The following is a 115,343-nucleotide window of genomic DNA, read 5'->3' on the forward strand; positions in this document are numbered from 1 at the left end:
GCAGGGTGATTAAAGCATAAGCGCGATGGAAGCTGTGTTCTTTAAGGTGAGTGAGTAGCTTTTGATAAAGTAAGCGATAAACCCTTTAATGGTATTCGGTGGCGCGGTATAACCGTTAGTTCGGTTGAATCAACAAAAGCGGCTTTGCTCTGGTAAGCGCTATTATATGCAAAACCAACAATTTGCCCTTACGGGTCTAAGGCAACAAATAAATTACTTGAGTGTCTTTTTAAACCCCCCATTACTTGCCGATTTAATAGGCAATACATTGCCACTAAAACTTACGCGTCCAATAATTTATTAAAATTTAATGAATAATTGTGCGGTAAGGTGAACTGCCCCTAAGTCATATTAGGTCATCCATCAAGGTGCTATACAAAACCTCTGGGCTTGCGGAAATAAGGTTACACATTGTCTTTTTTTAAATCACTTGTGGCATAAAGTTTGCTATATCAGTTGCAGGTATAAAAAGGGAAATCGGCATGCAAATAAATTCGACGACTAATGCATATGCGCATCATCAATTATCTGATGATTCCATATTAAAAATTAATCGGGGTGAAACTCTTGAAGCGACTCCTTATACAGGTACTGCCTTTGATAATGTGAATCCGAATGGTCCACCTCTTAGCAGTTACAGAACCAACGGCTACTACGGTAAAGAGTCTGCTTCTGTGAGTATAGATGAGAAGAAGACATCTTTAATCGATGCCAGAAAAGAACGTCATACAATACAAAGTTACGAATTGACGGATCGAAATATTGAGAGTTATGCCGACAGCATGCTCGGCCATGCCGATGAACATATAACCCTATCTACAGTTTCTGTCGGAGGAAATTTTGTCTCACTAGAAACTACTTGGGGTCAAATATCTAGACCTTTTACTTCAGACGCTCCGACTAATTTCGAGCTAGCTGAAATTGCTAAAGACTTATACGATAATGCAGGTGACAATTCCCCACAAAAGGCGGCACTTGAGAAGTTTTTAGATTCAGACGGCAGAATGTCACACACAATCACTGATCAGCTTATTGCTGAATCAGGTGGTGATTTTTCAACTTTTGTTGAGAAGCTGGAGGGGCTATTTGGCGAACAGGTTTCTGTTGAACAATTTTCTGAAGGCGAAGGGCCTACCTACGCAGAGAGTCATTTATTACTTAACGGATCAACCTTTGAAGATTTTGTCACTAGCCAAACCGACAAAATGCACAAAGCTAAAGAGCGTTATGAAAGCTTTGATGATGAACTAGCTAAACAAAACGTCCTCGGTAGAAGCACGTACAATACTCTACAAATATCTGAAAGTGCGTATAATAATCTAGAGTTCACAGATACCAAGAAAGAATCATTTATGAAAACTTATGATGAAATTTCAAAACTAACTTAAAAAGGAAGAAACGGACAGCCAATTCAACTAGAGACGATATCTGCTTGTTCCAATTTCAATCGGGCGAACCTTATTGTTCCTAAACACTAGCCTATAGATTGCTCACAGGCTAATTCAAGCAAGGCAACGTCGTGACGTTGATTAAACTTAACACCGACTTGGCTCATTTTGCCTACTTGCTCAAAACCAAATTGCTGATGCAAGCGCAACGAGCGTGGGTTGGGCAGGGTGATTAAAGCATAAGCGCGATGGAAGCTGTGTTCTTTAAGGTGAGTGAGTAGCTTTTGATAAAGTAAGCGACCACACCCTTTTATGGTGTTCTGTGGCGCGGTATAAACCGTTAGTTCGGTAGAATCAACAAAAGCAGCTTTGCTCAGGTAAGCGCTATTATAGGCAAAACCAACGATATGCCCTTGTGGGTCTAAGGCAACAAATACTCTATAGCGCTCATTGCTAATCAGTTGTTGATACCAGTGTTGACGTTGCTCGAGCGACCATGGGTTAATATCGAACGTGATGGCGGTATCAGCAATGTAGTGATTGTAGATGTGATTAATTTGGACTAAGTCGTTGGGTATTGCGAGGCGGATGGTAATCATCAATTAGCCCTAATAAAGAGCTGACCTAAACAAAACAAAGCTAAATTAAACAAAGCAATGAGTTGTTAGGCCAGCGTAGTGAGATTAAAACTCGAAAGTAGACCAAATTGGCGCGTGATCAGAGGGCTTTTCAATCGCTCGTAATTCGTAATCAACATCTGACTCGACGCAATACTGGCTTAAATTTGGCGTCGCTAAAATAACGTCAATGCGTAGGCCGCGGTTATCGTCAAAGCCACGAGAGCGGTAATCGAACCAGCTGTAACATTCGGTGCGTTCAGGATGAATTAAACGGAATGTATCATCAAGTCCCCAACCTTGCAGCGTCGCTAACCACTCGCGCTCTTCTGGTAGGAAGCTACACTTTTGGGTTTTTAACCATCGCTTGGCGTTGTCTGCACCAATGCCAATGTCTTTTTCGGCTGGCGAGATATTAATGTCACCCATCACAATAACGTTTTCGTCATTGGTGTGGTTAGTTTCAAGGTATTGCTGTAAATCTTGATAAAACTTTTCTTTGGCAGGAAATTTGGTTTCGTGCGTACGATTTTCACCTTGTGGAAAGTAACCATTTAACACGCGAACTTTTTGACCCGAGGTGCTGGTTACTGTGGCCATAATCATTCGGCGCTGGGCATCTTCTTCGTCAGTTTCAAAACCGTATTGCACGTCTTCAACGGCCAAATTGGTCATTAAGGCGACGCCATAGTGGCCTTTTTGGCCGTGGTAAAATACCTTGTAACCCATTGCTTCTACGGCTTCTAGCGGAAACTGCGGATTATCAACTTTAATTTCTTGCAGGCCGATTACGTCTGGCTGGTGTTTGTCGATCATCGCTTGTAATTGATGCAGGCGGGCACGAAGTCCATTGATATTAAATGAGATTACTTTCATGATAATTTGCTCTATTGGCTTATGTTTTTGCGGTCAGCTGCTATTTTAGCTGATCAACCTAAGTAAAAGTTTATACTTTCACGCGGATTAAGATATTGTGCAATTTCTTGCGGCATGCTGGTCGGTGCCAGCACTTTGTCGATCTTAATCGATTCTTGTTTGGTATTAATAATGGCCGCTTCATTGCGTGGCACATCTGGATCATAAATTAAAACATTCGGAAATAACAAACGATTACTGTCGGCTGTGATCACAATGCCATACTGCTCGCTTGATAACTGCACAAATGTGCCCGGCGGGTAAATGCCCATGGTTTTTATAAAGGCATTTAGCTGGGTTTGATCGAACAATTTCGCTTTATTTTTAAAGATAAAAGCAATTGCTTGCGCTCGACTGCGAGCCTTAGTGCCTGGCGCGCTCGGATGACACAACGACTCATAGAAATTGACCAGCGAGACAATTAAAGATAACGGGTGCAGTTGGCTAATAGTTTTACCTGTCGGATAACCGGTGCCATTAGCAAACTCATGATGCTCCACCACGATTTTTTTAACGGTGTCAGATATATCAGGTGATAAATTAAGATAATCCACCGAATAACTCGGGTGTTTTTCTATCACGAATTTACGTTTACTGGGCGTAATATCAGTGCCAGTAAAAAACTGCTGGGGAATTTTCAACTTACCAATGTCGTGTAATAAACCGGCTATGCCCAGTTCAATCAGTTCGCTCTGCTCTAGACCTAATTGTTTGGCAATCATCATTGCTAGCATCGAGACACAAATGGCGTGTTGCTGCATTTGTGAATCGTCTCTGTCGTCGTCAACGAGGTGCAGCACAATATTATCTTTAACCAATAGCGCATCACTCATTGAATGAATGACTTCGGTTGCCTCAATCATTGCTTGTAATGGTCTAGATTGAACTTTGTGGGTTAACGCGCGTACTTTACTCAAAGCAATATGATAGTCGGACTCACATTTTTTTATGGCCCGGCGATATGCTTGCATTTGTTCAATTTGTTGGCTTTTTTGCTCGTTCATTGCCGTTAGTTCAGCGTCTAATTCCTGATCATTTGCCATCACTAAATCATCTTCAGGTGTGGCGGCAGACTCGGGTAGTGGCTTGGCTGAGCTTTTTGTTGGGATGGCCCACACATGCATAATATTTACTTTACGCAGTAAATCTATTTGCTTGATTGAGCTTATCTTAAACTGATTAAACATAAACGGATGATCATTCCAAGCCACAGGCATCTCAATGTAGATGCCGGGCTGGAGCCGCTCAATGGCTAATTTTATCCGTTTGTGATCTGATAACATGGATTTGGTTCAACACTAATTAATTGAGTAGCAAGTCGTTAAGGCAATACTTTTTTGTAGGGTTTAACCGTAACCTTGGCGTAAACACCTGCTGCTACGTAAGGATCAACATCGGCCCATGCTTGCGCGTCAATAAGCGAGTCAAATTCGGCAATCACTAATGAGCCACTAAATCCGGCCGCGCCAGGATCTTCACTGTCGATCGCGGGAGTCGGGCCAGCAACCAATAAGCGACCTTGTTGTTGCAACTGGGTAAGGCGCGCTAAATGATCAGGGCGTGCTGCTAGGCGTTTTTCTAAACTGTTTGCGACATCTTCTGCGTAAATCATGTACCACATGGGATTATTTCTCCTCGTTGCTTTGTTCTGGAAAGTATTTATATAGGTAAGCGCCTGTAATTACAAACAATACCAAGGTAATAGCTGTTAGGCCAAAGACTTTGAAATTAATCCAAATGTCTAAGTCAAAATTAAAGGCAATGAAATAATTCAATAATGCCGCAGAGCCACAGGCAATAATCCAACCAATGTTAATATTGCGCCATACATGGTCTGGTGCTTCTATGTCTTTGCCGAGCATTTTCTGTGGAATAGGCTGGCCTAACCACTGATAACCCGCAAGCAGTACCGCAAATAAGCTGTAGATAATAGTGACTTTCCACTTGATAAAGGCATCGTCGTGGAAATAGAGCGTTAGTCCGCCAAAGACAACGATCATGCCTAAGGTTAGCCAATGCATCTTTTCGACTTTTTTATATAAAATTTGCAGTAGGGCAATCTGTAAAATGGTCGCGGTAATTAACGTACCGGTCGCAATATAAACGTCAAACAGATAATAAGTGATTAAAAACGAAAGTAGGGGCAGGAAATCGATTAATTGCTTCATAAAATACCAAATGAAAAAAAATAACTGGCCGGAACGGTCTAATAGTTTCAGTTATGTTAAAACAACCACACCAGAGATGCCATTACTAAATGACAGCTCTGATGATTTAATTAACGAAAATTAAATTTTGGTTGCGGCCTTCATTGAGCTAATAAATTGATGAAGCTCAGACAGTTGCTGTTGTGGTTTGTTTAAGTTTTGTTCAATAATTTTAACCACAGCTGAGCCGCTAATGATGCCGTCGGCACCAGCAAGCAGGCCTGATTTAACATCTGCAGGGGTCGAAATGCCAAAGCCTAATAACAACGGCGCCGAATTTAACTGTTTTAATCGTTCAATAAGGTGGTTTACTGGCATTTGCACTTTGGTTTCGGTACCCGTAACACCAGCGCGGCTTAGCAGGTAAGTATAACCTTGGGTGTTCGCAGCTACTTGCTCTAAGGTGGCATCAGAGCCATTAGGCGGCGCAATGAAAATAGCTTGAACCCCAGCCTTATTTGCGGCGGCGATAAACGGCTTAGCTTCACGCAGTGGCACGTCCGCCACTAACACCGAATCAACCCCAGCTTGATGACATTGCTGGTAAAAGCTTTCAATGCCGTTTGATACCACGAGGTTAGCGTATAACAATAGGCCGATTGGCACGGTTGGGTGCTTTTGACGAATTTTGGCTAATAGCTCAAAACAAATTGGCGGAGTAACGCCGCTGGCGAGCGCTCGCTCAGCTGCCGCTTGAATGGTTGGGCCGTCAGCACTAGGATCAGAAAACGGAATGCCTAACTCTAGCGCATCGGCACCAGCGTCAATTAAGGTATCGATAATCGCTAGGCTTTGCTCAGCGTTTGGATCGCCAATACAGACAAAGGGTACAAATGCGCCTTCGTTTTTGGTCGCAAGTTGATTAAATAAATCTTGATATCTGGTGGTCATGTTAAGCATCCCCTTGCGCGTTTTTGGCCGCGTCTTGTTGTTCGAAAATCTTGGTGACGTGGGCTAAATCTTTATCACCACGGCCAGATAAATTGACTAATAGTGTCATTGGTTTATCAGCCTGTTGCGCCATTTGATAAGCATAGGCAAGCGCGTGAGACGACTCTAACGCAGGGATAATACCTTCACAACTGGCCAACTGTTTAAAGGCAGTTAGGGCCTGGTCGTCGGTCACTGAAACGTACTGGGCGCGGCCAGTTTGCGCTAAATACGCATGCTGAGGGCCAACTCCTGGGTAATCTAAACCAGCAGAAACCGAGTAAGACTCTTCAATTTGGCCGTGTTGATCTTGCATCAAATACGTGTGCGTACCGTGAATAATACCTTTACGCCCTTGGCCAATCGTTGCGCCGTGATGGCCTGTATCAACGCCTAAACCAGCAGGTTCAACGCCAATCAGCTTAACATCGCTTTCTTTAAGGAAATCGTTAAACATGCCAATCGCGTTTGAACCACCGCCAACACAGGCAATAACAACATCAGGCAAGCCACCTTCGGCCGCGAAAAATTGCTTTTTCGCTTCTTCGCCGATCATTTTTTGAAATTCACGAACCATGGTTGGGAACGGATGTGGCCCAGCGGCTGTACCGAGCAGGTAATGTGCCTCTTCATAAGTTGCAGACCAATCACGCAGTGCTTCGTTAACAGCATCTTTAAGCGTACCTGAGCCTGCTGTAACTGGGATCACTTCTGCGCCCATTAGCTTCATTCTAAATACATTGGGTTGCTGACGCTCACAATCTTTCGCGCCCATGTAAATGCGTGCTTTTAAGCCAAGCAGGGCACAAGCCAATGCAGTTGCTACGCCGTGTTGACCCGCGCCAGTCTCGGCTATAATTTCTGTTTTACCCATACGTTTGGCCAGTAAGGCCTGACCCAATACCTGGTTGGTTTTGTGGGCGCCGCCGTGCAACAGATCTTCACGCTTTAAGTAAATTTTTACTAAAGGGTTAGGGCTAAAATTACGACACAAAGTCAGTGCGGTTGGGCGACCGGCATAATTTTGTAATAAATCACCGAATTCTTGCTGAAAATCAGGATCGGTTTGGCTCTCAATAAAGGCCTGCTCTAATTGTTCTAAGGCTGGCACCAAAATTTCTGGGACAAACATGCCACCAAAATCGCCGAAGTAGGGAGAAAGTTTTGTCATTTTGTGTTCCTAAATTTAGTAATTTCTAATCGTGGACATTAATTCGTTGATCTTATCGCTGTCTTTAACCCCAGGGCTCGATTCAACCCCTGAGTTAACATCGAGACCGTAATAGCCGCTGTTGGCCGCTGTTTTTATATTGGCTGGTGATAAACCGCCGGCCAGCATTGCTTTAGCTCTAATCTGTTGTGGCACTTGTTCCCAGTCAAACGTGTGGCCGGTGCCACCAAATTGAGTACTGTGAGCATTGGTGACTGCGCTGTCGATTAGCAGTCGGTCGATATTGTCATCACTGACTATTTCGCCGAGTTGGTCACTGCGTACCGCGAGCCAAATTTGGCAGTTAGCATTTAATTGCTGACGCAAGTCGGCAATGTAATCAGACGCTTCGTTGCCGTGCAATTGAATTACGCTTAAGTTAAGTTCATTGGCGTATTGCACCACCGTCGCAACTTCTTCATTGACGAATACGCCAATGAAATTCAAGGCGGCGCTCTCACTGATGATTTTCGCTTGAGCCAACTCAACATAACGCGGTGACTTTTTAGCGAAAATAAGACCACCGTAAATAGCACCTGCGCTGGCAACAACTTGTGCTTGTTCAGGCGTTGTTAGGCCACATACTTTGGTGTTGCCATAAATTAATTTGCGGCAAGCCAAATCGATATCAGCTTGAGCCATCAATGAACTGCCAACCAAGAAACCATCAACAAAAGGAGCCAGTGCTAAAATTTGCTGGTGGTCGTTAATGCCCGACTCAGAAATAATCACCCGATCTTGCGGTATTTTAGGCGCTAAGATCTTGGTGGTATTAAGGTTAATCGACAAGTCGCGTAAATCGCGGTTGTTAATGCCAATAATTTTTGCGTCAAGTAATATCGCGCGTTCGAGTTCTGCTTGGTTGCTTATTTCGGTTAACACATCCATTGAATATTGAGCAGCAACCTTGGCTAACGCTATATACTGCGCGTCATCAAGCACTGACAACATCAGTAAAATGGCATCGGCGCCCATGTAACGTGCGAGGTAAATTTGGTAAGCATCGACAAAGAAGTCTTTACAAATAATTGGCTGTTCTAACATCGAGCGAACCTGTTTTACATATTCAAAGTTGCCTTGAAAATATAGCTCGTCGGTTAATACCGAAATGGCGCTGGCATGCGCTCGGTAGCCGTCAGTAATTAGTGGCAAGTCAAAATCGGCGCGGATCAGGCCTTTCGACGGCGAGGCTTTTTTACATTCGAGAATGTAGCTCGCTGGGCCTTGGCGCAACGCATCAAACAAACTGCGGTTAGAGGGTGCTAACTCGCTGAGAATTTCAGCTTCAGGATACTTAAGCTTAAGCTCGGCAATCTGTTGCGGTTTCGTTGCAACTATTTGATCTAATACGGTGCCAGTGAGTTTTGTGCCGCTCACTGGGCCATTTTTTGTATTGATCTCAATCGGGTTCTGTTCAATTGTAGTCATTTATAAGACCTCGCTACTTGCTTGCGCTAACTGCTGGACAATATCGAAAGGTTTACCACTGTTGATCACTTCATTTGCCAGCGTAACACCCGCAGCTAATGAATCAACTTTATCACTTAATAATAAGGTAGCAGCAACATTAACAGCTACGGCCGCTTGATGAGCTTCTTGGCCTTGGCCTTTAAGTAATGCCGTGATCAGTATTGCATTGTGCTTAGCATCGCCACCTTCTAATGCGGCTAGCGGGTAAGTTTTAATGCCCATTTGCTCTGGCGTAATTTGATAGGTGGTAATTTTACCATCTTTTAACTCAGCAACATCGGTTGGGCCATGAATGGCTATTTCATCGAGACCTGAACCGTTAACCACTAATGCGCGCTCAACACCAACGAGCTTGAGCGTTTGGGCGATAGGCTCTAATAAGGCCTTGTCGTATACCCCCATCAGCTGTGTTTTTGGCGACGCAGGATTAATCAATGGACCAAGCACATTAAATATCGTTCGAGTTTTTAAACTCTGGCGCACTGGCACAGCAAAGCGCACACCTTGGTGATATTGCACCGCAAATAAGAAACACAAACCAATCTCATCTAGACACTGGCGGCTGCGCTCAGGGCTAAGATCAAGCTTAATGCCAAGCGCTTCGAGTAAATCGGCCGAGCCTGATTTAGACGAAACACTGCGATTACCGTGTTTGGCTACTTTTACGCCGCAGGCTGCTGCAACAAAAGCACTAGCAGTCGAAATATTAATGGTGTTGGCACCATCACCGCCGGTACCGCAACTGTCCAAAAATGGATAATCAGGGCTAGGGAAGGCTAATGCTTGTGATTTTAGTGCTAGCGCAGCGCCTGCAATTTCTTGCGGGCTTTCGCCTTTAATCTTTAATGCGGTTAACAAAGCACTTAATAAAATAGGTTCAACATCGCCACTAATAATTTGATTAAATAACTGTTGTGATTGCTCTAAGGTCAGTGACTGGCCCTGATAAAGTTTTTCCAAACAAGCGTGAATCATGTGCAATCCTTTAGAGTTAGTTGAGTTTGACACAACATATTGAGAGATTGAGATAATAGCGTTTCACCGAGCGGGGTTAAAATCGACTCAGGGTGGAACTGAAAACCAATAATCGTTTTGGTTTTGTTGGCCACCGCCATCACAATGTCGTCGACATGAGCAATTGCATCGAGCGTTGCTGGCACACTGTGGGCCATTAACGAATGGTATCTTGCTACTGGCATTGGATTAGCCAAGCCTTCAAACGGCGCGCTATTGTCGTGGCTTATCAGTGACGCTTTGCCATGAACGGTTTGCGGTGCCAGCCCGATTTTACCACCAAAGGCTTCGATAATTGCCTGATGACCAAGACAAATCCCAAGCATTGGCACTTTATCAATCGATAACTTAATTAGTTCGACCAAGCAGCCTGCTTGCGATGGTGCGCCCGGGCCCGGAGATAGTACCAGCACTGGCGGCAGATCGCTGTTAGCCATTTGTTCAATAATAAATTGCGGGTCAATATCGTTGCGATATATCGTCACCTGCGCGCCCATGACTCTAAATTGGTCAACGAGGTTGTAAGTGAATGAGTCGAAGTTATCGAGTAAAAAAACTCGGCAGTTGGTTAAATTACTCATTGATGCCTCCAGCAAGAGAAATAGCGGTGATCACAGCTTGAGCTTTACTGCGTGTTTCGTCGGTTTCGGCTTGTGGATCTGAATCAAACACCACGCCTGCGCCGGCTTGAATAATGGCTTTGCCATTGCTGACAAAGGCCGAACGAATAATAATACAGCTGTCCATGTCGCCGGCACTATTGAGATAGCCGACGGCGCCACCGTAACTGCCACGGCGTTGTTGTTCTGTTTGACGAATAAGGTTTGCGGCTTTAATTTTTGGCGCGCCAACCAAGGTGCCCATGTTCATGCACGCTTGGTAAGCATGCAGTGCATCAAGATCGTCACGTAGTTTACCGGTAACCCGAGACACTAAGTGCATTACATGAGAATAACGGTCTACTTTTAGTAACTCGGCAACTTTACGGGTTCCTGGTTCTGAAATACGCGCGACATCATTACGGGCTAAATCAACCAACATAATATGTTCGGCTAATTCTTTTTTGTCGAGGCGTAAATCAAGTTCAATTCGGCCGTCTAAATCATCATTAATTGAACCGTCGTGATTTAACCCGCGGCGTCTGGTGCCGGCAATTGGGTAAACTTCCACTAGGTTGCTGGCTTTTTCATACTTAAGCGCACTTTCTGGCGACGCGCCAAATAGCACGAACTCGCTGTCTTTAACGTAAAACATATAAGGCGACGGGTTTGTTATCTTAAGCTGGTTATAAGCGGCTAACGGATTAGGGCAGGGCAGCGTAAATGCGCGTGATGGCACCACCTGAAAAATATTACCTTGCACGATCTGTTCTTTAAGCTCAATTACCTGTTGGCTAAACTCATTATCGCTTATGTTAACTTCAACTGGCGTAGTAATTGGTTGGCCACAGTGATCAAAGTTCTTAAATTGATCAATTTGCAATGCAAACTGCTGGTGGCTGGCTGTTATTGAGGTGAGCAACTCGTCAGCATAAACTTGGGTGGTTAATGTGGCTTGCTGACTTTGGTGATCTAACACTAATAAACTTTGGCTCAGGTAAAACACAAAATCGGGACAATGATTATCGCCATTTTTAACTTCGGGCAATTGCTCGATGCTGGCAATCATGTCGTAGGCAAACGTACCCGCGAGTACTTGATCGTTCTCGATTAACTGAAACAACTCACGCAGCGCAGTAAAAGGCGATGGCGCTTTTAAGCGTTCGTCTTCGTCAAGCTGGTGCGGTGGCAGCGGATAACTTAATGTTAGTTGCTCGGGTGTTTGATTGGTGATGACACTGGCAAAGTGATTGCTTAATGGTGCGATTAACGCTCGGCCATTATCATTTAAAACATCAATCACCACATCACGACCGTGACACGTTAGTTTTAAGGCACTGTCGATAACCATCAGGCTCTTTAAGCTGTTTTTGCTGTCGATTTCAGCCGACTCAAGCAGCACTACATTGTGACTATTTTTGGTCAATTGACCAAACAGCTCGGTTGGGCTGGCGCAATAGCGACAATTAGTACTAATTAATTGATTTTTTATCATCGGTTTAATTCACCCTTTAAACAGGCACGCTTTAATTAAATTTGTCGCGCCATGTCGTTTATTTCGAACACAAAAAAACCCGCTAGACTTAGCGGGTTTTTGTGTTTCTTAGTTTGTATTATTTACAACAAATCACACTGCCCGCATCGCTTGCAAGTGCCACCACCAAAATTTAGTAAGACGTAAGCTGTTATTTTGTTGCATAATACCTGTATCTTATAATTTAGTTGTTGTTCGGACTGTCTTCTGCTGGTTATTTAACCAAAAGTGACAAGATGTTTGTTGTTTGTGCCTATAGAAGATAACTTTTCGTTATAAAAGTCAAGTCTCTATTTACATAAGGTTAAAATTTTGAATAAGTTGGGTCAAAAATGATTGTTGATTTACATTGCCATAGCACCATATCTGATGGCGTATTGTCGCCGCAAGCCGTTGCAAACAGGGCTGTTGAGCGTGGTGTTGGCATGCTGGCGTTAACGGATCATGACTCGATTGGCGGACTGGCGTTATTACAAAAAGAAATAACTGATAACAATTTAGATCTGCAATTAATTTCAGGTGTTGAAATTTCGACCTGTTGGCAAAACAAAGATATTCACATTGTTGGTTTAAATTTTGATCCGAAATCGCCGTTGTTAACAGCTTACTTGCTTGAGCAAGACGAAATTCGTGAACAACGGGCGCGTGACATCGCTGCTCGTTTATTAAAGGCTAAACAAATTCCTGATGTTTACGAAGGCGCTAAAGCCATTGCGGGCGACGCTCAAATTACTCGCTCACACGTTGCGCGTTATTTAATCCAGGCGGGTATCGTAAAAGACAATGCCAGCGCGTTTAAAAAATTGTTAGCGCGCGGTCAGGCAGGTTATGTACCAAGTCCGTGGCCTTCAATGGCCTCAGCCATTGAAGTGATTACAAAAAGTGGCGGCCAGGCGGTACTGGCTCACCCAATGGGTTATAAACTCTCGGGTAAATGGTTACGGCGTGTGATTGTTGACTTTAAAGCCGCTGGTGGCCACGCGATAGAAGTTGCCGGTTGCCAATTAGCCGCGCAACAACGCAGTCAATTGGGGCAATATTGTCTTGAATATGATTTACTGGCGTCGCAAGGCAGCGATTTTCATTTTCCAGCCAGTTGGATAGAGTTGGGGCGCAATTTGTATTTACCTAAAGATGTTACTGGCGTGTGGGAAAGTTGGTCGTAATACCAATTATTATAAATAACATCTTGTTTGAGCTATTATTACCATCGTTATTCGCGTAAATCACCTTAATAAATTGGAGTTCGTATGAGTCAGTTTTTTTATGTCCACCCCGATAATCCCCAGGCTCGATTAATCGACCAGGCGGCTAAGATCATCAGTGATGGCGGTGTGGTGATTTATCCGACCGATTCAGGTTATGCAATTGGCTGTCAACTCGACAACAAAAGTGCGTTTGATAAAATATGCCGGATTAGAGACATCAGTAAAGAACACAATTTTACCCTGATGTGCAGTGATTTATCGCAAATATCAAATTATGTTCGGTTTGATAATCAGTGTTTTAGAGCGCTGCGCAATAATACCCCTGGTGCTTATACCTTTGTTTTTAGGGCGACCAAAGAAGTGCCAAAACGGGTTCAAAATGCCAAAAGAAAAACCATTGGCATTCGGATCCCCAACAACATTATTGCTTTGGCGTTGCTCGAAAAATTAGCCGAGCCAATTTTGTCGACCTCACTTATTTTGCCCGGCTCGGTAATGACCGAGTCAGATCCGGAAGATATTAGAGACAAGCTTGAAAAACACGTTGAGCTAATCATCAACGGTGGCCACCTTGGTGAACACCCAACAACAGTCGTCGATATGTCTGACGGTGATTTTTCTATTATTCGGGTCGGTAGTGGCGACGTGGCCCCATTCGAATAACATTCACTAATTGTGGTATGAAATTCGTTGTAATGTGAAACTGGCTGCAATTTCAGCCCTTTTATTCTCTTTGTATTTTTTTGTTTTAAGGTTATACCGTTATAATGACGATAGACGTCGAACTAGCCCCTGAGCCAATTGCGATGGTTGCAGGGCTGCCCTTTGTCAAACAACCCAGTGATTTGTTTATTCCTCCTGATGCATTGCAAGTATTCTTGCAAGCTTTTGAAGGACCGCTAGATCTATTATTGTATTTAATTCGTAAACATAAATTCGATATTATCGATTTACCCATTTTTGAAATTACCGAACAATATATGGAATATATCGAGGTAATCAATGATCTCGATTTAGATTTAGCGGCGGAATATTTATTGATGGCGGCGATCTTGGCCGAGATTAAATCACGCATGTTATTGCCTGTTAAGCAAGAAACATACGACGACGAAGAAGAACAAGATCCACGTTTAGCCTTAGTTGAACATTTAAAAGAATATGAGCGTTATAAACAAGCGGCATTAGATCTTGATTTACTGCCTCGCAGCGATCGTGATTATCAGCAAGCGCAAGTCGCATTGGCCGATAATTTAGCGCCAGTGGTATTGCCAGCTGAGGTCGAGTTAGGCCAACTGTTTGCCGCTTATAGCGCGGTGTTAAAAAGAGTGGATAGCCAAACTCACCATAAGGTCGAGCGCGAAAAATTATCGACCCGAGCACGGATGACCCAAATATTAGCGCAATTAAACCAGGTTGAGTTTTTGCCATTTGAGCAATTATTTGAATTAAGTGAAGGACGCAGTGGCGTGGTCGTGTCATTTATTGCGGTGCTGGAGTTGGCTAAAGAGCGTTTAATATCTTGGCGAGAAACCACCGAGCCTAACCAATTAATAGTGTTTAAACGAAATGATAACAACCAAGACTGAACCTAATAGTGCAAGTAATATTAAAGCACTGATTGAAGCTGCGATTTTCTCGGTCAGCAAACCAATTAGCGTTGCACGAATAAAACAAACAATATTGGCAGATACTGATATTAGCTCGCGGCAAATAACTGATACAATAGCGCAGTTGCAAACTGAATATCAGGATCGCGGAATTGTATTGCTAGCCACTGCTAGCGGTTATCAATTTGTCACCCGTCCTGAACTTAGCGCCAGTTTAGCCATTTTATGGCAAGAAAAAGCGCCGCGTTATTCGCGAGCACTGCTAGAAACATTGGCACTAGTTGCTTACAGACAACCGATAACCCGTGGTGAAATAGAACAATTACGTGGTGTCGCAGTAAGTAGTCAGATTATGAAAACCCTTATTGAGCGGCAATGGGTCAAGGTGGTTGGGCACAAAGAAGTGCCCGGTAAGCCATCAATTTATGGCACCACCAATCAATTTTTAGATTATTTTGGTCTTGATAAACTGGCTCAGTTGCCGGTGTTGTCAGACAATCAACTCGAAGCGGCAATTAGCGACTTCGAGCAACAACAGGTATCACCATGAGTGAAAAGTTACAAAAAGTATTAGCCCGCGCTGGGCAAGGTTCCCGCCGTGAGCTGGAAAAATGGATTAACGACGGTCGAGTTAGTGTTAATGGCGATATCGTGGGTCTTGGTTGCCGCGTTGAGGCAACTGACGCAGTACGTGTCGACGGCATTAAAATTGATATCGTCAAATCAAGCGAGCAAGTGTGCCGAGTAATTGCTTATCATAAGCAAGAAGGCGAAATGTGTACTCGGGTTGATCCGCAAGGTCGCGAAACTGTGTTTGATCGTTTACCTAAGATTAAAGATGGTCGTTGGGTTGCAATTGGTCGTCTTGATATCAATACCTCAGGTTTATTGTTATTTACCAATGATGGTGAATTGGCTAATCGTTTAATGCATCCGTCACACGAAGTTGAACGTGAATATGCGGTACGAACTTTTGGCGAAGTGACCGACAAAGTGATTCAAAACTTACGTTCTGGCGTTACTTTGGAAGACGGCGTGGCCAGTTTTTCTAAAGTGAAAGCTTCAGGTGGTGAGGGTGTTAACTCTTGGTACCATGTGACCTTAGCTGAAGGACGTAACCGTGAAGTGCGCCGGATGTGGGAATCGCAAGAAGTTCAAGTTAGCCGATTAATCCGTGTTCGTTATGGTGACATCGCGTTAGAGAAAAGCTTACCGCGTGGCGGTTGGCAGGAACTTGAATTAATCCCGGTTAATTACCTGCGTAAAATGGTCGGCCTGGAAGAAGAAACAGTTTCATTCCTAGCGGTTCGTGAAGAGCATCGTAATAAGTCAGCTCGGATCCGTCGTGCGGTTCGTCGTCATGCAACGATTCAAAAGAAAAAAGCCGATGAAAGTGGCGGCCGTAAGAAAAGTGCTCGCGCTAGTACTGGCAGTCCTAAACGATTCCCTAGTAAGAAAAAGTCGACGCAAAAACGCAGAATTCGCGATTAATAGCCATTGAGCTAATGTAACGTTAGTTCTGACATTATTAAAAAGCCGCTAGTCATGTTGATAGCGGCTTTTTTATTGGGTGTTAGCAAGTGGTTTGGAAGTGGTTTGTGGTGCACTGCATATTGAATTCGGGCCATCTAACTTAATGATGTGGCTTTATACCCGATTAGAAATTTCAAAGATTAGTTCGCGGATCCAGCGGTGAGCATCACTGTCGTGAGTCCGTTCATGCCATGCCATTATTTTTGTAAACCCGGGAACCTCAAAGGGTAAGCTCATGGTGGTTAAACCTTGTGTATTTTTTATTAGTCGTTTGGGTACTACAGCGCAGAGATCACTGCTTGTTAATATATCGACCAAGGATAAAAAACTGGGCACGGACAATACCACGCGTCGTTGTTTGCCCAGAGAATTAAGAACATTATCAGTAACCCCTTCAAATGCGCCGCCAACATATGACACGATAGCGTGGTCAATACTACAAAACTGTTCAATGCTTAGTGCGTTCTCATTACAAAGTGGGTGTCCATTTCGCAACACACAGACATAAGATTCATCAAATAATTTCTTGGCTCGTAAATTTTCAGGACACACATTGGGGGTCGATAATGCAATGTCTACAATTCCGCGTTCCATTTGATCAAATAACTTATCTTCATCAATCCAACGAATGGACACTTTGATATTCGGTGCTTGTAACCTTAATTGAATTAACAGAGGTTCAATGATGGCTTTTAACGAATAATCAGTCGCTGCAATCGACAGTGTTAGCTCAGCTGATTCGGGAATAAATAGAGTGGGCTCTAAAACTCTGTCGAGCTCTTGAAGTAACTTCTTAATAGGTGCTGCTAGTTCATTAGCCCGAGTGGTTGGAATAACCCCATGCTGACTGCGTACAAAAAGCTGATCGCCTAGGCTATGGCGCATTCGTGTCAGCATTCCACTAACGGCCGGTTGACTCACCGCCAGTTTTTCGGCAGCTCTTGAGACATTTTTTTCGTCCATTAAGGTATCGAATACCCTAAGAAGATTCAGATCGAGATTTTTTAGGTTTGCCATAAGTTAGTGCAATTATTGATAACTGATTGTGTTGATTATAGAGTAAAAACTGTTTTTTATTTGGCACAAAACGGCTTTTATCTTTAGCTAGACAAGTGCTTTGCGTGCGGCATCAACTAAGCCATCTAACCACTCTTGATGACCATTTATCATTGGGTTTGGCTTTGTTACTGCCAGCTCTTTGGCAGGGGCACCGTTTTGTGTTTCTTGAGTTAGGATCCTAACGCGGTTATTAGAAAGATCTTCGATCAACCATGCGTGATGCACATCTAACCGAGTTTCACCTTCACCTGTCCAGCCGTGCCATGCTATACGAGCAGCTTGCCCTTTGACTGGCGCTATATGTTCGACACATTGAGATTCAACTGGGAACCCAAAGGTTTCAAAATAGAAACGGACATTATTTTCTAACGCAGGGCCTTGATCATTATAGAATCGAGCATTAGCTGAGTTAGCGTAATAGGTTGGCCAAAGCGATGGCGTGTTCAGTAGCGGCCAAATATCTTCAGTTGATAATCCCTCAACGATCACTTCATTAGAACAGTAGTTATCGGTAAAGCCAGGTACAAAATTTTCAGGCCAAATGATATCGCTCATAAATATATTTCCTCGGATAATGTTGTCGTAAAAACAAGCTGTTTAATTAATGAGGCTATCTTCGGATATTTTATGTTATTACTTCAATCAGCAATAAGGATAATCCATATTAGGTATACTTATATCTGAGAGGGTTAATGATTACTGCTGAGCACGAATGTTTAGGAACAATTAAGTTTGCCCTCTAGAATTTGGGATATTTGCAGTACCAAAAGAAAATACGATTAAATGAAGCCAAGCGTTTTATGCTAACAGACAAGTTCGACGCAGCAACCGCCGGTTATAAAGTGGGTTACGAAAGTGCCTCTCAGTTTAGTCGTGAATATAGCCGCATGTTTGGTGCGCCACCACGGCGTGATATAAAATCTTAAGGCGATTAAATTAAGCGAATTAAGCTAAGAAAATTAAGCTAAGTATTTAGGCTAAGTATTAAAACGGAAATGGCGCATTGGCCGGTTCCGCCAGCAATTCTTTTAATAAAATGAGGCCTTGTTCTAGGCGTTGCTCGGTGCTGATCGACATCAGTGAAAGTCGAATATGCGCGGCCTCATTGCCTGACACATCAAAGTAACTGCCACTGCTAACAATTATGCCACGATTTTTTGCTTCTATGATTAAGCGCTCTGGTTTCCAATGAGCCGGAAGCGGCAGCCAAAGGTGATATCCCGTTGAGTCGCAGGCTATTTGTGGCAATATTTTTCGAGCCAAGGCTTGGCGTTCAACAGCTGTTTGACGCTGAACATCAGCCATTACAAAGGCTTGTCCCGAGACAATTAACTGGGTCGCTGCAAGGTAGTTGATTGGCGATGACAACCAAATGTTGGCGCGAATATGAGCATTTAGCAGCGCAACCTGACTCGCTGGCGCTTTAATATAACCGCAACGCATTGCTGGGCTCAGCGCTTTTGACAGCGCCGATACATGAAAGGCTAATTCAGGAATAAAATTACTAATCGCAGCAATAGGTTGTTGGTTTAGGAAACCATAAATATCGTCTTCAATCAGCCAAATTTCTCGCTGGTTGATAATGTCTGCTATTTCGCGGCGGCGCTGTAATGGCATGGTAATGCCCGTAGGGTTTTGGTGCGATGGGATCACAACCACTAATTTAGGCTGATGCTGGGTAATAACCTGATCCAATGCTTGCGGGTCCATGCCCTGTTTATCCATAGCAACACCAACCACATTACGTCCTGACATACTGGCAATGGCCAAAATACCCGGATAGGTTAACGCTTCTACCGCAATGGTGTCTCCGGGTTGGGTCAAGGCGTTTATAAGCAGTGACAGTGCGTGTTGAGCGCCGTTGGTCAACAGGGTATTGCTAGTATCGCCACCGGTTAAGCCAAAGTGCTTAGCCCAAGTAACCCCACTTTGGCGATGAACTTCGTGGCCTGAATGTTCGGTATATCCAATCATTTGTGCGGTCAGTTGATTAGCCGCAGCTTGATAAGCCTGTTGCAGTCCCTGCACATTTTTGTATAAACACGGCTGAAGAATTGAAAAGTTAAAGTTGTCGTGTTCTTCCGGTGCCTGAATGGCCTGATTTAAATTAGCTTGGTCACACACAAAGGTGCCGCGGCCAACAAATGACTCAAGTCGTCCCTTGTCAGCTAATAATTTATAGGCTTTGGCGATAGTCGCTGGCGTTGTGTCTAATTCAGTGGCAAGTAATCGATGAGTTGGCAGTTTGGATTGCAATGGGTATTTGCCTTGATCAATCCGCTGCTCAATGATTTGCGCAATTTTACTGAATTTAACGTCGCTCACTTTATCTTTCCTAATGTCTTTATTTAGCCATATCAATTGTCACTAAGCGTGACCGATTTTGACTTATGTTGAATTATTTGACTTTGAGCTAGTTTAATCCGATTTAAAAAGGAATCAATTGTTTTGATAAATAGACATTGACATATGTCATTAAGATCGATTAAGTTAGTTCAAAACATAAAGAGGAAATAAATCATGGAAATAACAAACGTTGCGTTTATCGGCTTGGGTGTCATGGGTTATCCAATGGCGGGGCATTTAGCCAGTGCAGGATTCAATACCACGGTATACAACCGCACGGTAACTAAATCACAACAGTGGACAGCTGAGCATGTTGGCACATTTAAACCGACGCCAAACCAAGCAGCGCAGGGCGCAGATCTGGTGGCCATTTGTGTTGGCAACGATCAAGACGTGCGCAGTGTCGTTTATGGTGAAAATGGAGTGCTTGGGGCAATGAAACCCGGTGCCGTGTTAATAGACCACACAACGACCTCAGCAGATCTAGCCGAAGAATTGGCAATAGCTTGTGCAGACAAAGGCGTTCACTTTATTGATGCGCCAGTTTCTGGCGGCCAAGCGGGTGCTCAAAATGGTGCTTTAACCATTATGTGTGGCGGTGAGGCTGACATTTTTAACAGCGTTTCCGGTGTTATTAATACCTATGCTAAACAGGCAACTTTACTTGGAGGCCATGGTCAAGGCCAGCGCTGCAAGATGGTTAATCAAATTTGTATCGCAGGCATTTTAAAGGGCTTAAGCGAAGCGGTGTTATTGGCTAAACAATCGAACTTAGACATTGAGCAAGTTGTTGATGTGCTTAAACATGGCGCGGCTGGATCATGGCAAATGGAAAATCGTGCTTTGACAATGTCACAGGGCGAGTTTGACTTTGGTTTTGCCATAGATTGGATGCGTAAAGATTTGGGCATATGCCTAAGTGAAGCGACTAAGCATGGTTTGGCACTGCCATTAACCCAGCAAGTTGATAGTGAATATGCCACTTTGCAAACGCAAGGCTGTGGGCGCATGGACACCTCGGTATTGATTAAGGCCAGCGAAAATAGCTAATGGATAAGAGCACACGGACAAGCGCACATAAATAACAGCCAATAAAAATAGGGGTTAAAGATGCAATGGTTAGCAAGTGATATTACGTTTTGGGTGCTGTTAGCATTGATGGTTTCAGCGTTCGCGGCAGGGTTTATTGACAGCGTGGCTGGCGGTGGCGGGCTAATTTTAGTGCCGTCGTTTATTCTGGCTGGGTTGCCGCCGCAAGTTGCGCTGGGGCAAGAGAAAATAGTGAGTACTTTAGGTACACTTGCCGCAATTAGGAACTTTGTTCGCCATAAGCGAGTGGTGTGGACAGCTGTCGCAACCGGTATTCCCGCATTTCCAATGGTCACGGGTATATATTGGCGCCGAAGCGATTTTATATTTTGATCCCGATACCATTGGCAAAATTATTTTGGCGATGCTGCCCATTGGCATTGTGCTGTCGTTTATTCCTAAGCAAAGTCGAGCGCAGGGCGACCGTGATAAAGTCAGTAAAACAGTTATCTTGTTTGGGGTACCTGCTGCGGTATTAGTGATCGGGTTTTACGATGGTTTCTTTGGGCCTGGCACCGGCAGTTTTTTGGTTTTAACGTTGCACTATTTGCTACGGTTTGATCTGGTTGAGGCTTCTGCAACCTCAAAGCTGTTTAACTTTGCTTCAAACATTGGTGCGCTTATTGCCTTTATGATTGCTGGCAATGTGTTGTATCTGTTAGCTATCCCGTTAGCGTTAATGAATTTGGTTGGCAACCACTTTGGCAGTGCGTCGGCGTTAAAATATGGCTCTAAGCTGATTCAACGCACGATATCTTTGTCGCTTGGTTTATTGATGTGCTCGCTCGGTTATAAGTTTTTAATTGCTTAACCAATAGCGCGTTATTGCTCGCTTAAAACGCTTACTAAAGGCGTGCTTAGGCGAGCGTTAAAATATTGGTAGTTCATCAGTATTAAATTAAAGCTATAAACTAAAGCACTAAATTAGAACATGTTGCAGCAACCTTCCCCCTTCATTATAAATCTCAAGTTGCAACTTTTAGCGCTGCAAATGACTTGAGAGTCCTTAAATATTCGTTAAGATAGAACTATAAATAATGCAATATTGTCGAGATATAAATGAATCCAATTATTAAGCCTATTATGACGCAGGTGAGCCAAATTTTATTAGGCAAAGAGGTCCAGATTCAGCTGTCGCTCTGTTGTTTAATTGCGCGTGGTCATTTATTGCTTGAAGATGTGCCCGGAGTCGGTAAAACCACGCTAGCCAATAGCCTAGCGCAAAGTTTGGGGTTGTCTTATCAGCGGGTGCAATTTACCAGCGATATGTTGCCGGCCGATTTATTAGGCGTGTCTATTTTTAATCAAGAATCTCAGGAGTTTACTTTTCACAAAGGGCCTGTATTTAGCCAGTTAGTATTAGGTGATGAAATAAACCGTGCGAGTCCTAAAACCCAAAGTGCTTTGTTAGAAGCGATGGCCGAAGGGCAAGTGAGCATCGACGGTAAAACGTATGAGTTGCCCCAGCCATTTTTCGTGATTGCGACTCAAAACCCGACGGAGCATTCAGGCACCTTTGAGTTGCCTGACTCACAACTCGATCGTTTCTTAATGCGCGTTACCATCGGTTTTCCTGAGGTAGAAGCTGAAAAAGCGATGTTGCAACAAACAACGACCGTTAAACAGCAATCACCAGTTATTGATTTAAATTCATTGGTTAGCATTCAACAACAAGCGCAGCAAGTAGCAGCGTCAGAAGCGGTTATTGATTACATTCTTCGTTTGGTCGGCGAAACACGTCGTAACAATCAATATGTGCAAGCGCTGTCTCCACGTGCGACTCGCGCCTTGTTAGCAGCGAGCAAAGCATGGGCCTTTATTGAAGGGCGTGATTATGTATTGCCCGAAGATGTGCAGGCGGTGTTACCGAGTGTTTGTGAACACAGATTACGTGGTGGAAACCATGGTCACTCGCAAAGTTTAAGTGAGCAATTACTTCACAGCGTTAACCCATTGGCTTAGGCTAAGCAGGTTATGAAAATGCAATTTAGAAATTATTTTAAGCGTCATTTGAAAAATCAGACTCAAGGGCCATTGCAAAAGTCTGCTCAAGGATTTTTGCAAAGACCTTTGCAGCGTTTTTTTCAAAAGCAGTGGATAAGCTGGCTTAAACGTACCATGCCAGTGCTTGATGAAGTTCGGTTACACCGACGCAATATTTTCATTTTTCCGAGTAAATTTGGTGGTGGCTTTAGCATATTAATTATTTTGTTATTTGTGCTTGGGGTAAATTATCAAAATAATTTGGTGATCATTTTAAGCTACTTTTGTTTTTCACTCTTTATAACCACCATGTTGCTGTGTTATCAGAACATGGCAGGCATTTTAATTCGGCCTAAAGCCCATCGTGAATATGTTGCAGACCAATTAATTAGCATGCAATGCCAGTTAAGCAGTGATGATACTAAACAGGGATTAAGGCTCAATTATCGTGATGAACCTGTGGCCGATGTGAGTTCGCTGCCCGGGCAAAGAGACGTCGCGCTAACATTAAATCAGCGTCAGCGAGGAACCAACAGATTGCCGCGGTTAATAATCGCCAGTGAATATCCGCTTGGGTTATTTAGAGCATGGACAAATTTAGAATTTGAACAAGACATTGTCGTGTTCCCTGCATCTGTTCCTTATGTCGAAAAGCTCACTGCGATTGAACAAGGCAATGGCGCGTATACATCGCGACGAACGGTCAGTGGTGATAGTTTTTCTGGCTTAGAACCCTTTCGCGCAGGTGAATCGTTAAAGCGGGTCGCTTGGAAACAGTTGGCGCAGGGCAAGGGCATGTTAACTAAGCAGTTTGAGCAAACGTTAGGCGAGCCTCAGTGGCTAGATATTAACGATATTGAAGCCGTTGATATTGAACAGAGCTTAAGCCATTTGGCTTATTTAGTGAATCATTTCTCAAGTAAAAACCAGCCATTTGGTTTGCGGTTAAAGCATCAAGTGCTACCGGTCGATCAAGGTAATTTGCATCGCCATGCGGCATTAACCTTATTGGCTAACTATGGTGGCGGCCATGAATAGCGATTGGCTGGTTAGTCGTCACATTGTGATATGGATGATTGCTGCTTACTTCATCAATATCATGCTGCTGATAGAATATATTCCCTGGTGGATCTTGCCATTGAGCGGGCTGGTGATCGGTTGGCGCTGGTTTTATGTGATAGGCAAAGTTAGCGTATTTAATCAAGTTGGACAAAAATCCCTGACCTTTGCAGCAATTGTTATGTTAATCATTTCAAGCTTAAACAGTGGCATGATGGAAAACATGGTCAATTTGTTACTGCTTGCTTATGGTTTGAAATTTATTGAGTTAAATAAAAAACGAGACGTATTAGTGCTGGTCATGCTGGGGTTTATTACCATCGCTATTGTATTTATTTATAAAGAAAGCCTACTAACCACCTTAGTCGTTGCCGGATCTATTGTGTTGCAGCTTAGTATTTTGGTGGCGCTCAATGCACCTGATGTCGCTTGGTTTGGCCAGCTTAAAACAGCCTTCAAAATTGGCGCGTTGTCATTGCCGTTAACTGTGAGTTTGTTTTTAATTATGCCGCAGCTAGGGCCGTTGTGGTCGATGTCGTTTGCCAGCGGTGCGACAACTGGGCTGTCTGACAATTTATCGCCTGGCGACATTGCGCAACTTCGTGGCAGTGATGCGCTGGCATTTAGTGTGATTTTTGATGATGATGTTGTGCCCGTTAAGCAGCGATATTGGCGCGCATTGGTATTAGATCAATTCGACGGTCGGCAATGGCAGCAACGAGTCACACCTTCACGCTGGCGACCTTATGAAAATGACATTACTTGGCCTGATTTATCAAATGAACCGAGTCTTAGTTATAAGGTCATTGCCAAATCGAGTAATCAGCCTTGGTTGTTTGGGCTTAATATTGCCACCAGTACCGACAGCGACGTAAAACAGCTGGCTGATTTAACCTTAAAATATGCAATGCCAGTAGCCTCGACCACCGCTTATCGTGTCACGAGTTATCCTAACTTAGCCAGAAAACTATCGTTATCGAAAAAACAGCAGCAACAGAACTTGCAACTGCCTGCCGATAGCAATCAGCAAACGAAGCGCTGGGTAAAAGAGTGGCGCGCTAAAATTAGCGATGATCACCAGTTTGCCGAGTTTGTGTTGAAATACTTTAACCAACAACCCTTTTATTACACCCTTAACCCGCCCTTATTAGGAGAGGACAGTGTCGATGATTTTATGTTTAATACTCGGCAAGGGTTTTGCTCTCATTATGCCAGTGCTTTTTCATTAATTATGCGATATGCCGGCATTCCATCGCGGGTTGTTACTGGGTACCTCGGTGGAGAATGGAATGAAGAAATTGGTTACCTTAATGTTTATCAATATGATGCCCACGCATGGAATGAAATTTGGATTGCCGGTTTGGGCTGGCTACGCGTTGATCCCACTGCCAGTATTGATGCTAAGCGAATTGTCTCAACCTTAGAAAATCAACAAAACCAGCCTTTTTTTGGGGGTAACAGGTTTAGCTTAGTACGTTATAAAGAAGTCCCTTGGATCAATAGCTTGCGGTTGTCTTTGGCAAATGTTGAATTTTACTGGAGCCGCTGGGTGGTTGAATATAACAACGAGAAGCAGCAAAAATTATTAGAAATGTTGTTAGGTAAGCTGAGCAGTTTTAAAATAATTACGTTTACCATCAGTTTGTTACTTGGTATTGCTTTGTTGTTATGGTGGCAAAGTGGTTTTAAGTTCCGCCGATTAACGCCACAACAGCGCTTTGACCGTGTTTATTTAACCATGGTAAAGCAATTAGAGCGACACGATGTTATTCGGGCAATACATATGAGCCCTAATCAATATTGCCAGCTTGTGGTGGCTAAATATCCGGTTGTCAGCGATGAAATTCGTGCGTTTACCCATTACTATAATGACATAACATACGGCTCTAAAACGCCGGTAACAAAGCAAGACGTGCAGCAATTAAATAGACTATTGCGCCAAATAGTTAAGAAAATTTAAAATCTGGGATCACAGCCGCGAGAAAATTGGCTAAGCCGCTTTGTTACTATTGTCGCTTGGTTATCGCTTTAGTGCATAGGCATATTGAAGTTGCCAGTTTATTGATATTTGTTCTTTGGTTTCGCTAATACCAACAATATCGGCGACAGCATCAATTATTTGAGGTATCGACGCTTGGTCGATCCCAAACAGCAGCTGGCAAAATTGACCAAGTTGATTCAAGTTATCAAAATGCCATGGAACATCAACTAGTTGATTTGACTCGACACAAAAACCAACATCGGTTAACGAATCTTGAAACTCTTTATCACTAATAAAATCACCTTGATGGCCTTGGCTATTATTTTGATTAACAAAGCCATTTAAAAATTGTGCGGTAGGGGTGTCGGCTCTGACATCGGCAACCGCTAATTGGCCTGCTGACTTTAGTCGTTGATACCAATGGTGATAAATATCCACTCGATTGCAACAATGGTGTAGCCCAGCTAGACTTAAAATTAAGTCACAGCTGCTGTGTTGTAGTTGTGTGTTATCAATTGGACTGTTTAGCACGCTAAAATCAGCTGGAATGGTCGCGGCAAAAGATTGTGAAGGCTCGACACAATAAAGCTTTTTATAAGGGCGCTGCAGTGCTTGTATTCTTGAGGCAACAACGCCACCGCCAGCAGGAATATCAACGATTGTCATTTGATTATTAATTTCAACTAATGACAGTAATTGGTCTATTTCGCCCAATCTAGCTTGGGGAGAAATAAGCGAAGCGCTATTGTAGTCATGTCCTCTGGCATCAAATATTTCCTTATAATGTTTCATTAGTAGGTCCCTATATGAATTTTTTTAATGATGATGTTCAGCAAAAAAACGATGTCGTGATCCTCGTTGGACTGCCTGCGTACAAGCTCGATTTATTTAATAATCTTAGCAAAGGATATAGCTTTGTGCTGTTAGTTGAGCCCGAAACGGCGCTTGAGCATCTTGACTTAGCCATGGTGGTCAAGCGCGTTTCTTTCACAGATACACATGCAATGACCAAGCTATTTGAACAACTAAGTGCTCGTTATCATGTGATCGCATGTGTGGCAAATAGCGAAGCGAGTATGATGTTTTCGTCTTACGTTAATCGGTTCTTTAATCTCGATGGTGTGTCGCCAGAACAGGCGCTGTCGTTACGAAACAAACATTTAATGGCGCAAGCGTTAGCAAAGTATCAAGTAAAGATCCCGCAATATTCGCTGCTCGATGGCAATGACATTGAAGCATCGATTAAGCTCGCTGGTGGCTTTCCACTCATTAGCAAGCCCTTGGCTGGGTTTGCGAGTCAGGGAGTTATTCGTTCTGACAATATGGAGCAACTTAAACGTGCCGTCACGCGAACACGGCGCGAAAATAAGTTTGTGATGAAAAAATATTATCAAGATGATAGCTCATGCCACAGCTTGTTGATTCAGCAATATCTTAGTGGTGAGGAGGTTGCAATAGATGGCTATATTCATAATCATCAATTTGTCGGCTTAGTCTTGGCAGAAAAACCGCACTTAAGCCAAGGTCCTTATTTTGATGACAGAATGCATGTATTAACGCCTTGCACAATTGTGCCGCTGGCGCCAGAGTTACAACAAATTTGTCAGCAAGCAGCAGGCGCGTTAGGTTTAAATAATATGCCAATGCACATTGAGGTAAGGAAGCACAACGGCCAATGTTTTGTTTTAGAATTAGCAGCGCGGTTAGGTTTTATTACCAGTTTAAATTTATTCCACGACATCAATCCCATTAACTTTATGGTCGACTTAGCACTGGGAAAAAAGCCTAACTATCATCTTAAGGATACCTTTAGCGGTAGTTACTGTATCTCTGCTGATAAAGTGGGAAAATTTAGCGGGATAAAAAATAGTGCGGCGGTTGTCGCTATTCCTAGCATCGAAAAACTGGTTCAAATTGCCACGACCAATGCCTTGGTCGTGGCTCCGCCGATGGGCAGTAATTATCTCGCGATGCTGTTTGCGAATGCCAAAGGTAAGCAAATGGTGATTGAAGCATTAGAGTGTGCTAGAACCACCTTGGATTATGAAATTATTAGTGCCAGCAAGTAACGCATGATTAAACTAAGCATCGCTGCGATGGGCCAAGCCTAATTCAAACTAGAAACTAACCGCCAACGATTTCTCTTTAATGAAGTTGTTGGAAAAGTACTGGCGGTTTATCGGGTCATTTTTTTGACAAAGACCACCACAAACAGCGCGAGAGTAAAGCTACCAAATAGTGCTTCAGCCGAGGCCAATATTCGTGATATTGCACCAACCGGGGTTATATCGCCATAACCTAAGGTTGTGAAGGTGACGATGCTAAAGTAGCCACAGTTTATAAATGCTTCAAAGTTGTCTGTCAGGCTTTGGTTTAAATCTAGCCCGATCGAATTACCTGCATATTGTAATCCTGAGAAAAAAAATAATATCGCAAAAAATAATATAACGGCCCAAGTAAACATCACGACTCGAATCGGTAGTTCGCCGTAACCACAGAACAAGTCGACTATTTTTGATAAGCCGCGTCTAATTGAAAAGCGTGGCATTTGTTTGCGCCGCATCGTCATTTCACGTTGAAAAAATGTACCCGCTATTTCGAACAAGCCTTGCTGCTCGGAGACCAGTCTTAAGTTGCGATATATTTCTTCGGCTTGCTGATAAAAATCAATTTTTTTATCAACAGACTTAGCACTTTCGCCCTGATATTCCTGCAATACCTTGTCGCCCCACTGCACATGTTCCAGTTTTGCGCCATCAAAAATAGTACCGAGTAAGTTACAGCCGTTAAGATTGGCACAATGTAAATTAGCGCCTGAAAAGTCGGCTTTCATTAAAGAACTGCCGCTTAAATTGAGCTTAAAACAGTGGGAATTTTTAAAATTGGCGCGATAAAAGTCACCATTAGTTAGGGCATAACCAGATTTAGAACCCTGCTTTACTAAGTTTATCGATTCGAGTTGTGCTTTGGGCAAGGAAAAATTAAGCATTGGTTGGTTATTGCTCGCGCGGCGTGTCAAAAACAACTTGAGGTTATGTTCTTGGCATAGCTCACCGCTACACCATTGTTGCTCGCTAAACAGATCGGATGGTATGTCGGCAGGGGTAAATGTTGAGTCGGCCATTGGTATAAATTCCCTATTCTTCAATCAAGGGGCAAAAAGTACAATTGCTTAAGCCTAGTGCAAATTGGCGATAAAGAATGCTGAGTTTATATTTTTTAGCCGGGTTGGTCGCAGTGAAGAACAAGATACGGTGGCCGACAGCAATGTTCTAACACGGGCTGAATAAGAAAAAAGGGTGCAATAAGCACCCTTTAAAATTAGTTTATATCAATTTGAATTGATATTACTTACCAACAAATTAAGCGTCTGGCTCAGCCCAGTGTTTGCACTTAGTGGTTTTACCTATGCCCGGATTAAACGAGTTGGTTGGGTCTAGCTCGCGGTAGAACGACTTTAAAGTATCTTTTGCTGCATACTCGTGACCTACGTTGTGCTCGGCAGGGTACTCGGCGCCGCGTTCGTCAAAAGTGGCTAAAATTTTGTTTTTCAAAGTTTTAGCGTCGACACCTTTTTTGAGAATATAATTTTGGTGCATAACATGGCAGAACAGGTGACCGTAATAAAATTTCACCGCGATTAAATCGTCGATTTCTGGTGCTAGCGTTTCAAACCATTGTTTTTCGTTACGCGGGAACGCGACGTCTATGGTCATTAAAGCGCCCAAATCTTTAGCGTGCATGGTTTGGTAACGGCCAATTGCGCCGCCAACCACAAAGCGATGCAGTATCGCTTGCTCGCCTTCTTTTTTAGTACACTCGAAGAAGTTGCCATCGTTGTTTTTAAAGAACTCTTCAAGATAGACGCGCGCTTCGTCGACGCCATCATTACTCATTTCCACAATCCAGTGGTGTTCGTATTGATCGCGGTAGTCATTCATTCTTTTAGGCAGGTGACTAGGCCATAGGTAACTTAAATACTGCATCGCGATGTCTGAGAATTTACTCGGTAAAAACTTGAAGTTACCGGCAATACGATCGACGTAACGTTTGATCGCAAACATTTTAGGAATGTATTTTGAGCCAAGCTTGTCGATAACGATAAAGGTGTCTTTACCGTATTTTTCGCCAGCATTGTAGCAATCGCGGTGCAGGTATTCGCCAGACACTGGCAGGTTTTTAAAGCCGCCAAGCATGTCACGACGAATTTTTGCCAGCGCCTGCGGATCGTTGGTGCCAATATAAAAAACTTGCTGCTTTTTAGCGATTGGGTAAGTGTCGATACGCACGGCAAATACCGCTAATTTTCCAGCTGAGCCAGCCGCTTGGTAAAGGCGACGTCCGTCGTTGTTAAAACGTGATGGCGTATCGGCGTCGATGTCTCTTACTCGTTCATGGTACTCATTGTCTGATGCACGCTCTGAAGGGGTGCCGACATCGCTCGCGCTGTAATTTTGCTGCTGTAAATTGTTTAATATTTTCTCTGGCGTATCACCAAGCTCGATCCCTAAGTTGTTAACCAGTGAAAGCCGCCCTTGGTCATCAATTTGTGCGTAAAGCGCCAATTCAGTGTAAGCGGGGCCGCGTTGTACCAAAGCGCCACCGGAATTATTACAAATACCACCGACAATTGATGCGCCAATGCACGAAGAACCAATCACCGAGTGCGGTTCACGACCATGTGGCTTAAGCACATCTTCTAAACCAAATAAGGTGCTGCCTGCGAGGCCGACAATTTGTTCTGCGTTGTTGATCAGTTGAATATCGCTAATCCGCATGGTGCTAATGATAACAATAGAGCGATCATAATTGTTGCCATCGGGCGTCGAACCGCCCGTAAGGCCGGTATTGGCCGCCTGCATAATGACCACGACATCAGCAGCAACACAAGCTTCAAGTACCTGCCAAATTTCAAACAAAGTGGCCGGTCGAACAACGGCTAGCGCCTCACCAGCGCCAAAGCGAAACCCCTTACAATAAGGTTGCTTTTTAGCCGCATCAGTCAGCGTAAATTTAGCGCCGACAAGGGCAACTAAATTATCAATAAGTGCGTTGTTTGTAACTTGACCAGTCATTTGTATTCTCAGTTTATTCAGTGAATTAGAAGAGCGTAATTGGTGCGCAAAATTATACCTCAATGGCCAGATGCAGGTATATATTTTTAAAGCATTGTTAAGAAGATATGTAAATTATTGGGCAGGTTGTTAATGACATAATGCGCTAGCAATAGAATGTTACAAAATTCCCGCCGTTCAGGCACCGATAACAACGAGTTTCATCGTTAGTTCACAAGGTCGATAACTTAGGTCAATGGTAGTCATGTCGTCGCTCTCGACTAAGTTGTAACTGAAGTTATTTCAATTAGATGCTAAGGTATTTCAATATTTAGTAACTATGCATCGGCAATGACTTTTACTGGTCGATGAATATCAGGCTCGCTCGATCACGCTTAACCCAAAGGAGAGTTTAGTGAAAATAGCTATATTGGATGATTATCAAAATGTGGTCAAAGATCTAAAATGCTTTGAGCTACTTGCAAGCCATGATGTCACCATTTTTACCACAACATTGTCAGAGCCAGAGCTTATTACTGAGCTTGCCGATTTTGATGCGTTGGTTTTAATTCGTGAACGAACCGTTATTACGCAATCACTGCTCGCTCGGCTGCCTAAGCTTAAATTAATCAGTCAAACCGGCAAAGTGAGTAACCATATTGATCCGCAGCTGTGCGAAGAATATGGGGTTAAGGTGCTTGAAGGGCGTGGATCACCAGTTGCGCCGTCGGAGCTGTGTTGGGCGCTGTTAATGTCTGCTTCTCGTCATATCCCGACTTACGCCGCTAACCTCAAAGCTAACAATCAATGGCAATGTGCGGGAGAACTCGGTTTAGGTCGCAGCTTAAACGGCTTAACACTCGGTATTTGGGGCTATGGAAAAATTGGCCAGCGCATTGCTCAATACGCTAAAGCTTTTGAGATGTCGGTGGTTATTTGGGGCAGTGAACACGCTCGAAAACTTGCTGCTGAACATGGGTTCGAAGCGGCAACGTCTAAGCAGGCATTTTTCGCCCAGTCAGACATTGTGTCATTACACTTGCGCTTAAACGAAGCAACCATGGCCTGTGTAACCGCTGATGATCTAAAAGTAATGAAACCAGACTCGTTATTTCTCAATATTAGCCGCGCTGAACTGGTTGAGAAATCGGCTTTGTATAATGAAATGTGCTCGGTCCCAACCAAGCGAGCAGCAATCGATGTTTATGACATTGAACCAGCAACAAAAGACAACGAGCCTTTATTGTTATTGCCTAATGTAACGGCAACGCCTCACTTGGGTTACGTTGAGCACAATAGTTATGAGTTGTATTTCAAAATAGCTTTCGAGAACATTTTGGACTACCAGCAGGGCGCTGTATAAATAATTAGCTTAGCCGCCACTTACGTTTATTCGGTTGTTTGTTTAATAGTAACGTCATTATCGCGCTGTAAATAAACTTTGGGCGAGCAGCCGTGCCAGCGTTTAAACGCCCGGTTTAAAGAGCTTTGCTCATTAAAGCCAAGTTGTAGCGCCAAGTCACTTAGGTTTAACGTGCCGATAAGTGTTTGGGCACGTTGCTGGCGTTCTAGATCTAATAATTGACCAAATTGGCTGTGTTCATTTTTTAATTTTCGTTGCAATGTCCGCGGCGAAATATTTAGTAGGCTGGCAAAATTCACCAGTGTGCATTGCTGTAAATCGTGCTGGTTATTAAGCAGGGCACAAACCTGATGTTTTATATTATCGTCAGCTTGGTTGTCGTTTAGCTTGGTTAATTGTTGTTGTGACAGGGCAACCATCGCTTGATGTAATGAGCTGTTGTCAGTCCTAAATTTACGGGTTAAAAACTCGAGTGGGAAATCGATTTGGTTTATCACTTTATTGCACTGAACCGGGCAAGCAAACCATTGACTCAGATAAGTTAGTTGCTGCTTGGTATAATGTCCTTGCAGCGATACTTTTATTGGATTTAACTCATCGCTAAGCAGTCGTCTGGCGGTGGTTAACCAAGCGGTCATATTGCGTAAAATGATCTGATCAGTGCATTGCTCGTAAGGTAGCCAGCTAATGGAAGCATGATGCTCACTAATATCAAATTTAGATTGGCCGATATTAGCCACCAAGCGATCAAATTTGAGCAAGTTATTAATCGCGCCCGCTAAGTTTTCACTCGATTCAATCAAATAACCCAGCACACCGTAGTCGACATTGTGAATGTCGCGGCCTAGGTGGAAGCCAAATAACGGATCGTTCAGCTGTATTACGCCGTAGTCTAGCATGGCACTGTAATGTTCTAAGCTCACTCGTTGCTGCGCGCTGTAATGACTAAACTCAGGAAAACCGATGGCATTGAGTGCTACCGCTGGTTCAATTTCCCGCTGCTTGAGGAAATTTAATACGCTGTTAAAGTACGCTTGAGATGTGTTTTTCATTGTGTCACCTAAAGACAAAAATAATGTCACGCTGTGGCAAGTCTGCCACGGATCTATTTATTATTCTATAAGTTGCTAATCATTCATGTAGAACACATTATGCTCAATATTAAATTCTCTAAAACAATTAATTCCAGCCCAGCAGTGGTGCGAGAACTGTTGCTTGACCATGCCAATTTAGGACTTTTCTTTAACGCAAAATACGAATTGGTTAAAGCCCAAAACAGCGATGAGTTACCGGGCGGGGTGGGTGCTATTCGCCGGCTTACTATGCGAGGTTCAACATTCTTAGAGCAAATTATTGTTGCTGGCGACCAGCACATTGCTTATAAAATAACGGGTAAAGGGCCGGTAACCAACCATCGAGGTGATATTTATCTCACGAATAATGGTTTGGCAACAAATCTTGATTACACCATCAAATGCAGTGCCCCGTGGTGGCAGCCAGACTGGTTAGTTGCCTTGGTTATTAAGCATGATATTGGCAAGGGTTTAGATAATATAGTGCAATATTTTGCGCTTGTCAGCGAGCAACCGCAATGAACGTCGCCTTGATCTTATTGGCGATTAGCCCAATATTTTTTGTGTGCATTGCGTGGGAAGTAATTAAACATCGTCGTCATTATCAGCTACAAGACTCCATAGCCAATACGGCCTTAGCCTTAATGCACCAAGGCTCGGATGCAGTTGCTTTGTTTTTGCTGATGCCATTTTTTTATTGGCTGCATCAATTTCGATTGTTTGAAATTGAGTTAAATGTATGGACGTTGTTTACTGCCTTTTTACTGCAAGATTTTTTGTATTATTGGTTTCATCGCGCCTCGCATAACATTCATTGGTTGTGGGCCGCCCATGTGGTGCATCATAGTTCAACTAAGATGAATTTCACCACCGCCTTTCGGCAAAGCCTGATGTATCCAATCGCTGGCATGTGGGTGTTTTGGATGCCGATGATCTTGCTTGGTTTTGAACCTAACATTGTCTTTAGCGTGGTAGCGCTTAATTTAGCCTTTCAGTTTTTCGTGCATACCCAAACCGTTGGCCAGCTGGGAGTTTTTGAAAAAGTGTTTAATACACCGTCACATCACCGAGTGCATCATGCGACGAATGAAGGTTATATCGACCGCAATTATGCCGGGGTCCTGATTATTTGGGATAAGCTGTTTTCTACTTATGCGCAAGAGGATCTCAACAAGCCGATCACTTATGGCATTGTTGGGCAAATTAACAGTAATAACCCACTCTTTATTACGTTTCACCAGTGGCAATATTTACTGGCGCAAGCTAAGCAGCAGCAAGGGCTGGTGGCTAAACTTAAGGTGTTGTTTGCTTACCCGACTATAGCTGCTCAAACAAATTCTTTGCCTGAGCCCGCTGCCAATAAAGAATAAGCGTAACCGGTTGTAGCTTTAAATTTCTATGGGAATATTTGCTACTGGTTACGCTTGTTTAAGTCGATAAAACTTTGATTTGGCCTTACTTATTGATTTATTTAAACAAATGTGACTTAAAGTGTTTTGGTAGAGTTAGAAGCTTATTTAGGTCATACTCGATTTTTCAGTAATTACTACTTGTAGGCGTAAAAAAATGACTTATAAAAATATCGCTTTAACCACCTTAGCGCTAGCTATTACAGCCGGTTGTTCTAGTTTAAATACCGAACAATCGAATAGAGCAATGACTAGCCATGATTGGATCCAAGATAAAACATATAATTTGACCATTTTGCATACCAACGATAATCACGGTAATTTCTGGCAAAACAAATATGGTGAACGTGGCATGGCTGCGCGTGCTACCTTGATTAAAAATATCCGCGCCCAGGTGAAGTCTGCTGGTGGTTCGGTGCTGCTATTATCGGGTGGAGATATTAATACCGGTGTTCCAGAATCTGATCTGCAAGATGCCGAGCCTGACTTTATCGGGATGAATATGATTGGCTACGATGCAATGACATTAGGTAACCACGAATTTGATAACCCGCTCGACGTTCTGGCAAAGCAAGAAAACTGGGCAAATTTCCCCTTTATTTCAGCCAACATCTATAAAGATGGCCAGCGGATGTTTGACGCTTACAAAATTTTTAATAAAAGCGGGATCAAAATTGCGGTTATTGGCTTAACCACTGAAGATACTGCCAATATTGGTAACCCTGAATTTATCAGTGAATTAGAATTTCGCGACCCAAAAGTCGAAGCTAAAAAGGTAATAGCGCAACTAAAGGCGACTGAAAATCCAGATGTAATTATTGCAGCTACTCACATGGGCCATTATTTAAACGGTGCCAATGGTTCGAACGCGCCGGGGGATGTGCAATTGGCACGTTATCTTAACGCAGGCGATCTCGACATGATCGTGGGCGGTCACTCTCAAGAGCCGGTCTGTATGGAAGGCGCACAATACGCAAGCTTTAAACCTGGCCAAGCTTGTATGCCTGACGTGCAAAACGGCACCGATATTGTGCAAGCGCATGAATGGGGTAAATATGTTGGCCGTGCTGATTACAGCTTTAAAAATGGCGAATTTATGCTGCAGTCGTACCAGCTTATTCCTGTTAATTTAAAGAAAAAAATCAAAGTCGACGGCAAGAAAAAGCGGGTCTTAATCCAAGCTGAAATAGCGCAAGATCCTAGCGTTTTTGCCAAGCTGAAACCTTTTTATCAGAAAGGCCAAGCAGCATTAAGTCTTAAAATTGGCCAGACGGACGGATTACTGCAAGGAGAGCGTAACGTGGTTCGTAATAATCAGACCAACCTCGGCCGTTTAATTGCTACTGCTCACATGCAACGCGCCAAAGCCGATTTTGGGATAATGAATTCAGGCGGAGTGCGGGCGTCGTTTGAAGCTGGCGTAATCACTTACAAAGATATTTTAACCGTGCAGCCGTTTGGTAACATTGTGACTTCTGTCGACATGTCAGGTGCGCAGTTGATGGATTATCTAAATGTTGTCGCGACCAAACAAAAAGACTCTGGCGCGTTCGCCCAATTTGCCAACATCTCGATGAGCGTGGCCAATGGCCAGGTATCGAACGTAGTCATTGCAGGTAAGGCAATCAACTTGAACAATACATATCGTTTTACTATTCCGTCGTTTAATGCCGCAGGTGGTGACGGTTATCCAAACATCACTGCTCACCCTGCGTTTGTTAACACCGGTTATGTCGATGCCGAAGTGCTTAAAGAATATATCGAAGTAAATTCTCCGATTAATCCTGCTGATTTTGCGCCAAATAATGAAATTACGTATCGTTAAATTACTATAAATATGTTTTTGGTAGTGGTACCGTGATTTGAGCTACTTCACCAAGGAAAGGTATCGCTACTGAGACTGCATGGACAGTAACTAATACATTGCCCTAAATCTAATTATCATAAAGGAGTTGATATCAAATTATTTATAAGACAAAGCTTTACTCAAGCCGATGAGCAACAGCAAGGCATTATTCAAACTGTGCTTGACGGTATTATGAGTGAACATCCTAGGGTTGAATTTGTAACGGGCGCAAATGCGCTAAATAAAGACTCGTTTAAAAGTGACTTTGAACAGCGGACTAAATTGGCATTTACTGCCAAAAACTTTAGAGATTACAGGTTAGGGCTTATCGATGAATGCGATGCAATGATCTTTATTAGAACATCAATGAGCGAAAGCGGGGCATATGAACTGGCCTATAACATTCACTCGAGCAATCCCAAGCCGGTGTTTTATGCATATATGTCAGATGCTCCCATTAAAACAACCCTATTAAGAGAGCTAGACCAAGACTACCAGGTTAGTTATCAGGCGTTTGATTGTGCCCAAGATGTGCTTGATAGTCTCAAAGAGTTCTTTGATGAGTTTAACCTAACCGAGCATCAAAGCTGCTCGGCCTAATATGGGACTTAGCAGTGAATCATTTTAAGCCCTAACTTGAGCTATATTTATTTACTACGCTTACTCATTTAGGGTCCTTAATACTTCCAGACATGCCCCCAATGTATGATAATCACACTTAGCGCCAGCACTACTTTTTTCATTCGAGTTTTTAACGTTGTCTCGGCTTAATACTCTAAACCATGCGCCATAAACATGATCGACAAAGTGCTGATCACAATATTGCCAAATAGCATTATATTGGTCTAAATATTTTTGCTCTTTAGTCTGTGCATACAATAACGCTGCACTAGCAAAACTTTCTGCTTGAACCCAAAAATACTTTTCGTCATCACACCACTTATTGGTGGGATCAAAACCGTAAATAAGCCCACCAAATTCAGCGTCCCATGCTAGGTCGTAAGCGCTGTTGTGCAAAAATGTCGCCCGTTCAACTAACCACGCCTCAGGTGCATGCCGGTTAAGCATTAACAATAGTTTGGCCCACTCTGTTTGATGTCCTGGCTGGAAACCCCAAGGGCGATAAAGGTTTTTGGGGTCGTCTTTATTGTATTGCCAGTCTGGCTGAAAGTTAAGGGTGTAATGTTCCCAAATTAAGTTGTCGGTCAGGCTGGCTTGTCTTACTGCAATATTGTGCGCCAGTAACTTGGCGCGATCTAAAAATAACGAATTATTAGTCGCTTCATAGGCTGCAATCATCGCTTCACATAAATGCATATTTGAATTTTGGCCACGATAGGTACTTAAGATGCCAGCAGGGCTTATTTCATCGGCATATAAACCAAAATCATCTTGCCAAAATTTTTGTTCGAGCATCTCGTAGGTCGCAATTAGCTTGTCGTCATTAGCAATAATTCCGGCCTTTTTAGCCGCAGCGTAGGCCAATAACACAAAAGCGTAACCATAGGCTTGCTCTGTCATGTCCTCAGGCTCATTATTAGCAATAGCCCAAGCGTAACTGTGGCTATCGGCTTGCCAATGGGCATTTTCTAAATAATCTAAGCCGTGTTTAGCAATGGCCAAATAGTCTTCATTATTAAAGGTAATAGCAGCTAAAGCGTAATTGACAATAATGCGAGTGCTACTGACTAAATGTTTTTTGTCTTTCGAAAAAAGCGTTGCGTCATCATGATAATTTTGAAAATATCCGCCATTAGTATCAACCACATGAGGGGTGTAAAAATCTAAGATGCTTTTGCAGTGCTGCTGTAAAAATTCATTCGTTAAATATTTCATTTTTGCTCTCTAGTTATACTTATTGTTATACCTATTGTTGTACTTATTCTTGCACACTAATAGTCATCTAAATATATCGAAAAATATCATGACAAAACTGATGTCGGTAACTCGTGTGCTATGCCCCATGGTGGTTTTACGCAATTTAAACTATAATCATCGGCGTAGAAAAACCGATACCAGTATCACACTTTGTAAACCTACACCTCACACATCTAGCATGGATAGCTATACTTTCGAAAGTACGTCGCCAACTAAGAGACTCCCTATGCTAAAATCATTATCTATTCGTTATAAACTATCGGGCATCATTGCCGGCTCATTGCTTATTAGTATCATTATCACCACACTGATGACCAGCAATGCAATGCACAGCCTCGTATCGTCACGTATTAATCAGCAAGAAATCCCGCTAACTCTCAATAATGTGGCTTATGGTGTTAGCCAACAAATACAGCATGCTATTATCACCTCTAAAGGTATGGCAAATAATACGCTGATATCAGCGCAAGCACTCGATCAAGATCATAGTAGTTCACTGGTCGAGTATCTTCACCATATAAAAACTAAAAATCAAGCAATTACCGCATTCTACCTCGATGGTAAAGACAAAGGTTTTTATACCGAAAATGGTTTTATTAGAAACTTTAGTGCGAATGCAGCAAGTGATCAGTGGTATTACCAATTTATAAATAGCGGGAAAGATTATGTCCTAGCTATTGATATCGACGAACAAAATAAATCACCGACGCTATTTATTAATTATCGTGCTAAAGGTGAAAATTCCGTTGCTGGGATCGGCCTAGGTTTGCCACAGTTGTCTGACTTTATCACTCAGTTCAAGGTGGGGGTAAATGGATATGTTCTTCTTGCCGATGCGACTGGCAAGGTGATGTTACAACCTCAAGGCCAATCGGCTAAAGGCGATAATATTAATACCTTATTTGCTGGTGCACAGTCCCAATTGCTTAATAACACCGGCGTAAATATTGTTGAGTTAGAGCAGCAAGCATTAATCGTTGCCTCTAAATATATTCCAGAGCTTGATTGGTACGCCTTGGTCGTCTTGCCAAGTGACGAAGTGTACGGATCAATCAACCAAGCAATAATATCTTTAGTACTAATAAGTTTAGTGGTCGCCCTGGCTTTAATTGCCGCAGGCTTATGGCTGGCTATCACCGTTGCTCGCCCGATAGAAGAAGCGTCAAATATGCTGGGTGATATCGCGTCAGGCGATGCTGATTTAACCAAAAAGTTGGTTGTGCACAGCGAAGACGAAGTGGGAAAATTATCAACCTCGTTTAATCAATTTACCGCTCAGTTACAAGAAATAGTCGCTGGCGTGGTGCAAAATGCCAAACAGATTAATACAATATCTAGTCAGCTTTCTACAGGTTCAAACAGCACGTTAGTGAATATTGAACATCAACAACGTAGTATCGACATGATCGCAACGGCAGTGACCGAAATGGCGGCCTCTATTCGTGAAATTTCGCTCAACGCTCAAGACACAGTCGATGCGGCCGCGCATTCGGCCCAAGAGTCAGAACAAGGTAAGGTCGTTGTCACTCAAACGATCAGTAAAATAAACTTGGTCTACGAAGAAATTAATACCGCGGCAGGCGTGATTGAAAACCTGGCTAAAGATATTGGCGATATTAGCGGTATTCTTAGTGTGATTAGCGGCATTTCAGATCAAACAAACTTACTGGCGCTAAATGCTGCAATCGAAGCGGCCCGCGCGGGTGAGCAAGGGCGTGGCTTTGCCGTTGTCGCTGATGAGGTACGAACCCTAGCCTTGCGTACACAACAGTCTACTGGCGAAATTAGTCAAATGATTAAGAAACTGCAAATAGGGGCCGAAGGGGCAGTTAATGCAATGTCGACTGGGCTAAGTTTGGCCAGCGACTCGGTTGCTAGCGCCAACGAGGCAGGAGACAGCTTAGAAAAAATTGGCAGCGCAATTGACACTATTTCTAACTTGGGCATTCAAGTGGCCGCCGCGACTCAGCAACAAGCCAGCGTTGTTGAAGAGCTTAATACTCATATTATCGATGTTAAAGATGCATCAGATTTAAACGCGCAAGAATCGGAAAAAATAAACGGTTCATGCGAGAATTTGTCATCAACAACTCAAGATTTAAATAACTTGGTTAGTAACTTTAAAATTTAGTCGAAAATAAAAAGCCAACATCATAAAAGTGACGTTGGCTTTTTGATCTAAGATCAAAAGTTACTGACTGTTTTTAGCGTCTTGCTGTTTTATCACTTTATGCCCATCTTCTGTTACCCCTTGCTTCCAGTAACTACTCAGATAGATGTTTTCGCGCGGCACTTGTTTGTCATTTCTAAAATAATTGCGTAAAGCCCGCATTGAGTCAAATTCACAGGCGGTCCAGACACTAGCGACACCGTCTAACCAAGGTAAGGATTCTACTTGGTTAACTAGCGATTCTTGGTCGGTTAACCAAATTACTTTGAAGTTTGTCGGCGCGTCTATTGGCTGGGCATCAGCCGATTCAATCACCTTTATTACCGCGTAACCTGTCGCGTCTCGTGGCAGCAGGCGAATTTTTGCAGATAAAGCCGGTAATGCTGTCATATCAGCGACCATCAAGAACCAATCAGCGTCTGTGCTCATGTCGTTAATGTTACCTGGCCCTACAATGTTAATTGTCTCGCCAACTTGAACATGCATTGCCCATCGCGCCGCGAAACCACATTGTAAATCGGCAGTCACATGACGAACAAAATCAACTTCAATGGTATTTTCAGCCGATGAAAATTGAGCAATGGTGTAAGTTCGCATAACCGGACGCTCGCCCCCAGCGATTGAGCTTAAATCAGTAGTGCCAGTGCTATTAAATAACAGCTTAATATAGCTACCTGCACACTCTGGCGGAAACTCGGCTAGTGCATCGCCATGTAAGGTAATACGCTGCATATTGGGCGTGATCTGCTTTGAATCTAAGACGGTTAGTTGTTTCGGCGAAGGCTTTTTCATACGCTACTCGATAATGGTTTGCATTTACAACTGAGACTAACAGCACTGTGAGCCAGTGGATATAACTTTTAATAAAATCTGAATCGCTCGATCGGAAAATTATCCAACATTTTGGGCGGCGGCTCATATTAAAGCTGGCTAATTTGTCACTTATTACGCTGCTAGCTTATCGGTGATTGATTACGGCGTAAAATACGTTTGGTCTTAAAACGTGTTTAATATCCATAATGTTATTATGGACGTTCTATCTATAAACACTATCTTTGAGCAAAAAAAAATGGCAAACCCGAAGGTTTACCATTTATAACATCTTATCTTAGCCTGAAGAACAGGCTAAAAGGCATCTAAAATTAGATAGCAACGATGTTGTCAGCTTGAGGACCTTTCTGGCCATCACTAACTGTGAATTCTACTTTTTGGCCTTCAATAAGAGTTTTGAAGCCGTCACCTGAGATAGCGCTGAAGTGAGCGAAAACGTCTGGGCCAGAAGCTTGCTCTAGAAAACCAAAACCTTTAGATTCGTTGAACCACTTAACGGTACCTTGTACTTTATTAGACATAATATTATCCTGTAATTTTAATAAAAATGTTGCCTTCAATAGGCTTGAATAGCGTAAAAACAGACTGAAACTTAAAAACTACAGAGCGAGGTATTATTAATAAAACAACGAAATGGAGAACGTAAACAAAAGGCTTTCTTTCTTGCTGGGGAGTACTCTATAGAATTTGAAGCATAAGTCAATCGTTGGTTAAAAAACAAACAGAGAAGTGAGAGGTGCGCCGCTTTAATCTAATAACTTTTACTGCCTGTTTAGGTATAAAAGAATACTGTTAGGCGCTTTTTCCCGATAGCGACTGTTAGAACTACTGTGAGACCGCTGTATGTCGGTTAAAGTGGCAAAGTACGGCCAACTTATAGACACTGTGCTTTAATCTCTAGCTTAATAACGCCTTAGTTCGGACTTGAATGTATTGAGCAATAAATTTGATTCATCGTATTTTTTAAATACTTCGCTCAGTAATTCTATGAACTGTCTTGTCTTAGTAAATCAATGGCTTAGTGTCGTTGCGCGCTCCGACTTTTGGTGGTAAATAGTTTCACTAAAATGAATGGGGCTTTAAAAGTCATTAAATATTAGTCAGATTTTTATGGCTGTCCCAAATTTACTTCGTTTCGTTATATTCATTGGCTACCTCATTATCAGCGTGAGCAAGATAGCCAATTCGATTTACTTGAGCAATTAGGCCACGGTGATGAGTAGCGGTGCCTTTAAACACATTATCGAGGATGGGCTGATTAATTTAGATTCGTCGTCAGTATCACCGCGTCAATGGCAGGTCTTGCACCATCTGAAAGCTTGCCGTACCAGTGCATTGGGCACTTATCAATGGCACAGCGACCACTGCGAGAAAGATACACAATGGTACTGCTCTTGCCGTGACAGACATTGTCCTGTCTGCCAAGGGCAAGCGCGGGAGCAATGGGTTAATGCGCGAGAAAAGGACATGTTGCCATTAACCTATCATCACTTGGTATTTACCTTACCGCATCAATTTAATGGCTGGGCAACGATGCACCCTAAGGTGATTTATGATGGGTTGTTTAAGGCTGTTTGGGCAACCTTAAGCGCCTTTGCTAATCCCCGGCACCACCTTGATGGCAAGCTGGGTATGATGTGCGTTTTACACACTTGGGGCCAGCAGCTCAATCGGCATATTCATTTACACTGTTTGATCCCTGGTGGGGTGCTCACATCAAATCAACGCTGGTGCAATGCACGGAAAGAAGGATACTTATTCCCAGTTAAAGCGTTGTCAGTTAAATATCGGGGCAAGATGCTGGCTTATTTATCTGAAATGAGTAAAGAGGGAGAATTGTTTCGTTTAACACCTGATGATGTCGTTCAAACATTGCATGCAGCTACGAAAAAACCGTGGGTTGTTTATAGTAAACCAGCCTTACAACATGCGAATACGGTGGTGAAATATTTAGCTCGTTATTGCAATCGTGTTGGTATTAGTGAAAGCCGATTGGCGTTAAACGATCAAGGGCAAGTTGCGCTAAATTATTTGGATTATCGTTCCCGAGACCGCAAAACCATGCATTGTTCGACCAGTGAATTGTTACGACGCTTCTTGCTGCATGTGTTACCTAAAGGGTTTATGAGGCTGCGTTATTACGGTTTTTTGGCTAATTCAGTGAGGCGAAAATCATTAGTGGTTATACGCGATAGTTTAGCTCTACCAGCTGTGATAGATAAAAATGAGGTGACCAGCGATGAAATTGGTCCTGTTTGCCCGCATTGCCATCACTCAGGCATGAAGTTAATTAATCTAGTATTGCCAGCTCGCTTGGGGAGGGTGAAACGAACGAGATAGTGTAAGCATGCTATTAATAAAGCGTTGTAAAGCAACGAGGTAATAGATCTGTCCCGCTATATTATTCGGAGAGTTTTTAAGCTAGACTCTTTGCTAAAGAGGCTGTGTTGACGTATGAAGTTAATAGTAATTAAAGAAATTTGTTATTATTTTGAACATATGGGCTGGCGGTAAAATAAACAAAAACCATATTAAGCCGAGTCACATGGTTTCGTCCAACAGACATTTATCTCTCATGCTTCGCAGACGAGAGATAAATGCTTAAGAGTTAGCCATCAAATTGAAAGATCGGAGATTTATAATTGGAAGAGTTCAATACAGGAAAAAGGGTCGCTTTCGATGAGTTCAAATTGTTCTATGAATCAGCAGAAAAAGTAACCGATAGACGCCATTCAGCTAACAGATGGAATTATTCAATTTGCATAGCAATTTTAGGCGCCATTGCCGCAATAATAAGCTGGAGTCTGGGCAAGCCTGCCTTTCTAATAACTGGCATCGTTAGTGTCGTATTACTGGCGGGAATGGCTGCTCTATACTGTACGCTTTGGATTGGTCAAATCAGGGATTTTAAAGAGCTCAATAATGCCAAATTCGCTGTAATCAATGAGATGGCAAGATTCGTATCGTTTGGTGATGGGAATAATGAAAATTTGATTTCCTATAAGCCATTTGAAAAAGAATGGGATGCTCTGACTAAAGCTAAAATTGCGGAAGAAGTTAAAAGTATAAACATCGTTGCACTGAAATCCTCACACATTGAATATTTAATCCCTAAAGCATTTCGAGCTTTATTCGTCCTAATTGTATTGGCTGTTCCATTGGAAGGGTGGCGAAACTACGAATCAATATCGAAAATACAGTCTACGCCATCGCCAATTGTTAAAGCTGAAATCCAGGAGGCTAAAAAATAGTGTTTTTCCATGTTGTTATGCCTATAGGCCCAAACCCGAATAAAGATAAGTGTCAAAAATTGATATCTGATGTTGCACATGATCACGGGTTGCGCCCTCATTTTCCACGTTATGCAACAGAAGATCCGGTTTTTAATCTTCAGTCAACGTTACAAGATCTGAGTAAATCTGAGTTTGTTCTTGTTGACTTGTCCCTTGAAAGACCTAGCTGTTACTACGAACTCGGGCTTGCGGAAGCACTTGGGAAGCCGGTGTATTTGATAGCAATTGAAGGTACAGATATACACCAAACAGCATCTAGAAAATTGGTTAGGTTTTATAAAAACAACGATGATCTTGTTGATTTAGTTCGTGATATTTTATCTGGAGCGGTGGGTGAAAATGGCTAACAAGGCAATGAAATTGACGCGCCTAAGCGTGTCTCTCACTTCGTTCGTTTACACTAATGCACGCAATTTATTGCAGCGTTATGTGTTTACCAATTTCTCAACAAATGGAGTTTTAAATGAGTACTAAACAAATTCACGTATTTATCAGTCATGCCTGGGCGCACTCAGATCACTACGATACACTATCAGATTGGATCTTCGAGCAATCTTGGAGCGCCGGCCAAGCTTCACTTAATTTTCACAATTACTCTGTTCCGAAAGATGACCCAATTCATGATGCCGATGATGATAAACAATTGAAAGATGCTTTATATAATCAAATCTCAAGAAGCCATGTAATCGTAATACCAATGGGTATGTATGCGAACTATAGCAAGTGGATTCAAAAAGAGCTTGATGGGGCTGCTGAATACGAAAAACCAATTTTAGCTGTAAACCCTTGGGCTCAAAAGCGAAAATCTAGTGTTGTAGGTGATGCTTCAAATAAAAAAGTCGGCTGGAATAGTAAGTCCGTAGTTGGCGGTATTTGGGAATTATATAAGTAGGATCATAAAGAAAATAAAAGGGACAGTCATAAATTTTAGCCATTTAACAGTCTAAAATTTGTGGGTGCCCCATATTTTTATTTACTCTGACCTATTTATCATTGGACATACTATCTAATTGGTTATTGTGTAATCAATAGGGCATGTTAACTATTTTAAAAGTGAAACTGTTACATGAAATTATGATCTTTGAGTTCAAAAATCATAATTTAAGATTAAATTCAACAACCAGTTTATGTGTTATATCTGATGGAACACTAAGAACTCCAAGTAACCGTTCTAGCTGAGTTGCAGTAGACTGAATACTTCCTGTTTCATGCTGATGAGCAACACGCGCAGCATGATATAAATTCACAGATTGTTCCCAGTCACCTTTAATTAAAAGAGCTTCTGGTTCAGTAACACGCTCCCAATAATCATGAGATGGTCTTCCATCACGTTCACTATCCATTTCTTTCAGTTGTTCTAGCACCTTATCGGCTAAGGCTATTGCCTCATCCATTTCACCTAACAGGACTGATTTAGAGGCTGCGTTTATCCCTGTGTATGTATCAGAGGGGACTTTGCTAAAGCCCTCTTTGTAAAGATTTCGTGAATGTTCCAATGCATCGCGCGCGCCTGATATATTATTAATTTTTTTCCGATGCTCCCATAAATCTGCCCATACTGCTGCAAGAATCCCTAATGTTTCGGTATCACGATGACCTTTTTCGAGCAACAGATTTAACTCATAAGCAGCGTTATCGAGCTTACCTGCTCGTCGTAGTGCAAGCCCATATAATTGTTGAAGTCGAACCGAATTTGGAAATGTCTTTAAAGCGAACTCTGCCATCTGGATTGACTCTTGATACTGTTTGCCACGAATAAGTAGATCAATTGCAACACCTGATAATGTTGCTGAGGAAGTATATGCAGGTTCGTTACTTACAATGCGTTCCTTAATTTTGTCAAATAGCTGAGCTTTTGCCATTGCTCGAAGTTTTATTGGCTCTTCAGTCATAGATTTTTCGAATTCCATGACATGTCTGACAGCCGTAGTACTAAGTGCTTTTCCTGCCAACCCGCAAGTTAACCTGACAAGGTCTGCGCCCATGGGACCATCAACGTATTCAGAGAAATCAAGATAGAGTTGCCCACCCTGAAGCCCTGGGGGTTTTTGCCCATCTAATGATGCAACAACAAAGAAAAACGGAGAATCAGTACCTATAGTTTCATTCTTTTTGTGCATCATGGAATCTAGCTCGGCCTCTACCCATTGGGAATCAGCAGTATTTTGAGACCAGATCAAGACCCCACTAGCACTACTATCAAGATTTTTACCAAGTTGTGAGGCTAACCCCTTTCCTGGTACAAGAACAAATTGGTCAAGAAATACAGTATAACCACACTGTGTTAACATGTCGTACAATGAAATAGCCCAAATCCGATCTAAAGAACGATAGGAAATAAAAACATCCCACTTAAAGTTTTCCGGCCGTGGTCGAGGTAATTCGCAGTGCTCAATCCAGTAATTCATGCAATATCTCTCTATCGTTTGTTCTGGTCATCAGGGGTTTTAGCTATATATTTTCCCCAATCGGAGTTTTCTTTAGATATTATTGACTCAATATCATTTACAAATATATCAAATGAATCATCGTCCTTGTAAGGAGTAGAACTCGTCAAGAAAAGGTGTTTTAAATGTTTTAACGTTTCACAAGTTGTACGATAATTAATCCAACGCTCTTGATATTTACATAAAGATAATAAAGCTGTTGCACATGTAACTGCCACACCCAATAACGCGGTAATCCATTCGGAATAATTTATATCATCAGAAAAACCTGAAACCAGAGGGATTATAGCCCCGGAAATAATTTGAATGACAGATAAGCCCTTATACATACTTTGACTAGATTTGCTTTTAGTGTCATAGAATGCAATTTGATCATCTACTCTTTTGTTAGTGTACTGCTCAGGATTCATCTATCTCACCATTGATGCTTTGTTCACAGCAGCCATTATTGCATCATGATTCCATTGAACTGTTGAGCTAACATTATCGCTAATATAGGAAGGTGTATTAGCGGGAGGAGTATTGCCTTTATGCACTGCGATAACTCCCTTTCCCATTTTTATACTTTGCTCAACTTCCCATTTAACCCATTTACTCTTAATACTTTTATCAGATAAATAAACCATAGTGACCGATGTGTTTTTTATTTTTTCGCGAATTTTTCGTTTAATATAATCAGAATCTTCACTATCAAAAGCCTTTTTTACTGAGTAATCAGAAAATTCTAAATCACTATTGTCGTTTTTTGACTGACCACGTAATAAATTTACTTCATTCATATCTTCATGTGAAAAACTTATAAAGACATTTCGGGTTTTCATATTTCCCGCCTGTTCAATTTTTTCTTTCGCCTTTTGCTCCAACTGACTCTTATCAGTAGGAGAAAAACCGAAGCCACCACCACCGCCCATATCAAGCTCCTTAATTGTTAAATTCCATACAAGAAATACAAGTGCCACAAGGTGTTTCGCCACCTACATGGCACGAATATGACGATATAATCCCTCTTTCCTTAGCAAGTTGGATGACATCTTTTTTATAAAAGTCCCGTAAAGGCGTAATTATCTCTATTTTTCTTCCAAGTGATTTTGATATTGCATATTCCGCAGAAAAAAGAAAATCATCTGTTTGGTCAGGAAAAATTGCTGTTTCTTCTCTAAGGAGCCCTATTGAAACAGAAGAGCACTCATTTTGAACAGCGAAAGAGCTTGCCATTAGCAACAGCATCATATTTCGGCCAGGTAAAAATGCCTCATCAACCACATTTTTAGTTGGGTCTGTCAGACCTGAAGATATAACCTTACCAAAGCCGCTTATATCCATAATTTGGGGCTGTCTCAGCCCAAATTGTTTAGTATGTTTTATTGCTCCTTGTAACTCACGCTCCAAATTAATTTGTCCGTAATTAATGAACAATGGCAATTGATTCTGGCCAACTTCTTGAGCTAAAACAGTCATCAGACAAGAATCTAATCCACCGGATAGTAATGTTACTATGCTCATGTCACAACCTTCATATTTAACGCCCTCATTACGAACCACATTGCCTGATCGACAACAGAAACTGAATACTTAAATTTACGTACTATTGATATAAAACGAATTTCCACTTCTTCATATTTATCGATACGAGCAAGCTTGGATATATTTAAATGTTTATCGCCAGCAATCTCCATATAACGAATTATATGCCTATCAATAATTGCCACTTCATCCGTATAGCCGATATTTTTAAGAAAATGACTTGCTTGCTTGGGGCCTATACCTGGACAAATACGAATCAACTCTCTCCTTAATGCAAAGGAACCTAGATCTAAACTAACTAATTTCTTTAAAGAGCCATAGTCGGAGTAAATGTTAAATAATGATTGTGATATGCAATTTGCACCACGTGCAGGATACCTATATCGCTTATACATTTTATCAGTTGTTTTTGCGTGTACAGGCATAGTTAAAAATTGTTGTATGGCAGAACTAGATTCATTTTTTAATACCATTTTTTTAGATACCAATCTAGAACGCCTAATACCTGCGGCATAAGCAACAGCAATTTCATATCTAACTCCGCTTCCTAGTATGCAAATTAATAACTCATAAACAAGTTGTGTCTCTGTCATCTCAGCAACACTAATACGTTTGACGAGTTGATTTACATCACTGCATAAATTATTGACTGCATGATCAATTTGCCATAATTTCATATAAAGCCTCGTCGATTTTTATATCACTTGTTAATGCTGATGCAACAGTATCGAAAAATTGAGGGGGAAGGTAGTGTTGCAACATAACTTCTATTTGATCCGTTTCTATAGTTTGTTGTAGATAGGGCATCCAATTTTTGTAAAATTCAAGGTTATGCATATAACAACTTGTGAAAAAATTTATATCGGTGTTTTGCCCCCACTTACTTTGATGCTTATATAAATCCAATTGAAGCGGATGGTGAAGTGTTCCTTTTTCAAAATCAACGACTGTTTGACACCAATCAAGTCCATCAAACGAATCAGCTCCTGCAAAAGCATATAGCATCATAGATATAGGGTTACCAGTGCCAAGTATGTGTAATGTTTGATATTTGTCTAATGTATTTAAAGAAGTTCGGATTTTTTTGATATTGAGAAGGATTTCTAAAACCCCTCTGCCTAGCTCTCTTTCCGGTATAGCGATTAATTTAGGCTTACAACTCTGACTAACCGCCATGCAGAGTGCTGGGTATTCAAGTGGATTTTTACAATGGATAATTGGCGATATATCTGATGTGCTAGCTTGTTTTATAGTTTTTTGGATAGATGAAGTAATAATTGAAGAATTTTGTGTTTTTTGATTTAAGCAAAAATCATCAAAGCTAAATGCATATGAAACGTCATTTCTTTTTAACGTCTTTATATAACGTTTTTTACACCACCGCTTTGAACGAGACCAAACCATTTCATAAAGGCCAGAGTCCCATAAAACTACCTGGCTCTGCTCTTTAGCTTTTTCTAAGGCCAACTGAAGCCGGCTATTATTCTGATTCTTATAAACATCAAAACAAGAAACCAAAAACTGAGGATAGTCACAAGCGACTAATAATTCAACATGATCAATTACAGACCAATTGTTTTTTGAAACACCTGAAACCGAGGGGTAGAATATTGGGGTTGGTAACCCGCCAATTGTATTTTTTACTTTAACCATAAATCATTCCTTTGATATTCCATTATAGTACCTAGACTTACTCTAAATCTAATCCTTTTAATATACCTAATACACCACAATCAATATTATTGTAGATCAATCATAGACAACATGAGACATTCATACTTTTCTATCAATTTACCTGACCTTCAAATTTTAGGTCAATGCCGTCGAGTTGGGATCCGTCTATTTCCTGTGGCGCGTACTGGAATTTTTGTTATCCAGAATCAGCAACTATAGCTGTTACATATCTCACCAGCCTAAAAGCATAGCTTTTATCTTATCTGACGCTTCCTCGGTCGTTAACTGCCCGGCTTTATGCTGTTCAAAGATTGACGGTATCGAGTCTATCAGGCGGGCGTATTCTGCATTTTCTGCATCTGAATCATCCGATGGAATTTCTTCAAATTCTAAGTAAGTCCGAGGCATATCATGAATGATCCGCTTAAGATGTACAAAATGATAATCATCACCAACTACAATTTCTGCATCATGAGGTACTTTTTTTCAATTTGCTGAAGTTTTTTTATTAATTCTGATGTTTTCATATTTGTTACATCCGTTGCCCAGTCCAAACCACACGGCCGATTAGTTCTAGATCTGTGCCGTCGAGTTGGGATTTGTGGATTTCCCAAGGATTGTATTGAGTGTTGTCTGATTTCACTTTGATGATGCCGCCAGGCAACATTTGTAGTCGTTTAACTAATAGAGTGTTGTCGTGACGCATGACGTAAACACCGTCGGACAGGTTGTTAAAATTTCGGTTAACCATAATCATTGAACCGTCTTTCAAGGTTGGATACATGCTGTCGTCATTGATTAACATTAAAAAAACATCATTAGGATTTACCCCAATTTCTTTTTGTAACCAATTTAGTTCAAACGAAACCGTGTCTGTTTGCTGCTATTTATCTATCAACATCGGTTAAAAACAAGAAAAATAAATTCAGTCTATGCTTTTGATTATATGAGAGTTAGAGGTGGTTAGCAAGCGCTCGCTATCGATTTTCTGATTGGTTTTTTTGATTGTTTATGACTCTAGTTATCGAGCTTATTACGAACTGAGCACGCCCTTAACAGAATAAGGATCTTTTACTGTCATGCATGCTGGGCAATATAATAGACAGTCCAATTTAACCTAGCATTTTAGGTCCTTGATAGACCAATACTCAATTGTTCTGTTACTATTAACTCAATTGTAATTATCGTGAATAAGTTTGTGCTTACTGACACTGTAAGTCACGTTATTCATTAGTTTTTGATGTTGAAATAATTTTTTAAGGATAAGTCAATTTTGTGTGAATTGCTTGGGATGAGCGCTAATGTGCCGACCGATATTGTTTTTAGTTTTACCGGCTTAGTTGAACGGGGTGGGGTAACAGGTCCACATTCCGATGGTTGGGGAATTACCTTTTATGACGGCAAAGGCTGTCGTTCTTTTCGCGATCCGCTGCCAAGCTGTCAATCAGAAGTCGCTAAATTAGTTAAAAACTACCCAATTAAGAGCCAAGCGGTTATTAGTCATATTCGTCAGGCGAATCGTGGTGGGGTATCACTTGAAAATACTCATCCGTTTGGTCGTGAACTGTGGGGCAAGAATTGGACTTACGCTCACAATGGTCAGCTGAGCGATTATGAAGATAAAATTACTTCGGAGCGTTTTCTGCCGATTGGTCAAACAGACAGTGAGCTGGCTTTTTGTTGGCTGCTCGACCAAATGGCGAAACAATTTCCTAGCCAGCCTGAAGACTCTAAGCAGTTATTTGAATTTTTAAATCAGCAATGTGATTACTTGCGTAGTTTTGGTGTTTTCAACATGTTGTTGTCAGATGGCGAGTTTGTTTTTGCCTACTGCACCAATAATTTGTGTTGGATTACGCGCCGTGCGCCGTTTGGCAAGGCCAAGTTAATTGATACCGATATGGTGATCGATTTTCAAAAAGAAACGACACCTTACGATGTCGTGACTGTTATTGCGACTAAACCGTTAACCAATGACGAAGCCTGGCAAAAAATGGGCTGTGGCGGCATGGTAATGTTTCGCCATGGCGAGCTCGACATGGCGTTTGAGCCTCAAGTATAACGAAATTGGCTTGGCCATTTAGCCTTAGCCTACATATTAGTCTTCGCTAAATTTCAACCAAGCCAATTGCAAATCTGCTTGTTCTTTGCCTTCTTTAAACTGGGTTAATTTCACCATCGTATAGTTTAACGAGGGCGCGACCCATAATAGGGTTTTTCGGCGCGACGATTCTCTGATCCGTTCAATTTTAATCGCGTTAATTTTACCATAAGGCAGGCTCAGCTCTTCGGTGGCGACAACTTTAAACTTGTAGGTCACTTCTTTGCCACGATGAATAATCGGATACTCAAACTCCTTATCGCCGGCAATCAGTTGTTGCTGCATCGCCAGTTGATAAAGTTGGGGGTCTAAAATGTCTGGTTGGGCGGTAAACTCACGCGTTTTACTTTTATAAAGACTGACAATTTTGTTTTGGTCAAAACTGAGTTTGGTGTGGCGATCTCGCCCGGTGCCAGTGCGTTTATAATTATAGGCCAGCGGTACAATTTTGTTTTGGTTAAGCTTAAAGGTGCTGCGCTCGTGCCGGCTGTCAGATAAAAACAACCAACTTATTTGGCTATCTGTTTCCAGTAGATACTGACCATCAATGGTGGTTAGTTGACGATACGCTTCGCCCAATTCGCTGCCTTTTCGAAACACTTTATAGTTTGCTTTAAATGGTTTAAAGGCTGTGTCGGTCGTTGTTTCAGCAAGTAAAGTTACAGGATTTAATGCAATTGTGGTGATTAATGGCAATAAAACTTTCTTAAGAAATTTGATAATCACTCCCCTAGACTACTCGTTTTTAAGTAGGGTTATGTAGCAAAAAACGTTACAATAACGCGTATGTTACTAAAGATATAATAGTTTTGACCCAATGATGCAACCATGGCAACCAGATTTTTTAGAATCTAACCCATTATTTAGCGATCTCAAATCATTATTAGCCAATAAAGCTTGGACTAATTGGCCCGATTGCAATGAACTTAACCAACTGATGGACGCCGATGTTATTAATCAGCAAGGGCATCAACTGACGTTGGTTGAGCAAACCGATAAGCTGCTCAGTGATGGTTTGTATTACGAAGAGCGTATTTATTTGCATGCGCAAGTACCGACCCGACCTTGCAGCTGGCATGACTTTTTTAATGCGATGATTTATATTTTGTTTCCAAAAGTAAAACAAGAAATAAACCGGCTCCATTATCAGGATATTGTCAGCAGCGGAAAAATAAAGCGCACCAAATGTCGTAACGCATTAACCTTATTAGATGAATGTGGGGTGATTATTGCCTATTGTGATGATAAGCAAAAAGAGGCGTTAACCGAGCAGTTTTGGCACCAAGCTTTTGTCGCTAACCGCAGTCAATGGGGCGACAATATTGCTGGCTTTATTATTGGCCATGCCAACTATGAAAAGGCGCTGGCGCCTTACATTGGTTTTACGGCCAAGGCGTTATATGTCAAGGTTGAGCCTGACTTTTTCAGCCGTGATAAATTCGAACAATACCGTCAATTAGATACGATGGTTGCGCAAGAACTCGAGACGCTGATGGTTGATAATCGACACCTATACCCGCTACCTATTTTAGGTATTCCACATTGGTGGCCTGATAACATCAACCCGAACTTTTACGACAACGTCGATTATTTCCGCCCGAAAAGGATAGCTAAGTAGCCATGGCACTCACTCAAGAAAAACATTTATTTAATCCAAAATTTCAATGGGCGTGGCTAGCGCCAAAATATTGGGGCGCGTGGTTAGGCATTATGTTGTTATTTATATTGGCTTATATTCCGCCGATTATTCGCGACCCAATGGCGCGTTCGTTGACCTCGCTGGTACTTAAAGTGTCTAAAAAACAACGGCGCATTGTTGAGATAAATTTAACTCAATGTTTTCCACAGATGAGCAGCGATGAACGCAGTGCGTTAATGCGTAAAACGATTGAGATCTTTTTGCAAACGGTGTTCGCTCAAGGTGAATTGTTGTTGCGATCGCCGCAATACATTATGAACCGGGTTGAGGTTGATGGTTGGCAACACGTTGAGAAAATTATTAAAGATGGTGATAAGGCGATCTTCATTTGTCCGCACTTATGGGGGCTTGAGTTTGCGCCAACCTATTTTATGTGTAAAAAGGTTCAGATGGTTGCGATTATCAATGAACATAAAAATCCATTGTTTAATTGGTTAACCGCCATGCAACGTAATCGCTTTGATTCAAAAATATACGTGCGCCAAGCAGGCATCAAGGTGCTAATGAAAGGCAGCAAGGCCGGACTGCATATGTTTTATTTACCAGACGAAGACTATGGCCCAGACAAATCAGAATTTGCGCCGTTTTTTGGTACCACTAAAGCAACCTTGCCTGTGGTTAATCGTATTGCACGTTGCAGTGGTGCTAAAGCGATGTCGGTTGGCATTGCCTATGATCCGCCAAGTCGTAAATATAAGTTAACCATTGAAGCGCCGCTCGATTGCAGTCAAGATCAAAGCAAAGAAGAAGAAGCCTTGTTTTTAAATCAACAAGTTGAACGGATTATTTTACGTGACTTAAGCCAATATATTTGGATTTTACGAGTATTAAAAACCAGACCACCAGGTGAGTCTCCGTTATATTAATGCTAAGCAATACTTAATCACGGGGAAATAGGGCAGTGAGTTCTTTATTAACAGATCAACTGTTGCTGCAAGTAATTAATAAATTGCCCAGTTTCAATGAAATTACGATTGAGAATATTAGCCGCTTAGCGGGTGGTTTATGTAACGTTAATGTGTTGGTCGAGCAGCAGAATAGCAGCCAAGTCATCCGTTTTTTAACCGCCGTCGATTTACAAAACGGGGTTGATCGAGAGCGCGAATTTAATCACCAACGGCTTGCTGCAAATAGTCATTTCACCCCGGTACCGCGACAATATTATACCAGCGGCCAGTTACAACAGCTCTGTGGTGAGCAGTGGCATCAGTTAACCAACTGGTGTCATGGCATAATGATTGTTGATTATTGCAGTGGGCGCTCATTAGCATCGCTTAAGGTACTAAACTCGGCTGAGCTTAAAGCGCTGGCCAATTTAGTGGCAGGTGTCCATCAAATCCCAAATCAAGAACATATGATTGCTGGTGAGTCGGTTTCACCATTTAAGCGACTTAGTGACTATTGGCATTTATGTACGAGTAACAACGAGCAATTTAAGGGCCGTCATCAAATTGTGGTGACCGAGCTTATTAATCGACTTAAAGAACTGACTTCTCATACTTATTGCCTTATTCATGGTGATATTAATCGCGGTAATATTATTGTCGGGGCAACGCAATTGTGGCTAATAGACTGGGAGTTTAGTGCTTTTAATGATCCTTATATTGATTTAGCCAGTGTGATGGTCGAATTGAAATTAGCGGCTCAGGATCGTGCGCAGTTTATTGCTCAATACGCGCAAGTTAGCTTTGAAGTTGATCAAGCAAGGTTACAACTCTTTGAATGTTATTACTGCGCAATGTGTTGGTTGTGGCTGCAATTGCAGCCCAATGAAATGATCAGTAATGCAGACGGCGAATATTATTATCGCCGGATGCTTGAGCTAAGTAATAGTTTAGCTAAGCAATAGTTGCAGTACGTAATAGTTGCTCGGTTAAACTGGTAATGGCTTGGCGCAGTTTTTTTCTGTCATGGCAACGAGCAGTGTCTTGCGCAATATCACGAAAATAAAAAGGCTCACAATCTTTATCTTTTTCGCTATGAATCAAGACGGCATCAGGCGCAGGCAGGTTGGTCATTCGTTGACTCCAGCTCAATAATTGCTGTTCAGTTAATACGCCAGCCGGACTATCTTCGGGCACTAAATTGGTGATAAAAATCTTTTTTGCATCGCTATTAGCAATCGCTTGACGTAACTCGGGCAATAATAATGGCGGCATAATGCTGGTTAAAAAACTCCCAGGGCCAATGATGATCAGCTGAGCTTGATTAATGGCTTCAATCGCTTCGGCTGTTGCCTTAACTGGTGGGTCTAATTTTAAAGCATGTGGCATGGTTTGCATTTTGTCGACTTCGATTTCACCAAAGATATGTTGCTGATCATCGGCTACTGCAAGCAAATGGGTTGGGCTTTCTGACATCGGAATAATGAGACTTTTGACATGGAGCATATCGCGAATAATATTAATGGCATCAAGCGGACGGGTTGCCATATGGTCTAGCGCTAACAACATTAAGTTGCCTAAGTTATGCTTGGTCAATTCTCCTGGACCTCTAAAGCGATACTCAAGTAATAAACTTGCTGGTGTTGGATGAGTGACCAATTGTTGAATGCATCTTCGGAGGTCTCCCCAAGCAATACAATCTTGAGTGTCACGGAGCCGACCCGTTGAGCCACCATTGTCTGTTGTGGTGACAATACCTGTTAGGCATGGCCCTAAATGATTTAACGACGATAAAACGCGACCCAAACCGTGGCCGCCACCGATAGCAACGACACGCTCAAGTTGTTCTAATTTTGGTTGAACCCGGCTGGGATTTGTTAAGGGTAAATAGATGCTTTGATTTTTCATTGTTAAGCAAGTCCTTGCAGAGACGAATTATCAAATGACTTATTTAAGCATAACAAAAAATTTAGAATTTGCGTTATTTGTATTGGGGAAACTCAAGCCAATACGAGGTCACCGATTAACTCGAAAAAGTTTGGTTTACGGCATATATTAGGGTGCCTTGAGCATGGTTGGCTCAAGGTGAATAAAAGCTAGCTGTTCGTAGCAAGGAGTCTAACAAACCGATTTTCTAAAACATTGATTTGAATGATCGTTTATTAGTCCGGTTGCTTGTAGATGTGAATACAGGGTCGTTGAACCAAGAAACTTAAAACCACGCTTTTTCAGGTCTTTTGCTAACTGATCACTAATAGCTGACGTCGCAACGTAATCTTCAGGCTTTTCAATGTCATTGACAATGGTTTTATTATTAACATAAGACCAGATGAATTTACAAAAGCTGCCATATTCATTTTGTATTTCAATAAAGCGTTGCGCATTGTTAATCGCTGCGGCTATTTTTTGTCGATGACGGACGATTGAGGGATCTTGCATTAAACGTTCGACATCGTCATTGGTGAACTTAGCGACTTCGGTGACATTAAAATTTAAAAACACCTTACGGTAACCTTCACGTTTTTTAAGAATGGTATACCAACTCAAACCAGCTTGTGCCGACTCTAACACCAGAGATTCGAACATTGCTGTGTCATCGTGCACCGGAACGCCCCATTCATGGTCGTGGTACTCAACATAATCAGGCTTGCTGGTGTCTAACCAAGGGCAGCGCTTACACATTGTTAGCTCCTTTAGCGGTGGTCATTCTCAGCTCCTGCACGTGAAAAATCGCCGATTGTGGTGCCATTAAACTCTTATTCATGTGGTCACTCCACTGGTTAATCTATATTAGTGGATTAAAACTAGCAGTTAATGCTGTGGATGTATTGATTTTTAATATAACATTTATTAGTTAACGATAGTTTTACCAGCCGTACTCATGGACTGAATAGCAGCTGTATTTCGTTAATAAACCGCAAACCAAAGCCAATCCGTCGCTAATCTTATAACGTTTAACATATCAATATAACGAACGTAGTGATCGGTTGTAGCCTGAACCTTGGTTAATAAGCCAATTAATATTTATATATAATATAAGTGGGCTAGGCTTAGCCCGTAACAACTCTTTTTATTGTCACTAGCGCAAGGAGCATTTAGTGAAAAAACAAATATCAAACAGTACATTTTTTGACAAGAAGGTTTTCCCCAGCTTGTTGTTTACATTTTTGACTTTTATGGTGATTTCGGTGCCGTTGGCAGCCGGAGAGAATGGCACGACTACGATGGGATCCATAGCGATATTAGCCGCAATATTAATGGCCATTTTTGGTTATATATTTATGCAGGAACAATTTTTTGATTTAATGGACGAAGTTTATGACGACGGTGATGCGTTAGTCTTTAAAAATTCAGGTAAGGAAATACGGGTTAACCTGCGCGACATTCTTGATCTCAGTAGTGAAATGACCAGTGCGCGGCGAAAAGTGACGTTACTACTTAATCATGAGACTGAGTTAGGCCATAAACTTACCTTTTATACCCGAGGTAACTTCTTGCCTCACCAGAACAATTTAGCGGTAAACCTTGAAGAGCTTAACAACCGCATTACGCTAGCCCGCGGTCATTAATCTGTTTGTCATATGATTTTCTCAGAGTAACTCACCCCACTAGCTTTACGTAATGTGGGGATTTGAGTATTAAACCTATGTTACTTTGAGCTTCATATTTTTATTGAGCTGACTTCACTCGAATTTTGTTCTTTGCTACTTTTGATTCGTTTAAGCTAGCAATTGCCGCTAATGCTTCTTTTTCATCAAGCATTTCGATAAAAGCAAAGCCTTTTGATTGACCTGTTGCTTGGTCTAATACTAAGTTACACTCGGTTACTGTACCGTGAGTTGCAAATAAGGTGTTAAGTTCTTGCTCGGTGGTGTTCCGGTCAAGGTTACGAACTAATAGTTTCATAATAAGCCATGTTATTTATAATTAATGACTAATTATCTCAATTTATGTCTGATTGACCAAGCTATTTTATTGGAAATAATAACGAGGTTGTGACAGGTATCAACGGCGAAGCTAGCTAGACCTTATTTTTATTGCTGCGGGCTTGTATTGGCCTCAACTAATAATAATAAATGGAGTAAATCCTGTGAAATCTGCCCAAGAACAATTATCGAATTATAAAAGTGTCCACCTTAATTCGCGTAATATCAAAACTCACTTTATTGGCATTCCGCTGATTATCTGGTCGATATTTTTGTTGCTTAATCTCATTCCATTTCAGATTGCGGTGCTGGACGCGCTAAACGACTATTTTCCGGTTAACGTCGCCACGCTATTTGCTATTGGAGTGCTTGCTTATTATTCATTGTTGCATGTTCGATTGGCATTCGGCTTGGCGATTTTTATTTTGCCGGTATTGTATACATCGTATTTGGTCGCTCAACAGGCGGGTGCCGGGTGGATTGCTTTGGTGGTGTTTGCTGTAGGTTGGGTATTGCAGTTAATAGGTCACCATTATGAACAGGCTAAACCGGCATTTATCGACGATTTAAATCAGTTGTTTATTGGTCCTTTTTTTCTGATGGCAGAATTGTATTTTCTATTAGGCTTAGAAGCTGAGCTCAACAAAAGCATAACCCCGTTAGCTATTACCAAAAGACGGCAGTTAGAGAAAAAATTAAGTGATAATCAGCAGGTGAGCTAACACCAATGGCCAGAGGCTATTGTGATAAGTTAGTTCAACGTGGTGTCATCACTGCCATTGAACTAACTTCGACGTTATTGTTTAATCCATACTCATCGCGAAATATGAGCTTATTCAGCAGTCAGGCTATTTAAAGCATAACCGCCAACCACATGGCCAATATTACTAAAACCTAAACGTGCTAAGGCTTGGGCTGCTATGTGCGAGCGGCTGCCACTGCGACAAATTAAGGCCAACGGCGCTTGTTTGTTGTGTTGGTATTGCCGCACAAACTGGACCAGCCGTGATACCGGCACATTAGTATATGATTGGGCATCGTGGCCTAAGGCATATTCATGGGGCTCTCGAATATCAATCAATTTCAGCGCACCAGATTGTGCCATCGCCACACCTAAGCTAGTGCTTGAATATGCCTTCACTTGGCTTTTGTTGCCGTTGCCGACAAAGGCCCCACACATTATTTCTGCGCCGGTCTCATCAACAATATGTTGGTCTAATAAGGTCTTTTGACGCGAAAAATCGACCAAGGTGATACCGTTGAAAATGACTAGCGCTAATAATTTATTGCGTGACAGCTCGGCGCTAAAGCTGGTGGCAAATTCATTATGATAGTCATGACTTGGGCAGATAATGGTGTTGTTGCCGATAAGCCGATGCAATTGCTGGAGACTGGAAAACAAGCCATCAGTGCTACTGGTACTGAAATTGGTCCGCCCGAGACTGCCGATTAAAATGGTGTCGCCGCAAAATGCATATTCTACTTGCCATGCTTGAGCCGTCGTTGGCAGAGATTGGCATAACAACAGACTAATGCTGTCATTAGTGTGACCTGCAGTGGCGACTTTAACTAAGTATTGCTGACCAATGGCTACATATTGATAGGTGTTGCCGTCAACGGTAAACGATGGAGAATTAAGCGGCCAGCCAAGATGATCGCTGTGCTGGTTTGGCAGTAAGTGGTCTGCAATAAGCCCACGACACGACACATGATCGGCATGACCATGGGTATCGATAACCGCGATTAGTTGCAACGATTGGCAGGCCAGTAAGGTCGTAATACGCTGCTCTAGTTCAGGTAAGGGATCAATGATAACCGCTGTTTTTTCTACGTTGTCAACATATAACCAAGTGCAACTTCCGCCTACTTTAAATTGGATTAGTCCCGCTAATTCAACCGGGTTGTTGGTTTGTGCCAGATCATGAGTAAAGCAACTCATTGTCAATGCTTGGGCGCATAGTTGGATCCGCTCACAGGCAATATCGACTTGCGCTTGAGTCATTGCTGGGCCAAAAGACATGCGAATAGCAGACTCGCTTTGCCACTGCGCTAACCCCATCGCGTCAAGCACAAAACTACGGGTTACTTTCGAGCTACAGGCCGAGCCAGAACTGACCCTAATATTGGCAGCATCAAATAAATCCATCATTTCTTTTGAGCTAAGGTTTGGCACCGAAAAATTAATCGTGGTTGGCACGCTATTATCAAAGTGATGGTTCAATACAATGCTTGGGAAGGCGGTGGTTAATGCCGCGACGAGTTGCTGGCGAAATTGCTCGAGCTTAACGGCTGGGGTAAAGCTGTGCTGGCTTTGATTGAGTAACATCGAGAATATAACACTTAGGGCCGCCATGCCGGGCAGGTTTTCAGTGCCAGAACGCAAACCACCTTCTTGACCGCCGCCAGCGATAAATGAGGTGAACGGTGCATTTTCTTTAATATATACAAAACCAATGCCTTTAGGTGCATAAAGCTTGTGACCACTAAAAGGGGCGTAATCTATGCTGGTATTAGCCAGATTGAGACTCATTTTCCCCAATGCTTGCACGCAATCGACCATCCAAAACACATCTTGATTATGGCCTCTGATCGTTTGATCTAATAACTCAATATCTTGATAAACACCAGTCTCGTTATTAACGGCCATGGTGCAAATCATTAAGGCATTAGGTACTTCACGGGCGATAAAGTCCAAATCGAGTTGGCCGCTCTTATCAACCGGAATCGCTTTAATTTGAGCATTAATGCCAAGCAACTCATTCCAATGTTTGAGTGATTCTGGCACTGCTTTATGCTCGGTAGCGCCATATAACAAACAATAATCTTGGGTATTTTTAATGCTGGCTCTAGCGTGGCATAGTGCCGACAAAATAGCGGTTTGGATGCCCTCAGTTGCGCCACTGGTAAAAATAACCTTGCCGTGACCAGCGCCAATGATCTCTGTTGCCTGATGACGGGTTTTATCCATGATCTGTTTAGCTTGCAGGCCGCTAATATGGCTGCTGCTTGGATTACCAAATAGCGTTTCCATTGCCGCAAGTGCCGCAGCCGCGGCTTGAGGTAATACCGGAGTCGTTGCATTCTCATCGAGATAAATTTGCGTGAGCTGGTCCATAAATTTCTCTTAGCTAAATATAGTTAATAACAATAGAAATTATTTCACAGAGAGCGGGGTATTTTGTTGCGAAATTGACTAACAATAACTGTAATTTTGGAATACCATTCCTATTAAGGCTTGTTAATTGAAATTAAATACCATGATTATGGATTCGTTCGATAAAAAGATTCTACATTTGTTACAGCAAGATTGTACTGTCGCTATCAGCAGCATTGCAGAACAGGTTGGTTTATCAACTTCACCATGTTGGCGTCGTATTCAAGCAATGGAACACGCTGGCATTATTACCGGACGAGTCGCGTTGGCCGATCCCGCTAAACTCAATCTCGGACTTACGGTGTTTGTGATGATCAAAACGAGCAAACATAATCCGCAGTGGTTAGAAAAATTCTCTGACGTTGCTGACGACTTTAGCGAAATAGTAGAGTTTTACCGCATGAGCGGCCAAGTCGATTATTTGTTAAAGGTGGTCGTGCCTGACATGAAGGCGTTTGATAACTTTTATAAGAGCTTAATTACTCGCGCTGATTTTTCGGATATTAGTTCGAGTTTTTCAATGGAAGAGATTAAATACACCACCGCATTGCCCGTCACTTATATTTGATGTATTTACGGGTTTACGTTAAATGAAACATTATCTGTCATAAATCACGTTCAGCTTGAGTACCAATGGCATGTTTTAGTGTGACATTTGGCTCGGGCGCTACTTTCGAGCGCCCGCAACAAACATCGCACAACAGCAATGGTCTTTATATTGCGCGATTAAGGGATACATAATGACATTGACAAAAAAATTAGCCGCAGAATTTATTGGCACATTTTGGTTGGTCCTCGGGGGGTGTGGCAGTGCGGTGTTAGCCGCGGGCTTTCCCGACGTTGGCATTGGTTTATTAGGGGTGTCGTTAGCGTTTGGTCTTACCGTGTTAACCATGGCCTATGCTATTGGTCATATTTCGGGTTGCCACCTTAATCCTGCAGTTTCTGTAGGTTTATGGGCTGGAGGACGTTTTGCACTGGCTGAACTTGGCCCTTATATCGCTGCGCAAGTAACAGGTGGTGTAGTGGGTGCGGCGACTTTATATGTTATCGCATCTGGCCAAGCTGGTTTTGATGTGTCGGCCGGTTTTGCAGCCAATGGTTATGGCGAACACTCGCCTGGTGGTTATGGCTTAATTGCGGCACTGGTCACTGAAGTGGTGATGACCTTAATGTTTTTATTTATCATCTTAGGGGCGACCGACAAACGAGCGCCACAAGGGTTTGCGCCGATAGCGATTGGGCTTGGGCTTACTCTTATCCATTTAATTAGTATTCCGGTGACTAATACGTCGGTTAATCCAGCGCGCAGCACGGGCGTTGCAATTTTTCAGGGAGATTGGGCGTTGTCACAACTGTGGTTATTTTGGTTAGCACCGATCGCTGGCGCCATATTAGCAGGGGTGATTTATCGTTGGTTTGAAAGTAATCAAGCAACAGAAACTAACTAAGCTTTATTGCTAGCGGTATTACTCGCTGTATTGTTAGCTTTGCTTATATTGTTGACACTGGTTGTAAACGATATAAGTGCAAGCTCGAGAACTTCATAACCCCCAAGCTTACTTATTCGCAGCTCAGGTTAATAAACGCTAGAAATATCGATGTCAGAAGTAGGGCGGGTACAACAGGTTAAAATTTCACCGTCGCGAATATAGGCCAGCGGTTCTAGGGTATAAACTACTTGGCCAGTATTTAACTTACAACGACAAGCGCCACAGGTACCATCACGACAATGATAATCTACGGTAAACCCCTGAGCTTCTAAATACTCTAAGGTGGTTTGCTCGCTGCGTTGTTCGAATTTCTTATCGCACAACACATTGTTGTAAGTTACTGCTTTCATTATTTAGCGTTAAACCTTTATCGTGTTAAATCAAAAGTTCGTTTGATTATAAATCAAAGTCATCGAATTCATCACTGTCTAACTCACTGTCAATTTGACCCACTAAGTAAGATGAAATTTCACTCTCTTGTGGTGCAACTTGCACATTGTCACTGACCAAATAAGAATTCATCCATGGCAGTGGGTTAGTTAAGGTCGAGAATGGTGGCTTGTAACCGATCGCGATTAAACGTTGGTTACTGATATATTCAATGTATTCCTTGAGCATTACAGCGTTTAAGCCAATCATTGAGCCATCTTTAAATAAATAGTCAGCCCACTCTTTTTCTTGTTCGACCACGTCTAAAAAGACCTGTAAACCTTGCTGCTTCATGTCAGCACTGATTTCGGCCATTTCTGGATCGTCTTTACCGTCGGCCCACAAGTTTAAGATATGCTGAGTACCGGTCAGGTGAACTGACTCATCACGCGCAATTAGCTTGATAATTTTGGCGTTACCTTCAAGCAATTCACGTTCGGCAAAAGCAAACGAACAGGCAAAACTAACATAGAAACGAATTGCTTCTAGGGCATTAATCGAACAAATGGCCAAAAACAGGCTTTCTTTAAGCTTACGTTGTGTAACGACAACACTGCGCCCTTCAACTTGATAAGTGCCTTCGCCTTGTGACTGCAATAACTGGGTTAGTAAGATCACTTCGTCAAAGAATTTTGAAATGCTGGTGGCACGTTTCATGATATCTTCGTTCAGTAAAATATCGTCAAATACTTCGCTAGGGTCAGTAAACAAGTTACGTAAAATATGGGTATATGAACGAGAATGAATAGTTTCAAAAAAGCCCCAAGTTTCAACCCAAGTTTCAATCTCAGGCAATGAGACTAACGGCAGCAAGGTAACGTTAACGCTACGCGCAGCGATTGAATCGAGCAACGTTTGGTATTTAAGGTTGCTGATGAATATATGACGTTCGCTGTCCGACAGTTTTTGCCAATCGGCACGGTCTTTTGAAATATCAACTTCTTCGGGACGCCAGAAAAATGAAATTTGTTTTTCGATTAATTTTTCAAAAATGGGTAATTTTTGTTGATCAAAACGTGAAACATTGACGGCGTTACCGAGAAACATTGGCTCAAGCAGAGGATTGTTTTTAATTTGATTGAACGTAGAGTATGTCATTATAAACCTTAAAATAAGTCACTAAAAGCCACTGCAAAGAGTGGCTATTTGGTATTGCTAGCCTGGCTTGTTAAATCTTACAAGCGCCGCCTTCACAACCGTCGTCTTCTGGTTCAATCACAATATCACCTTGTACATCATTAGCACCGTCACGGGTATTATGATAATACAACGTTTTAATCCCAAGCTTGTAAGCAGTTAATAGATCTTTTAACAGTTGCTTAATCGGTACCTTGCCATTGTCAAAGCGACTTGGATCATAGTTAGTGTTGGCTGAAATAGCTTGATCAACAAACTTTTGCATGATGCCAACTAATTCTAGGTAACCTTGGTTTGACGGGATATTCCACAATAATTCGTAACTTTCACGCAAGCGAGCATATTCAGGAACTACCTGCTTTAATACGCCGTCTTTGCTGGCTTTAACGCTGATTAAACCACGTGGTGGCTCAATGCCGTTGGTCGCGTTAGAAATTTGAGATGAGGTTTCAGAAGGCATTAGCGCCGACAACGTTGAGTTGCGCAGGCCGTGCGTTTTGATTTCGGTGCGCAGCGACTCCCAATCAAGGTTTAGCGCTGGTGAACATAACTTATCAACATCTTTCTTGTAAGTATCAATGGGCAAGATGCCTTGCGCATAAGTTGTTTCATTAAACAAATCACAAGCGCCGACTTCTTTTGCTAACTTATTTGATGCTTTAAGTAGGTAATACTGAATAGCTTCAAAGGTTTCGTGGGTTAGACGATTAGCACTACCGTCTGAATATTTAACCCCATTTTTAGCCAGATAGTAGGCAAAGTTAATGACGCCCACACCTAAAGTACGACGACCAATGCTTGATTTCTGCGCTGCAATAATTGGGTAATCTTGATAAGTCAGCAAGTTATCTAATGCTCGAACGGCCAATTCAGCCAGTTCTTCTAAGTCGTCCAGTGATTTAATCACGCCAAGGTTGAAAGCTGACAACGTACAAAGGGCAATTTCACCGTTTGGATCGTCAAAGCTTTGCAGTGGTTTGGTTGGCAAGGCAATTTCTAAACACAGGTTCGACTGACGAACAGGCGCAACCTTTGGATCAAATGGGCTGTGAGTATTACAGTGGTCAACATTTTGTAAATAAATACGACCAGTGCTCGCACGCTCTTGCGCGAACAACGAGAATAACTCAGCGGCTTTAATAGTCGATTTACGAATGCTGGCGTCATTTTCGTATTTAACATACAGTTCTTCGAACTTGTCTTGGTCAGCGAAAAACGCATCATATAAACCAGGAACATCACTTGGCGAGAACAAGGTGATGTTGCCACCTTTAATTAAACGCTGGTACATAGTTTTATTAAACTGAACACCGTAGTCCATGTGTCGAACACGGTTCTCTTCAACGCCACGGTTGTTTTTAAGTACTAACAACGATTCAACTTCAAGGTGCCACAGTGGGTAGAACAATGTTGCCGCGCCGCCACGAACGCCACCTTGCGAACAGCTTTTAACCGCTGTTTGAAAGTGTTTGTAAAATGGGATACAACCGGTATGAAAAGCTTCACCACCGCGAATAGGGCTACCTAATGCACGAATACGACCGGCATTAATGCCAATGCCTGCGCGTTGACTAACGTATTTTACAATGGCGCTTGATGTCGCGTTAATTGAGTCGAGGTTATCATCACATTCAATCAGTACACACGAGCTGAACTGGCGAGTAGGGGTACGTACACCGGCCATAATTGGCGTTGGCAATGAAATCTTAAAGAGTGATACCGCGTTATAAAAGCGAATAATGTAATCCATTCGCGTATCACTTGGGTACTTTGAAAATAACGAGGCGGCAATCAGCATGTATAAGAACTGAGCGCTTTCGAAAATTTCGCCAGTTACCCGGTTTTGCAGCAGGTATTTACCTTCAAGTTGCTTGACCGCAGCGTAGCTAAAGTTCATATCGCGCCAATGATCAATCGCGTTATTCATTTGTTCAAATTCAGCTTCGGTGAAATCACTTAACAAATGTTGATCGTAACGACCTTGCTCACACATTTTTACGGTATGGGCAAACAGATGCGGCGGCTCAAATTGACCGTAGGCTTTTTTACGTAAATGGAATACCGCTAAACGCGCTGCCATAAATTGATAATCAGGTGACGCTTCAGAAATTTGGTCTGCAGCCGCTTTGATAATTGTTTCATGGATATCTTCGGTTTTAATACCCATATAAAATTGGATATGGGCTTTAAGCGCCACTTGTGAAACCGAAACATTTTCAAGATTCTCGGCGGCCCAAGTGATCACTTTATGAATTTTTTCAAGGTCAATGGGTTCTTGTTTGCCGCTGCGTTTGGTGACCAAAATATTTGTATTCATTGTTGTAAAAATTCCATGATATGGCTAGACAGTATAGTGCTGGCGAATTGATCGCCAATTCTCGAGTATCATCAATTGTTATAGTTTTTATATGGCTCAATAATATCATGAGTCACCAACTATTGATTGTGATAACGTCGACAAAATACACAACATCTAGGGGGTAATAAATTATTTGGTACAAGATAGTGTGCTAGCGCTAAATTTGCAAGTAATAATGACTGGGATAAATTGTGGATAAACTGTGAGTGTTTTTTTAGGTTAGTAGTGACTATCACGGCAAAGATAATCAGCGACTAACCCAACAAAAAAGCAATTTCAAAACAGAAAAAATAAAATATATTTTTTACAAAACTGGCGCGATTTATTCATGGCAAATTAGCAACAAATCTTTAGTGATTGGTTAACACTGTTAACAGCTCATTGCAATTGGCGATGATCAGATTTGCGTGCCAATTGGCAACATTGTCACCGTTTGAAATATAACCATAAGCGGCGGCTACCGAATGCATGTTGGCGCTGTTGGCCGCTTCAATGTCGGTGAGGGCATCACCAACATAGGCAACTGCCGCTGGTGCTACTGCTAGCGATTTTGCTGCCACTAATAAAGGTTGCGGGTGAGGTTTTCGTACCGCCATGCTGTCGCCGCAGACCGTGACTTGTGCCGTGCGTAGCAGCGGGTAGTGCTGCAACAATGCTTTAGTATAGATATAAGGTTTGTTGGTCACGATGCCCCAAGGAATATTGGCTTGATTCAAGGTGTGCAACATTTGCTCAACGCCGGCAAAGTAGTGGGTATGACAATTGATGTTTTGAAGATAATTGTCCAGAAACTGCGCCCGTAACAGTGACGACTCCTCAAGACTTAATTGATTACCGTAACCCGATTTAATCAGGGCCAGCGCGCCTTGCGATGCCGTTTGAAAAATCACTTGTTGATTAAGCAGCGGCAGGTTGTCGCGTGCGAGCAATACATTAGCCGCCGCGCCAAGGTCGGCCGCCGTATCAAGCAGGGTACCATCAAGATCAAACAGCAAACCTTTGATGGGCTGTTGATTTAAAGACAGTTGACCTAACGGGGACTCTGGCAAAGAAGATGGCGCAGGCATAGTTAATTCCTTAAATGTTAGGCTGGCAATGTAAAATGTAGTTAACCGATAAATCATTGTTGACTTTAAATTGCTCGGTCAGCGGGTTGAAATGCACGCCAATGGCATCAATGCAACGGCTATCACTATTTTCAACAAAACGGATTAATTCACTCGGGCGAATAAACTTATCGTGGTTGTGGGTGCCTTTAGGAACCAGCTTTAAAATTCGCTCAGCGGCAACAATCGCCAGTAAATAAGCCTTGTTTGTACGGTTTAAGGTTGAGAAAAACAATTGACCGCCAGGTTTAACCAGTGCAACACAGGCGCGTACTACCGATTCTGGGTCGGGCACATGCTCAAGCATCTCCATGCAGGTAACAACATCAAATGAAGCCGGGCGCTGCTTGGCCAACTCTTCGACCGTTATTTTTTGATATTGAACCGACGTGACCTTGGTTTCTAACGCGTGTAATTTGGCCACGTTCAACGATTCTTGTGCCATATCAATACCCAGCACATTGGCGCCAAGTTTCGCCATCGATTCAGATAAAATACCACCACCACAACCGACATCAACAATCTCTTTGCCAAACAGGCCATCACTGCCTTGGCTGATGTAGTTTAAGCGAGTTGGATTCATTAAGTGCAGTGGCTTAGATTCGCCGGTAAGATCCCACCAAGTTTGCGCTAATGCGGAAAATTTTTCTATCTCTTGGTGATCAACATTGTCATTGCTTTGCATAACTTATACTTCTTAAGGCGTCAAAAACGTCATTATACGGTCCAAACTTGGACAATCACAATATTTATATCTGCTTTTTTAAGCAAGCTATACCCCGTGTTTAGGCCTGCACAAATAAGATATTTAGTGAATTAATGATAATAAAAACAGCGATTGCGCATCATTTATAAGACGAGTTAAATATTTGCCAGCTCAAGGCTAGCAAGTATGAATAACTATGCTAGAATTAGCCTCTTATTTTACGCCTTGAACCTTGATTAAAATGATAATCATAAAAGAGTTCAAGGTACTACTTTAATAGACACAGGGACCATAGCTGTTTATGACTGAGTTGGCCAATAGTGTAACGCCGATAAATATCGAAGACGAACTTAAAACTTCGTATCTAGATTACGCGATGAGTGTAATTGTGGGTCGTGCCTTACCTGACGTAAGAGATGGACTTAAACCCGTGCATCGTCGTGTTTTGTTTGCGATGGATGTTTTAGGAAACTACTGGAACAAGCCATACAAAAAATCAGCCCGTGTGGTTGGTGATGTTATTGGTAAGTATCACCCCCATGGTGATACTGCTGTATATGACACGATCGTACGTATGGCGCAGCCTTTTTCGCTGCGTTATCCGCTAGTTGATGGCCAAGGTAACTTTGGTTCGGTCGATGGTGACTCGGCAGCTGCGATGCGTTATACCGAAATCCGGATGAAAAAAATAGCCCATTCATTGTTGGCTGACTTAGAAAAAGACACCGTCGATTTCGCACCTAACTATGATGGCACCGAACAAATTCCGGTCGTGATGCCTACTCGTGTCCCGAACTTATTGATTAATGGTTCGTCAGGTATTGCTGTCGGTATGGCAACAAATATCCCGCCGCATAACATTAATGAAGTAATCTCGGGCTGTTTGGCTGTGATGGCCAACCCAGAAATTACCATTGACCAGTTAATGGAACACATCCCAGGGCCTGATTTTCCAACGGCCGGCATTATTAATGGTCGTAAAGGCATTGTCGAAGCGTACCATACTGGACGTGGCAAAATAAAAGTTCGTGCTCTTGCTGACATCGAAGTTAGCCAGACCGGCAAAGAAAGCATCATCGTTCATGAATTGCCTTATCAGGTCAATAAAGCTCGCTTAATCGAAAAGATGGCTGAGTTAGTACGTGACAAAAAACTGGAAGGTATTAGTGCACTGCGCGATGAGTCTGATAAAGACGGCATGCGCATGGTTATCGAAATTAAGCGTGGCGAAGTTGGCGAGGTTGTTTTAAACAACTTATATGCCCAAACTCAGATGCAGGTAACGTTCGGTATTAACATGGTGGCACTGGAAGACAGTCGACCTAAGTTATTTAATCTTAAAGAAATGTTAAATAGCTTTATTCGTCACCGTCGCGAAGTTGTTACACGCCGTACCGTGTTTGAATTGCGCAAAGCCCGTGACCGTGCCCATATTCTTGAGTCATTAGCGATTGCATTAGCCAATATCGATCCAATTATTGCGCTTATTCGTAATTCGAATACCCCGGCGTTAGCGAAAGTTGCGTTAGTCGCACAAGGCTGGGCACTGGGCAATGTTGCACCAATGCTGGAGATATCTGGTGAAGGAGCGGCTCGTCCTGAGTGGTTAGAAGAAGAGTTTGGTATTCGTGATGGTTTATATTACCTAACAGACACTCAAGCTCAGGCTATTCTTGATTTACGCTTGCACAAATTAACCGGTCTAGAACACGACAAAATTATTGCCGAGTATCAAGAGCTGTTAGACTTTATTGCTGAACTATTACACATTTTGGGCAGCCCAGAACGTCTGATGGAAGTGATTGAAGAAGAACTCAACGAGATGCTTGAAGAGTTTGGTGACGAACGTCGGACCGTGATTTCTAATTCAAGCCATGACTTATCGCTTGAAGACTTGATCACCGAAGAAGACGTCGTAGTGACCTTGTCACACGAAGGTTATGTTAAGTATCAGCCATTGTCTGAATACGAAGCACAGCGCCGTGGTGGTAAAGGTAAAGCCGCGACTAAGATGAAAGATGAAGATTTCATTGAACGTCTGCTGGTAGCCAATACTCACGATACCATTTTGTGTTTCTCAAACCGTGGTAAGTTGTACTGGCTTAAAGTGTTCCAGTTACCATTAGCTTCACGTCAAGCACGTGGCAAGCCAATTATTAACTTGTTATCACTTGAGAAAGACGAGCGTATTACGGCAATCTTGCCAGTACGTGAATACTCAGACGATAAATGCATATTAATGGCGACAGCCGCTGGTACGGTTAAAAAGACCGTGCTTAGTGCTTACTCACGTCCTCGTGCTAACGGTATTATTGCAGTTAACTTACGTGATGATGACGAGCTAATCGGTGTGGCGCTAACGCATGGCCCATTAGAAGCAACTGAGGCTGTTGAAGCCGTTGCTGCTACCGAGACGACTGAAGCAATTGCCGGCGTTGAAGCGAAACCTGCTCACCCAGGCAGCGAAGTAATGCTGTTCTCTGACGAAGGTAAAGTGGTTCGTTGTTCTGAATCGCAATTTAGAGAGCTTGGTCGTACTGCGACGGGTGTTCGTGGCATGAAGTTAGACGAAGGCCAAAAAGTGGTGTCGTTGATTGTTCCTCATGGTGAAGGCCCTATCTTAACGGTAACTGAAAATGGTTACGGTAAGCGGACAGTGCTAGAAGACTACCCAGCCAAGAGTCGTGCGACTAAAGGTGTGGTATCAATCAAGGTCAGCGAACGTAATGGTTTGGTTATCGGCGCTGTTCAAGTCGATGAAAACGACGAAATCATGATGATTTCTAATCGTGGTACTTTAGTGCGAACGCGAGTGAGCGAAGTATCAACGGTTGGTCGTAATACCCAAGGCGTAACATTAATCAGAACCGTAGAAGGCGAGAAAGTTGTCGCGCTGCAACGGATTGATGAAATGGATGAGCCTGAGTTGCCACAAGCAACCGACGGTGAAGCACCCGAAGGAGATACTGACACGGTCGATACCGATGTTGATGTCGCGGGTGAAGAACCGCAAGCCACTGAGCCTCCGACCGAGGATTAGTAGCCAATAAAAGAGCGCCGTTAGGCGCTCTTTTTGTTTGTGCTAGCGAAAGGTAAACTTAGGTCTAATAGTAATTTGATTGACTACCACAGCTAACTTGAATTGGTATAACAGTAAAAATTTTCAATATTTGACAGAGAGCAGTTAACGATGAAAACGGTTTATAATTTTTGTGCTGGACCGGCGATGTTGCCGCCAGCAGTAATGAAAAAAGCTCAGCAAGAGTTGGTTGATTGGCAAGGGCACGGCATTTCGGTGATGGAATTTAGCCACCGCGACAAGCATTTTATGCAAGTGGCGAAAGAGGCTGAGCAAAACCTTCGTGATCTAATGAATATCCCCGATAATTACAAGGTATTATTTAGTCATGGCGGTGGCCGCGGTCAGTTTGCCGCTGTTCCGCTTAACTTGATGGGTGCTACCGGTAAAGCCGATTATTTAATCACGGGCTCGTGGTCGAAAGCGGCAGTCACTGAAGCTAAAAAATACGGCGAAGTTAACGTTGTTGCCCAGCCCGTAACGACCAACGAACTTAATGGCGTAGCGCCGCAAAGTCAGTGGCAGTTATCAAGCGACGCCGCCTATTTTCACTATTGCCCCAATGAAACGGTCGATGGTATCGAAATGTTTGACGAACCCGTGGTTGACGCACCTTTAGTGGCTGATTTGTCATCGACTATTTTGTCTCGGGTGATTGATGTTTCTAAATATGGTTTGATTTACGCCGGCGCTCAAAAGAATATTGGCCCTTCTGGTTTATCGATTGTGATCGTGCGTGATGACTTAATTGGTCATGCCAAAGCTTACACTCCATCGATATTTGACTACCAGCTGATGGCTGACAACGATTCGATGTTTAATACCCCGCCAACCTATGCTTGGTACTTGGCTGGTGAGGTCTTTAAATGGTTGAAAGAGCAGGGCGGCGTACCGGCCATGGAGCAACGCAACCTTGAAAAATCAAACCTGTTATACGACTTCATCGATAACAGTGATTTTTACTACAACAAGGTCGAGCCTACTCAGCGTTCACGCATGAACGTGACCTTCTTATTAAAAGACGACAGCTTAAACAGTCAATTTTTGGCCGAGGCTGAACAGGCAGGATTAATGGCATTAAAAGGCCATCGTAGTGTCGGTGGCATGCGCGCTAGCATCTATAATGCAATGCCATTAGCAGGGGTTGAAGCGTTAGTTAACTTTATGAAACAGTTCGCTCAGCGTTAAGTCACAACTGGACATAATATGGCACAAATGTTGACATATTATGTCGACATTCCATGGTTTATTACCTAAACTGATAACTTTTATCATAATGGAAATAAACCATGACCGCTGTCGAAGAGTTTATTAAGAAAGAATCCTCCGCTGGGCTGGTGCTAATTTTTGTCACCTTTATCGCCTTGCTGCTTAAAAATACCGGCTTATCTGAATTTTACGATGCCTTTCTCAATACCCCCGTTGAAATTCGATTTGGCGGGCTGCATATCGACAAACCTTTATTATTGTGGATTAACGATGGCCTAATGGCGGTTTTCTTCTTGCTGATTGGGCTCGAAGTTAAACGAGAACTGATCGAAGGTCATTTGTCGTCGGTTGCTCAAGTTATCTTGCCTGGGGTGGCTGCTGTTGGCGGCATGGTTGTTCCTGCTGTTGTATATCTGTATTTTGTCGGACTAGACAGCGCTGGCACCCAAGGCTGGGCTATTCCAACCGCCACCGATATCGCCTTTGCCTTAGGGGTATTATCACTGCTCGGTAAACGTGTGCCGGTCTCACTAAAAATATTTTTAATGGCGTTAGCTATTATCGATGATTTAGGCGCAATCGTTATTATTGCGCTGTTTTATACTGCTGAATTGTCCACCATGTCAATCACCGTGGCAGCGGCGGCGCTTAGTGCTCTTGTTATCATGAATCGACTGGGCGTTACTCGTAAAGCCGCTTATATTCTTGTTGGCGTTGTACTATGGGTCAGTGTGCTTAAATCAGGCGTTCATGCTACCTTAGCTGGGGTCGCGTTGGCATTTACTATCCCTTTAACCACGAAAGGCACCGATAAATCAATGCTCAAAACAATGGAGCACGACTTACATTATTGGGTCGCATTTTTTATCTTGCCATTGTTTGCCTTTGTTAATGCTGGCGTCGATTTTAGAACAATTTCTGCCGAACAAATTTTGACCCCGGTACCGCTAGGGATCGCTGCAGGACTATTTATTGGCAAGCAAATTGGCGTTTTTGGTTTTAGCTTTATCGCGATAAAATTAGGGCTGGCTAAATTGCCAGAATCGAGTAATTTTACGCAACTTTATGGGGTCGCGGTTCTGACTGGCATCGGGTTTACCATGAGTTTATTTGTTAATTCGTTAGCTTTTAGTGATCCATTACAATTTATGTTTGCTGATAAACTAGCCATTTTGGTTGGCTCTGGCATCTCGGGAGTTATCGGTTATTTGATCTTAAGAGCGGCCGCAACCAACAAATAACGATACTTTTTATCTAGTCAAACGACTTGTCAGCAGCTCGTTTGACTGGAGTAATACCATCGATATCAGTAACGTTCTGCTTGGTTACTGATATTATACTAATCGGCACAAGAGGTGGTTAAAACTAACGAATGCTGTGTTGCTCCTAATAGCAAGCTATTAGTCAATTAAGCGCCTTGCCCTCAAGAGTTTTCCCTGCGCAAATTAAGATCACTATCCTATGCGGATTGGTATTAGTCTTGGTTATCATGCTAATTAATTACACGAGCTTCAGTGCTGGTCTTATCCACAGACCAACCTGTGACTTACACTCACCCTAAATTATTAATAGTCGGCTATTTATTGAGAGCAATGGCTTGAAAAATCTACTTGACTATCAGACATTATCATTATTAATATAGATTAAATCGGTTGTTATACCGAGTACCAATGATTGGTACCTAACCTAAAGTGTAAAAACTAAGGACGTTGCATGGATGCATTGAAAATAACACTTCCCACTGAGCTTGAAATTTCCGCAGTGACAGAATTTCATCACTCATTAGTGGCTCAATTGACCCACTTAGCCCCCCAGCAACAAATCATTATTGACGCCAGTGAAATCCAGCGTATTGATACTGCAGGTATCCAAATTCTTGCCGCATTGGTTCGTGAAGCATCGACCCACAAAAATACCCTTACTTGGCAAAACCCGTCAGACGAGCTTACCACCTGCGCCGAGCACTTGGGTTTGTCAGATATGTTTGTTGCCACCAATTCATAACAGTAATTAGGAGAATCTAATGGCCAAGATCCTAGTAGTAGATGATTCTGCATCAATACGCAACATGGTTTCATTTACGTTGCAACAACAAAAATATGAAATTGTAGAAGCATCTGATGGTTTAGATGGGCTAAATAAAGCCAAACAAGCAAAGTTTGATCTAGTGATTACCGATGTCAATATGCCGAAGATGGATGGCATTCAATTGTGTAAAGAGCTCAGACAGCTTCCTGCTTTTAAATTTACCCCGGTATTAATGTTAACGACCGAAAGTTCATCCGATATGAAGATGAGGGGAAAGTCAGCAGGTGCGACCGGTTGGCTTGTTAAACCATTTAATCCGGATAAATTATTGGCGACAATTAAACGTGTTATAAGGTAGAGCTTATATGAGTATCGATCTATCGCAGTTTATCCCAACCTTTCTCGAAGAAAGTTTCGAAGGGTTGGAGCTAATGGAATCAAGCTTGCTCACATTAGAGCAAGGAGATAATGATACCATTCACGCTATTTTCCGTGCCGCGCACTCGATTAAAGGCGGCGCTGGTACGTTTGGTTTTCACCGAGTTACCGATTTTACCCATGAGGTAGAAACGTTACTCGATGAAATGCGTGATGGTAGAAGACAGGTATGTCAAAGCGATGTTGACCTCTTACTTAAATCAGTTGACTGTATTAAGTTATTAATTGAATCATCTCGAGATGGTGTTGATTGTACAGATCCCTCGATAAACGAAGTTCACCAAGGATTAGACCAAGCATTAAATGGTGATACGCCACCGCAGGCTAATACGCCAGTTGCCCAGTTACAACAAGATGTGCCCGATGATGTTGCTGATGAAGTCACAGGGGGTAGCGAGCAGCAGTGGAATATTAGTTTTAAGCCTAAGCATGAAATGTTGCAGACTGGCAACGATCCCGTTCATATTTTTAACGCCTTGGCTGAGCTTGGCAGTGTAACCTTGCAGGTTGATACCAATGATCTGCCGCCGTTACCAGAGCTACATCCCGAAGAATGTTATTTAAAATGGCAGTTAACGTTGATCTCTGGGTGTCCTAAAGAAGACATCAGCGAAATTTTTGAGTGGGTTGAAGATGAGTGTGAATTAAGCATCACATTAGCGAGTGCGATTGAAAATGTTGATCCTGACTCAGCGCAAGACCAGGAGACGGAAGAAGTCGAGTCAGTCGCCGTTACTGAAAATAGTACGCCAGCCGCCAATCCTGCAGGTGAAAAAAATAAATCGAGCAGCAAGAAAGCGGTTACCGCCGATGCTGGCGGCTCAATTCGGGTTGGCATTGACAAAGTTGACGCCCTAATTAATCGGGTTGGCGAATTAGTTATTACCCAAGCGATGTTACAGCAAGTAGGCGAGGAACTTGCCGCTGACGGTGGTGACTTGGTTGATAAATTACGCGAAGGTTTAGGTCAGTTAGAAAGCAATACCCGTGATTTGCAAGAAGACGTAATGCGGATCAGGATGCTGCCTATTAGCTTTGTGTTTAATCGTTTTCCGCGAATGGTCTACGATGTCAGCTCTAAACTCGGTAAAAAAGTTGAACTGAAATTATCGGGTGAGCAAACCGAACTCGATAAAACCGTGATGGAGAAAATTGGCGACCCACTGGTTCATTTAGTGAGAAACTCACTCGACCATGGGTTAGAAACACCCGCAGAACGTCTGGCTGCAGGAAAGGGGGAAACCGGTACAGTTCATCTTAATGCTTATCATCAAGGCGGTTACATCGTGATTGATATTAGCGATGACGGTCGCGGACTGAATACCAAAAAAATTCTTGAAAAAGCCCTTGAAAAAGGCTTAGTAACCAGCGACCAAAACTTAACCGATGATGAAATAAATCATCTGGTTTTTGCACCTGGCTTTTCAACGGCTGATGAAGTCAGCGATTTATCGGGTCGTGGCGTGGGCATGGATGTAGTCCGGCGAAATATTGAATCGCTTGGCGGCCATGTGTCATTAATATCAACGCCAGGTAAAGGATCGGTGTTTAGTGTTTGCTTGCCGTTAACCTTAGCTATTCTTGATGGTCAATTGGTTCGCATAGCGAATGAGACGTATATTGTGCCGTTGATTGCGATTGTCGAATCCGTTCAGATCTCACCCGATGCATTAAAAGCCATTGGCGGACGTGAGAGTTTGTATTTGTTTCGTGAAGAATATATTCCACTGTATAACGTGCGTGTCCTGTTTGATATTCCGCATAAACCCAGCGAACAAGACGAAGGCATGGTGATTATTGTTGAAAATGGTGGCAGTAAATTTGCATTAATCGTCGATGACTTACTTAGTCAACAGCAAGTTGTGCTTAAGAGCTTAGAAGCTAATTATATGGCGGTGGAAGGTATTTCTGGCGCGACAATTCTGGGTGATGGCAATGTTGCGTTGATTGTTGATATTAAAGGCCTCGCGTCGTTAAAGCAGTCAAAAGCCAAACAGTTGAAGGTTAATCGCCAACAGATTGAGGAGTTTGCATGAGTATTACACCGGTAAATTCAGCCGCGATGAATGACAATGAGCATGTTAATAGTCGTCAATATTTGTCGTTTATTTTGGCTGGTGAAGAATATGCATCAGACATTTTGAAAGTTCAAGAAATTCGGGATTGGACCTCATCGACGTTTGTCCCGAACAGCCCACAATATATTGAAGGTATATTGAATTTACGCGGCAACATCATTCCGATTATTAATTTGCGGACCCGATTTAATTTGCCCAATGATGAAAAATTGGTCAACCGTATTGTGATTGTATTGACCATAGAAACGGGTGGTCGCAACCGCTCGATGGGCTTATTGGTTGATGCCGTTGCCGAAACTTATGATGTTGATATGGATAAAGTCAGATCTGCCCCTACAGGCAGCAGCGTGATAGACGATGAGTTTATTACCGGTTTAACAACGCTAGATAATAAAATGGTTATTTTACTTGATGTTGATGAGCTACTTAGTTCAGGAGAGCTAGGTCTTGCAGCAGTCTAATTCAGTTAGTTTTTCACTCAGATAGCATAAGGTTCAGGGAGAACAAGAATGAGAACAAACATGCCAGTAACAGATCGTCGGGTTCGTCTGCAGTCGGATCAGAACTTAGTGACCAAAACAGATCTGCAAGGAAGGATTACTTATGTAAACCAGGGTTTTATTGATATTAGTGGTTTTAGTGAACAAGAGTTAGTTGGTGAAAACCATAACATAGTACGACACCCAGACATGCCTGAAGCCGCCTTTAAGGATTTGTGGCAGACCTTAGAAATGGGTCGTCCTTGGGTGAAATTGGTTAAAAACCGTTGTAAAAATGGTGATTATTACTGGGTTAAGGCCAATGTAACACCCCTGGTCAAAGATGGCCGCGTGGTCGAATACATGTCGGTGCGGACCGAACCAAGTGATATGGAAGTAGCCGATGCCGAGCGTTTATACGCGCAGCTTAACCGCGGTGAGGCTAGCATTGTATCACCGACCAAACTTAAAGAAAAAACCTTACTTTCAAGCATCACTAAATGGGCCGTCGCAAGTGCTACCGTTGCGTTAGGTATTAAAGTAAGCGTGCTCGCTTCACCGCTCGACTCTGTTTACTCTTCATTGGGTCCGATCATTGGTTTCATGATTTTGGCGTATGGCACGGTTAGAATTATCAAAAAGCAAGTCATACTACCACTTAACCAAGCGATGAAAGAATTAGAACTACTGGCGCAAGGTAACTACGCCTCAACAATACCGGTCGAGCAAAAGGGTGAAATGGGCGAATTGATGCGCAAAGTTAAATCGATTCAGATTTCACTTGGTTTTGAAGTCAACAATGCCAAAGAATTGGCCCAAAATGCTGATCGAATTAAAGTGGCGCTTGACCGAGTTACTTCTAACGTGATGATGGCAGATAACAACTGCAATATTATTTACTGTAATGATGCTGTTGTTGATATGTTGATTAACGCTGAAGAAGATATTCGCCAAGATTTGCCTAACTTTGATGCTCGTAATTTAATTGGTACCTCGATTGACGGTTTCCATGTTGACCCATCTCACCAGCGCCGGATGTTAGAAGGTCTCAAAGCAACCTTTAAGGCAGAAATTAAGATCGGTCCACGTGATTTCTCATTAATTGCATCACCCGTGGTTGACGAACAAGGTAACCGTTTAGGCAGTGTGGTTGAATGGGCTGATATTACCCAACAGTTAGCGGCAGAGGCTGAAGTTGAAACAATGATCCGTGATGCCTCACGTGGCGTGTTAAGTACCCGACTTGATGCGACTAAATACGATGGCTTTATTGGTAAAATTGCAGGGGGCATGAATGAAATGCTAGATGCGATAGTTGAACCGATTAGCGAAGTTAAACGCGTTGTAAGTTCGTTGGCCGAAGGCGACTTAAGTGCTCGCATGGAAGGGGATTTCGAAGGGGAATTCACCGAACTTGATGACTCATTGCAAGCCGCCATGGTTAAGCTCGATGAAATTGTTGGTGAAATACGTAATGCCAGTGGATCGATTGCCTCAGGCGCGGAAGAAATATCTAAAGGTAACGGTACATTAAGCACGCGAACTGAATCTCAGGCCGCGAGTTTGGAAGAAACCGCCGCCAGCATGGAAGAAATGACCGCAACGGTACGTCAAAATGCCGATAATGCCCAGCAAGCCAATAAGCTGGCTGAAAATGCCAAGGTATTAGCCGAACAAGGTGGCGAAATATCTGCAAAAGTTGTGCATTCTATGAGTGAAATTAGCAAATCAAGCACGCAAATATCGGAAATTATCGGGGTAATCGACGAAATTGCATTCCAAACGAATCTATTAGCGTTAAATGCCGCCGTTGAAGCAGCGCGAGCTGGTGAACAAGGGCGTGGCTTTGCTGTCGTGGCAGCCGAAGTACGTAACCTGGCGCAACGAAGTGCCGGCGCCGCTAAAGAAATCAAAGGCTTGATTAGTGACAGTGTCTCCAAGGTTGAAGAAGGCGGGCGTTATGTTGATGAGTCTGGACGAGCGCTTACTGAAATAGTGGGTGCAATCCATGAAGTATCATCAATCGTTGGTGAAATTGCTCTAGCCAGCAAAGAACAAGCAACTGGCATCGATCAAGTTAATGTCGCGATTACGGATATGGATGAAGGAACACAGCAGAACGCCGCGTTAGTTGAAGAAGTTGCCGCCGCCTCTGAAAGCATGGAAGAGCAAGCGGTGACCTTACGTCAATTGGTTGGTTTTTTCTCTTCATAAAGTCATAGCGTGCTAACCCCTGCCGCGTCATCTCGTGCGCCTAATAAGCGCCGGGCAAGCAATCGTCCTACTGCGAAAGCTAAGTCGAAAGCACCAGCGGTTAAAGCCGAAATGGAATGGGAAGAGTTTTAACTGAGGGTTAGTTAATGTCGATAACGAAAGCAGAGGCTAGACCACTAGCCTCTTCAACTAAGACGCGTGAGTTCGATTTTACTCACGCTGACTTTAAGCAAGTGCAACAGCGTATTTATAAGTACGCTGGTATTTCGCTCGCTGATCATAAAGTTGATTTAGTCTATAACCGCTTAGTCCGCAGAATACGTTCACTAGGGATTAATAGCTTCACCCAATATTTTGAGATCTTGGACACGCAGAAACAAGAGTTTAATAATTTTGTTAATGCGATGACTACAAATTTGACCTCGTTTTATCGTGAAGCGCATCACTTTGAATACATTAGTGAAACATATTTACCTGCGTTGGCGAAAGAGGGGCAAGACAAATTAAGGATCTGGTCTTCTGCGTGCTCGGTCGGTGAAGAGCCATACAGTATTGGCATAAGCTTGCTTGAGTCGGGGCTTAATTTATCAAATTGGGATGTCGAGATATTAGCGACAGATATTGATACTGAGGTTTTGGCCACGGCTAAAGCGGCAATTTATGCGCTGGATCGCATTGAAGGCTTGTCAACCGCGCGTAAAAAACTGGGCTTTTTACGCGGCACTGGTGACAATCGCGATCAGGCGTTAATTAAACCACAAATCCGTAAATGGATGAGATTTAGCTATTGTAATTTAATGGAAGATTGGCCGATTGACGCCCAGTTAGATATTATATTCTGTCGTAATGTAATGATTTATTTTGATAAAAAAACTCAAAATATACTATTTGACCGGATGGAAAAGCAGTTAAAACCAGGTGGCTTATTGTGCATTGGACATTCTGAATCGCCGGCAAGAGACATGAAAAATTTTAAATTGCTTGGGCGAACAATGTACCAAAAGATCAAGTAGGGAGCAGTAAATGGGACTTAGCCAAAACCGAATTAAAGCATTAGAGATGCCAAAATACCCTGAATTTGAACACGTCAGGCGCTTTTGGATGCCCCAGCAGCAACTTTTTGGGGTGAAAATTGTTGCAGGAGATTTTTATGTCAGCAATCAAAATGAAATGATTTCAACGGTGCTTGGTTCTTGTGTTAGTACCTGTATACGCGATCCAAAAGCAGGCGTCGGTGGAATTAATCATTTTATTTTACCCGATACCGATTGCGATATTCTATCGGCTTCAAATCGTTATGGGGTTTTTGCGATGGAGCAATTAATTAACTCGATCATTAAACATGGCGGTGATCCGAACAATTTTGAGTTTAAGCTAACCGGCGGCGGCAACATGATGGGGGCAGGCATCGATATTGGCCAGCGCAACATTGAATTTATCAAAAAATTTATCGCCACCGAAGGTTATTAAATTAGGAGTGAAGCTCTCGGTGGCACTCAGCCGCGTAAGATGTTGTATAACGTTACCACAGGGCGTTTGTTAGTACACAAACTTCAAGATAAGCGCAACGATCGTTATCACGCGCTTGAAGTAAAAGAACAGCAACGTAAACATCAAACATATTCTGATGATGTTGAACTATTTGACTAAGGAAAGTCGGATTATGGCAATTAAAGTATTGATAGTTGATGACTCAAAGCTAGTGCGACAAATCTTAACCGAAGTTTTATTTCAATATCCTGAAATAGAGGTAGTCGGCGCGGCTAATGGGCCATTTGAAGCCCGCGATATGATCAAAGAACTCAAACCTGATGTGTTAACACTTGATGTTGAGATGCCAGACATGGACGGCATTACTTTCCTTAAAAACATTATGAGATTAAGGCCTATGCCGGTGGTAATGTTGTCGACGCTGACTGAAAAAGGAGCCGATACCACCTTGCAAGCCCTAGAAATTGGCGCGGTAGATTTTATTGCCAAACCAAAATCAGAAACATTAATGGGTAATTTGTCGGCATTTAATAACGCCTTGGTGAAAAAAATTAAGTTTGCGTCTCAAGTCAATGTTAAAGCCGGAAGTGTTACCTCAGATAAAGAAGTAAATATTAATATTGATGCGTCGCAAAGTCGCGACGTAATCATTGCAATGGGAGCATCGACCGGCGGCACCGAAGCATTGCGCCATGTTTTGGTCAAAATGCCGGCTAACTCGCCAGCGGTTGTTATTACCCAACACATACCGGAAAATTTTAGTCGTCGTTTTGCTAAGCGGCTTAATGGTCGGTGCAAAATGACTGTTCATGAGGCACAGCATGGCCAAGAAATACTCCAGGGTAATGTTTATATCGCCCGTGGCGGTCAACACCTTCAAGTTAAACAACGAGAGGGTAAACTCGTGTGTTACCTCGATAATAGTGAGCCGGTTAATCGGCATAAACCTTCGGTTGATGTCATGTTCGAATCGCTAAGCCGGATAGCGGGCATTAAAGTTTACTCGGTGCTGTTGACGGGCATGGGGGCCGATGGCGCTAAGGGAATGCTAATGCTTAAGCAAAATGGTCATTACAGCTTAATTCAGGATAAACAATCGAGTTTAATTTGGGGCATGCCAGGTAAAGCGTTTGAAATAAATGCACATTGCCAACAGAGTTCGCTTGATAATGTCGCAGAAACCCTGCTTAATAGAATTAGTCAAGGATTGACCCGCACCTCAAGGAGTAGAAATGACAGTGCCAAAGCCTAAACTTATTATTGTTGCAGTGATAGCTAGTGTCCTGTCAGTTATTTTTCAAATATCACAACTGCCTATTGTATGGTCGATGCTGGCACAAGCAGTAGTGGTCGTTATGTTATTCTGCCAACTCAAGTTTGGGCTTAATTCGGTTGATACCTCTAATGCAAAAGCCGTACAACTCACTCCAAAAACGAACCACAGCGACCACTTGTCAGCTAGCGCGATTAATACCGCCTTATCAGAAATTTATAAAGAACTTGAACTGACCTTTGCATTTGAACGCGAAATTATTGATCAAGAAGTTAACCGAGCCACCAGTTTAGTCCAGGGGGCGGTTGGCGGCATGACCGACTCTTTTCATGACATGAAATCGCTAACCGATCGTCAGCATATATTACTTAACGAATTAGTTAAAAATAGTCCTGGAGCGGCAGATAGCTCCGATGACAACGTTAATATGCAAGACTTCGTCAACGATACCTCACTACTACTTGAAGAATTTGTTGCTGTAGTGATTAATACTTCTAAGCAAAGTTTGACCACCTTAAATTATATCGATGATATGGTGGTTCAGCTCGATAGCATCTTTAATTTGCTTGAGAATGTCGAAGGCTTAGCAAGCAGAACTAACTTATTAGCCCTTAATGCCAGTATTGAAGCAGCACGTGCTGGTGAAGTGGGCCGCGGCTTTGCTGTGGTCGCCGATGAAGTCAGAAATTTATCTTTCTCATCTTCAACGTTAAATAATCAAATTCGCACTGCGATTGATGGCTCTAAGGAAACGATCGATATTTTACGCAGCTCGGTCGAAGAAATGGCTTCTTCAGATATGACCAAAACACTTGAAGCAAAGTCTAAGATCAGTGATATGTCGACCACAGTTGGCGAAATTAATGATCATATGAAAGAAACGATTGAGGCATTAAGTAGCATTGGTGATGAAATGGATGCTTCAGTCGCTAACGCCGTTCGCTCATTACAGTTTGAAGATATTACGACTCAAGCGTTGCAGTCGGTTAGTGGCAATATCGATAAATTTAATCAAATTAGTATTGAATTGCAGACGTTGACCCAAAACGCTGAGCCGATTGAGTCTCAGGTTGAGCACATCCGAAAGATTTGTGGGGCTGTTAGGGCCGAAGCTGCACAAATAAAAGAACACCGAACTGTGTCGCAAGAAGATATGGAAGAAGGTGAAGTAGAATTATTTTAATTAAGAAAAGGAAGTAATTATGGCTATTGTAAGCTCAAAATCACAGGACGATAAAGATATTCTTATTTCGGTAACAGATCGTTTCGATTTTTCTCAATACAAAGTTTTTCGAGATAGTTATTGCGATTGTACCAACTCGGGCACCTTGTTTCGTCTTAATTTAAGTAAAGCAAATTATATGGACTCATCGGCCTTAGGCATGTTATTGCTGCTCAAGGAACATGCGGATCAAATCAAAGGTAAAATAGTGATTGAAAAGCCGAACGACGCGATCAATAAAGTCCTTGAAATTGCTCAATTCCAGCACTTAATTGAAATAGTGAGATAGTTCAGTGTCGATGCTGTTAACTGATTCTCGTGATAAAACGGTGTTGATAGTCGGGAATAATCCTGACTTTCACAGTCGCCTTGCCGAAATTATTCGTTCCGAAGGCTTTAAAGCCGTGGTCGCGAGTGATGGCATGCAAGGCATGGTTAAATATTACCAACAAACCCCTGACCTGGTATTGCTTGATTATAAGCTGCAAGGTATGGGGGTGCTCGATGTGTGCCGGCAACTTAAAGCATTGTCGAGTGACCGTTTAGTACCGATTATCATTATTTCTGGTTATCTTAATGACGAAAGCATCACTAAATGTATTCAGGCGGGCGCTGACGATATTGTTTTTAAACCCTTTTCTATGACCATTTTTAGGGCACGAATTTACGCCATGTTTCGCATTGGTGATTTATATCATAAATTGTGTACCTTAAAAAATCAGCAACAAAGCGATGAAGAACTCGCTGAGCAATTGTTTAGTGAAGTGGTCGAAAAGGGCAATGTTGCTGAAGATCAAATTAAAATCTTTAAACGTTCCGCTGAAACATTTAGTGGTGATGTTCAATTAACAGCGTTGTGTCCCAATGGTGACATTAATGTGATGCTGGGTGATTTTACCGGTCATGGCTTAAGTTCGGCGATTGGTGCTATCCCGTTATCAGACACATTTAGGGCGATGACAGACAAAGGGTACGGTACGCTTGATATCATTAAGCAAGTGAACCGAAAAATGCATCGATTATTGCCTACACATATGTTTTTGGCGATATCTATGGTGTCATTCTCGATTGCGGAGCAATTAGCGCATATCTGGAATGCTGGCATGGAAGACATCTTTGTTTTTGACGCCCAAACAGGCGAATTAAAACATCGGATCCCTTCGTTTCATCCGCCGTTAGGCATTGCCGTTAATTTACTTTTTGAAAAAAAGCCAGAAACGATTCCGTTAGGCACTCATGATCGGATCATTATGTATAGTGATGGCATTGTTGAGGCCAGAAACAGAGCCGGGGAATTTTTCGGCGAGCAAAGATTGCTCGACGCGACTCGCCAGGGGTTTGCCGATAACGATGTTCAGGGCCATATTATTGCTGCGCTTGAGGTTTTTTGTGAAGATTTACCGCAAGACGATGATATATCCTTAGTCGATATTAATTGTGACATTAGTTTATATAATGAATTTTTGGTACCGACCCAAGTTGATAAAAGTCATCTTCAAGATGATATCCTGACGAACCAGATGCTTAATGGTATATCTGGTTCGGATGAGCAATGGGATTGGCAGTTTTCCTTAGTTGGTCATAAGTTAGCCTCGGTTAACCCCATTCCATTGATCATGAATCAATTGCATGAAATTGAGGCACCAGGCGATCATTGGCATAGTTTATATACCGTGTTGACTGAATTGTATGTCAATGCACTGGATCATGGGGTGCTCAAATTAAGCTCAGAAATTAAGAGTTCTCCGCAGGGGTTTGCACAATATTTTGAAGAAAAAGAGCAACGACTTGAACATTTGACCAATAGTTGTTTTGTTAAAATTAGACTACATCACGAAAAAATTGAAAATGGTGGGATACTGTCAATTTCAATTTTAGATTCTGGGTCTGGCTTTGAGTTTTCCCCCTGGATTGAGATACCCGATGACGATTCCGTAGAAAATACGTTACCAACCAATCAATTTAGTGGGCGTGGCATTAAGTTGGTTCGTCAAATCTGCCAAGATTTGGTTTATCTTGAAAATGGTAGTTTGGTTAAAGCGACTTTCATTTGGTCTAACTAGCAACGAACAGTTTTGTCGATAGAGCGGCCCTAATCATTGATCATGGTTGGGGTCTTTGTATTTGTCTTCGTCTTATATACCCTAGGTGTTTAATTGAGCTTAGAAGCCGTGGGATATGGCAATCGCATAGGTTATGTCACCCAGTAGCTGGAACATCACAAATTGAAAGTATTGGAGTTTGATAACGTAAGCTTAAGCAGCATGTTTTTCGATGGATGTAAGCTATTAGAGCAATTACCGAGCAGCTATTGCTAGTACAGCCTCAGAGCTACACACTAAGGCATAATCCTGATGCTATTAGCATCAGGAAGTCAGTACAAGTCGCAATGGGTTTACGGCTGCTGGCTATTATGCGATATGCTCAAGCTGATTAAATTGGTGGTCAGTTAACAGGCGGTCAATATCTAACAGCAATACTAAGCGTTGGTCTATCTCAACTAAGCCTTGCATATACTTAACGTTGATGCTGCCAGCGCAATCGGGGCTGGGTTTAATGTCTGCCTGATTGACGGTATGGGTATCTGAAACGGCGTCGACAACAATGCCCATCACCGTCTCACTGTCGTTATGATTAATATTGAGTACAATAACCACTGTGGTTGGGCCGTATTCAACCTGTTCAAGCGAAAAGCGCTCACGTAAGTCGATGATCGGCACAATATGGCCACGCAGGTTAATGACTCCTTTAATAAAACTAGGTGTTTCAGGCAGCGTGGTAATCGGTGTCCACTCTCTGATCTCATTGACTTGAAGGATGTTTACTCCGTACTCTTCATCATTGAGAAAAAATGATAAAAATTGGCAGGCGCCAGACTGCATCCATTCCATAGTATTTGCACTTTGATTTTCATTATTGGTTTGCATTAGTTGTTCCTTCAACAGATGAGTTTTACTTATATCTATTTAAGCAAATTATTCTTGGTGATTTCAACTAATATTGTTGTGAAATGTAATAAATTCTGGTTAATATAGTAATTAAGATTCACCCAAATGGATTAGGGTGTTGCGATTAATGTATTTCTAATGCAATAATTTTTTGAATCTATTTAACAGGGAGTAGTTTATGGATTCGTGTAAGCGGGTACTAATTGTTGATGACAGTAAGTTAACTCGGATGATTATTTCAAAAATAATCGAAGAAAACTTTACTGATTGGATCGTCACAGAAGCGGTTGACGCCACCAGTGCTATTGAACAAGCACAACAAAATCAATTCGATTTCATTACCTTAGATTATAACATGCCAGGCCTATCTGGTTATGACGTTTACCCTATCTTAAATGAGCTGCAAACAGAGGCTCATATCGCGGTTTTCACAGCCAATATTCAAAAAGCAGTCAAACAAAAATTCGAAGCGCTTGGTGCTTCTTTTTATTGCAAACCTATCGATCAAGACGTCATTCTCGATTTTTTTGCTGTGGAGGCTTAGTCATGGAACAACAAATTGTGCCTGAAGATTATCGCGATACTCTCAGTGAGTTATTTAATATTGGAATGGGTAAAGCGGCAAGTAGCTTGAGTGATATGTTAAATGATGAAATTATTTTAACTGTCCCCCATCTCGATAGTATGACTTACGAAAATGCGATGCGATTGTTCGGTGCCAATAAAGAACAGGACATTGATGCCGTTGAACAGAAATTTTATGGTGATTTTTCTGGCAGTGCATTTTTGTTCTTTCGCGGAAAATCTAGCCAAGAGTTAGTTAAGCGAATTTTAGATATCGATGTAAATAGCCAAAGCGCTGAGACCGCAGAACTCAGTGAGTTAGAACAAGAAACATTAGTGGAAGTTGGCAATATTATTCTCAGTGCTTGTTTTGGTTGTATTGCCGATGTGCTCGATTGCCAATTGGAGAGTGAAGTCCCCATTCTTGCATGCGGAAATATTCACGACGTACTGAGTATTGAACGGATGAAGTTTGGTGAAACTCCGGTGGTATTAAGTCTGTCGATGACTTTTTCTTTACCAAACAAGTTAATTCAGGGCCAAATTTCATTATTAATGACCACGGCATCGGTCAACAGTTTGATTAAGGAATTAGAACGTTATATTCAACTGTATGTATAAAATTTAGTTGTTGTAAGTAAGGCCGGCTGGTGTTGTTACCAAGTTGGCAAGTATGTATGTATATTGGGGTATTATGTCGGGGAATTTAACTACTTTGGCCAAGGTTTTGGTCGATTGTATCAATTGTGGCGTGTTAGTGGTTGATCTTAAGCATTGTGTGCTGATGGTGAATCAATGGCTACTCGATAAATCACCGTTACAGCGCCATCAAATCATTGACGCCAAGCTCGATGTGCTGGTCAATTTCAGTATGCCAACTGAATTATCCCAAGCCATAGAACAGGCGATTATTGAGGGGCGTACTACGACCTTGCCTTACTCGAAGCAACCGACTATTTTTCGACTGTTTATAAAAAATCGGGACCATTCGCAATTATTTGAACATCAATGTCATGTTACTCCTGTCGTCATTGACGGCCAGCAACTCGCTGTTATCCAAATTACCGATGTCAGTGCTGCAGTGACTCAACAGCACCATTTACTTCAAAGCAACAGTTTACTGCGTCAGTTTACGTTGGCGGCCTACGCCAGTCCCAATACCATTATTATTACTGATGGCCAAGGGACGATTGAATACGTTAATAAAAAATTCAGTGAAATATCGGGTTATGCCGCAACCGAGGCTATCGGCCAGTCTTATTTGACTCTTTGTTGCAATCAAGAAAATTCACAAATGCTTGGCTTGATCAAGCAGCGGTTGTCGCGGGCATCAACCTGGCAGGGTGAGCGAGTTAACCAGCGAAAAAGCGGTGAATTGTATTGGTTTAAAGAAAAGCTATCACCTATTGTTGACCACAGCGCAAGCATCAGTCATTTCGTTATAACGCAAGAAGATATCACTGAGGTTCATACCATCAGTCAACAAGTAACTTATCAAGCTTCGCACGATTTATTAACCGGCATGATCAATCGTCAAGAATTCGAACGAATATTAACGAGTTTGGTTGAGTCGGCCAAATTAGCCAGCCATCAGCATGTGTTGTTTTTTCTCGATTTAGATCAATTTAAGATTGTTAACGATACCTGTGGCCATGCCGTAGGTGACGAGCTATTGCGCCAGATAAGTACCCGTCTGTTAACGCTATTGAGTTGTGATGATACGCTTGCGCGAATTGGTGGCGATGAATTTGCTATTATTTTACGTTATAAAAGTATCAGCCAAGCTACGGCCTTTGCGCAGGAACTAATTGAGTTTGTTAAGAAATTCCGATTCCGTTGGGAACAACATGTTTTCACGCTTGGTGTCAGTATTGGCATTACGGCCATTACCGCGCAAACGACTAATTCTGCTGACATTATCATTCAAGCTGATAGCGCATGTTACGCGGCTAAAGACGCTGGTCGTAATCGGTATCATGTGTATCATGCAGACGACCAAATGTTAGTGCAGCGCAAAGGTGATACGTACTGGGTCACCCAAATAAATGACGCACTTGAGCACAACCGGTTCGTGTTATACGCTCAACCTATTGTGCCTATTTTAACCGATGAAAAAATCAGTTTTGAAGTCTTAGTTAGGTTAAAACAAGCATCGGGTAAACTGATTGCCCCGGGTGTTTTTTTACCGCCAGCAGAACGGTATAATTTGTCCCACCGGATAGATGAATGGGTTATTGGCCATACCTTAGACTGGCTTGATGCCCACGCCGACGAAATTGACCATATTGACCATATATCGATTAATCTTTCAGGCCAAACTTTGTGTAATGAGGTGCTGTTAGCACATCTTCAAAAGGTGCTAACACTAAGTACCATCAATCCGAAAAAACTCGCGTTTGAAATTACTGAAACAGCGGCGATTGCCAATCTAGATTATGCCCAGTATTTTATCGATACTTTACGTGGGTATGGCTGTAAATTTTTACTCGATGATTTTGGCAGTGGTTTGTCTTCGTTCGCGTACCTTAAAAATCTTCATGTTGATATTTTGAAAATTGATGGCATGTTTGTCAAAAATATTCTTAATGATCCCATTGACGAAGCCATGGTGCGTTCAATCAATGATGTTGGTCATGTTATTGGTATGAAGACAGTCGCTGAATTTGTAGAAAATGACCAAATTAAGCAGCGTCTAATTGAAATAGGCATCGATTATGGCCAAGGGTACGGATTGGGCAAGCCAGAACCTATTGATTACATTTTATCGCACCGCAGGGTCGCCACATAAGTTGTAATTTAAAACAGGCTAGGTTAATTTACGCAATCAATAATGTTAATGGTTATCATGATGTTTTCTTTTTTTAAACCAGCCCCGATTATTTCAAGCTCGTCACGAGAGTGGATTTTTGATCGATTTCAATTACTGATTGACCATCTTGGGCCTCGCCATTTTATGAGCGAAGCGCAGCTGGTGTTACCGACGGCTAAATATTTTCCTAGCCACGCTAATAACCCCGAGCAACTCGCGCAATCAACATTGCAGCAACTGACCCAATACGCAGGAATGGCACAGTGGCCGATAGATCTCAAGCAACATCATGTGGCAACGCCATTGCCGCGGTTAAGTTTCTCACAAGGCTATCACGGAGAATCTGCGCAGGTTATTAACGATTTTAGTAGTAGCAATCGGATTGAAATCGCCCTCGATATTACTCAATACCCAAAAGCTGAAACCTTAGTCGCGACATTAAGTCAGCAGCTGAGCAGTTTGTTGTTAACCTATAGTGAAATAACGTGTGATGACTCGGAGTTTATTGCCTTAACAGAACTGCTCGGCACTTTATTAGGTTTTGGGGTGATGTTAGCCAATACCTCTTACCAATTTAGGGGAGGGTGTGGCAGTTGTTATCAAAGCAATGCAAATCGAAGAACAGGGTTGAGCGAAGAGGAAATGGTGTACAGTTTGGCTATTTTCTGTCGTCTAAAAGCTATCGATAACCATCAAGTGTTGCCACACTTAAAGAAATATTTACGACCTGTTTTTAAGAAGTCCCTCAAAGATATAGCAATAAATGCTAGTCAATTTGAGTTGTTGCAACAGCGTATCAACCTAGCCAAGGTGAAATAGGCTAGGTGATATACTCAGCGTTCATGTTGTCAGATTAACGACGTTTCTTTTTTGGTTTTTTCTTTTTAACGATATTTTTTAGCGCATCTTCAGCTAATTTTTGTTGAACAATAATTTCTTCAGCCACGGCCATTTCTGGTGTTTCAAGACAAATACGACCAATGATGCCTTGGCGATATTCGTGCAGCAATACTTCACAAGTTTTGTGCATATCAATGCGTCCGCCAGCACGTTTAAAGCCGCGGTTTGCGCCAATAGCTTCCATTAACTCCCAGTCACCCTCAGGCAGCTGATCTATTTTGTAACGAGTTCTTAATAACTCAGGATATTGCTGCATCATATATTCGGCAGCATAAAAGGCAATGTCTTCGTACTCAAAAGCCGTGTCTTTTATGGCGCCAGTAATTGCTAGGCGGTAACCACTGTTCTCGTTATGCACTTTAGGCCATAAAATACCCGGTGTATCACACAACACAATACCGTTTTTAAGGTTAATTCGTTGCTGGCGTTTGGTTACCGCTGGCTCGTTACCAGTCTTGGCAATAACACGACCCGCCAAGATATTAATAATGGTCGACTTACCGACATTAGGAATGCCCATAATTAAGGCGCGAATATCTTTGCCTGGCTGATCACGATGTGGCACTAGTTTACGGCACAAGTCCATAATCTTGTTGACTTGAGATGCTTCAGTCGTGGTAATCGCCAGTGAAGACGTTCCCTGCTGTTGATCTAAGTGCTGTTGCCATAATTCAACCGTTAGGGGATCGGCTAAATCACATTTATTAAGTACTTTAATTAATGGCTTGTCACCACATAATTCCTTCGCAAATGGGTTCTCGCTTGAATAAGGGATTCGTGCATCAACCACCTCGATGACAACGTCAATTTGACCCATTATTTCGTGCATTTCTCTGCGGGCTTTGTGCATATGACCCGGAAACCATTGGATAGACATAGTGTGACTCAATAATAAAAAAACGAATTGTAGCCTGTTAATAGATTTTGGTTAAGTGTTAGTTCCTAAAAATACCACTATCGGCATGTTTATTTGTCAATCAGGGGACGTAGCTCGGGTATTTCACCTATCGCTCCAAGATTGCCATCCTCAATCATGCAATGATACAATAGCGAGATTAAAAAACACGCTATTGTATTACTCATGAAAAAAATCACCTTATTCACCACTAATAATTGCCCGCACTGTAATGAGGCTAAAAATTACCTAGACAGTAAAGGTCTCAAATACAGATTAGTGAATGTAAAATCACCCGCAGGAAGTAAAGAGTTTGCCAAACTCAGATTAAGAAGTGTCCCGATCCTTAAAATTGGTGATACTCAAATAAATGGCTTTTCAATTAAGGCATTTAACAACGCATATAATCAATAAATACACTTCATTGATAAACCCTGCCAAGCGCTCGAAATTGCTTTATCTAACGTGTTGTACTCCCTAATTTATGCTCGGTACAACTTGGCACCGCTCAGCACAATAAGATATTAAATTGCGCTAACTATATCCTGTATTGTGGTGTTACATCCGCTATAATCAGCGCCGAAATCTCGCTAAAGGAAAAGAACATTGGTCGTAAATAATTTTTATAATATGGTGTTTCCAGTATTGTCACTGATGCCAGTGTGTGCGCTGGTCATTATTTGTCTGTTGTTAAAAAAGGGCGAGTTGTGTCCCGGTCAGCGCAGTAGATTCCAAGGCGAATTAATTACGATTTGGACCATCCTCTGCGTCGGTTTAATGATGGGCATCGAATCACAAATAGCCAGTTGGATTTTAGTTGTTGGTGGCCTCGGTGCTGGTTATGGCGTGTTATTAAGTATTTGGCAGGGTAAGTTGCCTGGTAAGCGTTCTATTCCAGATAAGGCAATATATTTCTCATTAATCCCATTAACTATATTTACGCTTGGGGTGTTGTGCTCACAACCCAACGGTTTTGCCATATTACCCATGGTTATCTCGGGCACGGTATTGGCCCATTTGCTGTTAGTTAAAGCGAAAAGTAGATTGCAGGCGTTCAACAAAATTTTACCCTTTGTTGGCATTAGCGCCGTGTTGTTAAGTTTAATTACTATTATGGCGACCATTGGCTTGGGTGCTGACGTCACGTTGTCGCAGGAATCACTCAACGACCTATTATGGTTGGTTGGTTTCTTGTTTGGAGGGGTGTTTTTATGGCTATTGCCAGCGATATCCAGCAATCCACAAAGCCATACATTACTTGGCATCGCGACCTTCCTTATCCTTATTTCGCAAGTTCTTGCCACTGAATTTGTCGCAAAACTAGGCTAGCAGCATAATGCTGGTTAAGCTGTAAACTCGTCATGATCGCCGTGGCGAGTCAGGGCAAGTGCATTATAATTTAGGTATCGAACCTTATTACGTAAACTCGTGGTGAATACATCTGTATGAGATTGATTTATATCCGGTTTAAAATACAGTTTACTGCACATGCACCGATATCTTGACCAGTGTCGGCGTTTTACTTAAACGCTCCTGCCGTGCGTGGTGAGTAGCTGCGCTGCTTAAAATGTAGTCACCTTGGTTGTTTTGTCATATACTGGGCTTGATAGCGCTAATTTATAACAGCCCTGTTATACCAATAACATATTGGTCTAAGACAATTTATTTAAGATCAAACATCAATTATTGATTAAGTGTTACCGGTATAGTTTTCGTGAAAGCTGCAAGGTTTATTAGCGACACGATTAATAACGGAGGATTACTTAAATGAAATATGAACCCGACGAATTGCATCCCATCCTTAATGCTGCAACGCAGATGATAATCGATTTATACGAACGTGAGCACACTGAAAATATCCGTAAAAAGTTGATTTCGTTAGAAAGCACGTTAAGCAAAAACCTCGACCAATTAGAGAAAAACAAATCCTTAGTAGAATCATAAATATTGACTATGGTTAAGCTGTTTGTGATGTTATTTCGAGGGCAATGATCTGAGTGTCGTGGTGTGAGCGCTTAGAATAACTTGTGGTATTTCAGTGAATTTTAGGCATAAAAAAAGGATGAATCGTATTCACCCTTTTTCGCTAGTCTTTAAAAATTAAAGAGCTACGATGTTCTCAGCTTGAGGACCTTTCTGACCTTGAGTTACAGTGAACTCAACTTTTTGGCCTTCAGCAAGAGTCTTGAAACCAGAACCAGTGATTGCAGAGAAGTGTGCGAAAACGTCAGGACCGTTTTCTTGCTCGATGAAACCAAAGCCTTTTGACTCGTTAAACCATTTAACTGTACCAGTAGTTGTAGACATAATAATATCCTATTAATGCAAGAGTAATTGCGCCTTATTATTAAGGCAATTTGTGCTGAAAGTGTTGTTATTACTTATGGTAAACAGGACGAGGCTCTTGTTAAAGGACTTCGAAATGACGTGCATAAATATAAGTCGTACTTGGAGCTGTTTGGAATTATATACAGCTTTATCTTGGAGTCAACGCCTATTGAGTCAGTTTTTAACCGATTGTTCGTTACAGTGCTCGGTTAATGAAATGTTAAGCAATAAGACTAAAATGTTTATTTAGTGCTTATTTATAGTTTAATCAATGATTTACTGGTGATATTGGCGGTGAGTTCAGCTGTTTTTTTGCTCAGTAAAGATGTGCAAAAAATATTCATTTTAATTTTGTTTACCATCAAAATACTAAGCATAAGCAAGATGTTATCATTAGTGGCTGCGACAAAATCACTATAATCGATGGCAATATATCGGCCCTGTTTTTTGAATATTAAGTGTGTTGTAACTGATGTAAAGCTGGCACAATTATCGGACGAGGTTTAAAATAACCAATCTGTCTAATGCTTGTTAAAAATCAAATTATTAAGGTAAATCTATTGTGTCAAAAATTGTTATAGTCGTGATTTTAATTGTTGTGGTGCTGTTATTTCTGCGTCGTGGCACTGAAAATAAAAAAGTAGCCTTAGAAAATAAAGAAATTGGCAGCGCGTTCCTGCTTGAAAATAAAACCGATGTAGAGATTAAGGTTACTGAAAGTGGGCTGCAATATGTCGTATTAACGACAGGTGACGGCACGGTTCGTCCTGGCGCTAAAGACAAAGTCAAAGTGCATTATCACGGTACTTTAATCGACGGCACTATCTTTGACAGCTCAGTAGATCGTGGTACCCCGATATCATTTGGCCTTAATCAAGTGATTAAAGGTTGGACCGAAGGGGTGCAGCTAATGGTCGTTGGCGATAAGTACCGTTTTTATATCCCAAGTGAATTAGGTTATGGCGATCGCAGTGCGGGCAAAATCCCAGCGGGCTCGGTCCTAATATTCGAAGTAGAATTGTTAGCAATTAACTAACGCGTTTGGCGATGTAACTTAACAAAGCCAGTCGCTTAAGTTGTTACGACTAGCGGTAGCGGCTTAACCTAGGCGTTATCGCGAAAAAGAGTTACAATACCCTATTGTAACTCTTTAATATTAAAGCAATATTTTTTGATGATTTTACCTCCTGTAATACCTTTATTCGAAGGTTCCGACACCATTAAAAATGGCAATAGCGTTGTTAACCAATACATTACCCAGTTATGTTTGTCAGACATTAGTGATGCCGGGGTTGTGTTTGAGCATGCAACCGATATGTTGTACGAACAAAAAAACACTGAAAATAGCTACAAAGCCTATCGCAGCGAACTAACAACCTTTTTACATTGGTGTTTTGACGTCGCTAAGTTATCGCCAGCGCAACTCAGCCGCCATGATATTGGTCGTTATGTCGACTATTGTAGTAATCCGCCGATTGAGCTGATTGGTTACTTTAACGTCGCGCAATTTACGGTCAACAAAGAGCAACAGGCAAAATGCCCTAATGTTAAATGGCGGCCTTTTACCGGTAAAAAACGTGACAATGTAGAACAACCCTATGTGTTAAGTGATAGTGCGTTAAAAACAAAAATTGCGATTGTATCGGCATTTTATCTGTTCTTGATGGGGGAAGACTATTGCGAACGTAATCCGGCTCAGATTTGGCTTAATCGCAGTCGTTTCTCTAGTCGCAAAAAGTTCAAATTAATCAATGACGACGATAACCTAAAGTCATTTACTGAGTTGCAATGGTCTTACGTGGTGACCGTGGTCGATAAGTTAGCGCAGGATCAGCCACTGGTTTATTGTCGCAGCCAGTTTTTAATTAAATTAATGTATAGTTGCTATTTACGTATTTCAGAAATTTCAGCCCGCGCTGGTTATTCACCGGTAATGGGCCAGTTTCGACAAAATCGTCAAACTGGAATTTGGCATTTTTACTTGCCCCAAAGTAAAGGTGGCAAGCAGCGCAACATTATGATCTCTAATCAGCTGTTGGTCAGCTTAACCCAATATCGTCAGTTTTTAGGCTTAACCGATTTACCGCAGCGAGATGAGCAGCACCCGATCTTTATTCGTCATCGTGCGGCAGGGCGGGGTCGTGAGGCGGGTGTTATTAATGCTAACCTTGGGGTGCGCCAAATGCGAGACGACATTGAAGAGGTGATTAAGCTGGCAGCCGATGCCGCGCTAAAAGATGGTTTTAGCCAAGACGCCAATGATATGCGCGACATGACCGCGCATAATATTCGCCATACTGGCATTACCCACGACATCAATATTAATCGTCGGCCGCTATCACATGTCCAAGCAGATGCTGGCCATGAAAGCATCGATACTACGTCACAATATTTACATACGAGTCAGGCCGAACGTCATCAAAGCGCAATTTCAAAGCCATTAAATCACCTTGATGGCATCGATTAATCGGCTGGCAATGTATAGAGTATTAGTAACGTTAGTTTTTCTTAATCAGTACTTAATAGAAGGATAGGCAGTTTGGCATTAATTCTAATTTCAATTATCGCGACTTTATTTTGGTGTTACGTGGTGTGGGGTAAAGCTTATTTGATTGAGCATCGACGCCTGAAGTGGCAGGCATTGCCTTTAACCAGCGAGCAAATGCAATATTTGCAACAAGCCATGCCGCTGTATCGGCGTTTACCGCCTGCTTTACAGTTACAGCTTAACGGTCATATTCAAGTGTTTTTGGCTGAAAAAAACTTTGTTGGTGGCAATGGTTTTGCGGTAACCAATGAGATGCGTTTGGTGATTGCGGCTAATGCCAGTTTGTTATTACTTAATCGTCACAGCAATTATTTTATCAATGTTAAAACAGTAGTGATTTATCCGTCGGCATATCGGGTTGCTCAACCAACGAGCGACGGACTAGTCGTGAGTGATAGTCAGCAGGTTCGCTTAGGTGAATCGTGGCCGTGGGGCACTATTGTATTGTCATGGTCTGACAGTTTGGCCGGATCAATCAATGAACAAGACGGTCACAATGTAATTTTGCACGAGTTTGCGCATCAGCTTGATCAGCAAAATGGCGGGGCGACAGGCACCCCTAAGCTTAAAAACAAAAATATGTATAAGCAGTGGCATAGTATTTTTAGTCAGGAATACTTTGAGCTAAAACGTAATATTTGCCATCAACAAGGCGGTATTAATGACGATAGCGTGATCAATGGTTATGGTGCGACCAATGAAGCGGAGTTTTTCGCCGTAGTGACCGAAAGCTTTTTTGAGCGACCACAGGCTTTAAGGCAACAACACAGCGCGCTGTATGAATTACTTTACCGTTATTATCAGGTCGATCCGGTTAGTTGGTTTAAGTAGTAATTAATGAGGTTCGCTATGCACTAGTTAGTTGAGTCTGTGTTTTTATTCTAAATTAATAGCAAGAAATTAAACTTGCGATCAACTTAGTGACGGCACCAAGTTCCCGCTCTCAGTTGCCTCCTTATCAATAGCTGTTAGGAGAAAAATTCAGGGATGAATTTTTAGATTTCCGCGCAGGACGCGCATTGAAATCGGTTCCGTTAAGACAGGTATTTATAAGGAGGTTAGCAACTTATACGGGTCGCCTTTCTTTTGGTTACTTTTCTTTGGCGAAGCAAAGAAAAGTAACTGGTGTGCCGACACTGATATTGAATAGAATATAAGTTACCCAAGCACATCATAAAGGACACAGAGTTACCTTAGAGGCACACTTAGGTAGAACATAAGCAATGAAATTGCTTCCATTAGGATAATATGAAACAACCCATAGTAGGTTACCACCAAGACGAAGAAAATCATTGGGTTGCGCGTTTACAATGTGGCCATAACCAACACGTACGGCATAATCCGCCGTGGATGGTTAGAACTTGGGTCACAACGCCCCAAGGTCGCGACGCTATGCTGGGTCATCGGCTCGAATGTGTAAAATGCAATGCCCACGCTCCACGCGACTGGCCGCTTTAATTTACTCGCGGTGCGACGCTGCTATAGCGTTATAAAAACTGCTGTAAGCAGGTCGATCCAGTATAGAAACGGCCTTTTTGCGCCGTTAGGATCTTGCCGATAGTTATATAACGCTATATGCTGGCCGACTTTATCTCACCGCTTGACCCAATAAGTTGACTAATGACCAAGATATATCACCACCCAGTGCAAATTTATTATGAAGACACCGATCATTCAGGTGTTGTTTATCACCCTAATTTTCTAAAATATTTCGAGCGTGCTCGTGAGCATGTGATCGACAGTGACTTACTCGCGACGTTGTGGAATGAACAGGGACTTGGTTTTGCGGTATATAAGGCCAACATGACTTTTCAAGACGGTGTTGAGTTTGCTGAAATTTGTGACATCCGAACTTCGTTTACCCTAGACGGTAAATACAAGACCTTATGGCGCCAGGAAGTGTGGCGACCAGGTGCAACAAAACCAGCGGTTATCGGCGACATCGAAATGGTTTGTCTAGATAAAGAAAAGCGCTTGCAGCCAATTCCTGACCAAGTACTGGCGAGAATGCTTAGCAAATAAAATTGATTTGGGTCATTTAAAGTTAAAATAATGGCTTTGTGTACTGCGATCAAACAGCTAACAAAGCCCGTTATGGCAGTATCTAGCGATTATTAAGTCATTGTCTGGCTAAAAATCAGACTAAAGTCTTGTTTCGGGTGATTGTCATGGCTTTGAAACCTGTGTATATTAACTCGAATAAATTATAAATAATCCTAACAATTGAAGGGTTATTTAGCGATTTCTTGTATAAGTATTTAAAACTGCTACCTATTTTTGGAACGGACGCTCAAGATAAGGTGGTTTTTTTACATCGGTTGGGGGTACAGTTGTACGCTCGTTGCGGTCAATATTTAGACGTTAATGGAATTAATAAGCCAATAAAACAGTATATTTCAAATAGTAATAACTAATGTGGCCTGTTTTATTGGAATTTTTTTACCTATTGGGCGCACACTTGTAAGCTCAAAGGTATTTTGGTGAGCATTGGGCCGTATTTAGTTACAAAGCACTATAAAATGGGCTGAATTAAAACGGACTGAATTTTTAGGGAATTATGATTAAGTTGTTTAATGAATAAGAATATAGCCAAAGTACGGCACGCGAATGCGACCACGACACCAGAAATGCGCGCCTTCATTCGTGAATCTGAGCTGTCGACGGCGATGCTGGCACGTTTACTTAAAGTTTCAAGTTCGACCATTCATAAATGGCGTCATCGTGACTCTGTTAGTGACGCCTCTCATACCCCTAAAAAACTCAATACCACCTTAAGTCCTGCGCAAGAGTATGTGGTGGTTGAGCTGCGAACCCGCTTGTTGTTATCACTCGATGAATTGCTGATTGTCTGCAAAAAATTTATCAATGGCGGGGTTTCACGTGCTGGGCTGCAGCGTTGTTTAAAGCGCCATGGTATTTCTCGTTTGGCCGATATGCAAGACAGCGGTGCCAGCCTTGATGCCGATTCACAACAGACGCACGCAACTAAACCTATTCAAGTCGCGATTGAAAATACCGAAGATCAACAGGTGATGTTGTCAGAAGTATCACATCAAGCCATGCGCGAAGTGCTCAATCTAACCAACAACCTTGATGACAATGAGGTCGTGCAAGTGAGAGTAACTCAGTTACCTGACTTTGACGACAGCTCAACCAAGCGCCGCCTGCTGGTGGCCAATGATCCGATGTCGAGTTGGGTCTATGTCGATATTTACGACGGTGATGAAAAAGAAGCCGCCAGTCGTTATATGAGTCATGTCCTGACCAAAGCCCCATTTCATATTCGCCGAATTTTGGCGGGTAATTACCACGAATTTTTAAGTCGTTTCCGTTTACTTTCCGATGCTGTCGATAATGACAACAGCGATAAGTATGACGATGGAAATGCAACAGAATCCCCACAGGAGCAATAATAAAATGGCTAAAAAGAACACCCCAGCGGTAGCTAAGACTCTTAAGTCTGATGAGCTTAGCGCCGATGACAAACAATTTAATTCAAGGTTGCAAGAAACACCTATTGCAATCATTGGTATGGCGTCGGTATTTGCTGATGCGAAAAACCTTGATCAATTCTGGGACAATATTGTTGATTCAGTTGACGCAATCATTGATGTTCCTGCCGATCGCTGGGCGATTGACGATCACTACTCAAGTGACAAGCGCGCACCAGACAAGACTTACTGCAAACGTGGTGGTTTCATTCCAGAATTAGACTTTGACCCGATGGAATTTGGTTTGCCGCCAAACATCCTTGAGTTAACCGATATCGCGCAATTATTATCGTTAATTGTTGCCCGTGACGTTTTAGCCGATGCTGGCATTGGCAAAGATTATGATCACGACAAAATTGGTATTACGTTAGGAGTGGGCGGTGGTCAAAAGCAAATATCACCACTAACTTCACGTCTGCAAGGCCCAGTGCTTGAAAAAGTATTAAAAGCGTCAGGCATCGACGAAGCCGATCGCGCGATGATTATCGAAAAATTCAAAAAAGCATACATTGGCTGGGAAGAAAACTCATTCCCAGGCATGCTTGGCAACGTAATTGCTGGTCGTATTGCTAACCGTTTTGACTTTGGTGGCACTAACTGTGTTGTTGACGCCGCGTGTGCTGGTTCATTGGCAGCGATCAAAATGGCGGTTTCAGACTTGCTAGAGTATCGCTCAGAAGTGATGATCTCTGGTGGTGTTTGTTGTGATAACTCACCATTTATGTACATGTCTTTCTCGAAGACTCCGGCGTTTACCACTAACGATGACATTCGTCCGTTCGACGACGATTCAAAGGGCATGTTGGTTGGTGAAGGCATCGGCATGATGGCCTTTAAGCGTCTTGAAGACGCAGAGCGTGATGGCGACAAAATTTATGCTGTGCTTAAAGGCATTGGTACTTCGTCAGACGGTCGTTTCAAATCTATTTATGCGCCTCGTCCAGACGGTCAAGCGAAAGCACTTAAACGTGCCTATGAAGATGCTGGTTTTGCACCAGAAACTTGTGGCTTAATTGAAGGTCACGGTACGGGTACTAAAGCGGGCGATGCTGCCGAATTTGGTGGATTGACCAAGCACTTTGGTGCCGCTAGCGATCAAAAGCAACACATTGCATTAGGTTCAGTTAAATCGCAAATTGGTCATACTAAATCAGCCGCAGGCTCTGCTGGCATGATCAAAGCAGCCTTAGCGTTACATCACAAGGTATTGCCGGCAACTATTCATATTGATAAGCCAAGTGAAGCGCTTGATATTGAAAACAGCCCACTTTATCTTAACAGCGAAAACCGTCCGTGGATGCCACGCGAAGACGGTGCGCCGCGTCGTGCCGGTGTTAGCTCATTCGGTTTTGGTGGTACAAATTTCCATATCGTTTTAGAAGAATACTGCCCAACCCACGAAGGTGCTTACCGCTTAAACTCGGTTAGCCAAACGGTATTAATTACCGGTGCCAATGAGCAAGCAATAGTGAGCGAGCTTAACAGCTGGAAAACTAAATTAGCCGTAGACGCCGATGCTCAGCCATTTGTCTTTAACGCCTTAGTCACGCAATTCCCACTCACAACAGTGGCCACTGAGTTAGCGCGTGTTGGTTTTACCGCCCGTAATGCTGGCGAAGCACTGGCGATGATCGACGCTGCGTTAAAACAGTTTAACGCAAAAACTGGCGCTAGCGATTGGTCGGTACCAACGGGTATTTACTACCGTAGCAATGGTATAGAAGCCAAAGGTAAGGTTGTTGCACTGTTCTCTGGTCAAGGTTCACAATACGTTAATATGGGACGCGAGCTTGCTTGTAACTTCCCAAGCGTAATGGATACGACTAGCGCGATGGATAACGAGTTTGCAGCGGCTAACTTAGGTCACTTATCAGCAATTACTTTCCCTATTCCGGTTTATACCGATGCTGCACGTAAAGCACAAGACGAATTATTGCGTCTGACTCAGCACGCGCAACCAGCAATTGGTACTTTGAGTGTTAGTTTGTTTAAGATTTTTGAACAAGCTGGTTTTAAAGCCGATTTCGTTGCCGGTCATAGCTTTGGTGAATTAACCGCATTGTGGGCTGCTGGCGTATTAAACGACAGCGATTACATGATGCTAGCGCGTAGCCGTGGTCAAGCAATGGCAGCACCAGAAGATGCAGCATTCGATGCTGGCAAAATGGCTGCCGTAGTTGGTGACCCAGCTAAAGTGGCTACTGATATTGCAAACATCAGCGATGTTTCAATTGCTAATTACAATTCAAATAACCAAGTGGTTATTGCTGGCACCAGCAGCCAGATTGAAGTAGCCATCACTGAGCTAACAGCCAAAGGTTATAAAGTGGTACCGCTGCCAGTATCAGCTGCGTTCCACACGCCATTAGTTGGTCATGCGCAAAAGCCATTCGCTAAAGCAATCGACAGCGCTAAGTTTAATGCCCCAACTATTCCAGTGTTCTCAAACAGCACAGGCAAGGCACATTCAACTAAACCAAGCGAGATTAAGAAAAGCTTGAAAAAGCATATTCTTGAGTCAGTGCACTTTAACCAAGAAATTGACAACATCTATGCAGATGGCGGCCGAGTATTTATCGAATTTGGTCCTAAGAATGTGTTAACTAAGTTAGTTGATAACATCTTAAGCGACAAAGACGATGTTGTGGCGATTGCGGTTAACGCTAACCCTAAAAAGCCAAGTGATGTGCAGATGCGTCAAGCAGCATTGCAAATGGCAGTGTTAGGACTTTCACTTGAAAACCTTGATAAGTACGACGCCGTTAAGCGTCCGTTAACAGCGCCAAAAGCGTCTCCAATGTTAATGAAACTTTCAGCAGCATCTTATGTGAGCCCTAAAACCAAAAAAGCATTCGAAGATGCGCTAACTGATGGTTGGACAGTCAAGCAAGCTAAAGCAGTAGCGGTTGAGCCACAAATTAAGATCGTTGAAAAGATTGTTGAAGTAGAAAAGATTGTCGAAGTACAAAAGATTGTTTATGTTCAGGCCGACGGCACGCAAGCGCCAGCAGCGACTGTTTCAAATGGCAATGTATCAAACGACAATGCGTCGAACGGTGATTTAGTTGCGTCAATCGAACGCAGTGTTGGTCAGTTTGTTGAGCATCAACAGCAGCTATTAAACGTGCACGAACAATTTATGCAAGGTCCACAAGACTACGCTAAAACCTTCCAAAACGTATTAGACGCGCAAGCAGGACAAGCATTGCCTGAGAGTCTTGATCGTACTTTAACGATGTACAATCAGTTCCAGTCTGAAACATTGCGAGTTCACGAAACATATTTAAACAACCAAACTGATAGCATGGCCACTTTATTGTCTGGCAATGTTAGCGAGTCAGTGGTTGCTGCGCCGGTTCGAACTATTGCCGCGCCAGTAGCATTTGCTCCAGCGCCTGTTACTCCAACGCCAGTTGCGGTTAATGCACCGGCCGTAGCAGTTGCTCAAGCACCTGTTTTACAAGTGCAGGCACAAGCAGCACCTGTTCAAGCCGTGGCCGCTGCGCCTATGGTTGCACAAGTTGCGAAAGTTGCACCTATTGTTGCGCCTGTTGTCGTTGCTACGCCAGTGGCAGCACCAAGTGTTGATGTTGCGACGATTAACAAGGTGATGTTAGACGTTGTTGCCGACAAAACTGGTTACCCGACTGACATGCTTGAACTAAGCATGGACATGGAAGCAGACTTGGGTATTGATTCAATCAAACGCGTTGAAATTCTAGGTGCGGTGCAAGAAATCATTACTGATTTACCTGAACTAAACCCAGAAGACTTGGCTGAACTACGTACTTTGGGCGAAATCGTTGACTACATGAAGTCGAAAGCGGCAGCCGTAACTAACACCTCAAGTGCCGCCACAGCGCCAGTAGCAAGTGCAGCAGCACCAGCTGTTGACCTTAACCACATTCAAAACGTGATGATGGAAGTAGTAGCCGACAAAACGGGTTACCCAACTGACATGTTAGAACTTGGCATGGACATGGAAGCAGATCTGGGCATTGATTCAATCAAGCGCGTTGAAATTTTAGGTGCCGTTCAAGAAATCATTACTGATTTACCTGAGCTAAACCCAGAAGACTTAGCAGAGCTACGTACGTTAGGCGAAATCGTTGAGTACATGCAAAGCAAAGTGACTGCCGCTCCTGCGTCAGTAGCTGTAGCGAGTGCAGCAGCTGCACCAGCAATCGACCTTAAGCACATTCAAAACGTGATGATGGAAGTTGTTGCCGACAAAACGGGTTACCCAACAGACATGTTAGAACTTGGCATGGACATGGAAGCTGACTTGGGCATTGACTCAATCAAGCGTGTTGAAATTCTAGGTGCCGTTCAAGAAATCATTACTGATTTACCTGAGCTAAACCCAGAAGACTTAGCTGAGCTACGTACTTTGGGCGAAATCGTTGAATACATGCAAAGCAAAGTTACCGCCGCGCCAGTAGCAGCGAGCGCAGTTTCAACTGCTCCAGCTATTGACCTTGGTCATATCCAAACTGTAATGATGGAAGTTGTTGCCGATAAAACGGGTTACCCGGTCGACATGTTAGAACTTGGCATGGACATGGAAGCTGACTTGGGCATTGACTCAATCAAGCGCGTTGAAATTTTAGGGGCCGTTCAAGAAATCATTACCGATTTACCAGAACTAAACCCAGAAGACTTAGCAGAGCTACGTACGTTAGGCGAAATCGTCGAACATATGCAACAGAAGGTGCAGTCAAAAGTAACGCCGACTGATCCAACACCTCCGGGCAGCGCAGCACCAGTGCCAGCAGCTGCACCAGCAATCGATCTTGGCCACATTCAAAAAGTGATGATGGAAGTTGTTGCAGACAAGACAGGTTACCCAGTCGATATGCTAGAACTTGGCATGGACATGGAAGCTGACTTGGGCATTGACTCAATCAAACGCGTTGAAATTCTAGGTGCAGTTCAAGAAATCATTACCGATTTACCTGAACTAAACCCAGAAGATTTGGCAGAGCTACGTACGTTAGGCGAAATCGTAAGCTACATGCAAAGTAAAGTTACTAACACCCCAAGTGCCGCCGCGGCGCCTGCTGCTTCTGCCGCTCCTGCAATTGACTTAGGCCACATCCAAAAAGTGATGATGGAAGTTGTTGCAGACAAGACAGGTTACCCAGTCGATATGCTTGAACTAGGCATGGACATGGAAGCAGACTTGGGCATTGACTCAATCAAGCGCGTTGAAATTCTAGGTGCGGTTCAAGAAATCATTACCGATTTACCTGAACTTAACCCAGAAGATTTAGCTGAACTGCGTACATTGGGCGAAATCGTCAGTTACATGCAAAGCAAGGTTACTGGTACCAGTGGTGCAGTTGCTAATACTTCAGCCAATACCTCAGCAAACGCTGAGGTCAATACTGCGGATGCGACGTTTCAAGTAGCCGACTTTCAACCTGCACCGAGCGCAACAGTAGCGATTGAGCGTTTAAGTTCAGTCACTAAAATTAGCCAAGCGGCGACGGGTGCTAATGCCTTAATCGTTGACGATGGCACCGGCGCTGCAGTTGCACTTAGTGCAACATTGACCAGCGCAGGCTGGAACGTTACTGCGATTAAACCAACTTGGGTTAAAGCAACGTCGAAAAAAGCGTTTGCTAAAGCGGTTAACGTGGTTGAAATTAGCGATGTAGTTGAAGATGAAATCAAAGCCATCATCGCCAATGGCGCGCAGCTAGATGCAGTTATTTACATGCAGCCAGCGAGCACCATTAACAACATCCAATACCCACAAGCGTCAAAGCAGGGTCTAATGTTAGCCTTTATCTTAGCCAAGCTAAGCAAGGTTACTGCAGCGGCTAAAGTTCGTGGTTCATTTGTAGTTGTAACTCGCCAAGGCGGGCAGATTGGCTTCAATAGCACAGATACCTCAGCAGATTTAGTGCAAGGTGGCTTAAACGGTTTAGTTAAAACGCTATCTCACGAATGGGCTGACGTATTATGTCGCGCGGTTGATTTCTCGGCGACAGCAGCTAGCGACAAAGTAGCAAGCTTAGTTAGCGATGAAATGCTTGACGCGAACACCGAGCTTAGTGAAGTGGGCTACGACAGCGAAGGTCGTTTAACCTTAGTGGGTGTTGCAACAGACAGCTACGCATTAACCGCTGGTAACAGCATTAACGCTGACTCGGTATTTTTAGTGAGCGGTGGCGCTAAAGGCGTAACAGCTCATTGTGTTATCCGTATTGCCCAAGAACACAAATCTAAGTTCATCTTGTTAGGTCGCTCTGTTTTCTCAAATGACGAGCCAAGCTGGGCAAAAGGCATTAACGACGAAGCAGCACTTAAAAAAGCGGCGATGCAAGCACTGATTGCTGCTGGTGATAAACCAACACCGGTTAAAGTAATGCAGTTCATTAAGCCAATTTTTGCTAACCGCGAAATTAGCGATACCCTAAACGCTATTAAAGCGGCTGGTGGTCAAGCTGAGTATGTAGCAAGTGATGTAACAGACGCAGCTAGCGTGCAAGCGGCAGTTAGCCCGATTATTGCTAAGTTTGGTTCGGTAACGGGTATTATTCACGGCGCTGGTGTGTTGGCCGACAAGTTTATTGAGCAAAAGACTCTGAGCGATTTTGAAGCGGTTTATAGCACTAAAATTGATGGTTTGTTATCAATGTTAGCCGTGACTGAGCAAAGTGAACTTAAGCACTTAGTGTTGTTCTCGTCAGCGGCTGGTTTCTACGGTAACCCGGGCCAGTCTGACTACTCAATTGCCAACGACATCTTAAACAAAACAGCTTACCGCTTTAAAGCGCTGCACCCTAAAGCACAAGTACTGAGCTTTAACTGGGGTCCTTGGGATGGCGGCATGGTAACACCTGAGCTTAAGCGGATGTTTGCTGCTCGTGGTGTTTACATTATTCCACTAGACGCTGGCGCGCAGTTATTACTGAGCGAGTTAAGTGCGACTGATAACCGTTGTCCACAAATTTTGGTTGGTAACGACCTTTCTAAAGATCAAGACGAGGCAGCTTCTGTAAAAAAGCCACAAGTTAGTCGCTTCTCAACCGGGCTTACTACTGTAAAAGTAGCTAAAAGTCTGCAAGCGACTAACAATGTGTTTTTAGAAGATCATAGCTTTAATGGCAACCAAGTGTTGCCAACAGTGTGTGCCATCGCTTGGATGAGCGATGCCACCACCGCAGTTTATAGTGATTACCAGTACCTTGGTTTTGAAGACTATCAATTGTTTAAAGGGGTGATTTTCGACGGTAGCGAGGCTTGCGATTACAGCATTGACTTGGCGCCGGCAGAGCAATCTGACGAGCAGGGCATCGTTCGCGTTAAAGTGACGATTGCCAGTGTCAATAATGCGGGCAAGCCGGTGTTCCATTACGGTGCGACCTTGTTAATAGCTAAAAGCGGTATGACACCGTTTAAGTTAACCAAGAGCTTACCGACTATTACTGGTCAGGTAACCGCAGATGCAGCGGCGCTGTATGACAATGGCACGTTGTTCCACGGCGCAAGCTTGCAAGGCATTAGCGAAATTGTTAGCTGTGATGAACAAGGCTTGTTATTAGCCTGTCAGGTACCTGAAATTGCGACAGTTAAGCAGGGCGATTTCCCGCTCGGCCAAAACAATATCTTTGCCAACGATCTGGTTTATCAGGCAATGTTGGTGTGGGTACGTAAGCAATATGGTATTGGCAGCTTGCCAACGTCAACAGCAGCTTGGACGGTTTACCGTGAAGTTGCAGCTGATGAAGTGTTCTATCTTGAGCTGAACGTGGTTGAGCATAACTTGGATCAACGCCGCGGCAGCAAAGCGGCTTGTGATATCAAGTTTATTGCGCAGGACATGAGCCTTATCGCCGAGGTTAAATCGGCTCAGGTTCGTGCGAGTAAAAGCTTAAACGCTATGTTTGAAAAGTAAGAGTTTGCAAAGTAAGTGTTTAAAAAACTAACGTTTACAAAGCAAGTGTTAGAAAAGAAGCAATAACAAAACAATCATTTGGCGTCATTAGCTGGTGGCGCTGAATTTTTTTAATCAGTATTAATGCTTAAGCGCTCGACATGGCATGTCGTACCCGAGCCTTTAAGCATTACTATTATAAGAATTGGAATAGAAACTGAATATGACAGAGTTAGCCGTTATCGGCATCGATGCTAAATTTTCCGGCCATGACACGATTGACCGGGTTGAGCGGGCTTTTTATCAGGGCGTAGCAACATTTGATCAACCGCTTAATAGCGATCTTGCCACCTTGTGTCTCGATTCAGTCACGCAATTAGCCGCTAATAACCAGTTGGCGTGTTCGACACTCGCCGTGGTGGTCGTGTTAGAAGGTCAGGATGAAGTTAGCCGCGCTCAATTAAGCCAGCAGTTGGCAAGTCAATGCGCGAGCTGTGATATTTATCCAAGTTTGGCGTTGGCATTAGCCCAAGTAACAGCCCTTGCTGCTAACGGTCAAACCGCGGTTGCTTTGCTTGGGGTTAATCAAGTCGAATTACCATTGGCTGTGCAAATCAATAGTGAGCAACCAGCAAGCGAACACCTTGCCACTATTAGCTTTGATCAAAGCTTTACCGGTTATCAACACAGTGCAGGCATTGCTAGCTTATTGCTGACATCGGCTAATTTCGCTCAAGATCATAACGCCTATATTTATGGCCTAATTAAAGGTTTCGCCACTGGCACTGATGTTAGTGATGTCGCAAGCGCTGCGTTAAGCAATGCTAAAGTGACCGCTGACCAAGTCGGATTGTTAGAAGTATCGGCGTTAGCTACTCTTGCTGGAACTAATGAAGACCGACTCACGAGCGATGAAAGCCGCGGCTTAATCAATGCTTATAAAGGCAACAAACCACTGCACACTGCCATTAGCTGTGCGCGTGGTGTGTTAGGTGAGGGCGCTGGTTTTTCTCAAGTGGCCGGTTTACTAAAAACCGTACTGTCGCTGCATCAGCGTTATATTTCGCCGCTAACAAATTGGCAGCAACCACAGGCGAGTGATTTAACCCGCTGGCAAAATTCGGCGTTTTATTTCCCGGTTGATGCACGCCCATGGTATCCCAATAGCGATGGCAGTGCTCATATCGCCGCTTATAGCTGCCAAGCAGATCTTGCTAAAACCAGCAGCAGTGACAGCTATTGCCATATCATAGTGCAAGAAATTTTATTGGCGCTTACTGACAATGAACTGGCAGCAGGGCAGCGACATGCCGCTAGCGATGTGCGAGCCAATGGTTATTTTGCCGCAGGTGATTTAACCCTCGTGTTAGTGAGTGGTGATAACGAGCAACAGTTACAGCAACAACTAAGCCAACTAGCAGCGAGCGACGTCAGTTTAAAGACCTTAGCGCAGCAGTGCTTCAGCCGCTTTAACAGTGACGCTAAGTACGCCATTTCATTAATTGCCGAGTCGTTAGTTGAGTTAAGCAAAGAGATTACCCAAGCTCAAGCAGGTATCACTAAAGCGATTAGCGATAACAGCGAATGGAAAACCCCTAAAGGCAGTTACTTTAGCGCGACGCCCGCTGGCACAGCTAATGATACGGCTTCTAATGGTGTCGCATTTATGTACCCGGGCATTGGCGCAACTTACGTTGGTTTGGGGCGCGACTTATTTCATTTGTTCCCACAAATTTATCAACCCGTGGCCGATTTAGCACAAGACATTAGCAGCACCTTAAAAGATACCTTGCTTAACCCACGCAGCATTGTCCGTCATAACTTTAAAGAGCTGAAACAGCTCGACCTTGAATTGCGTGGCAACTTGGCCAATATCGCCGAAGCTGGTGTTGGTTTTGCGTGTGTTTTCACCAAGGTATTTGAAGAAGTATTCGAGGTTAAAGCCGACTTTGCCACAGGTTACTCAATGGGCGAAGTGAGCATGTATGCTGCGCTTGGCTGTTGGCAGCAACCGGGGTTAATGAGCGCGCGCTTAGCCAGCTCTAATACCTTTAACCACCAGTTATGTGGTGAATTGCGTACTTTACGTAATCACTGGGATTTGCCCGATGTGCCCAACGGTACTTTTGAGCAAATTTGGGAAACCTACACCATTAAAGCGACCATCGAACAAGTTAACATCGCAACTGTCGACGAGCCGCGGGTTTATTGCACCATTATTAATACCCCAGACAACCTGTTATTAGCGGGTTACCCCGATGATTGCTTGCGGGTTGTTAAGAAACTGGGTGTCCGAGCAATGGCCTTAAACATGGCCAATGCCATTCATAGCGCGCCAGCTTATGACGAATATGATCACATGGTATCGCTTTACACCATGGACGTAACGCCACGCATTAAAACAAAAATGTATTCAAGCTCATGTTATTTGCCGATCCCGCAAATGAGCAAAGCTATTGCCCACAGCATTGCGAAATGTCTGTGCGACGTGGTTGATTTTCCGCGTTTGGTTAATACCATTCACGCCAAGGGCGCGCGGGTATTTATTGAAATGGGGCCGGGGCGCTCGTTATGTGCGTGGGTTGATAAAATTATTAACCATCAGCAAGCCAACAGCGATGCCGCGCCCATCAGTCATGTTTCAGTGCCCGTTAATGCCAAAGGCACCCCCGATGAACTGACTTATATCCGCGCCATCGCCAAGCTAATTAGCCACGGTGTTCGCTTAAATTTAGACAGCTTATTTTATGGCTCAATCCTTGAGCAATCAGGGCAAGCGTCAGCGGGCAATAGCCAAACACAGATTAAAAAGGCTTCAGTCATTTCTTAATGGCTTAAGCTCACTCAAACAAGAGAGTAAATATGGAAAATATTGCAGTAGTAGGCATTGCCAACTTGTTCCCAGGCTCACAAGCCCCAGAACATTTTTGGCAGCAATTGCTCGAGCAACAAGATTGCCGCAGCAAAGCCACCGCCAAGCAAATGGGCGTAGATCCTGCCAAATACACCGGCAAAAAAGGCGACACCGACAAGTTTTATTGTGTCCACGGTGGTTTTATCAGTGATTTTAATTTTGACCCGAGCGGTTTTAAGTTAGGTGGCGATTACCTGTCTGGTTTAGACGACCTCAACCAGTGGGCACTTTATGTGACTAAACAAGCGCTAAGTGATGCAGGTTACTGGGGCAGTGCGGCGCTTGATAATTGTGGCCTTATCTTAGGCAACTTATCTTTCCCGACTAAATCATCTAACCATTTATTTATGCCGCTTTACCACAATGTGGTTGATAATGCGCTTAAGCAGCTATTGCATGGTGATTTTGAGCTGGCTCACTTTACCGAGCACCAAGCGGTTCATCCTGATAATGGATTAGTGGCAGGTTATCCTGCGGCCTTACTGGCACAAGCTGCTGGTTTGGGTGGTTCACACTTCGCGCTCGATGCGGCCTGTGCGTCATCATGTTACAGCGTTAAATTAGCCTGTGATTATTTGCACACTGGTAAGTCTGACATGATGTTAGCGGGTGCTGTTTCGGGCTCTGATCCCATGTTCGTTAACATGGGTTTCTCGATTTTCCAGGCTTACCCTGCCAATAATATTCACGCCCCGTTTGATAAAAACTCACAAGGCCTATTCGCTGGTGAAGGCGCAGGCATGATGGTGTTAAAACGCCAAAGTGACGCGGTACGCGACGGCGATCATATTTATGCCATCATCAAGGGCGGCGCTTTAACCAACGATGGTAAAGGCGAGTTCGTATTAAGCCCTAATACCAAAGGACAGGTATTGGCTTATGAGCGTGCTTATGAAAATGCTGGGGTTAACCCGCAGGACGTTGATTACGTAGAATGTCACGCAACGGGCACACCTAAAGGCGACAACGTTGAGCTGCGCTCAATGGAAACCTTCTTTAGCCGCTCGGGCAATAAGCCATTATTAGGCTCGGTTAAATCAAACCTTGGCCACCTATTAACCGCAGCGGGCATGCCGGGCATGACCAAAGCGATGTTAGCACTCGATAAAGGTGTTATTCCCGCGACCATTAATTTAAATGAGCCACTGCAATCTAAAAACGGTTACTTTACTGGCGCGCAAATGCCAACGACCACCGTGCCTTGGCCAACGACCACTAATCCGGCGAAGCCTCGCACGGCAGGGGTTAGCGTATTTGGTTTTGGTGGTAGTAATGCTCACCTAGTATTGCAACAAGCAACCAATGAACTGCAAAGCCAGTTTGACCAAGCAAAAGCGGCAGAGCCACTAGCCATTATTGGCATGGACGCGCACTTTGGTGGCGCGAGCAACTTAAGCCAGTTTAACCAGCTATTGACCAGCAACGGCAATACCTTCCGAGACTTGCCAAGCAAACGCTGGAAAGGCATTGAAACTGACCAACAGGTGATGGCGTCATTGCAATTACCACATGCGCCTAAGGGTGGCTATGTTGAGCAGTTCGACATTGATTTCTTACGTTTTAAAGTGCCGCCGAATGAACAAGATCGCCTGATCCCGCAGCAACTAATGATGATGAAAGTGGCTGACAATGCCGCGAAAGACGCTGGCCTTAAAGAAGGCAGCAATGTTGCGGTATTAGTCGCCATGGGCATGGAGCTAGAGCTTCACTCGTACCGTGGTCGCGTTAACTTAACTACCCAAATTGAAGACAGCTTGTTGCAGCAAGGCATTAGCTTAACTGACAGCCAGCGCGAAGAATTGACGAGTATTGCTAAAGACGGCGTAGCCTTTGCAGCGCAGCTTAATCAGTACACCAGCTTCATTGGTAATATTATGGCGTCGCGTATTTCGGCGTTATGGGATTTCTCTGGCCCGGCCATTACCGTGTCGGCAGAAGAAAACTCGGTTTATCGCTGTGTTGAACTGGCCGAAAGTTTATTTCAGACCAGCGATGTTGATGCGGTGATTATTGCCAGCGTTGATTTAGCGGGTAGTGTTGAAAACATCACCTTGCGTCAGCACTTTGGCAAAGTAAGCGTCGATGCAGCAACAGCCAGCGATGTGTTAGCCAACAACCAATGGTTAGTCGGCGAAGGTGCAGCAGCAATCGTGGTTAAGCCACAATCGCAAGTGCAAACCAAGCAAATTTACGCAACCATTGACGCGATTAGTTTTGCCCCAGGCAATGACCAACACGCCATTGCGACCGCTGCTAACAAAGCCTTGGCACATGCTAAAGTAACACCAACCCAAATCAGTGCGGTTGAAGCCCATGCCAGTGGTTTTGCGAGCGAAAACAGCGCCGAACAAGCAGCGTTTGCCAAGCTTTATCCAAATGTAGCGATTGGTTCAGTTAAAACCAACATTGGCCATACGTTTAATGCGTCAGGCATCGCCAGCATTATTAAGTCGGCTTTGGCACTTGATTTACAAAACAGTGGTGTCATTGCAATTAACGGCTTAGGTCGTGATAACAGCTGTGCCCATTTAATTGTGAGTGCCAGTGCTCAGCCGCATCAAGCAGCGCCTGCGGCTAATGGTAAGAGCGGCAAAGCGCGACCACAGCTAATTAAAACCATTGAATTAGGCGGTCAGCTAATGGCACCGGCTATTATTAATGCCAGTAGCGACAACCTAAACCAAATTAAACAACAGTTTGTTGGTAAAACCTTAACAGGCGTGAGCAATCCGGTGATGATGAATAATCTAACACCGCAACAAATTGCCAAGCCAGTGGTGCTTTTGCCAGCAACAGAACAAAAAACATCTGCCAATATTTCTGTTCAAACTTCTTTCAAAAAACAAGCGCCCGTACCTCAGGTATCAGTACCGAGCGCTGTTGGAGTAACCGTGAAAAAACAATCTATTAAAGCTACTGCGAGCAAAGAGATAGTACAAAGTGCTGCAACTCATCAAGCATTTTTGCAAACTCGCCAAGCTGCCCAACAGCAGTTATCACAGTTGGTTGAATTGCAAGCCAAGGTCAGTGCTGGCCTGCCAGCTTATGCACCAACCGCATATACTGCACCAGTATCAGCAAAACCAGCCTTAACTATTGTGCCAACAGAGCCAGTAGCTAGCGCTAGCATGACCAGTGTCGAAGCAAACGCGCAAGCGGCTGCAAGCCAAGCTGGTTTCCAAATTAAAGGCCCAGTGGGTTATAATTACCCACCGTTGCAATTAAAAGAGCAATACAACCAGCCT

The 115,343-nt window shown here is 42.8% G+C and carries 102 protein-coding genes and 2 pseudogenes (1 of these 104 running past the window's edge); 62 read left to right on the plus strand and 42 right to left on the minus strand.

Annotation, left to right across the window (positions count from 1 at the left end):
- Positions 1-482: 482 nt before the first annotated feature.
- Positions 483-1,388 carry a hypothetical protein gene (locus HRU23_11890; protein ID NRA54838.1) on the plus strand — a complete coding sequence of 302 codons (906 nt, stop codon included), beginning with the start codon at positions 483-485 and terminating at the stop codon, positions 1,386-1,388.
- A gap of 86 nt (positions 1,389-1,474) precedes the next feature.
- Here HRU23_11890 and HRU23_11895 read toward each other — a convergent pair whose 3' ends face one another.
- From HRU23_11895 to HRU23_11945, 11 genes are all read right to left on the minus strand, one after another.
- Positions 1,475-1,987 carry an N-acetyltransferase family protein gene (locus HRU23_11895; GenBank protein ID NRA54839.1) on the minus strand — a complete coding sequence of 171 codons (513 nt, stop codon included), beginning with the start codon at positions 1,985-1,987 and terminating at the stop codon, positions 1,475-1,477.
- An 84-nt stretch (positions 1,988-2,071) separates the two neighbouring features.
- Positions 2,072-2,881 carry an exodeoxyribonuclease III gene (xthA, locus tag HRU23_11900; GenBank protein ID NRA54840.1) on the minus strand — a complete coding sequence of 270 codons (810 nt, stop codon included), beginning with the start codon at positions 2,879-2,881 and terminating at the stop codon, positions 2,072-2,074.
- Between the two features lie 53 nt (positions 2,882-2,934).
- Positions 2,935-4,203, minus strand: coding sequence for a DUF3391 domain-containing protein (locus HRU23_11905; protein ID NRA54841.1), 1,269 nt, complete (start codon positions 4,201-4,203; stop codon positions 2,935-2,937).
- Positions 4,204-4,241: 38 nt separating this feature from the next.
- Positions 4,242-4,541, minus strand: coding sequence for a YciI family protein (locus HRU23_11910; protein NRA54842.1), 300 nt, complete (start codon positions 4,539-4,541; stop codon positions 4,242-4,244).
- A gap of 4 nt (positions 4,542-4,545) precedes the next feature.
- Positions 4,546-5,088, minus strand: a complete 543-nt coding sequence (locus HRU23_11915; protein NRA54843.1) for a septation protein A — start codon at positions 5,086-5,088, stop codon at positions 4,546-4,548.
- Between the two features lie 120 nt (positions 5,089-5,208).
- Positions 5,209-6,018 carry a tryptophan synthase subunit alpha gene (gene trpA / locus HRU23_11920; GenBank protein NRA54844.1) on the minus strand — a complete coding sequence of 270 codons (810 nt, stop codon included), beginning with the start codon at positions 6,016-6,018 and terminating at the stop codon, positions 5,209-5,211.
- A gap of 1 nt (position 6,019) precedes the next feature.
- Complete coding sequence (trpB, locus tag HRU23_11925) at positions 6,020-7,228, minus strand: tryptophan synthase subunit beta (protein NRA54845.1); 1,209 nt, start codon at positions 7,226-7,228, stop codon at positions 6,020-6,022.
- Positions 7,229-7,243: 15 nt separating this feature from the next.
- Positions 7,244-8,695: a bifunctional indole-3-glycerol-phosphate synthase TrpC/phosphoribosylanthranilate isomerase TrpF gene (gene trpCF, locus HRU23_11930; GenBank protein ID NRA54846.1), complete on the minus strand. Its 1,452-nt coding sequence runs from the start codon at positions 8,693-8,695 to the stop codon at positions 7,244-7,246.
- Positions 8,696-9,709, minus strand: a complete 1,014-nt coding sequence (gene trpD, locus HRU23_11935) for an anthranilate phosphoribosyltransferase (GenBank protein NRA54847.1) — start codon at positions 9,707-9,709, stop codon at positions 8,696-8,698.
- Positions 9,709-10,332 carry an aminodeoxychorismate/anthranilate synthase component II gene (locus tag HRU23_11940; GenBank protein NRA54848.1) on the minus strand — a complete coding sequence of 208 codons (624 nt, stop codon included), beginning with the start codon at positions 10,330-10,332 and terminating at the stop codon, positions 9,709-9,711. Before HRU23_11940 ends, trpD begins: the two co-directional genes overlap by 1 nt.
- Complete coding sequence (locus HRU23_11945; protein ID NRA54849.1) at positions 10,325-11,845, minus strand: anthranilate synthase component 1; 1,521 nt, start codon at positions 11,843-11,845, stop codon at positions 10,325-10,327. The genes HRU23_11940 and HRU23_11945 overlap by 8 nt, the downstream gene beginning before the upstream one ends.
- A 371-nt stretch (positions 11,846-12,216) precedes the next feature.
- Between HRU23_11945 and HRU23_11950 the strand changes: the two genes are divergently transcribed.
- The 5 genes from HRU23_11950 (at position 12,217) to rluB (ending at position 16,190) form a co-directional block, all read left to right on the plus strand.
- A complete protein-coding gene (locus HRU23_11950) occupies positions 12,217-13,050 on the plus strand; it encodes a PHP domain-containing protein (protein NRA54850.1) in 834 nt (277 codons plus the stop codon).
- 84 nt (positions 13,051-13,134) lie between these two features.
- On the plus strand, positions 13,135-13,755 hold the full coding sequence (locus HRU23_11955; GenBank protein NRA54851.1) for a threonylcarbamoyl-AMP synthase: 621 nt from the start codon (positions 13,135-13,137) through the stop codon (positions 13,753-13,755).
- A 104-nt stretch (positions 13,756-13,859) separates the two neighbouring features.
- The gene (locus tag HRU23_11960; GenBank protein NRA54852.1) at positions 13,860-14,678 is read left to right on the plus strand and encodes a segregation/condensation protein A; all 819 of its coding nucleotides are present in this window, start codon (positions 13,860-13,862) and stop codon (positions 14,676-14,678) included.
- Positions 14,659-15,249: an SMC-Scp complex subunit ScpB gene (gene scpB, locus HRU23_11965; GenBank protein ID NRA54853.1), complete on the plus strand. Its 591-nt coding sequence runs from the start codon at positions 14,659-14,661 to the stop codon at positions 15,247-15,249. The genes HRU23_11960 and scpB overlap by 20 nt, the downstream gene beginning before the upstream one ends.
- Complete coding sequence (gene rluB, locus HRU23_11970) at positions 15,246-16,190, plus strand: 23S rRNA pseudouridine(2605) synthase RluB (protein ID NRA54854.1); 945 nt, start codon at positions 15,246-15,248, stop codon at positions 16,188-16,190. Before scpB ends, rluB begins: the two co-directional genes overlap by 4 nt.
- 156 nt (positions 16,191-16,346) lie before the next feature.
- On the opposite strand, the gene HRU23_11975 is transcribed toward rluB, so the two are convergent.
- Together HRU23_11975 and HRU23_11980 are read right to left on the minus strand one after the other, a co-directional pair.
- On the minus strand, positions 16,347-17,249 hold the full coding sequence (locus tag HRU23_11975) for a LysR family transcriptional regulator (protein ID NRA54855.1): 903 nt from the start codon (positions 17,247-17,249) through the stop codon (positions 16,347-16,349).
- Between the two features lie 87 nt (positions 17,250-17,336).
- On the minus strand, positions 17,337-17,846 hold the full coding sequence (locus HRU23_11980) for an SRPBCC domain-containing protein (GenBank protein ID NRA54856.1): 510 nt from the start codon (positions 17,844-17,846) through the stop codon (positions 17,337-17,339).
- Between the two features lie 191 nt (positions 17,847-18,037).
- Here HRU23_11980 and HRU23_11985 point away from each other — a divergent pair, with 191 nt between their 5' ends.
- Positions 18,038-18,217 (plus strand): helix-turn-helix transcriptional regulator, encoded by a 180-nt coding sequence (locus tag HRU23_11985; protein ID NRA54857.1) that lies wholly within the window; start codon positions 18,038-18,040, stop codon positions 18,215-18,217.
- A gap of 58 nt (positions 18,218-18,275) precedes the next feature.
- Here HRU23_11985 and HRU23_11990 read toward each other — a convergent pair whose 3' ends face one another.
- Complete coding sequence (locus tag HRU23_11990) at positions 18,276-19,616, minus strand: PLP-dependent aminotransferase family protein (protein NRA54858.1); 1,341 nt, start codon at positions 19,614-19,616, stop codon at positions 18,276-18,278.
- Positions 19,617-19,811: 195 nt separating this feature from the next.
- On the opposite strand from HRU23_11990, the gene HRU23_11995 reads away from it, so the two are divergent.
- From HRU23_11995 to HRU23_12015, 5 genes and pseudogenes are all read left to right on the plus strand, one after another.
- Positions 19,812-20,687, plus strand: a complete 876-nt coding sequence (locus HRU23_11995) for an NAD(P)-dependent oxidoreductase (GenBank protein ID NRA54859.1) — start codon at positions 19,812-19,814, stop codon at positions 20,685-20,687.
- A 60-nt stretch (positions 20,688-20,747) separates the two neighbouring features.
- Positions 20,748-21,537, plus strand: a pseudogene (locus tag HRU23_12000) (TSUP family transporter).
- Between the two features lie 248 nt (positions 21,538-21,785).
- The gene (locus tag HRU23_12005; protein ID NRA54860.1) at positions 21,786-22,688 is read left to right on the plus strand and encodes a MoxR family ATPase; all 903 of its coding nucleotides are present in this window, start codon (positions 21,786-21,788) and stop codon (positions 22,686-22,688) included.
- 18 nt (positions 22,689-22,706) lie between these two features.
- Positions 22,707-23,747 carry a DUF58 domain-containing protein gene (locus HRU23_12010; GenBank protein NRA54861.1) on the plus strand — a complete coding sequence of 347 codons (1,041 nt, stop codon included), beginning with the start codon at positions 22,707-22,709 and terminating at the stop codon, positions 23,745-23,747.
- On the plus strand, positions 23,740-25,728 hold the full coding sequence (locus HRU23_12015) for a DUF3488 domain-containing transglutaminase family protein (GenBank protein NRA54862.1): 1,989 nt from the start codon (positions 23,740-23,742) through the stop codon (positions 25,726-25,728). Before HRU23_12010 ends, HRU23_12015 begins: the two co-directional genes overlap by 8 nt.
- A 60-nt stretch (positions 25,729-25,788) precedes the next feature.
- Here HRU23_12015 and HRU23_12020 read toward each other — a convergent pair whose 3' ends face one another.
- A complete protein-coding gene (locus HRU23_12020; protein NRA54863.1) occupies positions 25,789-26,541 on the minus strand; it encodes a methyltransferase domain-containing protein in 753 nt (250 codons plus the stop codon).
- Positions 26,542-26,555: 14 nt separating this feature from the next.
- On the opposite strand from HRU23_12020, the gene HRU23_12025 reads away from it, so the two are divergent.
- Positions 26,556-27,818 (plus strand): ATP-grasp domain-containing protein, encoded by a 1,263-nt coding sequence (locus tag HRU23_12025; protein NRA54864.1) that lies wholly within the window; start codon positions 26,556-26,558, stop codon positions 27,816-27,818.
- Positions 27,819-27,925: 107 nt separating this feature from the next.
- On the opposite strand, the gene HRU23_12030 is transcribed toward HRU23_12025, so the two are convergent.
- Together HRU23_12030 and dld are read right to left on the minus strand one after the other, a co-directional pair.
- A complete protein-coding gene (locus HRU23_12030) occupies positions 27,926-28,873 on the minus strand; it encodes a pentapeptide repeat-containing protein (GenBank protein NRA54865.1) in 948 nt (315 codons plus the stop codon).
- A 238-nt stretch (positions 28,874-29,111) separates the two neighbouring features.
- A complete protein-coding gene (gene dld, locus HRU23_12035) occupies positions 29,112-30,824 on the minus strand; it encodes a D-lactate dehydrogenase (protein NRA54866.1) in 1,713 nt (570 codons plus the stop codon).
- A gap of 394 nt (positions 30,825-31,218) precedes the next feature.
- On the opposite strand from dld, the gene HRU23_12040 reads away from it, so the two are divergent.
- Positions 31,219-32,166, plus strand: a complete 948-nt coding sequence (locus HRU23_12040) for a D-2-hydroxyacid dehydrogenase family protein (protein ID NRA54867.1) — start codon at positions 31,219-31,221, stop codon at positions 32,164-32,166.
- Between the two features lie 26 nt (positions 32,167-32,192).
- On the opposite strand, the gene HRU23_12045 is transcribed toward HRU23_12040, so the two are convergent.
- The gene (locus HRU23_12045; protein NRA54868.1) at positions 32,193-33,218 is read right to left on the minus strand and encodes an AraC family transcriptional regulator ligand-binding domain-containing protein; all 1,026 of its coding nucleotides are present in this window, start codon (positions 33,216-33,218) and stop codon (positions 32,193-32,195) included.
- A gap of 99 nt (positions 33,219-33,317) precedes the next feature.
- Between HRU23_12045 and HRU23_12050 the strand changes: the two genes are divergently transcribed.
- From HRU23_12050 to HRU23_12065, 4 genes are all read left to right on the plus strand, one after another.
- Positions 33,318-33,761, plus strand: coding sequence for an SRPBCC family protein (locus HRU23_12050; protein NRA54869.1), 444 nt, complete (start codon positions 33,318-33,320; stop codon positions 33,759-33,761).
- On the plus strand, positions 33,758-34,609 hold the full coding sequence (locus HRU23_12055; protein ID NRA54870.1) for a sterol desaturase family protein: 852 nt from the start codon (positions 33,758-33,760) through the stop codon (positions 34,607-34,609). Before HRU23_12050 ends, HRU23_12055 begins: the two co-directional genes overlap by 4 nt.
- A 196-nt stretch (positions 34,610-34,805) precedes the next feature.
- Positions 34,806-36,473, plus strand: coding sequence for a bifunctional UDP-sugar hydrolase/5'-nucleotidase (locus HRU23_12060; protein NRA54871.1), 1,668 nt, complete (start codon positions 34,806-34,808; stop codon positions 36,471-36,473).
- Positions 36,474-36,686: 213 nt separating this feature from the next.
- Complete coding sequence (locus HRU23_12065; GenBank protein ID NRA54872.1) at positions 36,687-37,094, plus strand: hypothetical protein; 408 nt, start codon at positions 36,687-36,689, stop codon at positions 37,092-37,094.
- Between the two features lie 60 nt (positions 37,095-37,154).
- Here HRU23_12065 and HRU23_12070 read toward each other — a convergent pair whose 3' ends face one another.
- Positions 37,155-38,330 carry an AGE family epimerase/isomerase gene (locus HRU23_12070; protein ID NRA54873.1) on the minus strand — a complete coding sequence of 392 codons (1,176 nt, stop codon included), beginning with the start codon at positions 38,328-38,330 and terminating at the stop codon, positions 37,155-37,157.
- A gap of 268 nt (positions 38,331-38,598) precedes the next feature.
- Here HRU23_12070 and HRU23_12075 point away from each other — a divergent pair, with 268 nt between their 5' ends.
- The gene (locus HRU23_12075; protein NRA54874.1) at positions 38,599-40,503 is read left to right on the plus strand and encodes a methyl-accepting chemotaxis protein; all 1,905 of its coding nucleotides are present in this window, start codon (positions 38,599-38,601) and stop codon (positions 40,501-40,503) included.
- A 60-nt stretch (positions 40,504-40,563) separates the two neighbouring features.
- Here the strand turns inward: HRU23_12075 and HRU23_12080 are convergent, their stop codons facing one another.
- A complete protein-coding gene (locus tag HRU23_12080; protein ID NRA54875.1) occupies positions 40,564-41,334 on the minus strand; it encodes a siderophore-interacting protein in 771 nt (256 codons plus the stop codon).
- Positions 41,335-41,684: 350 nt separating this feature from the next.
- Positions 41,685-41,894, minus strand: coding sequence for a cold-shock protein (locus tag HRU23_12085; protein ID NRA54876.1), 210 nt, complete (start codon positions 41,892-41,894; stop codon positions 41,685-41,687).
- Positions 41,895-42,588: 694 nt separating this feature from the next.
- On the opposite strand from HRU23_12085, the gene HRU23_12090 reads away from it, so the two are divergent.
- The 4 genes from HRU23_12090 (at position 42,589) to HRU23_12105 (ending at position 45,558) form a co-directional block, all read left to right on the plus strand.
- On the plus strand, positions 42,589-43,713 hold the full coding sequence (locus HRU23_12090) for an IS91 family transposase (GenBank protein ID NRA54877.1): 1,125 nt from the start codon (positions 42,589-42,591) through the stop codon (positions 43,711-43,713).
- 302 nt (positions 43,714-44,015) lie between these two features.
- Positions 44,016-44,624, plus strand: coding sequence for a hypothetical protein (locus HRU23_12095; GenBank protein ID NRA54878.1), 609 nt, complete (start codon positions 44,016-44,018; stop codon positions 44,622-44,624).
- Complete coding sequence (locus HRU23_12100; GenBank protein ID NRA54879.1) at positions 44,624-45,013, plus strand: hypothetical protein; 390 nt, start codon at positions 44,624-44,626, stop codon at positions 45,011-45,013. Before HRU23_12095 ends, HRU23_12100 begins: the two co-directional genes overlap by 1 nt.
- 116 nt (positions 45,014-45,129) lie before the next feature.
- Positions 45,130-45,558, plus strand: a complete 429-nt coding sequence (locus tag HRU23_12105; protein NRA54880.1) for a TIR domain-containing protein — start codon at positions 45,130-45,132, stop codon at positions 45,556-45,558.
- A gap of 202 nt (positions 45,559-45,760) precedes the next feature.
- On the opposite strand, the gene HRU23_12110 is transcribed toward HRU23_12105, so the two are convergent.
- The 8 genes and pseudogenes from HRU23_12110 to HRU23_12145 all read right to left on the minus strand — a co-directional run bounded on the left by HRU23_12110 (position 45,761) and on the right by HRU23_12145 (position 51,212).
- Complete coding sequence (locus HRU23_12110) at positions 45,761-47,074, minus strand: TIR domain-containing protein (GenBank protein NRA54881.1); 1,314 nt, start codon at positions 47,072-47,074, stop codon at positions 45,761-45,763.
- Between the two features lie 11 nt (positions 47,075-47,085).
- Positions 47,086-47,523, minus strand: coding sequence for a DUF4231 domain-containing protein (locus tag HRU23_12115; protein ID NRA54882.1), 438 nt, complete (start codon positions 47,521-47,523; stop codon positions 47,086-47,088).
- On the minus strand, positions 47,524-48,024 hold the full coding sequence (locus tag HRU23_12120) for a TIR domain-containing protein (GenBank protein NRA54883.1): 501 nt from the start codon (positions 48,022-48,024) through the stop codon (positions 47,524-47,526).
- Positions 48,025-48,034: 10 nt separating this feature from the next.
- Positions 48,035-48,616, minus strand: a complete 582-nt coding sequence (locus tag HRU23_12125; protein ID NRA54884.1) for a 7-cyano-7-deazaguanine synthase — start codon at positions 48,614-48,616, stop codon at positions 48,035-48,037.
- Positions 48,613-49,314 carry a hypothetical protein gene (locus tag HRU23_12130; GenBank protein NRA54885.1) on the minus strand — a complete coding sequence of 234 codons (702 nt, stop codon included), beginning with the start codon at positions 49,312-49,314 and terminating at the stop codon, positions 48,613-48,615. The genes HRU23_12125 and HRU23_12130 overlap by 4 nt, the downstream gene beginning before the upstream one ends.
- On the minus strand, positions 49,295-50,290 hold the full coding sequence (locus HRU23_12135; protein ID NRA54886.1) for a hypothetical protein: 996 nt from the start codon (positions 50,288-50,290) through the stop codon (positions 49,295-49,297). The genes HRU23_12130 and HRU23_12135 overlap by 20 nt, the downstream gene beginning before the upstream one ends.
- Before the next feature lie 252 nt (positions 50,291-50,542).
- Positions 50,543-50,719 carry a hypothetical protein gene (locus HRU23_12140; protein NRA54887.1) on the minus strand — a complete coding sequence of 59 codons (177 nt, stop codon included), beginning with the start codon at positions 50,717-50,719 and terminating at the stop codon, positions 50,543-50,545.
- A gap of 124 nt (positions 50,720-50,843) precedes the next feature.
- Positions 50,844-51,212 (minus strand): annotated as a pseudogene (locus tag HRU23_12145) (helix-turn-helix transcriptional regulator).
- A gap of 372 nt (positions 51,213-51,584) precedes the next feature.
- On the opposite strand from HRU23_12145, the gene HRU23_12150 reads away from it, so the two are divergent.
- Positions 51,585-52,373 carry a class II glutamine amidotransferase gene (locus tag HRU23_12150; protein ID NRA54888.1) on the plus strand — a complete coding sequence of 263 codons (789 nt, stop codon included), beginning with the start codon at positions 51,585-51,587 and terminating at the stop codon, positions 52,371-52,373.
- Between the two features lie 36 nt (positions 52,374-52,409).
- Here HRU23_12150 and HRU23_12155 read toward each other — a convergent pair whose 3' ends face one another.
- Positions 52,410-53,138, minus strand: coding sequence for a DUF3108 domain-containing protein (locus HRU23_12155; GenBank protein NRA54889.1), 729 nt, complete (start codon positions 53,136-53,138; stop codon positions 52,410-52,412).
- A gap of 91 nt (positions 53,139-53,229) precedes the next feature.
- Here HRU23_12155 and HRU23_12160 point away from each other — a divergent pair, with 91 nt between their 5' ends.
- Genes HRU23_12160 through HRU23_12170 form a run of 3 tightly spaced genes read left to right on the plus strand, consistent with a single transcriptional unit; the run spans position 53,230 to position 55,960 of the window.
- The gene (locus tag HRU23_12160) at positions 53,230-54,030 is read left to right on the plus strand and encodes a DUF3025 domain-containing protein (GenBank protein NRA54890.1); all 801 of its coding nucleotides are present in this window, start codon (positions 53,230-53,232) and stop codon (positions 54,028-54,030) included.
- A gap of 2 nt (positions 54,031-54,032) precedes the next feature.
- Positions 54,033-54,977 carry a lauroyl-Kdo(2)-lipid IV(A) myristoyltransferase gene (gene lpxM / locus HRU23_12165; GenBank protein NRA54891.1) on the plus strand — a complete coding sequence of 315 codons (945 nt, stop codon included), beginning with the start codon at positions 54,033-54,035 and terminating at the stop codon, positions 54,975-54,977.
- 35 nt (positions 54,978-55,012) lie between these two features.
- Complete coding sequence (locus HRU23_12170) at positions 55,013-55,960, plus strand: phosphotransferase (GenBank protein ID NRA54892.1); 948 nt, start codon at positions 55,013-55,015, stop codon at positions 55,958-55,960.
- On the opposite strand, the gene yvcK is transcribed toward HRU23_12170, so the two are convergent.
- A complete protein-coding gene (gene yvcK, locus HRU23_12175; protein NRA54893.1) occupies positions 55,950-56,903 on the minus strand; it encodes a uridine diphosphate-N-acetylglucosamine-binding protein YvcK in 954 nt (317 codons plus the stop codon). The genes HRU23_12170 and yvcK overlap by 11 nt on opposite strands.
- Positions 56,904-57,113: 210 nt before the next feature.
- Positions 57,114-57,677 carry a DNA-3-methyladenine glycosylase I gene (locus HRU23_12180; GenBank protein ID NRA54894.1) on the minus strand — a complete coding sequence of 188 codons (564 nt, stop codon included), beginning with the start codon at positions 57,675-57,677 and terminating at the stop codon, positions 57,114-57,116.
- A 416-nt stretch (positions 57,678-58,093) separates the two neighbouring features.
- On the opposite strand from HRU23_12180, the gene HRU23_12185 reads away from it, so the two are divergent.
- On the plus strand, positions 58,094-58,564 hold the full coding sequence (locus HRU23_12185; GenBank protein NRA54895.1) for a hypothetical protein: 471 nt from the start codon (positions 58,094-58,096) through the stop codon (positions 58,562-58,564).
- Between the two features lie 100 nt (positions 58,565-58,664).
- Here the strand turns inward: HRU23_12185 and HRU23_12190 are convergent, their stop codons facing one another.
- A complete protein-coding gene (locus HRU23_12190; GenBank protein NRA54896.1) occupies positions 58,665-58,901 on the minus strand; it encodes an RNA-binding protein in 237 nt (78 codons plus the stop codon).
- A 184-nt stretch (positions 58,902-59,085) separates the two neighbouring features.
- Here HRU23_12190 and HRU23_12195 point away from each other — a divergent pair, with 184 nt between their 5' ends.
- Positions 59,086-59,643, plus strand: a complete 558-nt coding sequence (locus HRU23_12195; protein NRA54897.1) for a DUF962 domain-containing protein — start codon at positions 59,086-59,088, stop codon at positions 59,641-59,643.
- A 110-nt stretch (positions 59,644-59,753) separates the two neighbouring features.
- Here HRU23_12195 and HRU23_12200 read toward each other — a convergent pair whose 3' ends face one another.
- On the minus strand, positions 59,754-62,036 hold the full coding sequence (locus tag HRU23_12200) for an aminotransferase class V-fold PLP-dependent enzyme (protein NRA54898.1): 2,283 nt from the start codon (positions 62,034-62,036) through the stop codon (positions 59,754-59,756).
- 145 nt (positions 62,037-62,181) lie between these two features.
- Here HRU23_12200 and HRU23_12205 point away from each other — a divergent pair, with 145 nt between their 5' ends.
- Positions 62,182-62,643, plus strand: a complete 462-nt coding sequence (locus tag HRU23_12205; GenBank protein NRA54899.1) for an Lrp/AsnC family transcriptional regulator — start codon at positions 62,182-62,184, stop codon at positions 62,641-62,643.
- A 172-nt stretch (positions 62,644-62,815) separates the two neighbouring features.
- Positions 62,816-63,526, plus strand: a complete 711-nt coding sequence (aqpZ, locus tag HRU23_12210; protein ID NRA54900.1) for an aquaporin Z — start codon at positions 62,816-62,818, stop codon at positions 63,524-63,526.
- Positions 63,527-63,654: 128 nt separating this feature from the next.
- Here aqpZ and HRU23_12215 read toward each other — a convergent pair whose 3' ends face one another.
- The 5 genes from HRU23_12215 to ubiG form a co-directional block, all read right to left on the minus strand.
- Positions 63,655-63,918 (minus strand): 2Fe-2S iron-sulfur cluster binding domain-containing protein, encoded by a 264-nt coding sequence (locus tag HRU23_12215; GenBank protein NRA54901.1) that lies wholly within the window; start codon positions 63,916-63,918, stop codon positions 63,655-63,657.
- Between the two features lie 46 nt (positions 63,919-63,964).
- Positions 63,965-65,095, minus strand: a complete 1,131-nt coding sequence (gene nrdB / locus HRU23_12220) for a ribonucleotide-diphosphate reductase subunit beta (GenBank protein NRA54902.1) — start codon at positions 65,093-65,095, stop codon at positions 63,965-63,967.
- 70 nt (positions 65,096-65,165) lie between these two features.
- Positions 65,166-67,451, minus strand: coding sequence for a ribonucleoside-diphosphate reductase subunit alpha (gene nrdA / locus HRU23_12225; GenBank protein NRA54903.1), 2,286 nt, complete (start codon positions 67,449-67,451; stop codon positions 65,166-65,168).
- Between the two features lie 392 nt (positions 67,452-67,843).
- Entirely contained in the window at positions 67,844-68,560 is a 717-nt protein-coding gene (locus HRU23_12230) for an HAD-IA family hydrolase (GenBank protein ID NRA54904.1), read from the minus strand.
- Between the two features lie 10 nt (positions 68,561-68,570).
- The gene (gene ubiG, locus HRU23_12235; protein ID NRA54905.1) at positions 68,571-69,284 is read right to left on the minus strand and encodes a bifunctional 2-polyprenyl-6-hydroxyphenol methylase/3-demethylubiquinol 3-O-methyltransferase UbiG; all 714 of its coding nucleotides are present in this window, start codon (positions 69,282-69,284) and stop codon (positions 68,571-68,573) included.
- Positions 69,285-69,606: 322 nt separating this feature from the next.
- Between ubiG and gyrA the strand changes: the two genes are divergently transcribed.
- The 15 genes from gyrA to HRU23_12310 all read left to right on the plus strand — a co-directional run bounded on the left by gyrA (position 69,607) and on the right by HRU23_12310 (position 86,879).
- Positions 69,607-72,345, plus strand: coding sequence for a DNA topoisomerase (ATP-hydrolyzing) subunit A (gene gyrA, locus HRU23_12240; protein NRA54906.1), 2,739 nt, complete (start codon positions 69,607-69,609; stop codon positions 72,343-72,345).
- A 150-nt stretch (positions 72,346-72,495) separates the two neighbouring features.
- Positions 72,496-73,572: a 3-phosphoserine/phosphohydroxythreonine transaminase gene (gene serC / locus HRU23_12245; protein ID NRA54907.1), complete on the plus strand. Its 1,077-nt coding sequence runs from the start codon at positions 72,496-72,498 to the stop codon at positions 73,570-73,572.
- 101 nt (positions 73,573-73,673) lie between these two features.
- Entirely contained in the window at positions 73,674-74,834 is a 1,161-nt protein-coding gene (gene nhaA, locus HRU23_12250; protein NRA54908.1) for a Na+/H+ antiporter NhaA, read from the plus strand.
- A gap of 472 nt (positions 74,835-75,306) precedes the next feature.
- Positions 75,307-75,597 carry an STAS domain-containing protein gene (locus HRU23_12255; protein NRA54909.1) on the plus strand — a complete coding sequence of 97 codons (291 nt, stop codon included), beginning with the start codon at positions 75,307-75,309 and terminating at the stop codon, positions 75,595-75,597.
- Positions 75,598-75,616: 19 nt separating this feature from the next.
- Positions 75,617-75,979, plus strand: a complete 363-nt coding sequence (locus HRU23_12260; GenBank protein ID NRA54910.1) for a response regulator — start codon at positions 75,617-75,619, stop codon at positions 75,977-75,979.
- A gap of 7 nt (positions 75,980-75,986) precedes the next feature.
- Positions 75,987-78,095 carry a chemotaxis protein CheA gene (locus tag HRU23_12265; GenBank protein ID NRA54911.1) on the plus strand — a complete coding sequence of 703 codons (2,109 nt, stop codon included), beginning with the start codon at positions 75,987-75,989 and terminating at the stop codon, positions 78,093-78,095.
- Positions 78,096-78,121: 26 nt separating this feature from the next.
- Positions 78,122-78,598 carry a purine-binding chemotaxis protein CheW gene (locus HRU23_12270; GenBank protein ID NRA54912.1) on the plus strand — a complete coding sequence of 159 codons (477 nt, stop codon included), beginning with the start codon at positions 78,122-78,124 and terminating at the stop codon, positions 78,596-78,598.
- Positions 78,599-78,646: 48 nt separating this feature from the next.
- Complete coding sequence (locus tag HRU23_12275; protein ID NRA54913.1) at positions 78,647-80,830, plus strand: PAS domain-containing protein; 2,184 nt, start codon at positions 78,647-78,649, stop codon at positions 80,828-80,830.
- A 146-nt stretch (positions 80,831-80,976) separates the two neighbouring features.
- Positions 80,977-81,843, plus strand: a complete 867-nt coding sequence (locus HRU23_12280; GenBank protein ID NRA54914.1) for a protein-glutamate O-methyltransferase CheR — start codon at positions 80,977-80,979, stop codon at positions 81,841-81,843.
- Positions 81,844-81,853: 10 nt separating this feature from the next.
- Positions 81,854-82,300: a hypothetical protein gene (locus tag HRU23_12285; protein ID NRA54915.1), complete on the plus strand. Its 447-nt coding sequence runs from the start codon at positions 81,854-81,856 to the stop codon at positions 82,298-82,300.
- 39 nt (positions 82,301-82,339) lie between these two features.
- A complete protein-coding gene (locus HRU23_12290) occupies positions 82,340-82,480 on the plus strand; it encodes a hypothetical protein (GenBank protein NRA54916.1) in 141 nt (46 codons plus the stop codon).
- A 13-nt stretch (positions 82,481-82,493) separates the two neighbouring features.
- Positions 82,494-83,573, plus strand: a complete 1,080-nt coding sequence (locus HRU23_12295) for a chemotaxis response regulator protein-glutamate methylesterase (protein NRA54917.1) — start codon at positions 82,494-82,496, stop codon at positions 83,571-83,573.
- Positions 83,554-84,777, plus strand: coding sequence for a hypothetical protein (locus HRU23_12300; protein NRA54918.1), 1,224 nt, complete (start codon positions 83,554-83,556; stop codon positions 84,775-84,777). Before HRU23_12295 ends, HRU23_12300 begins: the two co-directional genes overlap by 20 nt.
- 19 nt (positions 84,778-84,796) lie before the next feature.
- Positions 84,797-85,105, plus strand: coding sequence for an STAS domain-containing protein (locus tag HRU23_12305; GenBank protein NRA54919.1), 309 nt, complete (start codon positions 84,797-84,799; stop codon positions 85,103-85,105).
- Positions 85,106-85,109: 4 nt separating this feature from the next.
- Positions 85,110-86,879: a SpoIIE family protein phosphatase gene (locus HRU23_12310; protein NRA54920.1), complete on the plus strand. Its 1,770-nt coding sequence runs from the start codon at positions 85,110-85,112 to the stop codon at positions 86,877-86,879.
- A gap of 348 nt (positions 86,880-87,227) precedes the next feature.
- Here the strand turns inward: HRU23_12310 and HRU23_12315 are convergent, their stop codons facing one another.
- Complete coding sequence (locus tag HRU23_12315; protein ID NRA54921.1) at positions 87,228-87,707, minus strand: purine-binding chemotaxis protein CheW; 480 nt, start codon at positions 87,705-87,707, stop codon at positions 87,228-87,230.
- A gap of 235 nt (positions 87,708-87,942) precedes the next feature.
- On the opposite strand from HRU23_12315, the gene HRU23_12320 reads away from it, so the two are divergent.
- The 4 genes from HRU23_12320 (at position 87,943) to HRU23_12335 (ending at position 91,956) form a co-directional block, all read left to right on the plus strand.
- The gene (locus tag HRU23_12320) at positions 87,943-88,308 is read left to right on the plus strand and encodes a response regulator (protein NRA54922.1); all 366 of its coding nucleotides are present in this window, start codon (positions 87,943-87,945) and stop codon (positions 88,306-88,308) included.
- A 2-nt stretch (positions 88,309-88,310) separates the two neighbouring features.
- Positions 88,311-88,949, plus strand: coding sequence for a chemotaxis protein CheC (locus HRU23_12325; protein NRA54923.1), 639 nt, complete (start codon positions 88,311-88,313; stop codon positions 88,947-88,949).
- 73 nt (positions 88,950-89,022) lie between these two features.
- Positions 89,023-91,116: an EAL domain-containing protein gene (locus HRU23_12330; protein ID NRA54924.1), complete on the plus strand. Its 2,094-nt coding sequence runs from the start codon at positions 89,023-89,025 to the stop codon at positions 91,114-91,116.
- A gap of 57 nt (positions 91,117-91,173) precedes the next feature.
- Entirely contained in the window at positions 91,174-91,956 is a 783-nt protein-coding gene (locus HRU23_12335; GenBank protein NRA54925.1) for a hypothetical protein, read from the plus strand.
- Between the two features lie 34 nt (positions 91,957-91,990).
- Here the strand turns inward: HRU23_12335 and ylqF are convergent, their stop codons facing one another.
- Positions 91,991-92,914, minus strand: a complete 924-nt coding sequence (ylqF, locus tag HRU23_12340) for a ribosome biogenesis GTPase YlqF (protein ID NRA54926.1) — start codon at positions 92,912-92,914, stop codon at positions 91,991-91,993.
- Between the two features lie 204 nt (positions 92,915-93,118).
- On the opposite strand from ylqF, the gene HRU23_12345 reads away from it, so the two are divergent.
- From HRU23_12345 to HRU23_12355, 3 genes are all read left to right on the plus strand, one after another.
- The gene (locus HRU23_12345; GenBank protein NRA54927.1) at positions 93,119-93,346 is read left to right on the plus strand and encodes a glutaredoxin family protein; all 228 of its coding nucleotides are present in this window, start codon (positions 93,119-93,121) and stop codon (positions 93,344-93,346) included.
- A gap of 192 nt (positions 93,347-93,538) precedes the next feature.
- Positions 93,539-94,261, plus strand: a complete 723-nt coding sequence (locus tag HRU23_12350; protein ID NRA54928.1) for a hypothetical protein — start codon at positions 93,539-93,541, stop codon at positions 94,259-94,261.
- Positions 94,262-94,699: 438 nt separating this feature from the next.
- Positions 94,700-94,876 (plus strand): hypothetical protein, encoded by a 177-nt coding sequence (locus HRU23_12355; GenBank protein NRA54929.1) that lies wholly within the window; start codon positions 94,700-94,702, stop codon positions 94,874-94,876.
- A gap of 156 nt (positions 94,877-95,032) precedes the next feature.
- Here HRU23_12355 and HRU23_12360 read toward each other — a convergent pair whose 3' ends face one another.
- A complete protein-coding gene (locus HRU23_12360) occupies positions 95,033-95,239 on the minus strand; it encodes a cold-shock protein (GenBank protein ID NRA54930.1) in 207 nt (68 codons plus the stop codon).
- A 583-nt stretch (positions 95,240-95,822) separates the two neighbouring features.
- Here HRU23_12360 and HRU23_12365 point away from each other — a divergent pair.
- The 9 genes from HRU23_12365 to HRU23_12405 form a co-directional block, all read left to right on the plus strand.
- Positions 95,823-96,296, plus strand: coding sequence for an FKBP-type peptidyl-prolyl cis-trans isomerase (locus HRU23_12365; GenBank protein NRA54931.1), 474 nt, complete (start codon positions 95,823-95,825; stop codon positions 96,294-96,296).
- 138 nt (positions 96,297-96,434) lie between these two features.
- Positions 96,435-97,727, plus strand: a complete 1,293-nt coding sequence (locus HRU23_12370; GenBank protein ID NRA54932.1) for a tyrosine-type recombinase/integrase — start codon at positions 96,435-96,437, stop codon at positions 97,725-97,727.
- Between the two features lie 195 nt (positions 97,728-97,922).
- Positions 97,923-98,639 carry a zinc-dependent peptidase gene (locus HRU23_12375; GenBank protein ID NRA54933.1) on the plus strand — a complete coding sequence of 239 codons (717 nt, stop codon included), beginning with the start codon at positions 97,923-97,925 and terminating at the stop codon, positions 98,637-98,639.
- A 417-nt stretch (positions 98,640-99,056) separates the two neighbouring features.
- Entirely contained in the window at positions 99,057-99,266 is a 210-nt protein-coding gene (locus tag HRU23_12380) for a DUF3565 domain-containing protein (GenBank protein NRA54934.1), read from the plus strand.
- A gap of 162 nt (positions 99,267-99,428) precedes the next feature.
- Positions 99,429-99,830, plus strand: coding sequence for a thioesterase (locus tag HRU23_12385; protein ID NRA54935.1), 402 nt, complete (start codon positions 99,429-99,431; stop codon positions 99,828-99,830).
- A gap of 551 nt (positions 99,831-100,381) precedes the next feature.
- Entirely contained in the window at positions 100,382-101,221 is an 840-nt protein-coding gene (locus tag HRU23_12390; GenBank protein NRA54936.1) for a helix-turn-helix domain-containing protein, read from the plus strand.
- Positions 101,222-101,225: 4 nt separating this feature from the next.
- Complete coding sequence (locus HRU23_12395; protein ID NRA54937.1) at positions 101,226-109,205, plus strand: SDR family NAD(P)-dependent oxidoreductase; 7,980 nt, start codon at positions 101,226-101,228, stop codon at positions 109,203-109,205.
- Between the two features lie 202 nt (positions 109,206-109,407).
- Entirely contained in the window at positions 109,408-112,014 is a 2,607-nt protein-coding gene (locus tag HRU23_12400) for a PfaB family protein (protein NRA54938.1), read from the plus strand.
- Between the two features lie 32 nt (positions 112,015-112,046).
- On the plus strand, positions 112,047-115,343 hold the 5' portion of the coding sequence (locus tag HRU23_12405; GenBank protein NRA54939.1) for a 3-hydroxyacyl-[acyl-carrier-protein] dehydratase FabA. The gene runs 2,628 nt beyond the window's last position; 3,297 of the gene's 5,925 nt are visible here — the first part of the coding sequence; it begins with the start codon at positions 112,047-112,049; its stop codon lies off the right edge, out of view.

The sequence above is a fragment of the Gammaproteobacteria bacterium genome, assembly GCA_013214945.1.
Classification (GTDB): domain Bacteria; phylum Pseudomonadota; class Gammaproteobacteria; order Enterobacterales; family Psychrobiaceae; genus Psychrobium.

Bases quoted from the DNA above. Each gene is read 5' to 3' on its own strand.
- HRU23_11890 (NRA54838.1), top strand. From the start codon at position 483: ATGCAAATAAATTCGACGACTAATGCATATGCGCATCATCAATTATCT.
- HRU23_11895 (NRA54839.1), bottom strand. From the start codon at position 1,987: ATGATTACCATCCGCCTCGCAATACCCAACGACTTAGTCCAAATTAAT.
- xthA (NRA54840.1), bottom strand. From the start codon at position 2,881: ATGAAAGTAATCTCATTTAATATCAATGGACTTCGTGCCCGCCTGCAT.
- HRU23_11905 (NRA54841.1), bottom strand. From the start codon at position 4,203: ATGTTATCAGATCACAAACGGATAAAATTAGCCATTGAGCGGCTCCAG.
- HRU23_11910 (NRA54842.1), bottom strand. From the start codon at position 4,541: ATGTGGTACATGATTTACGCAGAAGATGTCGCAAACAGTTTAGAAAAA.
- HRU23_11915 (NRA54843.1), bottom strand. From the start codon at position 5,088: ATGAAGCAATTAATCGATTTCCTGCCCCTACTTTCGTTTTTAATCACT.
- trpA (NRA54844.1), bottom strand. From the start codon at position 6,018: ATGACCACCAGATATCAAGATTTATTTAATCAACTTGCGACCAAAAAC.
- trpB (NRA54845.1), bottom strand. From the start codon at position 7,228: ATGACAAAACTTTCTCCCTACTTCGGCGATTTTGGTGGCATGTTTGTC.
- trpCF (NRA54846.1), bottom strand. From the start codon at position 8,695: ATGACTACAATTGAACAGAACCCGATTGAGATCAATACAAAAAATGGC.
- HRU23_11940 (NRA54848.1), bottom strand. From the start codon at position 10,332: ATGAGTAATTTAACCAACTGCCGAGTTTTTTTACTCGATAACTTCGAC.
- HRU23_11945 (NRA54849.1), bottom strand. From the start codon at position 11,845: ATGATAAAAAATCAATTAATTAGTACTAATTGTCGCTATTGCGCCAGC.
- HRU23_11950 (NRA54850.1), top strand. From the start codon at position 12,217: ATGATTGTTGATTTACATTGCCATAGCACCATATCTGATGGCGTATTG.
- HRU23_11955 (NRA54851.1), top strand. From the start codon at position 13,135: ATGAGTCAGTTTTTTTATGTCCACCCCGATAATCCCCAGGCTCGATTA.
- HRU23_11960 (NRA54852.1), top strand. From the start codon at position 13,860: ATGACGATAGACGTCGAACTAGCCCCTGAGCCAATTGCGATGGTTGCA.
- scpB (NRA54853.1), top strand. From the start codon at position 14,659: ATGATAACAACCAAGACTGAACCTAATAGTGCAAGTAATATTAAAGCA.
- rluB (NRA54854.1), top strand. From the start codon at position 15,246: ATGAGTGAAAAGTTACAAAAAGTATTAGCCCGCGCTGGGCAAGGTTCC.
- HRU23_11975 (NRA54855.1), bottom strand. From the start codon at position 17,249: ATGGCAAACCTAAAAAATCTCGATCTGAATCTTCTTAGGGTATTCGAT.
- HRU23_11980 (NRA54856.1), bottom strand. From the start codon at position 17,846: ATGAGCGATATCATTTGGCCTGAAAATTTTGTACCTGGCTTTACCGAT.
- HRU23_11995 (NRA54859.1), top strand. From the start codon at position 19,812: ATGGAAATAACAAACGTTGCGTTTATCGGCTTGGGTGTCATGGGTTAT.
- HRU23_12005 (NRA54860.1), top strand. From the start codon at position 21,786: ATGAATCCAATTATTAAGCCTATTATGACGCAGGTGAGCCAAATTTTA.
- HRU23_12010 (NRA54861.1), top strand. From the start codon at position 22,707: ATGCAATTTAGAAATTATTTTAAGCGTCATTTGAAAAATCAGACTCAA.
- HRU23_12015 (NRA54862.1), top strand. From the start codon at position 23,740: ATGAATAGCGATTGGCTGGTTAGTCGTCACATTGTGATATGGATGATT.
- HRU23_12020 (NRA54863.1), bottom strand. From the start codon at position 26,541: ATGAAACATTATAAGGAAATATTTGATGCCAGAGGACATGACTACAAT.
- HRU23_12025 (NRA54864.1), top strand. From the start codon at position 26,556: ATGAATTTTTTTAATGATGATGTTCAGCAAAAAAACGATGTCGTGATC.
- HRU23_12030 (NRA54865.1), bottom strand. From the start codon at position 28,873: ATGGCCGACTCAACATTTACCCCTGCCGACATACCATCCGATCTGTTT.
- dld (NRA54866.1), bottom strand. From the start codon at position 30,824: ATGACTGGTCAAGTTACAAACAACGCACTTATTGATAATTTAGTTGCC.
- HRU23_12045 (NRA54868.1), bottom strand. From the start codon at position 33,218: ATGAAAAACACATCTCAAGCGTACTTTAACAGCGTATTAAATTTCCTC.
- HRU23_12050 (NRA54869.1), top strand. From the start codon at position 33,318: ATGCTCAATATTAAATTCTCTAAAACAATTAATTCCAGCCCAGCAGTG.
- HRU23_12055 (NRA54870.1), top strand. From the start codon at position 33,758: ATGAACGTCGCCTTGATCTTATTGGCGATTAGCCCAATATTTTTTGTG.
- HRU23_12060 (NRA54871.1), top strand. From the start codon at position 34,806: ATGACTTATAAAAATATCGCTTTAACCACCTTAGCGCTAGCTATTACA.
- HRU23_12065 (NRA54872.1), top strand. From the start codon at position 36,687: ATGAGTGAACATCCTAGGGTTGAATTTGTAACGGGCGCAAATGCGCTA.
- HRU23_12070 (NRA54873.1), bottom strand. From the start codon at position 38,330: ATGAAATATTTAACGAATGAATTTTTACAGCAGCACTGCAAAAGCATC.
- HRU23_12075 (NRA54874.1), top strand. From the start codon at position 38,599: ATGCTAAAATCATTATCTATTCGTTATAAACTATCGGGCATCATTGCC.
- HRU23_12080 (NRA54875.1), bottom strand. From the start codon at position 41,334: ATGAAAAAGCCTTCGCCGAAACAACTAACCGTCTTAGATTCAAAGCAG.
- HRU23_12085 (NRA54876.1), bottom strand. From the start codon at position 41,894: ATGTCTAATAAAGTACAAGGTACCGTTAAGTGGTTCAACGAATCTAAA.
- HRU23_12090 (NRA54877.1), top strand. From the start codon at position 42,589: ATGAGTAGCGGTGCCTTTAAACACATTATCGAGGATGGGCTGATTAAT.
- HRU23_12105 (NRA54880.1), top strand. From the start codon at position 45,130: ATGAGTACTAAACAAATTCACGTATTTATCAGTCATGCCTGGGCGCAC.
- HRU23_12110 (NRA54881.1), bottom strand. From the start codon at position 47,074: ATGAATTACTGGATTGAGCACTGCGAATTACCTCGACCACGGCCGGAA.
- HRU23_12115 (NRA54882.1), bottom strand. From the start codon at position 47,523: ATGAATCCTGAGCAGTACACTAACAAAAGAGTAGATGATCAAATTGCA.
- HRU23_12120 (NRA54883.1), bottom strand. From the start codon at position 48,024: ATGGGCGGTGGTGGTGGCTTCGGTTTTTCTCCTACTGATAAGAGTCAG.
- HRU23_12125 (NRA54884.1), bottom strand. From the start codon at position 48,616: ATGAGCATAGTAACATTACTATCCGGTGGATTAGATTCTTGTCTGATG.
- HRU23_12130 (NRA54885.1), bottom strand. From the start codon at position 49,314: ATGAAATTATGGCAAATTGATCATGCAGTCAATAATTTATGCAGTGAT.
- HRU23_12135 (NRA54886.1), bottom strand. From the start codon at position 50,290: ATGGTTAAAGTAAAAAATACAATTGGCGGGTTACCAACCCCAATATTC.
- HRU23_12140 (NRA54887.1), bottom strand. From the start codon at position 50,719: ATGCCTCGGACTTACTTAGAATTTGAAGAAATTCCATCGGATGATTCA.
- HRU23_12160 (NRA54890.1), top strand. From the start codon at position 53,230: ATGATGCAACCATGGCAACCAGATTTTTTAGAATCTAACCCATTATTT.
- lpxM (NRA54891.1), top strand. From the start codon at position 54,033: ATGGCACTCACTCAAGAAAAACATTTATTTAATCCAAAATTTCAATGG.
- yvcK (NRA54893.1), bottom strand. From the start codon at position 56,903: ATGAAAAATCAAAGCATCTATTTACCCTTAACAAATCCCAGCCGGGTT.
- HRU23_12180 (NRA54894.1), bottom strand. From the start codon at position 57,677: ATGTGTAAGCGCTGCCCTTGGTTAGACACCAGCAAGCCTGATTATGTT.
- HRU23_12190 (NRA54896.1), bottom strand. From the start codon at position 58,901: ATGAAACTATTAGTTCGTAACCTTGACCGGAACACCACCGAGCAAGAA.
- HRU23_12200 (NRA54898.1), bottom strand. From the start codon at position 62,036: ATGGACCAGCTCACGCAAATTTATCTCGATGAGAATGCAACGACTCCG.
- aqpZ (NRA54900.1), top strand. From the start codon at position 62,816: ATGACATTGACAAAAAAATTAGCCGCAGAATTTATTGGCACATTTTGG.
- HRU23_12215 (NRA54901.1), bottom strand. From the start codon at position 63,918: ATGAAAGCAGTAACTTACAACAATGTGTTGTGCGATAAGAAATTCGAA.
- nrdB (NRA54902.1), bottom strand. From the start codon at position 65,095: ATGACATACTCTACGTTCAATCAAATTAAAAACAATCCTCTGCTTGAG.
- nrdA (NRA54903.1), bottom strand. From the start codon at position 67,451: ATGAATACAAATATTTTGGTCACCAAACGCAGCGGCAAACAAGAACCC.
- HRU23_12230 (NRA54904.1), bottom strand. From the start codon at position 68,560: ATGCCTGCGCCATCTTCTTTGCCAGAGTCCCCGTTAGGTCAACTGTCT.
- ubiG (NRA54905.1), bottom strand. From the start codon at position 69,284: ATGCAAAGCAATGACAATGTTGATCACCAAGAGATAGAAAAATTTTCC.
- gyrA (NRA54906.1), top strand. From the start codon at position 69,607: ATGACTGAGTTGGCCAATAGTGTAACGCCGATAAATATCGAAGACGAA.
- serC (NRA54907.1), top strand. From the start codon at position 72,496: ATGAAAACGGTTTATAATTTTTGTGCTGGACCGGCGATGTTGCCGCCA.
- nhaA (NRA54908.1), top strand. From the start codon at position 73,674: ATGACCGCTGTCGAAGAGTTTATTAAGAAAGAATCCTCCGCTGGGCTG.
- HRU23_12255 (NRA54909.1), top strand. From the start codon at position 75,307: ATGGATGCATTGAAAATAACACTTCCCACTGAGCTTGAAATTTCCGCA.
- HRU23_12260 (NRA54910.1), top strand. From the start codon at position 75,617: ATGGCCAAGATCCTAGTAGTAGATGATTCTGCATCAATACGCAACATG.
- HRU23_12265 (NRA54911.1), top strand. From the start codon at position 75,987: ATGAGTATCGATCTATCGCAGTTTATCCCAACCTTTCTCGAAGAAAGT.
- HRU23_12270 (NRA54912.1), top strand. From the start codon at position 78,122: ATGAATGACAATGAGCATGTTAATAGTCGTCAATATTTGTCGTTTATT.
- HRU23_12275 (NRA54913.1), top strand. From the start codon at position 78,647: ATGAGAACAAACATGCCAGTAACAGATCGTCGGGTTCGTCTGCAGTCG.
- HRU23_12280 (NRA54914.1), top strand. From the start codon at position 80,977: ATGTCGATAACGAAAGCAGAGGCTAGACCACTAGCCTCTTCAACTAAG.
- HRU23_12285 (NRA54915.1), top strand. From the start codon at position 81,854: ATGGGACTTAGCCAAAACCGAATTAAAGCATTAGAGATGCCAAAATAC.
- HRU23_12290 (NRA54916.1), top strand. From the start codon at position 82,340: ATGTTGTATAACGTTACCACAGGGCGTTTGTTAGTACACAAACTTCAA.
- HRU23_12295 (NRA54917.1), top strand. From the start codon at position 82,494: ATGGCAATTAAAGTATTGATAGTTGATGACTCAAAGCTAGTGCGACAA.
- HRU23_12300 (NRA54918.1), top strand. From the start codon at position 83,554: ATGACAGTGCCAAAGCCTAAACTTATTATTGTTGCAGTGATAGCTAGT.
- HRU23_12305 (NRA54919.1), top strand. From the start codon at position 84,797: ATGGCTATTGTAAGCTCAAAATCACAGGACGATAAAGATATTCTTATT.
- HRU23_12315 (NRA54921.1), bottom strand. From the start codon at position 87,707: ATGGAATGGATGCAGTCTGGCGCCTGCCAATTTTTATCATTTTTTCTC.
- HRU23_12320 (NRA54922.1), top strand. From the start codon at position 87,943: ATGGATTCGTGTAAGCGGGTACTAATTGTTGATGACAGTAAGTTAACT.
- HRU23_12325 (NRA54923.1), top strand. From the start codon at position 88,311: ATGGAACAACAAATTGTGCCTGAAGATTATCGCGATACTCTCAGTGAG.
- HRU23_12330 (NRA54924.1), top strand. From the start codon at position 89,023: ATGTCGGGGAATTTAACTACTTTGGCCAAGGTTTTGGTCGATTGTATC.
- HRU23_12335 (NRA54925.1), top strand. From the start codon at position 91,174: ATGATGTTTTCTTTTTTTAAACCAGCCCCGATTATTTCAAGCTCGTCA.
- ylqF (NRA54926.1), bottom strand. From the start codon at position 92,914: ATGTCTATCCAATGGTTTCCGGGTCATATGCACAAAGCCCGCAGAGAA.
- HRU23_12345 (NRA54927.1), top strand. From the start codon at position 93,119: ATGAAAAAAATCACCTTATTCACCACTAATAATTGCCCGCACTGTAAT.
- HRU23_12355 (NRA54929.1), top strand. From the start codon at position 94,700: ATGAAATATGAACCCGACGAATTGCATCCCATCCTTAATGCTGCAACG.
- HRU23_12360 (NRA54930.1), bottom strand. From the start codon at position 95,239: ATGTCTACAACTACTGGTACAGTTAAATGGTTTAACGAGTCAAAAGGC.
- HRU23_12370 (NRA54932.1), top strand. From the start codon at position 96,435: ATGATTTTACCTCCTGTAATACCTTTATTCGAAGGTTCCGACACCATT.
- HRU23_12375 (NRA54933.1), top strand. From the start codon at position 97,923: ATGCAATATTTGCAACAAGCCATGCCGCTGTATCGGCGTTTACCGCCT.
- HRU23_12380 (NRA54934.1), top strand. From the start codon at position 99,057: ATGAAACAACCCATAGTAGGTTACCACCAAGACGAAGAAAATCATTGG.
- HRU23_12385 (NRA54935.1), top strand. From the start codon at position 99,429: ATGACCAAGATATATCACCACCCAGTGCAAATTTATTATGAAGACACC.
- HRU23_12390 (NRA54936.1), top strand. From the start codon at position 100,382: ATGAATAAGAATATAGCCAAAGTACGGCACGCGAATGCGACCACGACA.
- HRU23_12395 (NRA54937.1), top strand. From the start codon at position 101,226: ATGGCTAAAAAGAACACCCCAGCGGTAGCTAAGACTCTTAAGTCTGAT.
- HRU23_12400 (NRA54938.1), top strand. From the start codon at position 109,408: ATGACAGAGTTAGCCGTTATCGGCATCGATGCTAAATTTTCCGGCCAT.